The organism is Psychrobacter sp. CX18 (assembly GCF_057396215.1).
In genome coordinates, this window is record NZ_JBXYJH010000005.1 from 1 (window position 1) to 115343 (window position 115343).

Consider the following 115343-nt stretch of genomic DNA (forward strand, 5'->3'; position numbering starts at 1 on the left):
GCTACCCCCTCCCGTGTGGGCAGTAGTGATACTGCGACGAGATTAGCCAAACAGTGGGTTGCTGCGAACAACGCCCACCGTGAGTACTATCTTGCCGCAGGTGCGATTCGTGGACTGCATGTTGCAAACGTAGTAGATATCACCCGCTTGCCTACTATTCACTCTTTATCCGCTTACTGCCTTGCCTCAACCTTAATTGGCATAGAGCCTGCTAGTGACAGTGTCTCTTATCATAACCAACACTCAATACATACTTGGCTGATGCGTCAATCGGTATCCGCTGATCAATGTCAGCTTGCTGCTGACTCTGGCGTATGGGTAGAGGCTAAGCTGATTGCAGCTGACATCCCTTATACCCGCTACCCAAGCCCACTATCTTTTGCCGCCTATACCTATAGCGGCCTTACTCAAGCACGTAGTGGCGATGCTAGTGCCCCAAGCTATGACTCACAGATTAGTGATGACGGACAACATAAAGTCATCACCACCCCTGTGTGGGCTGGTATCAGTGATCATGATGACAAACATACCCCGCCACTTCGATCCCTACAGCTGTCGACAGGGGCATCGCACGGTTGGCAGTTTGCCCCAAGGCTTGGGCAAGCGGTGCTGTTATCACATTGGTATGGTGATATCGACAGTCCGGTGATTACCCGTAGCCTTTATGAGGGTATTGGCATGGGAGATGTGGATGAGCGGGATGTGACCTATCAAGATAGCGGCGCGGCGCATCGTTATAATCTGATGCAAGGCGCCTCCCCTCGTTGGCATGGCGGGGCGTTGGGTCATTCTCAAATTAATGAGGATGATGCACACAGTGGATGGATATCAGGTATCAGTCAGTTTGGGCTGGATAGTGATTCTGAAACCAATCTGCTGTTTGATGATACGCCACATAAGCTTGGGCTTCAGTGGTCAGTCAATACGCAGGACAAAGCCAATGCCAGTACCCCGACATCAAGTGATAAGGGTGTGTTCTCTCCAAGTGAGCATGTGATAGAGCTGGGTGTACTACGTCACCGCTTTGGTAATCATCAGTCTACGCTTCGTGGTGCTGGGTTTGAGGTGGCAAGTGATAAAGGTTTACAGGTGTCAGGGGATAATGGTGTTTTGTTATCGACGTTTGGGATACGCCATTCTCAAAGCCGTCATGAGTCAGCTTGGGTCAATGATGCGGGCGCTCGTCAGTTGGATCTAGGCTATACGCTATCTGATAGTTATAGTGAGGCGAAGCAAGGCCATTTGCAGTCGTCTCAAGATGTAGATGCGCAGATAAAAGCGTTTAAAGAGACGGCTCAAGTTATTGATGAGACGCTCGGTGTGGAGACGCTTGGTGCGCCTGATGTGATGCTGGTGAGCAAAGACAGTCTGCTGGCATCAGGCCAAAACACGCTGTTTACGGCTAAGAGTGTGGTGAGACAGTCTGGGTTAACTCAGTCGGATATGGTGGGCGGTAGTTATCAGCTACTTGGCGATACGTTAAGCTCGCTTGCTGGTGTATCTGGACAAGCATCTAAGTCAGGCTTTAATGTGAGTGCTAATACTAAGCCGCTTGCGATACAGGCGCAAGGCGGTGAGCTGCAGCTGCACTCTCAGCAAGGGTTGATGATAGGTAGTGAGTCTGGTGAGGTGCATGTAGCCTCTCCGACTCGTATTAAGGTACAGACTAGCGGCGGGGCATCGTTAACGATTGATGAGAGCGGGGTTAAGTTTGTGTGCCCAGGGACGATTAAGATTCAGGCGGTGAAGAAGGGTCTGGTTGCTGGGGCTAAAGTATTTGCTCCAGTTATAGCTTTGCCGACTTCGGGAATGTTTAGTCGTCGTTTTGACTTTAGCCAACTACTAGATGCAGGTCTTTTAAAAGCAGGTAGAAAATATAAAGTTGTAAATCTTACCAAAGGTACTGAATTTTACGATGTAATACCTGAAGATGGCAGAACGCCTAGACTATTTGGCACAGAACAAGATGAGATTGAAGTTATTATCATTGGTCATGAGGATGCTGAAGAATTACTAATGATGGAAAATGAGATTAACAATAGTAATCAGGACCATGAGAACGAAGAATGCTGTGCTCTTGAGGAAGAGGACAACGATGAGGTTGAATATGATTTAGAAACCAACATAGATGATAATCTAGAGGATGACTACCATGAATTTGGTAATTAATGATTTATTTAAAATGATACTTCTGCCCTTAATATTAGCTACTAGCTCTATCAGCTGTGTGAGTGCCAAACCTTTGCCAGAACCTTTAAAGGCTCCAGCAAAATCTATTATTGTACAAAAGAACAAAGGTGATTTGGAAACAAATCAAAAGGTAAAACTTGAATTCAATACCATTCATGATTCTGAGGAGAAATGTGATCCAAAAAACTTTGGCTTTACTTGGCAAAACCTTGAAGACGATCTAGCTTATTACGGAATGGGGTGGGACAAGATTCGCTGGCTAATGAGTCCTTATTACTGTACTCAAGTAAGAAAATCAGGCTTTGATAATGTAATAATCTATGAGTTGTATGATAGAAACAGTCCATTGCATGTTTTTTATATATACGAAACAAAGAAAAATGAACGCGTTTTGGTAACAGTAACACGTAGCGATCCTCTTCAACATATCTCAGAAGGTAAACGTAAGTATTTTGGAGATATAGATAGTTTTCTTAAAGGAAAATTTATTATTAATCAATATATTGACAAGCAAAGTTATTAAGAATAACAAGTGGGGAAAGAATGAGTTTTGTAAAGCCAGTAAATAGAGTTACTTATCCATCTGATCGTCAAGGTTTTTTATATGCATTGTCTAGTAGAGAAACTAGTTCTGATTTGAATCAGCCTGATAACAGCCCAATCAATATTGAACGTCAAAAGGTTCATAACCAGCCAGGTAATAGAGGTTATATAGGATATTTTCAAACTGGTGAAGCTGCACTTTACGATGCTGGTTTTTTCACTGTACCTTATCCATTTAGTACTAAAAAAAACAGTCAATTTCAATTAGCAATAAAGAATAATGATTGGGTTGGCAGTTGGACTGGTAAAGACGGAGTAAATTCTAAAGCTGATTATCTTAGAGGGAGACGTCATCAGTTAACCGCTATTAATATTCTTGTTAATAGAAACTGTGGCTATATAAGAAACGATAATATCAATGAGTTTTATGGTAAAAAAATGAACGGGGTTGAATTAACAGAATCTGGTTGTATTGCTGCCTCTCATTTAGTCGGTTTTGGATCATTAAAGAAATACGCTTTATCTAATGGAAAGACAAATATTAAAGATGGTAATAATACTAGCGTACAAGATTATATGGATTTGCTGAACTACTACGATATGGAGTCTTGCTGCAACCGTAAAATATATGTAAAAGTTGTAGAAAATGATGAGCCAGTATTAGGTGTTATAGTAGATATTGAGTCAGAGTACAAAGAAGGTAAATACTACTCTCAAATAGGTAAAATTAAGAACTCTTATACTACCAATGGTGAAGGCAGAATCCCTGTAATCGTTCGTCACCCTGGTGCGGTCATTAAAGTTACCATCAATGGTAAATCAAAAACCATCATCCAAGAAGCCAGTAGAACACAAGATTATGTTATTGACATAACAGGTAGTATCAAGGTTAGAGGTAGGCTAGATAAACCAGGTAACCCACAACCGCGCCCCTTACCAGAAAAATCACCACAGGATCAACGTAATGAATTAAAAAATAAATCACTAACACAATCGGCTAGTAAAGAAGCTAAAAATGTCACTTTTAACCTATCAATTATTGAAGGTGATACTAAAAAGCCTATTACCAACATGCGCTACTACTTGATATATAAAGGCAAATCAAAAGAGCATCGCACTAATAATCAAGGCATAGAGTCTGATATAACAGCAACAGTAGGAGAAGATATTGAAATATGTGTTGCTGGTAAGGACAAATTGCAAGCAGTAGGAGACTTTATAGTCAGTAGCAATCATGAAGGCAAAACGATTAAAGTTCCATTACCTGTAGAATCCTTTAAATTAAAAGTTATTGATGAAGACAGATCTGTTGTAAAAAATACATATTTTATGATTTTTTATAGAGGTCGTCAGATTGTTAAAAAAACAAACTCTAAAGGTTTTTTTAATCTAAATATGTTAGTCGGCTTTGTTTATGGATTTGGACTAACTAACGGTATAGAGCTTCTTAAATTGAGATGCTTAAAAGGTATTGATGAACAGCCTATAAAAATAAATGCATCAGCCAAAGCCACTGCACTTAGAATTAATATCATGCGCGGCACATTAGGGTTTAACTCTAATGACCGATCCACTTCCAATACGAATTCAGATACCAAGAATAGTAAGCCATCTAAAATAGAGAGTGAACCTGTTGCAACACAGAAAGTAGAGTCTAATACTCAAAAACATGGTAATCCTATTACTAGTGTCGTCACATCACAGCCTACAAGTGATACGACAAGATATCATATTTATTATAATGGTAAAATTAAAAGGCAGAACGCAAATGCTACTGGGTATGCAGAGTTCATCTACTATGATCAAAATGGGGGTAAGCATAACTTGGGTAAGTCGAAATACATTCGTACTCCCAGTCTTAAAGCTGGAAACATTCCAAATGGAGGTAATATTTATTTGGTAGACGAAAGAAAACATGACAGCTATATCAGTTCTGATAAAAAGTTAGGATATAAATGGCACATTCCTGCATACATAGGTAAAAACCTTAGGGAAAGATATTACTTAAATGGTTTAACTATGGCTGGTACACTTGGTACGTTAATGAAAATGGGATATCAAGAATATGAGGGTACTGGTTGGAGTAATGTCAAAGCTGAGTCTAAAGGAAGTTCATCTCATTACAATGGACGTGCAGGAGATTTTCGGTACTTAGGAAAAAATAATGCTCATAGAAAGGGTGCTGTACATACGAGTTATAAGACTTTTGATAAACTAGAAAATGAGAGATGGGTAAAAATATTTAAAACTTACGGATTTCAAACATTTTATACAGGTACTTCAGCTACAAGTGGTGTTCCCGCATTGAAAGGAACAACCTACTGGAAAGGCCACCACGATCATCTACACTTAGGTAATCAAGGTTCAGCAGCTAGTTTAAAATCTCGTGGTATTCTGGAAGATATTTAAATAGGACATTTATAATGAAATACTTATTATTACCTTTGTTTTGTATTACGTTATCGGCATGTAATGTGAGTAATGAAAGCACTGCTAAAATCGATACTAACGATGCTATTAAGATCAATGCGAATGATACTGCAAAGATTAATAATAATGACGCTATTAAAGATAATTCTAGTGACGATGGTATAGTCGAAGTTTCAGATAACAAAGCATCAGGATGTCATAATACTATACCAGATTGGCAAATTAAAGAGCTGGCAGAAGTTCCTTGTTTAAAATTACCTATTTCAAATCAAGACTTCCTTGATATAAAAAAGTTTAATAATGGTATGTTCGATGTTGAAGGCGATACAAAATACCCAAAATCTCAAGACTATTACAAACAAATATTGCTTGGTCTCATACCCTACGATGATGAAGAGACGTTTCTGATTAGTTTTAGCAACGACCAGTACGAAGATATGTATCCAAATCAGTCATTTCACATTACAAAAGTAAAAAACCACAATGAAGAAGGTAGTCTTTATACTTTAGGTGTTTATCCTCTAGGACTTGTAGATTATGACTTCCAGGACAGCGAATTGATCAAACTAGGCATAGACCCAAATGAGTTTGCAGATATCGACTTCAATACTCTTGGACAAGAAAATATCCCTATAGACGATGTTTGTATGATGAATTTTATTATTAATAAAGATTGGACACTAACTCGTTCTTATTCTTGCCAGAATAGTCAAGCCACTAAAGAGGATATTAATAGTTTCAAAGAACAATTCGGTTTTAAGTATAAATTAAATGTTACCGATTTGGGTTTGAACTATGAACGTGTGGATTAGATAATTAAGCAAGATAAGATAAAATTAAATGAGTATAAGTTTAAGATTATTTGTTAAATATAAATACATAAAATTTCGTTATATGAGATTGATAGCGGTAAGATTTTGAATATGATTCTAATATTTAATTTTAGCTCTATGGCTAAGCTTTTTAGCCACGATTGCAGCGGATATACTGAACGACAACATAGGCTGCTGTGGTCAGGCTTGAGATGGCACGCAAAGCAAGTGACATCGCAAGCCATTACCACTGCCCTATGCTGGCGGACAGATAGTAGCGAAAAGCGTGAACAGCTACAACAACAAAACATCATCCAAGCCATTCATTTACTACAGCTACGCCCAAGCATCCGTGCAATCAGGACAAGACACCATAAGCCAGCTACACCCAATGCATAAACAACTGGGTAGTCAGCAAGTCATCGTGCGTAGTGATGGCTTAGAGGCGGATACCCTTGCTTATAACTTGATTGGATGAGCCTAAGTCGTATTAACTCAGCATCTTTATGAATTACCCACGTACTTTAAAATTTAATTTTTTAACGATATGATTAATTTAATATGAAACCATTAATAATGCTTTGCTCTTCACTACTGTTATTCTGCTCATGTCATGGATATGATTCGAATTTAAAAATTGAAGATATATATAGCAATCCCGACATAGATCAATTTTCTAACAATACTGTAAAATTAGTTAAAGTCGGTGAACCTATTAAAATGAGCTCGATCTTTGATAACTTAACTAAAGACTACAAAATTAATAAAATATCTTCAGTAGGTGATTGTGGCGGTTTCCTTGCAGAGAAGGATAATGTTAATGAAGATATTTATCAATTTGGAAACATGATTGTTAATACAATGAACGATTTAGCCGTTATTTCAAAAGTCGTCAATATCAAAGAAGGAACTTCATTTAATTACAAGGGGCTTATTATTAGTAATAATTTGACACCTTACGATATAAATCACAAAGACTTTGAGATTTCAGAACCTGAATATAATTTACGAGATGAAAAGCTTACAATTGAAACAACTGATATTGAAACCTCGTATGATAACGTCTATCAAATTAGACAAGTTGAAAGTGATGACTTAGTCAATTTATTCTTTTTAAATGGAAAAGCTATAGGATTTGAAATAATTTCTCAGTGTTAATAGCTTATAAAACTTACAGCATCTGTAAATTTTATTGTAATGCTAGGTACCAATTCTATTTCGAGTGTCTTGCTGGTAAAAGCATTTACCTATGTAAGTTAAATTAAACTAGGTAATAGCAGTAATTACAAATCTACGGAGCATTTAGATAAGGTTGTAGCGAATATACTGTTCAGCATTATCTAAAACAGTCACAACTAATACTTAACTCAATCATCCACCGAATTTTAACTCTTTATTTGCTTACTGCATTGCATTAACCTTCTCTAATAAGTATTAAACCCACTAACTAAGCTATAAACTCAAGTCTTGTTGAAGCCTCCCTAGAAGTTCTAGAAACATTTTAAATAATCAAAGGATAGTTTAATGAAGCAAATTTTTATAATTTTAGGTATACTAATTTCATTATTTATCTTTATTGAAAGGGTTGCGAAAGCCGATACAGTCAAATCAATACAAAGGCTAGAGCTGAAAAATAATAATATTAAAAAAGAGATTGAAAGACTTTACTTTAAAAATTATGAAAAAACTGAGTATAAAAAGGCGTTTGAACAGTCTCAGATTGAATGGATTAAATATAGAGACCGTTATTGTAAAGATTACATTGGTGCTGAGGCGTCATCTGTACAAGGTAGTGGCGCTGAATTAATAGTTCTAGAATGTTTAGTTAACCAAAACAATAATCGTTTAATTGAATTATCTAAATTAATTAAATAACTACCCTATACACCAATAAGTAAGCTTATTTTAAAAGCAATCAATTAACTACTTATACCCAAACAATCCTTCCTAGCATAGCCATGCCACTTAGCCAATTAATTAAGATACCGGGTCACTATCAAAGTGAATAACGCAGCCAATACCAATGACAAATAATTTAAGGTTGTAATCTTAATCACAATATAGGTTTGAAAGTTAATATTGCTATCTAGCTTGTCACTCATGAAATCTATTGAGTACGTATGGTCTAATGTATTCAGTACATTTAACGGGTAAGTATTGAGTGATGCTAAACATCTTTTAGACTTAGGATGTAGTGAACAAAACATTTTGATAACATGAAATATTTATTAATAATTTCAATAGAAGGGGTACGGGTAATGAAGTATAAATTATCGATTCTATTGCCTTTAATAATATGTTCGTGTTCCAACAATATAAAAGAAGCGAATGACCTCCCAAAAAGCCATGATAAAACGCTAATTCAGAATCTCTATCAAGATAGTGACAGATCGTTAAATAGTGCTTATAAGAAATTGCTCAATTCAGCACCCTATTTGCTAAAATTAAATCTCGAAAAGGATCAGCAAGCTTGGTTGAAACAAAGAGGTGAAGCTTGCAATCATAAAGGCTTTAGTCATCCGAAAGACTTAAAATCATTGGATTGTTTTACAGAGAAAAATGTGCAGCAAGTTAAGATTTTGATTCAAAGACGAATAATGCTTCAAGACTTATTAGATAGTGAATTTACTGGATTAAGTCAAAGAAATACAAATAACTATACCGTAGATTTTCAAGCAAATTGTCTTTGTAATTACACTATGCCATATGTTGATAGTCAGTCCGAACGTCTTGTGACTAATTCTTCATGTTTATCTTCTAATATTAAACCACTGAACTCTGAAAAAATTACAAATATTAAGTTTGACAAGTTGGGTAAACTAAACGTTGAAGCATTAAATAAGCATGGCTCAACATATCAAATAAGTTTTGATCCTAAAGGTGATCATATTTACAGTATTATGCTATTTGGTAAATGAGGTGTAATAAAAGAAAAAACCAAAAGTATGGTAGAAGCTGTGGGTGTGGGTAGTAAATATAGTTTGAAAATTAATGACGTATGCAGTGATTTCGATGGTTAATTGTTATTAAATTATTTAAATAAATATTACCCATAATTTTGGATCAAGAAAATGAAACTATCTATAATTATAATTGGTATTTTGCTTACAGGTGCTTGTACTTCGATAGAATCTAGAGTACCCCATTATATCCCTCAATGTAATGAAAAAAATGTATACGAGCAACTTGAGTGCTTAGAGAATAGCTTAGAAGTAAAAACACAGGTATTACATAGTCTCAATAATAAGAGTACGTATGATTATGAAATCTGGATAGATAAAGTAACTTATGAATGTGAAACTCTTGATTCAAATGCACTCGGCGAAGCCATATCAGAAGGTTTAAGCTGTAAACATAGACTGTATGATGAAAGAATTAGTACCTTAAAAAATCAATATAGTAACTCAAGTAAATTAATAATGTTTGAGTGATAATCACGCCCTCAATGAAGAGACTTGTGATCACTAGTATCTAAAATAGTAACGTTTTATATGACGATTTTACAGAACAAGAGTATTCGCCACAATCCTAGCCATATTGTCTCACTACCTACTTCCACTAAAATAATGCGAAAGCTAAGACTCATAAATGGATGTACAGAGTAAAAATAATTAACTGGATTCTGTTACGATATTTAGGTCTTTAATTATCTTATCAACCTCACTCACGTAAAGCCCTAGATCAGGCTCTAGATGAAAGCCTGGAACCGGAGTATTTTGTCCTTTTTGTTTTCCAAGACGCACTATGATGGTATTGGTCTCAGGCAACACCAGCACTCGCTGACCTAGGTGCCCAAGCATGGCGTAAAATGGCACGGGACTGTCCATATCAGTCCATACAGAATGACCATAAATCTGAGGCTCTCCGTCGTTGAACGCATCGGCGTTAGGCGTAATCATCCATTGGACGTGTTCCTTAGATAATAGTTGCTGCCCTTGCCACTGCCCACCGTTTAATAACAATTGACCAAATTTTGCAAAATCTAACGCATTGGCATTGAGACAGCAGTATACTTTTTCAATGTCACCCGAGCCGTCTAAAGACCAGTACCCCTGATTTTTCATGCCAAGCGGCTTCCAAAATTTTTCCTCTAAATAACTGGAGACGGTATAACCATGAGGCGCAAGCGCTCGAGTTAGGGCTATCCCAAGTAGCTGAGTATCGCCCGAGGAATAATCAAAATGGCCACCACACGGTTCAACAAAGTCGCGACTGGTCATTTGCTTGATTAAATCTTTGCCATAATACGCCTTAGCTGTGGGATTAACAGGTAAATAATAATCCTCTAGCCAGTCATAGCCTGAGGTCATACCAGATAGATCGGCAAGGGTGCAGTTATCGGCGTATTTATTGTCTTTATATTCGGGGAGATAGGTGGTAATGGGTTCGTTAACACTGCTAATCATCCCTTCCTCTACTGCTTTGAGATAAAGCATGGTGGTGACCGTTTTTGCCATTGAAAAACTATTGGTATGCGAGTCGCCATTGTAGTCTTGCCAATAATTTTCATATAACAGCTTGCCATCTTGGATGACAGCAAAGGCAATAGTTTGATCCGTATCCAAGGCATTTTGCAATGCTGGAGTCAATTTAAATTGATTAATATTGGGGTGCTGGTTCCATGGTATTGGCGTCTCGGTATTGATGACCCTATTGTCAAAATCGACATAGTCATCAATATTGGCGGTCTTTTCACCTTTCAGATAGGTCAACTGTATACCGCGAAATATATAGCTATTACCGGTAACTATCAGCCCTAAGCTAACCACTACCAATAGACCGATAATAGTCAGTAACATCCATTTAATAAACGAAATAATATAACCCATTTAACTGTCCTTAGTTTGAATTGTTTATCCTAAATGGTTGACCTTAATCTTAACCCTTTTCTAAACAATAACCTATCCTTTTAAGGCTCGGTCAGGCTTCATGAATCTACTATCTGTAGCGTTTTAATGTGTTGAACTTGGACTCGTCTTACTAAATAACCTGAATTCGGGATAATCAACTCATCAAATTTAAGGTAATAGGCACCCCTCTGTTGCAAAGCAATGCTTCTTACCTTATATACAAATGATCTTCATCCCTTTTTCACTTTGGAAAGGTTAGCTCCCTTCCTTTTCCAAAGGAAGGGTTGGGGATGGATTTTTTAACTCAAATAAAAACAATGGCTGACAAAAAATCTTATCCCGAATTCAGGTTAAATAGGTTAATTTCTAAATTGAGTATTAAAATTATACGTGACCTAAAATAAAAGGTAGCCCAACTTAAGTTAGACTACCTTGTTCAATCCACTTATTCAATTAAAACCAATACAATAGCATTCAAATAAGATATTCAAATTAAAAATGACAGCATACGTCTACCCTCGTGCACCCACCTTGTCCCAAAGTTTATTTAATCGTTTTTGTGAGACAGCTTGACGGGTCTTCATCGGCTGAGCGAACAGCTGAATACGGAACTCTTCGACCAACCAGCGATAGTCGCTAATAGTCTCGTCATCGGCACGGCCCGCAAGGCGCTCCATATGCACATCAAGCTCATATACTGCATCAAGGTCGCCTTCAAGGTTATGCTCAAGACGCTCAATACGAACCTCAAGTGCTTCAAGATAACGCGGATACTGTTGCCAATTTTCATAATCCATACGATAGACAAAATCGGAAAGATGTAAGTCATCAAGTTGATCTTCAATATCATCAATGGACTCAGCAAATATTTCACGATCAAGCATTAGCAGACTACGGCGAATCCGTTGCCAACGGGTATAGACGTCTTTTAATAACCTTAAAACTGTTTGACCTTCTAATAAGAACTGACTTAGTACAGCTTCGGCAGTCTTTTCAAATTCGCTCTCCTCTAAGGGCAATTGCTTAGCAAGCTTATAAGCGGTGTCATCAGCATTATCCGGAAGCGCTTCTTTATGATCTTTAAAAATTGGCGCATGAGCTTCTAATGAGGCATCAAGCGTGGCATCGACTAAGATGGTTTTCAGCTTCTCCATGTCACCTAAGGGGGCAAATGCAAGCTTAAAGGTTTTATCAATTTGGCTAGTTAGCTGTTTTAGCTTGGCGCCAAGCTGTAACTTTATTAGTGTCAAAACCCCTTTGCGATGGGCTTTAAGTGCTGCGCTGACGTCCGTAAACTGATGGATAGTCACCGCCTCGCCAGCCTCATCAGCAACTAGCGCTGAGAACTGCTTCATTACAATACCTGCACTATGGCGGTTTTGACTAAATTTATAATGTTCAGGAAATTCGGTATGGACCCCTTGCGAATCTTTATCGACGCTGATAGCTTGGCTGGTTTGAGACGCATGTCGCAACTGTAGGGCTTTTAGGTCGCGCCCTTTTTCAATGACGCGTTTTTTATCATCGACCACACAAATTTGCGGCTGCAGATAGCGATCAATCGATGAGGGGTTGAAATCATCTGGTTTTACACCGACCACACCACGGCGTTGCAGCGCTTGGCATAACTGGTTTAGAAGTCCTGCCTGATGGTTGCGCTCTAGCTCATCATACAGACTGTCAGCGGTATCTGGAATCGGTACAATCTTACGTCTAATGTCTTTAGGTAGCGACTTTAGAAGCTGTAATACTAATTCATATCGCCACCCTGGCACGCCCCATAATAGCTCAATGGCATCCAACTGCGGTAATGCCGCAAGGGGCACTCGAATAGTAACGCCATCATCTTCAGAGGCAGGGTCGAATACATATTTTAACGGCAGTTTTAGATCCCCAAGTTGCCATACTTCTGGGAACTCACCTGTGGTCGGAGCCGTCTCTTTAAGCACATCATCGTCAGTGAAGAATAAAAATCTGGGATCTTCTTTTTCGATTTCAGCACGCCAGTCCTCAAAGGCTTTACGACTAGCAATGTGTTCAGGAATTTTACGCTCATAAAATTGATACAGGTCTTCTTCATCGACCAATAAATCACGACGACGCAGCTTATCTTCAATATGTTCTACGTCAGCAATCTTCTCCATATTATGCTGTAAAAATGGCGCTTGACGACCCAAATTGCCCGTAACCAAACCATCACGGATAAAGATCTCACGAGACTCTTCTAGATTGATTTGTTCATAGTTGGTCAACTGTTTAGATACTATAATAAGACCAAATAGACTTATTTGTGCATACGCACGTACCCTGCCCGTTTTCTTTGACCAATGCGGTTCGAAATAATGATATTTGAGCAAATCACCGCCTGCCGAAATAATCCATTCGGGCTCAATCTTCGCCACCGTTCGCATAAATACTTGAGACGTTTCAACGATCTCAAAGGCCATCACCCAAGGCGGCACTTGCTTAAATACGGTACTGGCTGGGAATATCTTGGCTTTTTGTTGTTGCGCCGCTAGATACTCACCCCGCTGATCGGTTTTGTGAGCAATCACGGATAACAGTCCAGTAAGCAAGGCACGGTGAAGATTGGCGTATTTGACAGCCCGTTGTTCTTCGTCAATCTGGTTGTCGTTGTGATTGCCGTTACTGGTATGGTCCACTATCAAATCAGCGGCAACATTTTTAGCCACATTATTTTTAACAACTGTATTTTTAGAGCCTTTAATAGCCTGACGATTGTTGGGTGTATTTTTGCCAGTGTTATTCTTATTAGATGAACGGGATATATCGCTGCCAGAGTCAGTGAGCAGCTTAAGTTCTTTGACCATTTGTTCTAACTGACGATAGGTTCTTTCCCATTCACGTAGGCGCGGAAAACTTAAGTAATGCTTTTTAGCAAAAGATTTACGTTGGCTATTGGTCAGCTTGTTGCCTCCCCCTTCATACAAAGCCTTCCACAGACTTAGATAGAACAGGAAGTCTGAATCTTCTTGACGAAAAAGGGCATGCTTTTGATCAGCTTGGGCTCGCTTCTCAGCAGGACGCTCACGGGGATCTTGTACAGCCAACGCGGAGACAATAATTAACATCTCAAGCATACAGTCGAAGTCGCTACCAGCCACTAACATACGTGCCAGCCTAGGATCAATCGGCATACGTGCCATGTTTTGACCGATCCGAGTCAGCTTAATCTCGTTTAGGGTTTGTTTGGAGATAGGTTTATTGCTATCTTTGTTCTTAGCCGTGATGGCGCCTAATTCATCGAGTAAACGACGGCCATCTTTGATTAATCGACCGTCAGGTGGCTCGATAAAGTCAAAGTTCTCCACCGTACCTAAGCGAAGGCTCGCCATTTGTAAAATAACAGAAGCTAAATTGGTACGCAGGATTTCAGGTTCGGTATATTCTGGACGACTGGCAAAGTCTTCCTCAGAATACAAACGAATACAAACCCCGGGCGCCACACGACCACAGCGACCTTTGCGCTGATTTGCAGCCGCTTGTGAGATGGCTTCAATAGGCAGGCGCTGCACGCGAGAGCGATAGGAATATCGTGAAATACGGGCAAAGCCTAAATCAATCACATAGCGTATACCGGGTACGGTCAATGCCGTCTCAGCAACGTTGGTGGCTATCACAATACGTCTGCCCCGCCCTGACGGCTGAAAGATACGTTGTTGCTCAGAATAGGACTGTCTTGCAAACAAGGGCAATACTTCGGTATGGCGTGGTCCATGCGCTACTAAGACCTCTAATAACTCACGAATCTCGGCCTCAGTGGCCGCAAATATCAGGATATCTGCGTGCTCAGGATGGCCTTTTGCCACAGCATCATCAAAGCACTCTTCTACTGCTGCGACGACCGCTCGTGGTAGATTATCCTCAAAGTCATCATAGCTATCATCATCAGAGCTAGTAACGGGTTCGTCGGTTAACGGACGGTATCTTACTTCCACAGGATAGCCGCGACCTTCAACATCAATAACCGGTGCGGGCACCATGCGTTTTTTGACGTTGTCATACTGAGCGAAATATTCACTAAAGCGGCCGGTATCTAATGTGGCTGAGGTGATAATGACTTTTAAATCTGGGCGCTTAGGCAAAAGCTGTTTCAGATAGCCCATGATAAAGTCGATATTGAGGCTACGCTCATGAGCCTCATCGATAATAATAGTGTCATAGCGGGTTAAGAAACGATCATGGCCCAGCTCAGCGAGCAAGATACCATCCGTCATTAGCTTCACCACGGACTTTGCAGTACCCTGCTCGTTAAAGCGAATCTTAAAGCTGACAGTGTCGCCCAACGGTTCACCCAGCTCATCAGCGATACGGTTTGCCACACTACGTGCTGCCAATCGTCTTGGCTGTGTGTGCCCTATCTGACCAGTTATACCCCGTCCTGCCATCATCGCAAGCTTAGGGAGCTGAGTGGTTTTACCCGAACCGGTCTCCCCTGCTACGATAATTACTTGGTTGTCTATAATAGCTTGCACTATATCCTCAGCACGCTTACTGACAGGAAGCTCGTGATTCAGTCGTGCTGGCATGTTGTCAGGAATACTGTCCATACGCTCTTGCACTGCTTGCTGTGAGCGCTGTTTGGTTCTCTGAAACTTGGCTTTTTTCTCTGCCAATACTTTCTCAGGGGTGTTTTTATTAGGTCGCTTCAGCTCTCTTTCTAAACGACTTAGAAAGTGGCGGTCTTTAGCAAGTACAGGTAGCTTCTCCAGTACTAGGGGGTTTTCATTTAAACTTTGCCCCTCTGATGGCTCATCATTCGCTTTTGAAGTACTTGGTTTTGAAGTGTTCAATTTTGAAGTGTTCAATTTTGAATTCTTCAGTTTTGAATCTAAATTATTCGGCTTTGAATTATGCGTATCAGATGTCTCTAACCCTGAATGTTCTGAACGCCTATCTTGAGGTTTTTCATTCTCCATAGACTGAACATTATCAAGATCACGTTGGCTTGACGGGCTTTCGTTTGTGTGGCTTTCAACATAAGCGCTTTCACTGGGATGTGGGATATCATTTTCTGAGGTATTCGGCATGTTCAAGTTAGGTGTCTTCTTTGAGTTAGGCTGGCTAGTAGGCATTTGCTTAGGCTATTTATTATAATTGGATGATATTTAATGAAATAGTTGAATAAAATGAGTGTCATTAGCGATTTATGAGGGCTAAAGTGTTTAAAATCAAGGTTTGTACTTAGGTGTATCTAAATGTCATAAGATAACCCGAATTCAGTATAGTCAACTCATCAAATTTAAGTTTACAAGTACTTTTTCCTTACAATGCTTCCTACCTTTAAAATCCAGACTGCATCACTTTTAAACCCAAAAAGGTCAGCTACCTTCCTTTTTCAAAGGAAGGGTTGGGAAGGATTTTCCAACTTAAATAAAAATATTGGCTAGCATAAACTCTATTACCCGTAATGACATAGTTAAATCCAACTCAATAACTAATAAGTGAATTTTGTCTATCATGTGATTCTAATGCCAGCTCTTTAATTTCTTCATATGAATACTGTTTACCATGATTATCAAAAAAATATTCTTGGCTATTCTCGTCAGTAGCGACAAACATATCATAAATTTCAAACCTTTTAAGCTCTTCTATATTCTCGAATTTTAAAGGTATAACTATTTTACCCTTTATATTGATAAGTCCTTTCTTATCAGCAGATTTAACTATCATGACCCCATTATTTAACACATCATCGGTTGACCTATAGTACCCTGCAAACCCACTAACATAATCATACTTTCCTAAGTGCCTTACTATTTCACCAGTCGTATTAATAGCTAGCCATTTGTTATCCTTTTGCACAATAGCAAATCCTTGTACAAACTGATGAGCTATTTGATACTCAGGCTCTATCGCTATCTGCGCATTAGAATCGATATAGCCATACTTATCGCCCTGCTTAACTGCGATTAGTCCAGAATTTAACTTATAACCCAGCACGCTTTGGTCTATATCGTCAAATACCTCACTACTAGGCTCACCTGTAGCTAAATTATAAAACTGCCATTGATATTGATACTCTTTATCCGTTGACCGAGCACCAACAATCAGAGGGTAATTCATTCCTTTAACGTATTCGATTTCATCAAATTTGATAGGTAGAATCATCTCACCTGACAAGTATAATAGCCCTTTCTTATCACCTACTTCAGCAACAAAATACCGTTTGTTTTTAAAGGTATCAAAGTCTGGATGTTGTCTATTGTGAGCATTATCAAAGCTCATATATGCTAAGGGTTCATTATACATATCTAATGGGTTAATATCTGGATTGAGCGTATTATCTCTACCATTAGATTTAGTTCCTGATAAGGATAATTTATCGTAAATAAAAGGCACAACTTGTTGATACTGTTGGTCTATAAACGTAGCCAAGCCGTATTTACCATCTTTTTTGACAATTCTAAGGTGCGTGCCCTCAATCTCATACCAAAATTCTTCTAATTCGAAAGGATAAATAATGTCATTGTTTAAGGTAATTAACCCAAGTTTGGGGGCTTTTTCTATTCTGAGGTGATCGTCTGTAGCGTCATTAGTATTTTTAGACGCAGTATCAGTAGACTTTGTAGCACTAATCAAACCGTCTTTACGCAAGTTGATACTATGATATTCAAGGGGTATTAAAGCTTGATTGCTACGATTTATAATCCCTACTTTATTATCTTTTTCAACTTTGAAAAGCTCATCACCAATACTAACTTTTTGTCCTACTAGAAAATTCTCTATCTTTTCATATTTTAGGGGGATTATGATCTGATTTTTGCGGTTCACCACACCGTGTTTACCTTCTTTAATAACTTCTAATAAATCATTGGGCATGCTGCTTGGATCTACACGGTCATACTCTAAAACAAAGGGGTACACTACCTCGCCTTGTCTATTCAAAAAGCCCCATTTACCCTCTTTTTTCGCACCAATTAATGCCTCAGCACCTTGAATGAATTTGTTGTTATTAGAAATCTTAAAGCTATAGGAGACATTTAAATCATCAAAGATATAGATATCTTCGTAAATAGCAGGGGCAATTTGTTCCCCTTTTAGACTATATAAGCCCTGTAGAAGTTGAAATTCTTCCGTCTGAAGATCGCCTAACTCGATTTGGTCAAGTTTTACCGTTTCGCTGTCTATAGCACTATTGGTTGGCAGTAGATTAGCCGTTGTTACTTCTATACTATCTTTATAACTCCTCACCTGTGCCTCAATATAGTCGAATGGTACTAAAACGTCACCCTGTGCTGTCAGTATACCTGCCCAGCCGTCTTTAGAAGCCTCATATAGGATCTGCTCTTTGTTATCTATTGTGACTGATTCTGGCATAATCCTGTCGTACTGTAACGGAATAACGACCACGCCTTGAGTATTAACAAAGCCAAATTTGGGTTGCGGAACTTTTATATTATCAGCTGAGTTTGGATTACTTTGATTTTGATGATGAAACACACTCACTTTTTCAAATGATAGGCTGTCAAAGCCCATCACGGGTGCAATACCATCTACAAAACCACACGGGTAAGGATAAGGTGGAAATACTATATTTTCAGGTAGAGAATTACCCTTGTCTAACTGGCAGGGTAAAATCAAAAGAGGCTCTAGATTATCATAGTCATTAGCATGTGAAATATTGCCTATAGATAAGCTAAGTGCAATAATAGCTTTAATTGCATGAGTTAAACACTTTTGAGAAAGAAGGCTAGTCTTGTGCATGATAACTGTCATATGAGCTCTATTTTCAAAAGGCAAATTGTAAAGATTTTAAAGTGAATCTCGCTAAAGTATGCACTGAGTTAGTCTAAAATAATACATGACCTTTAAAGCTCAAGACTCTTTAACTTCTTAATGTTTAAATAACCGACAAAGTCTTTATCTTCACTGACTTGCCCACCGTGATTCTCCTCACTATCAATCGGTGAGATAACAATTCTGCCAGAAGTCCTGCCAGCAGTAAGCAGACCATTGACATCATATATCTCGTCAACATCGACCTGCATTTTGTCATCGATATGCGAGGCGCCATTGATAATTGAGTCTGGATCTTTCACACTAAACATTTTATAAAATTCGGTCTGGCGAGCATGCTTCATGGCAGCCGCTTGGGTGGGCGCAACGACAAGCAGTTTGTGATGAAACTCTTCAATACTGCCCTTTTGATAGCCACCTAAATATATAAAATATAGCTTTAGCGCTTGGCTTTTATCTGTTGATTGTTCATCCTCTGCTTTGGATAACTTCTCATCCTCAGCCTGCCATGAAATGTAATACCGCTTGCCATCTGTACCTTCAACATTCGTTACTGCACGGTATGAATCAATATGCCACTTATCTTTGACCTCTGGCCAATGGGTATTGATAGCAGGAATCAAGTCGCCAACCTTTTCTGCCACCCCAAAAAACATATCATGTTGCTCAATCAGACGACCTTTGGGACGGGCACCAAGTTGTACCATAAACAGAGTTGACATAGGACACCTTATATAGATTAATGAGTTATATTATCATTTGCTAACATTATCATTTGCTAACGTTAATTGTTTTCACGGGCTGAATCGGATGTTTATCTAAAAACGCCATGACCACCTGCACTGTCGCAACGCTATACTCTTCATGAGGTAAATGACCTAAATTATCAAACACCACTAGCTCATTGTTTGGCAGCCTCCATTTGTTGAGCTGTGATGCTGTCAAATCAGTTTTCAAGATACAGCCGGTCATCGTTAATGTTGAACACAGAAGTACAAACGTTACGCTCTTTGTCATACCTTTTATAATGAGTTCATTATTAGTGTCTGTTTACTATTATAGCGACAAAAAAAAGCGACTCATGAGGTCGCTTTCTTTCATTAGGATGAACGTATTGAGTTAAGCCAGCTTTACTTTACTTTGAACTCAAAACAGCTTTGACACGGCTGCTATTATTCAGTGAGTCTAGAGTTATGCAGTGCTCACTAACGCTTAAAACGCTTGTCTTGCTCTATTCGAGTCATTACTTCTGGTAATTTATCACCTGCAGCCTGTAGTAATGATTGTGTGGCCGTGCTGACCAAACCAGATACTGCTGTGTGCGCTGCATTTGCTAAGCCAAGCTTTTCTGCAAAAGTGGGCTTTTTGCGAGACTGTAACGCATAAGCTTGGTGATGTTTCATTTGTTCTAACAAATAAGCATCCGAAGTCTTTAACTCGTCCACTAAATTTAGATGTAACGCATCTTCACCATACCAATGGTCACCATTCGCTACGTTATCGACCTCTAGCGTAGGTCGATAGGTAGTCACAAAATGCTTAAACAGTTTGTGGGTTTGTTCAAGCTCTTCTTTATACTTGGCACGATCTTCATCATCATTTTCACCAAATACAGTGACTGTGCGTTTGTACTCGCCTGCGGTGAACATCTCATAATCAATGTCATGGTTTTTCAGCCATTTATTAAAGTTAGGCATTTGAGAGACCACACCGATAGAGCCAATCACCGCAAATGGTGCGGCTAATATTTTATCCGCCACACAGGCCATCATATAACCGCCACTGGCTGCAATTTTATCAACACAGACGGTCAACGTCAGACCCGCATCTTTTAGGCGAACCAATTGCGCAGCCGCAAGACCATAGCTGTGCACCATACCGCCACCTGACTCTAGACGAAGTACGACTTCATCGTTTTCATTGGCGGTACTGATAATCGCGCTAATTTCTTCACGTAAATGTTTTACGGCAGACGCTTTAATATCACCATCGAAATCTAATACGAAAATGCGTTTTTCTTTAGATTTATGTTTGCTTTTATCTTTTAAAGCTTGCTTAGCCTTTTTTGCCAACGCTTTTTGAAATTGTTTAACCCCATGCTTATCTTCTAATACTTCAATCAAACGCTTACGACGTTCATCTTGGCTTTTGTTTAGGTGGATAACTTTTAATTCAACAGGGTTTTTAGCAGAATGAAACAACATAACGATTCCTTATGGGTATGAACGGGTAGATCACGTATATATATCGTGTTAATTGGGACTTGATATTAAATTAGATCTAAATATAAACACTGGGTTGGCAACTTTGGGATTTAAATTTTATAAGTTTTGGTTTAGGGATTTTTATATTTCAATACCTCTTAATATGCGTTTGCATTTGTATTATTTCAAGGGTGTTCGGTTGTATCAATAGCTAAGATTAGGCATAATGTACGTTTGATAAAAATTCTTATTGAAACATACTCTTTAATTTTATAATAGGTAGTGAATAATTTATGATGCGTACCGAGTATTGTGGGGCAGTAACCGAGGCGTTACTTGATCAAACCATCACTGTAACAGGATGGGTACACCGTCGACGTGACCATGGTGGTGTTATCTTTTTAGACATGCGTGACCGTGAAGGTCTATTGCAAGTGGTCATTGACCCTGACACCCCTGAAGCATTTGCCACCGCTGATGCAGCACGTCCTGAATATGTATTAAAAATCACTGGCCGTGTGCGTAAGCGTTACGAAGGTACTGAAAATCCAAACATGACCAGTGGTCAGGTTGAACTTTTGGGCAAAGACATTGAAGTATTGGCCAAGTCTGAAACACCGCCATTCCCATTAAATGACGAAAATACCACTGTTAACGAAGATCTACGCTTAAAATATCGCTATCTTGATATGCGTCGTCCTGAAATGCAAGAACGAATGGTATTTAGAGCAAAAGCGACCTCAACCATTCGCCGCTATCTAGATGACCATGGTTTCTTAGATGTTGAGACCCCTATCCTAACACGGGCAACGCCAGAGGGTGCACGTGACTATCTTGTTCCGTCACGTACTCGCCCAGGTAACTTCTTTGCTTTACCGCAGTCACCCCAGTTATTCAAACAGCTACTCATGGTCGCAGGCTTTGATCGCTATTATCAAATTGCGAAATGTTTCCGTGATGAAGATTTACGTGCTGATCGTCAGCCAGAATTCACCCAGATTGATATCGAGACGTCTTTTTTAAATGAAGAAGACATCATGAATATTAATGAAGGGTTAATCCAAAACCTATTCAAAACCATGTTAGATGTTGATCTTGGTAAATTCCCTCGCATGACTTATGCAGAAGCAATGCGTGATTATGCGTCAGACAAGCCTGACTTGCGAATCCCTATGAAATTAGTCGATGTCGCAGATCTAATGCAAGATGTTGAGTTTAAAGTGTTCGCTGGCCCTGCTAACGATCCCAAAGGACGTGTGGCAGCTCTACGTGTGCCAAATGGTGGCTCACTAACTCGTAAGCAGATCGATGAATACACTAAATTCGTTGGTATTTACGGCGCACGTGGTTTGGCTTATATCAAAGTCAATGATGCCAGCAACATTAACAATGGCGTTGATAAAGAGTCAGGCCTACAGTCGCCTATTATCAAAAATATGACAGATGAGGTGCTTAAAGCCCTTGTTGAACGTACAGAGGCTCAAGATGGCGATATCATCTTCTTTGGTGCTGATAAGGCCAAAGTTGTCAATGATGCTATGGGTGCGTTACGTGTCAAGATTGGCCTAGATATGGACATGCAAACTTGTGAGTGGGCGCCACTATGGGTCGTTGACTTCCCTATGTTTGAAGAGACGGACGATGGCAAATGGACCTCTATGCACCACCCGTTCACCATGCCTAAAGGCTCAGTTGAAGAGCTTAAAAACAATCCTGAAACTGCTCTTTCGGTCGCCTATGATATGGTCTTAAACGGTACTGAAATTGGCGGTGGTAGTCTGCGTATTAATACAGTTGATATGCAACGTGCGGTATTTGATGCACTGGGTATCTCTGAAGAAGAAGCGAATGAGAAGTTCAGCTTCTTGCTAGATGCTCTTAAGTTTGGTGCGCCCCCTCATGGTGGTCTAGCATTTGGCTTAGATCGTCTGATTATGCTAATGGTGGGTGCTAGCTCTATCCGTGACGTGATAGCCTTCCCTAAAACCAAGACCGCAGATTGTCCATTAACTCAAGCCCCTGCTGAAGTGGATAGCCGTCAGTTACGTGAGCTTGGTATTCGTTTACGTGAAAAACCGCAGACTGAGACCAAAGAGTAAGCAACTTTTCATAAAGCTTTTAGAAGCTGTATTCACAACTTACAATTGACTGTTTTTGCCTAAAACCTGTCTAACTTTAGTTTGTGGATACAGCTTTTGAACTTTAACCCTCAACATGTATTTACTGTCTGGTTGTTTTTATCGTTTAATTTTTATAAGCAGTGTAAATACAAGTGGTATGGCAATAATTATCCCTATGATGTCACTCAATGGACCTTATTTAAAGACCTAGATTAAGGACATAAATAAAGGACATAAATTATCGCCACACCAGCAGGTAAATATACGATGAACCCCTTAAATCTGATTAAATATGTGCCATTGTCCGTCATGCGGAAGGTGGCACTTCAAACCACTCAAGCTGCACAGGCTATTCCCCATTTATCTATTAAACGCAGTATAGACATCAATTTGCGTCTCGCGTATCCAGAGCTTAACTCTGATGAGCGTGATACCCTCCAACAAGAAATCATTTGTCATCAAGCTCTAAGTGTAGTTGAAGCATTAAAAAGTTGGGCCATGCCTCCTGAATGGAGCCTCCATCAAATTGATACAGTCTATAATGAAAATATACTCAAAGACGCATTACAAAATCCAAATGGTATGCTTGCCATTGTGCCGCATATCGGCACTTGGGAGATTATGAATGCATGGCTCAATCAATTTGGTTCCCCAACAATTTTATATAAACCTGTTAAGGGAAAGCTTAGCAATGAATTTATTCTGCAAGGTCGTGAACGGCTTAATGCTACCCTCGTACCGACCAATGCAGCAGGTGTTAAAGCCCTTTTCAAAACCTTAAAATCTGGTGGGTTTAGTATTGTGCTACCTGATCACGTTCCACAGCCATCAGGAGGCGTTATTGTCCCTTTTTTTGGCATTGAAACCTTAAGTAGCACGTTAGCACCCAAACTTGCCAGTAAAACAAAATGTTCATTGGTTGGACTTAGCTGTGTACGTAATCAAAACAATCGATTTGATATTTATTGCACCAAACTTGATGACCCCGACTTATACTCGAAAGATATGGTAGTGGCAACCACCGCTTTAAATAAAGCGATGGAGGTTATGATTAGAGCCTTCCCTACTCATTATATGTGGGGCTATAGACGCTTTAAGCATGTGCCTATTATTAAAAATCCTTACAAAGCCACAGATACAGAGTTACAACTCTTTATTGACACTTACGTATTACCTAATCACGCTGATTTGCTAGATAATTAGTCTAGATAATTAGTCTAGATAACTAGTCTTGATAATGAGTCATAACAACTAGCTAAACAATTAGACAAGACAATCAGCTAAGCAACAAGCCAAGAGAATAAGCCAAATAACTCGTCAATTTAACTTGCCAAACGAGTATAAAAATCAACCAGACAATCCAAACCCCATACTGTCAGATGATCAAATCAGCATTAACCGCCGCTGTATAATCTGTTAAAATCGAATAATCTTATTATTTAAACCCTAATATTTATATGATGCGAGTCACCAATGTCCATCAACTCTGCTAATACAAACGATTTAGATCAAGAAGGCTTTGATCAGGCTGGTATTCTCAATACTAAAAACCCTAAAACAGAAGATAAGCGCTACGTTATTTGTATGAAATGGGGCACCAAATATGGTCCTGAATACGTTAATCGCTTATATAACATGGTCAAACGTCATTTAACCCTCGATTTTGAAATGGTATGCTTAACGGATGATGAAACGGGTATAGACAGCGCTATAAAATGTTACCCCATTCCCGAGCTGGATCTACCAGATGGATTACCTGAGCGTGGTTGGAAAAAGCTGACTACCTTTAACCCTGAATTATATGACTTAAAAGGTACTGCGTTATTTCTAGATATCGATATTGTTATTGTTGATAATATTAATGCTTTTTTTGACTATAAAGCTAAGTTTGAGGATAGTGTGGTCATTATCCGAGACTGGAAAAAGCCTTGGCGTATGGTCGGTAATAGCTCAGTATATCGATTTAAAATTGGTCAAAACACGTATCCTAATCTTCTCAGCAACTTTGAACAAAACTTCTCTAAAATCAGCGCTGAAGTTCGCCATGAGCAAGCTTATTTGTCTAACTATCTACGTGAACATCATCATTTAGAGTATTGGGATAAGACGTGGTGTGTTAGCTTTAAATACCAATGTCTACCACCTACTCCCTTAAACTTCATTAAAGCGCCAAGGTTACCTGAGGGTGCTAAAATAATTATCTTTCATGGTGAGATTAATCCACCTGATGCCATTAAAGGGGGTGGCGGTAAATGGTATCGTCATGTAAAGCCGAGTCCTTGGCTAAAACAGTATTGGCGGTAGTTTTGTCTATGGCCTATTTTAATCACAAACTTTGGACATACACCTCAAAAATACTATTCATGTAGTTACTGTTGGATGACATTATGACGCAACACACAGTAAAAGAGTTAGACATTGTTATACTCTGGGTGGATGGTGACGATCCTAAACTCAAGTTTAAAAGAGCTCAATATCAAAAAAATGCCAAAGCTGCGTCTGATGCCATTAGCTCAACGAGGTTTGCCAGTAATGACGAAATTTACTATAACATTGGCTCAATTCTTAAATATGTTCCTTTCTGTCGTCATATCTATATTGTTACTGACGATCAGAGACCTGAATTTATTGATGAGTTTTCAGCTTTGAATCAATGCGATTCACATAAAATCCGTATTATTGATCACAAGGTATTGTTTAAGAATTTCGAACACTCTCTACCAACGTTTAATACCCGCTCAATAGAAACCATGTTATGGAATATTCCTGGGCTATCTGATTATTTTATTTATTTAAATGATGACTTTTATTTCAACCAGGCTGCTACTGTTAGTGACTTTCTAGAAGATGATAATATGGTAATTTATGGCCATTGGCGAAACAGTTTGCCTATTCATGCCAAACTAAAATACCGAAAGTCCTTGCAGAAGCTAGTAGGAAAACCCATTCAACCTAAACATACGATTGCTCAAATGATGGGTGCTAAAATCGCCGGTTTCAATAAGTTTTTTGAAATCCATCATTATCCGCATATTGTCGATAAAAATATACTGAAGGACTTTCTATTAACTCGCCCTGAGCTACTAGAAAATCAAATCAAATACAAATTTAGAGACGTTAATCAGTTCAACCCAATCTCTTTAATGAATCATTTGAAAATTATGCAGGGTGAAGTTGTTTTAAAACCAGATATCGAAATTAACTATCTCAAAGATGAGCGCAGTATCAATCGTTTTATAGAAGGGTTAGATAATCCAACAATTAAATATGGTTGCATTCAAAGCATTGATTTACTAAATGAGAAAGACTTAAACCTTATTAATGATGCCATGCATAACAAATTTATAGAAAATCTACCCGACTCACTTTTATCCATTTAAATGGTATTAAAGACAGTGTACTTTCTGACGCAACATAGTTGATTATTAATAAAAACTTTGCTTACTCCTTTAAAAACTTTTCTTCATAAACTCATATAACAAAGATTCTTATTATGAAAGTCTTAACCTATTTAATTAATTTAGATGGCAGTTATGATCGGTTAGAGAAATCAACTGAACAACTTAATAAAATTAACTGGTCTTTTGAAAGAGTTTCCGCTTACGATGGACGTGGTAAATCTCTGTCAAGTTTTGAAGACTATAATGATGAAATATCAAGAGAAAATCTAGGTCGAAGTCTTTTGAACTCAGAGATTGGATGCTATTTAAGTCATTATCAATGTGCGGAGAAATTTCTTGAGACCGATGCTGATATGCTAATCGTCCTAGAAGATGATATGAAGATGACAGATAGTTTTAAGTGTGTTATCGAAGACACATTAAGGTATCTCCATGATCATCAAGACTTAGATTGGTATCTGGTTAATATAGCGGCTAAAAAGAAGAAATTAGCTAAGGATATTACTGATATACAAGACCATAGTCTTTGGCACGCTTACTACTTCCCTATTCGTGGATTAGGACTGATTTGGTCTCGAAAAGGTGCCGAAGAGTTTGTCAAACAGGGTAAACCAATTACGATGCCAGTCGATATCTTCTTTCAAAGATGGCTGAGTCAAAACGGTAAAGGATTGGGAGTTTGGCCTGCGGTAATTAGCCCAATGGGTATTGATAGCGATATTTTAGGAACGCAGGCTTCACAAAAGATATCCCGTAAAGAAAAAGAGGGCCGCGACGCCACTTATAATTTAAAAAAGCAAAAAAGAATGCTGCAATATAAAGCGGCGGCCATTAAAAACTTAGTCACTAGCAAATAATGCAGGATTATCCTTACTATGAAGAAATTTGTTATTAGCTTACAGTCTGCTAATGACCGTAGAGCTCATATTGAAGAAGAGTTTGGTAAACATCATATTGATTTTGAGTTCTTTGATGCTTTGACTCCAGACACAGCAGCAAGTTTCGCTAAATCTTTAGGTCTAAACACTCAGGATGCTAGTCTAACTCCAGGTGAGTTGGCTTGTATGATGAGTCATATTGCTATTTGGAAAAAAACAATTGACGAAAACATCCCTTATATTGCTGTCTTTGAGGATGATATCTACTTGGGTGAGGATGCAAAAGAGCTACTTAACCAGTCTAGTTGGATAAAGCCTGAGTGGAACATCATTAAAATTGAAGCTTTTTCAAAGAAAGCATTGCTATCAAAGAAAGCTACCAATATTTTGGCAGGTCGACGTCAAATAACTCAGCTAATAGGCAAAAACTTAGGAGCAGCTGGCTATATTCTATCTAATCAAGGAGCCAAGCAATTCTTTGATTTTCTTATTAAAAGTAGACTCCAGCCTATTGATGAAATCATCTTTGATATTTTTATTAACAAACACATTGAACCAGTATATCAAATGACACCGGCCATCTGTGCGCAAGAGATGATATTAAAAGAAGGAAAGAGTGATTTAGTATTTACAAGTTCTTTAGAAGATGAGCGTAGAAAAAGAATGAAAGCTGAAAAAAAGAAAGGCTTTGCGAAGTTAAAAAGAGAGGTAAACCGAGTCGTTAATCAATCTAAAGAACATCTTTTTGCTACGGAAATTCCCTTTAAATAAATGAAGACTTAAAGCTTGGTTAGTTATTAAAATAGTATAAAACTTCTGGGTTTTAATTTGCTCTTACTTAACATATCCACTTCTAATACTTAGAAAGTTAAACTTTTAAGTTAAGCCAAAATAGCCATCATAAAACACGAGGTACTATGGATTCTATTATTACTAACCCTTCTCAAAAAAACATACTTTTTGTATATCATCGACTCGATGTCATTGGAGGCATTGAAACGCGATGGGTTGATGAATTTCAATACTTAAAAAAAAGTAACTACCAAATCACTTTTCTCGCGCCTTCAAAAAAGATAAGTTCTAATATTGTAGAGTTACTATCTATTGATGACCTGGTATCTGTCGAGATCGATGACTTAGATGAGGCAAACGAGTTTATTAATCTAGTACATTGTATTATTCATACGATACGCCAAAAAAATATCGACGTTTTAAGTGTCCATATGTTTAATAAATTTGTATTTGCAGCAATTATAGCATCTCAAATATGCAAAATACCTGTCATCTCAACCATCCATGGCACACCCGATATTTATAAGAAACCCATCGAGCGCATTATTTACCAAAGCTTAGCTGATAAAAGTGTAAGCTTATCAATCACTGTCTCTAAACACCTTGACTCCATAATAAATACTCAAGCCCCCAAAGCATCTATCATCCCAAATCTAATAAACCTTGATAAGTATAAATCACAATCTATTAATGAACCCCATAACTCTTGGCTAATAGTAAGCAGGCTAAGTCCTGAAAAGTTTCCCTCTATTCTTAGGTTTCTAAAGGCTACAAACTCATGTGAGATTACAAAAGTTCATGTAGCTGGTGGTGGCCATAAAGCTGCTATTAAAAAGCTTAAGTCACATATAAAGGCTCTAAATCTTAATTTAGAGTTGACCTTTCTTGGTGAAATAGAAGACATCGCTTCTTTAATACCTAAATATTATGGTATTGCCGGGCTGGGACGTGTGGTACTTGAAGGCCTTGCTAACAGAAAGCCTGTATGCGTTTTAACTCCAAATGGAAATTTAGTTGGACTAGTTACTACTAATAACTTCCACTGTCTTAAAGATTATAACTTCATAGGTAGCACCCTCAGCCCTATTGATGAAACCACATTCAAAAAGCAGTTGGCAACTCACACAGAAATCGATAGCAATGAAATATATCAACTACTAAAATCGTCTCTCTCAACTCAAAACTGGCCTAAATTTATAGAAAAATATAACAATGTTAGTTTTACTCCAAATCCTGCTTTAGAGTCTTTATATCACAAGCTAGACTATTTCTCTGAAGCTTTATCGACACCTTTCTTTAATGACAAGCTATTTATTCATCTACTTGAAGAGACGTTAATTGAATATCAACTCAAAGATACATCTCGTTTATTAGAGTTTTATCGATCAAGCTACGGGCTAAGTAATAAATACCCTAACCCTATTAAGATGAAATCAAGCATGTCATTGAAAAAAAGACTGCTTAGTTTATTTTAAAATTGTTACCTCTCTTTTTAATTACTTTTTCCCATAAAAAATACTTTTTAATAGCTACACACGCAATCAGTTATAATATCCGATTAGCATTAAGAGCAGCTTATAACACAGCTGTCTGCCATAATCTCTTAAACTATATTATATCCTCACATGTTAAGCATTAAGGTGATTTTAAATGATAAAGATTGATGAACTTGATCTATTAGGCCGAGGTCGTCATAAATATGTATATCAGCACCCACGTGATGATGACAAAGTTATTAAGTTAATGATTCCAGATAGAGCAACTGATGATGGAGGAAGAGTCGAACAAAATGCTATCCGTGCTCATCGTCATCAAGGTATTTATCGTCAATTTAGGCGTGAAATCATTCAATATTTACAGCTGTGTAAGACCTACTATAAGAAACATAAATATATTTTCCCTGTTGAAAAAGTGTATGGCTTTGAACCCACCGATAAGGGGTTAGGTTTGGTTGCTGAAAAAGTTGTCAGTCCTTTTGACAAGCCAATGACTATCGAACAGATTGTTCAAGAAGGTTTGTTTGACGACGATATTAAAGATGCTTTTAATCAATTTTTTGATGATTGCTGTAAGTACCATGTTATCTTCGGTGAAGTCAATTTAGGTGGTATTATGTATACCGAAGCACGTCAAAATAAACCAGAATTTGTACTGGTCGATGGTATAGGTGAAAAAGTAATCATTCCCCTACGCTCAATGTTCAAATCGATTAATACTCATAACATTAGAAAAGTTGAAAAAAAATTAAAAAATCAATTACTTAATATAGACGACTCCTTAAAATTCGATTAAGAACTCTTTAAACCTTGATTATGTTACCCACAAGCCTCTCAGACTTAAACTGTTGACTTATTAATGCAATCAATTTAATACTTTAACTATTTCAACCCTATCTTGGTGGTTGATATACACTGCTCTTTTTTTGGACGTTCTTTATGAAAATACTAGTCACAGGTGCTGCAGGGTTTATTGGTTTTCATGTGTGTCAAAAGCTACTCTCTCGTGGAGACGAGGTCGTCGGCATTGACAATCTTAATCAGTATTATGATGTATCATTAAAATTAGCTCGGCTTAAAGAGTTAGGCGTTGTTGTTAGTAGCCAACAGTCCGATGCACCACCTCAAGCGCTAGAAAACTATCAATCGTCAACCCAGTCAAACTTCAGCTTTATTCGTTTAGATATTTCAGATCGCAGTGGCATGGAAACCTTGTTTAATGAGTATTCATTTGATGCTGTCTGCCATTTGGCTGCCCAAGCAGGGGTTCGTTATTCACTTGAGAACCCTCATCAGTATGTTGAAACCAATGTGGTCGGATTTTTACATATATTAGAGGGTTGCCGTCAGAATAATATCGATAATTTATGCTTTGCTTCAAGCTCATCTGTTTATGGCTTAAATCAATCTCAGCCGTTTAAGACATCAGACCATACAGATCATCCTATTTCCCTATATGCAGCGACTAAAAAATCAAATGAGATGATGGCGCATACCTATGCCCATTTATTTGGTATTCGTTGTACAGGGCTACGTTTCTTTACCGTCTATGGCCCATGGGGACGTCCAGATATGGCACCCATGTTATTCGCTGACGCTATATTGCATAATCGACCGATTAAAGTGTTTAATCATGGCGACATGAGTCGCGACTTTACTTATGTCGATGATATTGCCCAAGGTGTTATTTCCATTTTAGACACGCCAGCAGGTAGCAAAGACAATAAGGTGTTCGATCCTCAAAACCCAAGTCCGCAACTGTCTTCTGCGCCCTATCGTATTTATAACATTGGCAATAATTCACCCGTTAAGTTGATGGATTTTATCGCTACTTTGGAAAAAGAGCTTGGTATTGACGCTGATAAAATCATGATGGATATGCAGCCTGGTGATGTAGCATCTACCTATGCAGACTCCAGCACGTTAACACAATTAACAGGATTTCAGCCCAATACAAATTTAACAGAAGGGATTAAGCAGTTTGCCACTTGGTATCGTGCATTTTATACTGTCTAGGTGATAATTTTGTCATACATTAAGCAAGTTAGACAGTAAACCCGTAATCAGAACAAAAAAAGACCGAGCAAATATGCTTGGTCTTTTGTTTATGCCATATTTAATTAACCAAATATAGTCTACTCGTCGATAAAACTTAACCAATCCATATATTTCTCATTGCGACCATGTACCACATCGAAATATAAGCTTTGCAGTTTTTCTGTTAACTCACCGCGGCCACCATTGCCAATGATGCGATCATCATATTCACGAATTGGTGTCACTTCTGCTGCGGTACCTGTCATAAATATTTCATCTGCCAAATAGAACTCATCACGAGTGATACGGCGTTCGACAACTTTAATACCTAAGTCTTCTGCGAACTGGATAATAGTACGACGGGTAATACCATCTAAAGCGCCGCCCCCTAAATCTGGGGTATGCAGCACACCGTCTTTTACTAAAAACAGGTTTTCCCCTGAGCCTTGGCAAACATATCCCTGAGGGTCCATTAAAATGGCTTCATCATAGCCATTGCGAGTCACTTCTTGGTTCGCCATGATTGACACAGGATAATTACTGGCAGCTTTGGCTTTACACATGGTCACGTTAGTCATGTGATGAGTGTATGAAGAGGTCTTAACGCGGATACCTTTTTGGATACCCTCTTCACCCAAATACGCCCCCCACTTCCACGCCGCAACCATAGCATTGATACTATTATCACGTGATGACAAACCCAGCTTCTCAGCACCTATCCAAATTAAAGGACGAATATAAGCAGATTTAAAATTATTTAATTTGACCACATCCTTTTGAGCTTGGTCTAAGGTTGCTTTGTCGTATGGGACATTCATCTGGAAAATTTTAGCAGAGCCAAGTAGACGCTCCGTATGATCATTCAGTCTAAAAATAGCAGTACGCCCATCTTCAGTTTCATAGGCGCGCACGCCTTCGAAGACGGCCATACCATAGTGTAAGCTGTGGGTTAAGACGTGGATTTTAGCATCTGGCTGTTCAATCATATTGCCATTAAGCCAAAGCTTGCCTTCGGTTGTTGCCATACTCATAGTGCATATCCTAATAGTTCAAATAAAGGGGTTATAAGCTTATATTAACAAGTATAAATAAATGACTAAAATTATAGTTAGACTAGCAAGTATATCACTGCTAGCACCATTGACTATAAATTTTTAGTTTGGCAATTAATTTTTTTTGGTTATATTCACTCGCTACTGATTGATTAAAGAACAGTCAATAAAGTACAGTTATTAAAAGCTCAGTCATTAAAAGAACAATCATTAAATTACTAATCATTTAACTATAACCAGACTAAAACCCCAGCGTATCGGTTTTAAACAACGATTTCATTCCATTTTGATATCACGTACTCGCGGGTTTCTTTCCAATTATCTGCATCCACGACAACATCCTCATTGGCTAACGCCAATTGATGCATCGCTGCTCTGATTAACAAATAGGCCTGAGTCAAGCCTTCGCATGTTTCACTATCCCATACGCCGGTTTGTGCTAGGCTTTCAAAGATGCGAACATTATCACTCCAGCGAGTAAGCTCTGGAAAATCGTGAGCATGTGCCAACACACCAAATTGAGCCATAAACTCAATATCGACAATCCCGCCAGCATCTTGTTTCAGATGAAACTTCCCTTGTTGCTGATCTTGCTGATTACTCCCTAAATGATCTTTCATTTTGGAGCGCATTTCAATCACGTCTTTTTTTAGATCATTTATATCACGTTTACGAGTCAGAACTTGCTTACGAATATGATTAAAGGCATTCATGACACGATTATCGCCACATATTGGACGCGCACGCACTAAGGCCTGATGCTCCCACACCCACGCTTTTTCTAGTTGATATCTCTCAAAGGAGCGACTAGAGACCACCATCATGCCCGCATTGCCTGAGGGTCTAAGACGCATATCAATCTCATAAGCACGACCATCCCGGGTTTGGGTATTTAAATAGGTCATCAGCTTTTGGGCTAAACGGGCGGTAAACTTCATACCACTGACCGGCTTTTGACCGGTGGTCATGGCTTGCTCATTAATTTGATGAATAAACACCAAATCTAAGTCGGATGTATAAGACATCTCAATACCGCCAAGCTTACCATAGCCAATAATAGCAAACCCACTATGGGCTTCTGTGACAGACTCACCATTAAGATTTATCGGATAGCCATGACGATTTACCAACTCGGTAAATGCCCGATCTAGAGTAAATTCGAGCACCACTTCTGCAATATCGGTTAATGAATCTGATACCTTCATAATGGGGCGTTCTGCTAAGACATCACTTGCGGCAACTGCCAAGACTTGATTGTTCTTAAACAGTCTTAAAACATTAAGTAGCATTTCCTCATCGTTAGGTTCTACCCTAAGCAATCGTTGCCTCAAGATGTTTGCTAATTCAGCTTTATCAGGGAGGTGTCGATATCGCTGTTGTAAGAACGAATCGAGTAACACGGGGTAACGGGTCAATTCCCCAGCGATCCAAGGGCTTGCAGACAACATGGGGATTAAGTTTACTGTGGCATTAGGGTTTTCCACTAGCATAACCAGGTAGATGGAGCGGCGGCAAATGGCCTCTAATAAATCAATAAGACGAGGCAATGCTAGATTTGCTAAACCCTGCTTGTCTTCGTGTTCTAATAAGGCATGTACCAAGATCGGATAAGCATCGTCAAGTCGCTGCCTAGCTTCCTCAGACAATTGGTCAACCATTTTGCTGTGCCAAAATTGCTCAAGTTTGGCTTTATTGTCATCGGTTAAAATGTCATTTAAGCGTTGTAAATTGCTTTCGTTGTCGGTATCCGACTCTTTTGGGTTTTGACGCTCCGTTACCATACGATCAAAGGGATCATGCACATTACGGCGATGATCATTTAATCGCTGCATAAAGGAATCCCAATCCTCAAAGCCAAGCGTGACCGCAAGGTTATGTTGACACTGAGGATCACTGGGTAATCGTTGGGTTTGTTGATCATTTATCGCTTGTATACCATGCTCAACACGTCTAAAGAAACGATAAGCGGCTTCAAGATTGAAGTAAGTCTTGTCCTCCAAAAAATCGAATTCATTAAGAACCTTCATTGCCTCTAAACTAGACTTAACCTCTAGTTGCTTATGTCGTCCACCATAAATGAGCTGAAAAGCTTGCACCACAAACTCTATATCACGAATCCCCCCTGCCCCAAGCTTGACGTTATCCAAATCTTCACGCTGGGCGACTTGGTTTTGAATCAAGGATTTCATTTCACGTAAGGCGGCAAAGGCACTATAGTCAACGTAATATCTAAAGACAAAAGGTTTAACGACAGCCTCTAAGTCTTGTTTGAACGCATCATCAATCTCATTGACGATACGTGCTTTAAGCCAAGCAAAGCGCTCCCAAGCTCGGCCATGTGCGGTAAAGTACTTTTCCAAAGCAGATAAGTGAATGGCCAGATCACTGCCCTCACCCCAAGGTCTCAATCGCATGTCGACACGGAATACAAAGCCTTCGGCCGTGGTTGCGTCTAGTATTTTTATGATGCCTTGACCTAACCGAACCATAAACCGTTTATTTTCAATGGACTTAGTACCATTAGATTTATCGCCATTTGTTTCACCGCGCGCACGGTGCACAAATATCAAATCAATGTCACTCGATAAGTTGAGCTCTTGCGCCCCAAGTTTACCCATGGCAAATATAGCCATATCATCAAATTGCCGGTCACCCTTTTTATCAATAAAAGTAGGTCGACCATAGCGCTCAACCATCTGCTCCCAGACATAATCTTTTACAAATATGATGCAATTATCGGCAAAATTAGACAGCTCGCCTGTTAATTGCTCAAGTTTAATAATTCCTAGTGCATCCTGCCATATCCAGCGCATCATTAATAGTTCACGCAAACGGCGCAGACCCTTTATAACGCCAGCCTCATCTGCGCGCTGCAGGACGCCATTTAGACCTTCGTCTAACGTATAGTCATCGATCAAATCACATATTTGTTGGCGAGTTAGTGGCTCCCCTAGAGGATAGCTGCTGATAAAGTGTTGACAGGTAGTGGTTTTGTTCTGCCATATTTGATAGGCAAAGGGACTGGCGAGCCTTAATGTCTCGATATGTTCTGCCGTTATTTGACTGGGCGTCAATACAGGAGGGTTTTGATGGATATTGCTTGCTTTGCTGATATCTGAAGGCATGATACGGCACAACTCCTTAAAAATACTCGTGTGCTATAAGCCTATCACATAAATTTAAATTATAAGATGACTAATCATGTTAATTTTATATATCTTTATGCCAAAAAAGGGACTATTAAATAGTCCCTGATTATGCATAAAATAAAAAAACTTGTCTTAGTAATCTATCGTTATGATCTTTTTAGACCAGTAGTAGATTTTGGCTTATAAAATTGTGCAAATTTGGTGACCATAATGCCAAACTATAGCCGATAGCAGCACCGATTGCGACATCAGTGGGATAATGTAGTCCTAGCACCATTCTCGATAAAGCGACCAATAAGGTAAAGGGTAGCATGATCGGCAACAGTTCAGGGAAATGACCGCCTAATGTGGCTGTGAATAATACCGCTTGAAGAGTATGACCAGATGGGAAGCTGAACACATCTAAAGGGCGTTCGCCTAATACGATGACTTGATGTACCTGATAGGGTCTTGGGCGAACAGTTTTAACCTTTAACACTTTGTAAATAATTAAGCCAATCGTACTTACTAGTATGGTTGTCATTAGCGGTAACACAGCTTCCATACCGTACATCAATAAGGATAGCAGCATCATTGCATACCAAAACCAACCATCGCCTAGTCGGCTTATCGTTTTAAAGAAGGTAGCAACAACATAGTTGGTAGAATAGCGATTTATATGAATACAGAGACTGGTATCCCATGAAATAAAGTAATTCACATAAATGGCTAAGGTTGGGTTTCGTGAAAATAGGGTGAACACAGGACTAGGCTCAATTTTATGATCTAAGCTGGTTAGTGCGGGTCTTTTAGATTTGAAAGATTTCAAGACGTTTCCCCTTATGTGTATTCTGATGTTAGCTGTACATTACTATAAATAACTCTCTCACTTTTATTGATAACCTTATAACTATTGAAAATGTGACGGTTTATAACTTTTAATGTTGTATAAGTCCTGATTCATTTAAGAATTACTGACTTAAAAACGACTTATCTAAAAATTAATTATTGACGTTAAGCGCTTCATAAAACATATCTAGCATTTGCATAGCCGGACGCTGCCATGAAAACTCTGAAACAGAGTTTGCCGCCTGTCTCCCCTGCTCTTTAAGCACCTTCATCTTAGGTAATGCAGCGATAGTAGCCACGAATTGTTTTTTATCCGCAACCGGCACAAGAGCGCCATTCTCGGGGGTGACTAACATGCCTGCCGCGGCATCATCAAATGCATAAACAGGCAATCCGCTGGCCATTGCTTCGACGACCACATTCCCAAAAGTTTCAACCAAACTTGCAAAGACAAAGGCATCGCCACTGGCATAGTGCTCCGCCAATTCATGTCCCATCTTCGCACCTGTAAAGATAATATCTTCACTACTGTCTGCGGCTAAAGCCTCTAGTCGTGCTCTATCAGGACCATCACCGACTATTACTAGCTTCACTGCTCTTTGTAATTGATTTTGCTGAAGTGCTTTAAAGCTTTTGATCACTAAATCCACCCCTTTTTCAGGAGACAGACGGCTAACCATGATTAATACGGTGTGGTGCTGATACGCTCCCCACTGCTCTCTAAGCTGATCATTTCGATGCGCAGGGTTAAAGCGCTTTAGATCGACGCCGCGCCCTACTTCGACCAGTCTTTTAAATCCCAGAGCATCTAAGTCATTAAAGGTTTTTTTACTGGGTACACAAGTGGCTTTTGACGCATTATGGAACCATTTGAAATACGCCATTATTGGGCCTGCTAAGATGCCTAACCCAAAGTGACGACTAAAATCATGAAATTGAGTGTGATAGCCAGTGGTGGCCGCTATTTTTTGATTTTTTGCTGCTATCAAAGCAGCCAACCCTAAAGGACCCTCAGTGGCAATATGTACCACATCAGGTTGTAGCTGCTTTAGATGATTTTTGATCGTAAAATAAGCAGGCAGTCCAAACTGCAACTCAGCATACTTAGGTATCATCATACCTTTGACTTGGATATCATGACTAATCTTAGACTGTTCATTATTTAAAACAGCCGATTCAGTCCGCTTGTTGAGTTGACTATCCGATTCAGATGTCTTCTCTTTTGGCTTTGGTCTTAATAAACTAACCTTATGACCTGCAATAATGAGTTGATTCATAAGCTGACCTAAGCTCATGGCAACGCCATTTACTTCTGGCGCCCAAGTCTCAGTAACCAGCAAAATATGTAAGGAAGGTTTAGAATGAGACTGATTGGACAGTGAAGATGCGTAAGGCTTTTTTAAACCAGAGACATTTGAACCTATTGAGTCATCATCACTTTGAGTGGTCCTACTTATAAAGGGACTCTGCTGGGTCAAACTGTTTCCTATTACACTAGGCTTAAGCATATTCACTCCTACTACCTTCCTTAATTTTGTCTTGCTTTATGAGCTATAACACTACTCTATACTAAAGATTTTACAGTTTTGTGGCTTTTAAATCACAGTTTTATGACAATTAAGTCATTTTAATAAATAAAAGACCTAAGATTTATCAATCGTTGGTTTAAATTCATTGCTAGAGCGTGTAGAACCTTATTAATTCAAACCTTTAATTCATAATATAGCTGTCAATCATGTATAATTAGCTATTGAGCGTAGGCCCATTAAATCCAAAAATTGACGATAACTGACACTTTTATGACTACATCTCCTACCCTATTATTAATTAATGCTGACCCAAGCCAGCCCATTGCTTGGCATGCGTATCGCTATGCAAAAGCATATCTCAATACCGTTACGAGTGAAGGTGTGAATGAGGAGTCTAAGTCAAGTCTACGCATTTTCTTTTATGGGGAGGCCGCTCATACTGGCAATGCCCTGCGTTGGCAAACTGCGGATCGACAGAGTTTGACCCAATTATGGAGCGAATTCAGTCAGCGCTATGACCTTAAATTACCGATCTGTGTCAGTACCGCATTAACACGCGGCGTAACCGATGCAGATAATGCTAAGCGTCATAAGCTAAGTGCGGATAATTTAGCGAAGGGTTTTGAATTGGTGGGTTTAGGAGAATTAGCAGAGCAGCTGACGTTGGCTAAAAAGGTCATTACCTTTTAATTAAGTAAACTACTCGTCATTTAGAGTGGCAGGCTAAGTAGAGTAGCATTTCACTTAAATCGCCGCTATATTACGAATGTAGCCTAACTGTTTATATAAACAATAACTCATTTTGTTTGAAACTAGATTGATACTTTATTAAAAATTAATTGATTAAAAATGATTTGATTAAAAAGGGAAACCCTGTGTCTTTACTCATTCGATTAACCACTGCCACTGAAACGGCAACCTATGAAGGCTGCGCATTGGCACTGACGATGGCAAGCTTTGGTCACTCTGTTCAGATCATGCTTAGTAGCGCTGTGTTTGGACTATTGTTGCAGCCTGATAGCCGATTGCATGGCATGATTAAGTCATTGGACTTATATGACATACCCCCTGCTTGGCTTCCTGATGATGTGTTTAGCAGTTGGTTATTTGGTGTGGTGCCTGAAGAAGTGGGAAGGCAAATTGACTTTATACCAGAAGACTTTGATTCACATCAATTTCAGCATATCTTTTCATTTTAGCCGTTATATTTATTTCATTAGAGAATCCGCTATGACGACCTTATTTCAAATCCATGCGACTATGAATCATTTAAAGGCGATTGTGAGAGAAATGGCGCCATTATGGCATTCAGGTGATAGCATCTTATTATTAGGAGAAACTGCCGCTTATTTAGATTGGTTGCAGGCTTACATAAAAGAGATGAACTATGATGATGAATTTGATACCAAGGTAGAGGATATAACCGCACTGTATGTGTTATCTGATGACATTGAACAACTTAATAACAGTGCTAAGATTAATCTTGACTTTAGTAAAGCGACTTCTATTACCGATAGCGACTGGGTTGACCTTACTTTAACGATGGATAGAGTTATTACTCTAAACTCGCTTAGCTAGTGCTATTTTGACAATATTTGTATGTTTGTCAGCTTTTTTTTAAGTATTGGTTTTTAAGTATTTACCCCATTCTCAACTCTTAACGTAGGCTGTGGCTTTAGCCCAGCATTTTTGATTAAAGGTTTTGATTTGCTGGGTTAAAAGCACCAGCCTACAATGAGTTTTAATAAGTTGATAACGAGGTAGTATTTATACACTATTGATATTATTTAATTGAGCATGCTATGAGTAACCCTAGTAATACACTAAGCCGGCAGGCTATTGAAAACTTAGAACTAGACGAGGAAGGTCATCTGATTGATCACTCCTTATGGACGCCTACTATCGCTCAACAGCTAGCTGATACTCTAGAGGTGACACTTACGCCAGACCATTACCAAATTCTCGAACAAGTTCGTGCCTTTCATCGTGAGTTCAACCATCCCCCCGCCACCCGACCTCTTATTAAATACTTGATGAAAACCTTGCCAGAAATGAGTCTAAGCAATCAGCTTTTACAGCAAATGTTTAATACAGGTCTTGTGGCTCGTCACGTCAATCGTATTGCTGGTCTACCGAAGCCACCTAATTGTCTATAACCTTTTAACCTTATGACTTTTAATTTGCTTAGCCTCTTTCTTTAAACCTTCTGCTTTAAGCTTTTTGAAGCCATTCATTTAAACAAAGCAAATCTTAAGAATAAGCGGTCTCAAAATTAGGGATAAGAGTTAACATTTCATTATTTTGGATCATAAGGAGTCAGCTCGGTATAACCCGTACTGCGCCCTTCATCACCGACAAAGCCTTGCTGGCGCCATACTTCATATAAACAGATTGCCACACTATTGGCCAAATTCAGACTACGTGAGTCTGGCAACATCGGTAATCTAAGCCAATTTTCTGCACCGATATCAGCTCTAATTTCATCGCTTAATCCTGCAGTTTCAGATCCAAATATTAGCGCTATATGGTCAGATTGTGAGCTCACTGTTTGCGTACTAAAGTCATATTCATAAAAAGGATGACTGAGCTTTGTGGTTAAAGCCACCATACGATTGCATCCTGCGTCTATTAAAGCCTTTTTGGTATATTCCCAATTTTTATGAACTTTCATTTTGGCATATTCATGATAATCGAGGCCAGCACGGCGTAATTTTTTATCTTCCAAATCAAAACCTAAAGGCTCTACCAAATGTAATTGTGCGCCTGTATTAGCACATAATCGAATAGCACTTCCGGTGTTATTGGGTATTCTGGGATGTACTAATACTATGTGAATCGTCATACATGTAGCCTTATTAAAATAAAAATAATATAGTCGGCGAACTTATAAAAAGTCACAGCGCTAACTTCGTTAAGCCTACACCAGTAGTACTTGCACTCGGTTGCCTTGTGACTACTTCAAAGTTCTTTGAGTAGAGTGATCAAAATTGAGACCATTTTAAAATTTACAATTCTATGACAGTTTTCGTCAAATTACACACATTTATAGGTTGTCGCAACTATCATAACTAATATATTATGTTACCAAGGATAACGCAGGTGTTACTCATATTTTATTTACCAATATGATACCTACCTTTGTGAATATATAAACGTTCAATAACCGTTATCCTTATATACCAGTATTTTAATTTTTGTTATAGAGGATTCATTATGAAAAAGTTAGCATTAGCTTCTTTAACTGCAGTACTTGTTTTATCTGGTTGCAACACTTTTAAAGGTTTTGGTCAAGACGTTTCTAAAGCCGGTGAAGGCGTTTCTAATACTGCTGACAAGGTTGAACAAAAACTTTAATAACCCAGCAAATTATCTATTTCGAAAATGTACAGACGCTTTATAGCATTTTTTTATCTCAGTAATACGATATTAATAATTAAATAATTAATAACTGAATAAACAATCTATAAGGCAGTTCCTCAATAAAAGCCCACATTTGTGGGCTTTTATTTTGATTAAAGTTTTTGATGAAGAAACTAATACTATGTATATATAGAGTGTACAGAGAATTTTGACTTTATTTTGAGTGCAAAACTCATCCACAGCTTAGAAAAGCAGTGACATACAATAATGAACTTTAAACTTAATAAAATATATGGACATACAAATGTTTTTTTGGAATATTGTCATAACTTGGCAATCAGACAAAAGTTGTTATAATCTACGTGAATTTTAATACTTCTAAAACCAAAACTTATAATATGCGCTTATGGGCGCTCAAATGGAGAAATAAATGGCTGATTTTAATGTAATTTTGGATGCAGGCGATGTTGATGGCGGTGAAATCAACGTAGTAGTAGAAATCCCAACGGGCAGTAACCACAAAATCGAATGGAACCGTGAACTAGGTGTGTTCGAACTTGACCGTGTTGAGCCTGCTATTTTTGCAAAGCCATGCAACTATGGTTTTATCCCTCAAACGCTTGATGAAGATGGCGATGAGCTTGACGCCTTGATCATCACTGAACAACCCTTAACCACTGGTATTTTCCTAAAAGCCAAAGTTATCGGTGTGATGAAGTTTGTGGATGATGGCGAAGTGGACGATAAGATTGTTGTGGTACCGGCTGATGATCGTAACAATGGCAATGCTTACAACAGCTTAGATGACTTACCAAAGCGTCTAATTGAGCAATTAGAGTTCCATTTCAGCCACTATAAAGACCTTAAAAAACCAGGCACAACGGTTGTCGAATCATGGGGCGATGTGGCAGAAGCTAAAGACGTTATTAAAGAGGCTATCCAGCGCTGGAAAGATAAGTAATACCAATTCTATAAACTAATTCTATAAACTTAACTAGTTTTAGCAACCTTACTGAACCTAACCTGCAGCGTTTGATTTATTATTCATATTAGCCTGTATTGATAGGTTGTTTTTTGAATTAGTATAAGTTATTACGTCGATTGATTAATGATGTAAGTTTTTTAATAATGAAAAGCACTTTAACCTTTGTTAGAGTGCTTTTTGTCATTTATTCTGATAAATTTAACCATTAATACAAAAGTGATATTGTTCACAATTTTAATAAAACTTAGATTTAAATAAGACTTCTTTTAAATAGAACTGACATACATTTTGATTTTACAACTCTTTTATCACCCTATTCTATAGCCTTAAATTCAACTGAGAGTAAACCATGTCTAGCAAATTACCCAAACATATCGCTCAAATGGTGGAGAAAAACAACTTAGTCATGGCGATTAAAACCCTTGCAGAAGAGCAAGGTATTGACATGAGTGAGGCTAAACAGCAAATTGACGATTACGAGAGCCAATTAAAACGACAATATGCTAAAAAAGGTGACGCAATCGTTGCTAAACAAGTAAAGAAACAAGACAACAAACGAGAAAAAAAGAAACCTATTTTAAAAGACAAATCAGATTTAAAAACCAATCCAACGACTCAAGATTTGACCTCGCCTGATAGTCTGGCGTCAATTAATGATGGACTAGATAAACGCTTAAATGATATAGGCTATAAGCCACCTTTAGTACCTTATTGGATGAAAAGATTATTTATTATTTTACTTATCACTGCATTACTGTCTTTTTTAGTGTGGCGTTTAGTCCTTTAAACGCTTAAGGTCTCATTTATGGCTATGGTTAACTCACATACGTATAGGGTCAATAAGTCTGACAAACGTTTCAAGTTCCTAGGCTCACTATCACCTCGGGCATCACAATGCGAGTAGGGTTCATACCATATCTTGTGACGCTATAATCATCAAGCCTGCCTACAATACTTGGTTTAGCCACTGCCCGATTGCCTTAATTTGTGGTAGACAAACTTGATGTGCCATCGGATAGGTTGTGAATTCAACCTTATAGCCGTACTGAGTTAATGTTTCACTAGCCCGTTGACCCAATATAACCGGAACGACAGGATCTTGAGTGCCATGATCAATCTTAATGGGAATGGTTTTATTTGCTTCGCTATAGTTTGAGGCGTCATCAATAGCCATATATGTCGATAAGGTCAATAAACCTGCAAGCTTTTGCGGATGAGTCAATGCCACTTGATACGCAACTGCACCTCCCTGTGAAAATCCTGCAATCACAATGTTTTCAGGCTGAACGCCGCGCTCTATTTCGCGATCTATTAAGTCATTAATAGATTGTGCTGATTGTTTAATCTGAGTCACATCGACTTTACGATCCAGACTCATCTCCAGAATATCATACCAAGCTGGCATTACCATACCGCCATTGATCGTAACAGGGATTCGGGGGGCATGAGGGAATACAAAACGCACCGCTAAATTTGAGTCTAGTCCTAGCTCTGGTACCACAGGCTCAAAGTCATGGCCGCTAGCCCCTAGGCCATGCAACCAAATGACTGATTTATCGATTGTCTTATTCGAGGGGTTATGTTCAACAATAACGCAGTCTAGATAGGGTGTCATGATTATCCTTTAATAAGTTAAGTGAATTAGATTTGTGCTTTATAGCTTATAGATGAGATTGGTAGTTTATAGGTTAGTTTGTTAATTTAATCGGACGTTCAAAGATTTAGATAGTTTAAAGGGTTACTGTCTTTTGATGCAATCAAACAATGTTATAAATTAAGCCTATAAATTATTGCTATAAATTAAAGTTACCATTTCATAAAACGGTCAATAATGTAAGGTAACTTATTAGAGCTTACGCAAAGAGCTTTTTAGTTCTATTTAGATTTTAATTCGGTTATCTCATAATTTTAACATAGCTCTTGATAAGGAACGTTGAATGTCCTCTTATATTCGTCAATTGATAAGCTCATTTAATAACAAAACAGAGCTTGGGTCAGTTAAGCCCCCTACACTGTCATGTAAATCTACTGATAAAACTCAATCAGGTAGACTAAATCACGACTGGCAGAAAAACAGTCTAATATTAAGTTGTGTAGGTATAACTAGCTTAATTTTAAGTGGTTGTAACCTCACCTCAGCTCAAAATACTGCTTCTCCTTCAGCAAACACTCAACAAAGTGGCAAGCCATCAATGTCGCAAATGGGTTACAGCTATGGTAGTCGACCCTTTTATCTTATTGATGATATGGATGACAGCCCGTTAAAAACTGAGCTTAAATCATGCGAAGCTCAAACCCCCAAAAAGACAGACTTTTCAATCTCCCATCGGGGTGCACCATTACAATATCCAGAGCATACCTTCGATGGGTATATGGCAGCAGCACGTATGGGCGCAGGTGTATTAGAGTGTGACGTGGCGTTTACAAAGGATCATCAAATGGTGTGCCGCCATGCTCAAAACGATCTACATACCACAACTAACATTTTATCGACTAATCTGGCTAATCGCTGTACCACACCACCAAAATTTGATGAAAAAGGCAACTTAACCAATGCCAATAGTATTGAATGTCGTACCTCAAACTTGACTTTGGATGAGTTTAAATCATTAAAAGGCAAGATGGATGCGGCCAATACTAAAGCAACAACGTTAACCGATTATATGAATGCGACGTCGCCTTGGCGTACCGAGCTGTATAATCAAAATGGTCAAGTGCTAACTCTAAAAGAGCATATTGCCCTTGCAGAGAAGCTAGGCATGAAGCATACCCCAGAGCTTAAAGCGCCTGCGGAGAAAATGCCTTTTGGAGACTACACTCAAGACCAATATCGTCAGCAGCTTATCGACACCTACAAACAAGCAGGTGTTAATCCAAATAATGTATATGCTCAATCTTTTGACATTGAGGATATAAAGTATTGGATCAAGCATGAGCCAGCCTTCGCAAAAAATGCCGTTTATCTTACCGATGATAGCAATGAGACTGCCGAAGGGATGACATTTGATAAAAACAACCCTAAAACTTGGAAGCACTCCATGCAAGAGCTTAAAAATATGGGGGTTAATATCATTGCACCAGCGACATGGCTACTGGTGACTACAGATGGTAAAGGTCATATGATGCCTTCAGAGTATGCTAAGCAGGCCAAACAAGCTGGACTTAAAATTATTACTTGGTCAATTGAGCGCTCAGGTCCGCTAGCGAATGGCGGCGGATGGTATTACACTGGTCTTGATGATGCAGTTAATAACGATGGCGATATGATGAACTATATTGACGTACTGGCTCAAGATGTGGGCGTTATGGGTATTTTCTCTGATTGGCCTGCCACTGTGACCTATTACGCCAACTGTAAAGGCCTATAATACAGTGCTTTTAAAGTAAACCCTCATCAATAATAGGGGTCAAATTTAGGTTTTACGACCTTAGTTTACGACTATTGTTAATGAGTATAAATGACACGTTTAGGGCGTGTTCTCGCTAATACGAGAGGGCACGCCTTATATTTAATATAAAAATGCTAATAACAAATCTATCAATTAAACTATCGAGGAAGGCAAGTTCAAGCGCAACAAATCAAACGCGAAAAAATAGTAGAATCAGCGATACTGATATAGATTATTTTATAGTAAAGGTATCATATGACAAAAAGTAGGGCAAAACGTTATGTTAATAACTTTTATTGACCTGATTAACAGTATCCCTCTTTGGCATTTAGTTGGGCTTTTCATCTTTGGCGTGCTCGCTTTTATTATATCCACCGTATCTGGCGGAGGCGGAGCGCTCATTTTGATTCCTATGACATCATGGCTCATTGGCGCACCTAGCACTCCTCCCGTTATTAATCTTGGTACCTTCATATCTCGACCATCACGTATGATCTTATTCTGGCATGATATTGATTGGAGCTTGACCAAATATTATGTGCCCAGCGCCCTTGTTGGTGCATGGCTTGCAGGGCTTTTATTTAGTCGAATGAACGCAGGCTGGATACAGCTAATCGTTGGGATATTTTTAGTTTCTACTATTTTTCAATATAGATTTGGGAAGGTTGATAAAACCTTTAACATGCCTAAATCAGGCTTCATCCCGTTAGGCTTCTTAGTTGCGTTTATTAGTACTATCGTCGGTGGACTTGGACCCGTTTTAAATCCTTTTTATATGAACAGTGGTTTAAAAAAAGAGGACTTAGTAGCCACTAAAACGGCCAATTCTTTTTTTGTGGGTATCGCACAGATTAGCAGCTATGCTTTTTTTGGTGTACTCACGGCTAAATTATGGATCTATGGTTTTGCACTTGGGATTGGGGCAGTAGTGGGCAACATTATTGGCAAGCATTTCTTAGCGGGAATGAGTGTCAAACAATTTCGAGTGTTGTTACTGATACTGATGGTGGTCAGTGGTATCGTTATGATCATTAAAAATATTTCTGTTTTATTCTAGGGACTTTATAAAATTAATTCACGACACTATTCATAAATTTTTCATCTATTGATCATCTCAATCACACACAATACCCTACCTTTTAGTGTGGGCTATGCTAGGATTAGGGATAACATATAAAACTGTATTTATAGAAACGTTTATCATCGTAACTTTTATCATTGTCATTCCTATCTGGTACTCCCTATGACCGCCATCGTTAGCACCTCATCAAAATCAGATCCAAGTTCGTTGCCGAGCTCATCCCCTAGCAACGTATCACATACTCATACTCAGCCTACGCCTCATATTTTAATAGTGGAAGACGATCCAGCGATTGCCACCTCGCTCAGAGTGACGTTCAAGCGTGAGGGCTGGCTAGTGACTTGGCTTGACAATGCCAGCAGTGTTCTGCCTACGTTAAAAGAGTTTCAAGATGAGCAACATCCGTTAGCGGGTATTATATTAGATGTGGGTCTACCTGATGGTGATGGTTTAAACTTATGCCAGAATATCCGCCATTCAGATGACATTGGCAACTTAAAACAGCTGCCTATTATCTTTTTGACTGCGCGTAGTGATGAAGTAGATCGAATTTTGGGTCTAGAGATGGGTGGTGATGATTATTGCCCTAAGCCTTTTAGCCCAAGAGAGCTTGTCGCAAGACTAAAAGCCATTTGGCGCCGAGAGCAACTGACGGCTACCACGGTTGATAACCAAAGCAATCAACCCGACGTCACCACAGATCCACAGTTGTTTGAACTCGACTCAGGAATTTGGCGCTATGAGCCGCTTACTTATACCCTATACTGGAATGATCATAAGCTCGAGCTTAGCAATACAGAACGTAAACTGCTGTTAGCCTTATTGGCGAATCCCGATCGAGTCTTTAGCCGTGAGCAATTGCTAAATGCTATTAGCGACTATCCAGATCATCGCTTGGCGCGCACCATTGATAGCCATGTGAAGTCTATCCGTAAGCAACTCTCACAAGTCAGCGACTTTGATGACGTAGAGATCATCCATACCCATCGCGGTTTAGGTTATGGACTGTGCGCCTCATGACAGACCCATTAAACCTCAAAAAACCAACCGTTAATGACAGTCAAAACTCAAAGAATATAGCCCAAAAAAAAACTGCTAAGCAAAGTTCTAATGCCGATGATGCCAATAACTGGTATGCCAAACTGCACCCGATAGGTAGAGAAAATCCTCCTACTGCCAGTGTAGATAAGCCTGAAAAGATCCTAAACCTCAGTCTTTTTTTTAGAATTTGGATTGCCGTCGGTGTTATAGTCGTCATATCGGGCATTGTCGTATTCAATCAGCTGTTTAATTATGTGCGCCCTATTACCCAGCAAGTCATTGAAGATACGCTTGTGGATACCTCCAAGCTGTTAGCAACCAGTCTACGCTCTGCTATTGAATCTGGCGAGATTTATAACGCTAATTATCAAGCCATGCTTGATGATGCTTTTTTAGAGCCTAACCTATCGCCAAATACCCTAATTCCTACAGAGACAACCGTTCTCACAAAAAAGAGCTCTACCAACACTTGGTATCATCAAAAAACACGCAGTAGCTTTCGCGTCTATATTACTGATCAAAACGGGATAGTTATCTATGACTCTTTGCCTACTAACAGTATTGAAAATTACTCAAATGCCGAAGGGCAAAATTACTCTAGGTGGAATGATGTCAATTTAACCCTACAAGGTAAATATGGTGCGCGTACGACACGTATTATTGATGACGATCCTGCCACTTCAGTCATGTATGTGGCCCAGCCCATATTCAGCTCAAACGATAAAAATAAGCTCATTGGCGTGGTCAGTGTTGGCAAACCAACCTCCACCGTTATCCCTTATTTAAATGCCACCCGAAAGCAGATGTTAACGGCATCATTAATCATAAGTATTGTGACACTCATCATGGCAGGTCTCGTGGCGTGGTGGTTGCGACAAAGTACCATGTTAGTCACACGCTATACTCAAGCACTGGCTCAAGATACCAAAAAGCCTTACTTTTATATGGGTCGTGAGTTAAATGAGCTGACTGACACCATTGAGAGTATGAAACACCGGTTGGAAAATCGAGCCTATGTGACTGACTACGTGCACACCCTCACCCATGAATTAAAAAGCCCACTGACGGCTATTAGAGCCAGTGGCGAGCTGCTGGAAGAGACAGATTTAGAAGGTGAAGATCGGTTGATGCTCAGTCAAACCATCACTGAGCAAAGCATAAAATTACAGTCGTTGATTGACCGTCTTTTATTACTTGCAAAAATCGAGCAGCCCACCTTTAAGCTTGCCATACAGCCTATCAATCCAGATTCGCTAATACAGACTTTGATCGCAGGTTGTGAGATGCAACGCCAATATCAACACGTCGAAATTGACTATCAGTGTCAACTCCCTGAACCTGACAATAAGAACATTTTGGCAGACGAGTTTTGGATCACTCAAGCCCTGCAAAATGTATTAGATAATGCTTTATATTTTGCCAAGAGCAAAGTCATTGTTCATCTTGCTGAGCATACTATCCATAAAGTTAACTATATTAAAGTATCATTTATTAATAATGGCGATGTGATACCTGAGTATGCGCTCGGAAAAGTTTTTGACCGTTACTTTAGCTTATCGCATCAATATCATCGGCAGGCAGTGGTATCAGAGACTCATCACAGTAACACTGAAAGCACCGCTTATCAGTCTCAGGGTAAAAAAGGCACTGGATTAGGTCTCACATTGGTAAAACAAGTTATCGAACGTCATAGCGGTATGGTCACAATTCACAACCTCGAAGTTGCAAATAATCTTGAAATTACAGCAGATAATGTAGAGCAACCGCTAACTACTGGTGTCGAATTAATTATTTATCTACCCATCGCCCCCAATGGTATCAATAACAAGTACGACTTCTCTTAAATAATTTAAGTGCTGTTTTATATATACTGTCTTATTTATAAAGTGTCTTAACAGTGCTGATATACTAGCTGCTATCGCTTTACTGAAGCTTAAAATATTCCAAGAAAAATAGTTAATAATAAGATAAACTGCCCCGCTAAGATTGAACCTATTTATTGAATATGAATAGTTATAAAATATGAATAGTTATCGAATACAAAAAGGCACAATGCAATGCTACCAGTACAGAACGCTGTAGAACACAAACCCGTATTTATGCCCAGAGTCGGCAGTGATAGTCTCGTCAAAACAGATATGGTTAGGATTGAACAGCATGTCGGCTTTAACAGTAGACAAAAGAAAAAAACCATTAATGATTTACATCAAGTCATTCGCAAAAAGTATGGCTTTAAGCAAGTGTTAGAGCTCTCTAGCAAATCAGGTAATAAATTAAGCTTTCAATTAAATCCCTCAAGCCTAAAGCTGACTAATGAGCAAGATGGACAACAGTATAGTGTTGAAAACGCCTTTTATAGTAGTATGGTGTTTGAAAAAGGAGGGCCATTTGTTGATTTGCTAATGGCTGCGCCCAGACAGGCTAAAAAAGATGAGCGCTTATTCAACTCTGGGGAGCTCACGGGCTACAATTATTTAGGGTTAGAGTGGAGTGTAGAGCCCTTAACTGCATTTTACGATTGGCTATATATTAATGCGTTAAAACAAAATCCTCAGCTTCACGATGAGGTGCTGCAATACCAAGTCTTCACTGATATTTCTTTTAATCCTAAAAAGTCCATTCATTGTGCGGCTTATTCATTGGCAATGTTTGCGGCGTTGTACAAGCGAGAACTGCTTGATAAGGTTGAAGACCCAGCAGCTTTTTATGACTTATATTCTCAATTTAAAATTAGTAATACGGAGAATCTTTTAGAAGAAGGATGGTTTTAGATCGTTAGACAAGGTTTTTTGAGCTAAGCTGATTATTAGTCAAGGTTGCTCTTAGACAAGGCTTTTCTGATAAGAGGCATATTTAAAGACCGTTTGAGTATAAAATATAAAGCCGTAGTCAAAAGAAAAGGCATACCAGAAAATCTAGTATGCCTTTCTTATTTTAAATTGGCTTATTTTAAATTGGCTTATTTTAAATTGGCTTATTTTAAATTGGCTTATTTTGAATGGACTGTTTTAAACTCACTATTCTTACAATAAGTGAAATCAGTCTAATATTACTATTGACCTTCACTTAGTGGCACAATACGTTCATTTTGTCCACTTCCAAGCATACCTTGACTGCCAACGCCTTCTGGATTAACGTCTAAATAAGCTGTCATTTCAGCAATAGCGTCCTCATCTCCACTGTCAAGCAAACGTTGTTTGATCATCTCAACCGGTGGCACGGGTAAATTTTTCAATAAAGATAACAACTGGCTATTATTACCTTTAAATACCACGAGCTCTATAAGCTTTCGAACATTAATCGGTAAATCTGCGGTTGACTGGGCCATTAACGCAAGGTGATAGGCCCCATGGGTATCTTCATCTTTAAGGATACGCTGCTCAATCGCAGTGTACGTTTCACTGGTCGCCCCACCCGCCACACTCAATAAATGGATGCATTTTAAAGATGATTGCTCTTCTTTATCGGCTATCGCGATAATTTTGTCAGACTGTTGTTCGATGAGTTGCTTTTTTTGTAATAGTTTGGCATCTGAGTTCATAATGGTTTTCCTAACTTGAATCATTTCATTGTCTTGAAGCTTATATGGTGCTGACTGTTTTATTTTAAAGTATTGGCATACAAAACCATAACGTAATGAAATCAAACTAAATAATGCAAACTTCCAAATCTTAAAATTTTTCTGGGTTTATTTAGTATTCTAAGCTATATAATTTATGAGTATATTCTAAGAACTAGTTATGCAAAAAAGCCTCAGTATTTATCTGAGGCTTTTATTATATGGATTTAAGTGATGTATTCTATCAGCAAGTCATGTATAACAAAGACTTATAGAATTATTGAGCAGGACTATGCTCTTCGACTAAAGGCTTAAGCTCACCTGATTGGTACATCTCTAAAATAATATCAGATCCGCCCATAAGCTCACCGTTAATCCAAAGCTGTGGGAAAGTTGGCCAGTTTGCTACTTTTGGTAGCGTGGCACGAATTTCAGGATTTTCAAGAATATTAACAAAGGCAAAGGGACGTCCAATTTGAGTCAATACTTCGATTGCTTTAGCAGAAAAACCGCATTGTGGGAACTGCGGTGTCCCTTTCATATATAACAGTACTGGGTTTTCTTTAATTTGGTTACGGATGAGCGTTTCAATATCTTGAGCTTGGTCTGTCATAGTAAATCCTTAAATAGGTATCAAAAATTTTAAACTTAGCATTACGCAGTGAATTAAAAATGCAGCAAGTTTAAAAACAATTCATCAAATGCAGTTATTAAATTTATGGGGTTGAAAGTATAAAAAACAATGTGGCGTCGCTTTTTTTCAATAGCAAACTTTTTTGATAGCAAAATTTCTAATCTTAAAACGACGCTATATTCAAAGTACATCATTATTGGCATGGTTAGCATAGCAATTTAGAAAAGATAAGTTATTTTTAACATTGGTATCAGTTAAACATTTTAGTGTCAATTCACGCTCAGTCTCAATTCATGCCATACAGATTACATTAAAACCATTACCAACGTTAAAAACCTTGACTAAAACTAAACGATTTTATCCCTTAATAGCTAGACGGACTCAATCAAAACAACAGCACTGGCCATTATACCTTCTTGACGACCAGTGAAACCTAACTTTTCAGTAGTAGTCGCTTTGATACTGATATTGCCCATATCGGTTTCTAGATCTTGAGCTATATTTGTACGCATTGCGACATTGTGCTTAGCAAGCTTAGGGCGCTCACACATCACTGTGATGTCAGCGTTCACTATACTATAGCCCTTTTGTTTAATTAAATCATAGACATGACGTAGTAAGATACGCGAATCAAGCCCAGCATTGGCATCGTCAGTATCTGGAAAATGCTGCCCAATATCACCCATCGCAACCGCACCCAGTAGCGCATCCGCTATGGCATGTAGCACGACATCACCATCTGAGTGAGCCAATAAACTTTGTGAATGCTCAATAGTGACACCAGCAAGGGTAACATATTGCTTTGCCTCACCATTGTCATAAAAGGCGTGTACGTCAATACCTTGTCCTATTCTTATCATTATTTGCCTATCGGTGTTATAATTTAGCCAAATTTTAGCATAGTTTCTAACCAATATGACGACATCTGCAACTTTTGACAACCGCCCTACACCAGCCTCCTCCAATCGTGCAGGCAACCATGCAACCAATCATGCTGCCAACCTGCCTGCTTTACGCTTAAGTGATGTACCAGATCCTGAGCAGACAAGAGTAATCGTTGGTATGTCAGGTGGGGTGGACTCTTCCGTCTCTGCTGTCTTGTTACAGCAAGCGGGCTTTAAGGTCGAAGGCTTGTTTATGAAAAACTGGGAAGAGGATGACGGCACCGAATATTGTACGGCTATGGAAGACTTGGCGGATGCTCAGGCGGTTTGTGATAAGTTAGGCATCACCCTTCACACTGCCAATTTTGCAATGGAATATTGGGACAGAGTGTTCGAGCATTTCTTAGCCGAATATCAAGCAGGACGTACCCCAAATCCTGATATATTATGCAATAAAGAGATTAAATTTAAGGCGTTCTTGGACTATGCGTCTGACCCAAAATTTGGCTTGGGTGCAGACTATATCGCAACAGGTCATTATACCCGACGTAGTATTAATACGACACGTGAAGATGGCACTGTGGTGGCGCAGCTACTACGTGGATTGGATGATAATAAAGACCAAAGCTATTTCCTACATGCGGTGGGTGGTGATAAGATTGCCAAGACCCTGTTCCCTGTGGGTGAACTTGAAAAACCAGAAGTTCGTAAAATTGCAGAAGCGCACGATTTAGCAACTGCTAAGAAAAAGGACTCGACGGGCATTTGCTTTATTGGTGAGCGCCGATTCAAAGATTTCTTACAGCAATATTTGCCTGCTAAGCCCGGTAACATAGTGACGGATGATGGTGAGATCGTCGGTCAGCATGATGGGCTTATGTATTACACTTTAGGGCAACGGGGCGGTATTGGTATTGGCGGTGTCAAAGATCGCATTGAGGCGCCTTGGTTTGTACTACAAAAAGACTTGGAAAAAAATGAATTAATCGTCGGGCAAGGACATGACCACCCCCTGTTATTAAGCCAACGCTTAACCGCTTATAAGTTGGATTGGGTGGAACGTGTTGCCCCTAATGCGATTTTTAGTCCTGAAGGTCTTAAGTGTACGGCGAAAACCCGTTATCGCCAGCCCGATCAAAGCTGTACGGTATTTGCCGATAAAGACGATGCCAGTAAGGTAAATGTCATCTTTGATGAGCCGCAACGGGCGGTCACCCCAGGTCAATCCGCCGTGTTTTATATCGATGATGTGTGCTTAGGCGGCGGCGTTATTGAGTCGTTTGAGTAATTGAGCAGCTTAACCTTCTATTTAATCTTCTACTTAACCTTCAGACGGTATTAAAATAAATTTAAGCAAAATGGAGGGTTATGTTTTCTTTATTAAATTTAGTTGCTGTCTGGCTTGTCGTCTTATTGGGATTGATTTTACTCATTCGCTTTTTTTCAGATAAACCAAGTCCAAGCTACTATAAACACATACTCACCGCTTTATATCTAATCACCGCCATTTATATTATTGTGACATTAGGCTTATGTTTTATATTGATTAGAGGTATATTTAATTTGATTACTTCGGTTTAAAATTGATTTTTATGCTTAATCGTTTATTTATTTTAAGCTAATTTAAAACTTATTAATTTTAAACATGATTTTTAAACCTAATAAGTCGCTCATCATCATTAGTTGCTATAATTACCTAACTTTTATTTATCACTGTTGATTAACTTTTTTATATATAATTTATTTAAAACTTACTACTCTATTTAAGACTTAAGTATAGTTCACTTGGTCTACTTAATTCTATCTAAAATACTTAACACAACCCCTTAATTAATTAAAGGATTTTTATGTCTGCTTCTTTATCTGCTTTAACTGCCCTTTCCCCTATTGACGGTCGCTATGCCAGCAAAGCTGATACATTACGCGCCCATTTGTCAGAGTTTGGTCTGATTAAAGCCCGTGTTACTGTTGAGATTCGCTGGTTGCAAGCATTAGCCGATAATGACGCTATCGCTGAATTATCACCATTTGATGCTAAGACCAATGACTTCTTGAACGCTATTGTTGATAACTTCAGTGAAGCCGATGCGCAAGCTATCAAAGATATCGAAAAAACCACCAATCATGATGTTAAGGCAGTTGAATATTTTATTAAAGACCAGTTTCGCGGTAATGATGAGTTAGAGCAAAGCTTAGAGTTTATCCACTTTGCCTGCACATCAGAAGATATCAATAACTTATCTTACGCATTGATGTTAAAAGACAGTCGTGAGATTGTGGTAGATAAATTGCAAGCGGTTACTGACGCTATTGTAAGTCTTGCTAAACAACACGCCACCCAGCCAATGCTTTCTCGTACGCATGGGCAAACGGCCAGTCCGACGACGTTAGGTAAAGAGATGGCGAATGTTGCTTATCGCCTTGCCCGCCAATTTAAACAAATTAAACAAGTTGAGCTTCTGGGTAAAATTAACGGTGCGGTCGGTAACTATAATGCCCATCTATCCGCTTATCCGGCGGTAGACTGGACTGCCCATGCCCAAAGCTTTATCTCAGGGCGCTTAGGATTGACCTTTAATCCTTATACTACTCAGATCGAACCACATGACTATATTGCTGAGTTGTTTGATGCCGTTCGTCGTTTTAATACTATATTAATCGACTTTAACCGTGATATTTGGCAATACATCAGCTTAGGCTATTTTAAACAAAAATTAAAAGAGGGTGAGGTTGGCTCGTCTACCATGCCACATAAAGTGAACCCGATTGACTTTGAAAACTCTGAGGGGAACTTAGGTGTTGCCAATGCAATGTTGGCGCACTTGGGTGAAAAATTGCCGATCTCGCGTATGCAGCGTGATCTGTCTGATTCAACCGTATTACGCAATATTGGAGTTGGCTTAGCCCAAAGTATGATTGCTTATGATGCCTGCTTAAAAGGTATTGGTAAACTTGAAGTAAATCCTGAGAAATTAAATAGCGATCTTGATAATGCTCAGGAAGTATTGGCTGAGCCTATTCAAACGGTCATGCGTCGATATCATGTTGAAAACCCTTATGAGAAACTCAAAGCATTGACGCGCGGTCAGGCCATGACCCGTGATAAAATGCTTGAATTTGTCAATGGTGATGAATTAGACGCCGTACCAGAAGCAGATAAACAGCGTTTACGTGAGCTAACGCCTGCGACTTATATTGGTAATGCAGACGAGCAAGCTTTGTCGATTGAAGAATGGATTGCAAAGCTCTAAGCTTAACTATTAGTTGGTCTATCGTTCTATAAGACTATTTCGAAAAAGGCTATGTTAAAAAAGGTTAAGTAGAACTAGGTTATTGAATTGTCATCCACCCGATAAAAATAAGAATCGAAACGTATGCTAAACCCTAAGGATCAAGGTTTTTCCCAAAAAGGATTTTCAGGGGTTAGCTCTGTAGTTAAGGCTTGTTTAATCATTATTGTAATTGCAATGATATTGGCAAGTATTAAACCTCTTAGCTGGAATGACTATCTTCTCCATCAATTGGGCACTGTCCTATTTATGGCAATGGTCTGGGGGTGCTATCGTTATCTTGCCAGTACAACGACGTCGTTTTTGCTGGCAAGCGTATTTATAGTGATCCATATTATTGGTGCCAGATATCTATACTCTTATGTACCTTACAATGAATGGTCGCAAAGTCTGTTAGGATTTAATTTAAACGAGATGTTCGACTGGCAGCGCAATATGTACGATAGGTTGGTACATTTTAGTTATGGCTTATTGTTACTACCTCTAATGAAAGATATTTTTAAAACACTATTACCGTCCCTGTCCTCAAAAGCCATTTTGTTATTGGTACTTCAATTTAATTTGGCTAGTAGTACCCTTTATGAGTTGTTTGAGTGGTTTTTAGGCGTAACCTTATCGCCAGAATCCGCAGAAGCGTATAATGGTCAACAAGGCGATATATGGGATGCACAAAAAGACATACTACTGGCTTTTATAGGGGCGTTAATAGGCTCTGCTATATTATATGGTCAACATAAGATTCGGTACAAAAACTAGCTTAATAAACGGCCAATTTTTTAACATCAATACTCTAGATACTAAAGGTACCTCATTCTCAACTCTTAACGTAGGCTGTGGCTTTAGCCCAGCATTTTTGATTAAGTATCTTTATTTGCTGGGCTAAAAGCACCAGCCTACAGTGAAATTTAATAAGTTGAGAGCGGGGATAAAGGTATAGATTGTTATGATGCTTAATCTTAGCCTCATAATACAAAGTTGTAATTCATTTAATCTTTTTCATTTAATTTGTTTTCATTCAATCTTTTTTTTCGTCGTCATCCTTACCCCCAGGAATCACCGCTTTAGTGACCGCTACAGTCCCTTTTACCACGCCTTTGGTGGTCTTGTAGGCGATTTTGACCGGCACCGTGACCAGCTTATGCACACAGCCTTGCAAAAGAATACTACTGATAATAAGGGTTAATAAGGTGAATTTTTTCATGAGTTACCTTAAAGCTTGATAATGAATAATAGGTCAAGTGTACACTGTCTAAGCTGTACTCTAAACATGCTCTTTTTTTAATACAACGACTCACTTTATATTGGGTTGTATTATATCACTTCAGTTCAAACCCCATTTTAAATATAACGGATTTATAATGAATAACATTCAATTTTGTTTACCTGATGCCATCAGCCCTGAACAATTCTTAGCGGAATATTGGCAAAAAAAACCGCTACTTATTAAACAAGGATTGCCACAGCTGGTCGGCATGTTTGAGCCTGATGATATCTTAGGCCTAAGTCTTGATGAGATGGCAACCGCGCGTTTAATCACACAACACCCAGCAGATAAACACTCAGACATCGTCTCTGAATCTAACGCGCCATCAGAACAATGGAAGCTGCAGCAAAGCCCGCTGACACAAGAGATGTTTGCCGATTTACCCGAACAATGGACCGTGTTGGTACAAAATCTTGAGCAATGGTCGCCTGAGCTTGGACTGTTGTGGAATGCCTTTAACTTTATTCCCCAGTGGCAGCGCGATGATATTATGGTATCTTACGCGCCTAAAGGTGGCTCTGTAGGCAAACACTATGATGACTATGATGTCTTTTTGGCACAAGGCTATGGACATAGACGCTGGCAACTTGGAAAGTATTGTGACCAAAGCACCGAGTTTATTGTCAACCAGCCTATTCGTATATTTAATGACATGGGCAATATCATTCTGGATGAAGTCCTTGAGCCTGGTGATGTGCTATATGTGCCCCCTAAGCTGTCACACTATGGTGTGGCACAAGATAATTGCTTGACCTTTTCGTTCGGCTTTAGACGCCCTAATCTTATGCAAGTATTGGACAGCATGGTAGATACTGCAACCAGCGAGCCAAGCATATTTGTGCCACTATTACTTGAACAGCATTTGCAAACGCCAGGTGAGTTTCAAATATCAAGTATTGAGCAAATTAAAGCGCAACTGTTTACTATGTTGCAGTCTGATCTTGGTAATAAACTTATTGAACAAGCCGTTAGTGAGGTGGTCAGCAAGCGCCAATATGATATTTTGATACCAGAAGAGACATTGACAGAAGCTCAAGTCGCTCATGCACTTGATGAAGGGGCACTTATCCGAATTGATTACAGTAGTCGACTTATCTATACCCTAATCAATAATAATTTATCAGTCTATGCAAATGGTCTATTGTTAACAGAATTAGGTGAAAATGAAGCCGGATTATTAAAACGTATTGCAGATTCAGAACCTTTAACGGTTAAAGATATTAAACAGGCACAAGTAACTGTAGAAACAGTAGTAAGTTGGCTTGAAAATGGATGGATCTGGTTAGATTTTTAGTATTTAATGTTAGTTTTTGAATGATACGTGTACCAGACCATTACAATTTAATGACTATAATTCATAATTTCGCGTATTTATGACAGGTGACCTATATTAGTTTACATATGTAAACACAAAAAGCTATAATTCATTATATAATTAAATCAAACCATTTAGAGGACTTAATTAAAAAAGAATTAATTTTAATTAAATTAATTCTTACTATTTAAAGTCCTTCCACCCTCAAGGAGACATAGTATGTCAAACGATGCTAATAAGACCACAAAAATGTCACGTGCTGATATTAACCAAGATCATTTAGAATCAAACGATCAACAACGTACTGATGATTCAGCATTAGATATGATGAAAGGTATGCATGAACACGAAGATCATGAATCTGAAGATGACGAGTAATATCTTGATAAGTATATAAATGAATCAAAGTTAGCTTTAGGTTAATTTAAAAAGTTCTAAAAAAATACACTATGACACTCATAGTGTATTTTTTTCTGTTTACTACTTTTGTTTTATTAATTTAATCTGGTTTTCAGTGTCTAATCTTCTTCCACTAAATGAAATAGCTGCTCACTAATAGCGACAGTATTAAACCCACCGTCAACAAATAATATTTCCCCTGTGATGCCCGATGCCAAAGGGGACAATAAAAATAAAGCAGCGTTCGCCACTTCCATCTGATCAACATTTCGCTGTAAGGGTGCTATTTTGGCATTAATATCTAACATTTTACGAAACGACTTAATACCACTGGCTGCCAAAGTGCGAATAGGTCCTGCTGAAACGGCATTAACGCGAATGCCCTCGCCTCCTAATGATGTTGCTAGATAACGGACACTGGCCTCCAAGCTTGCTTTGGCCATCCCCATTACATTATAGTTGGGTAATACTGCAGTACTACCTTGATAAGTTAACGTTAGTAATGAGCCTTGACGTTTCGCCAGTAAAGGACGAGAGGCTTTGGCTAACGCCACAAAGCTATAGGCTGAGATATCATGAGCAATAGCACTGCCTTCTCGGGTGGTCACTTCCGTAAAATCACCATTAAGCTCTCCCGCAGGGGCAAACCCAATTGCATGTACCACCCCATCGATACCATCAGGCCAATGATCAGAAACTTGTTTAAAGCAGCTTTCTATTTCTGTATCTGAAGCGACATCACATTCCAGAACCATGTCGGCCTCAAACTTCTCAGCTGCCATGTCTACCCTTTTTTTCATTTTTTCATTGGGGTACGTTAATATTAAAGACGCCCCTTCCCGGTGTAATACTTCAGCAATCGCCCATGCAATAGATAATTTACTGGCAATCCCTGTCACGACAAATCGTTTTCCTTGCAACAACATAACTGGCTACTCCATTTATAATATATTGGTGATATACATATATTTTACCATGGCATCAACTTACCTCGGTTGTTTTAAATCTTATGCTATATATCTTTTACTTTTAATCTTGTTTAATTCTTAATCATTCATCAACTACTCAGTATCAGCCCCAATTAATAAATTAATAAGTAAATAAATGGAGACAACAACCTTCTATTTAAACTTTTTGCTGATTACAATAAAATACTCTGTTATTTTTAGACAAATTTTTGACAAAGACCTTTACAATTTATTTGTAGCCGTTAAGCTATAGCATTCTTTTATTTTGCTACTAAAAAAATATGTGTGATTCTAAATCTAATGCTTCAAATGACAATTTAGATCCTCGGCTTCCTAGCCCAGATCTATATTCAAAACTAATTGCCTCTACAGGCGAAGACTTGAGTCGTCCAGGGTTAATAGACACCCCAGTTCGTGCTGCCAAAGCATTTGGCTATTTAACCCAAGGCTATCACCAATCACTTCAAGAAGTGACAAATAATGCTGTATTTCCAACAGATAACTCTGAGCTGGTATTGGTGCACAATATTGAGTTTTATTCACTATGTGAGCATCATCTTCTGCCTTTTCAGGGAGTAGCTCATGTGGGCTACTTGCCAGATGGTAAAGTACTTGGCTTATCAAAAGTGGCTCGTATTATCGATATGTTCTCACGACGCTTACAGATTCAGGAAAATCTTACTAAGCAGGTTGCTGAGGCCATTATGGAAGTGACTGAGTGCCGTGGTGTCGGTGTGGTTATGGACGCCTCGCATATGTGTATGATGATGCGCGGCGTTAGTAAGCAGCTATCAAGTACCCGTACGGTCTCAATGTTGGGCGTTTATAAAACAGATATGCAAGCGCGAAGTGAGTTCTTGGCGGCGCTACCGCCCTCTAAACTGAGCGCCTTATAGCCAAACGCCTTTTTAATGTTAAACGTACTTTAAAGAGTGAACGTATTACTTTGCACACTGGTATTGATCAATAATTTTGAATACGGGTGTTGCGGGTTTGCAAATAAATCTGTCGTACTTGCATACTCAACACACTTCCCTGATTTCAATACCATAATATGTTGGCACAATGCTTGAACAACGTTCAAATCATGGCTAATAAATAAATAGCTAATACCAAATTTTTGCTGAATATCTCGTAACAGTTGCACCACAGCGACTTGAGTTGTGCTGTCCAAAGCAGAAGTCGGCTCATCTAAAATGATTACTTTTGGACGCATAATCAAGGCTCTAGCCAGCGCAATACGTTGTCTTTGACCACCAGATAGCTCATGAGGATAACGATGGGCTAAGTTTTGGGGCAACTGAACTGTTCCTAGCACATCAAAAACAGCCTGCGCGCGCTCTAGTTTGCTAACCCCTTGTACCAGCAAGCCCTCTTCAATGATTTGCATGACCGTAAAGCGAGGATTGATACTGGCAAAAGGATCTTGGAACACCATTTGAATTTCAGAGCGGAATTGACGGAGTTGTCTATTGCTTAGGCTATTTATTTCTGTATTATCGATAACAATCTGACCATTTATCTTAGCTTGATTATTCAGCAATCGAGTTAAAGCCAATGCAACAGTCGTTTTTCCTGATCCTGACTCACCTACTAGACCCAGTGATCCACCGGAAGCCAATTTAAAGCTAATATTATCGACCGCTGGTACCCATTGATTGACTTTGCCGAATAAAGACTTTGTTGCAGGAAATGCCACTGACAGATTAGTGACCGCTAACACAGATTTTTTATCTGCCTCCGTGCTGATTTCTAGCGGTGTACCAAAATCATGGTTTATGAGTGATCGAGTATAGCGACTCTTCGGATTGGTAAATATATCGATACTCAGCCCTTGTTCGATGATCTTCCCTTGCTGCATCACAATAATTTGATCGCTATATCGACGTACTAAGTTTAAATCATGACTAATCAGCAGCATTGCCATACCATGTTTATCTTTAAGTTTGTCTAGCAGCTCTAGGACGTCATGTTGCAAGCTAACATCTAAAGCGGTAGTCGGCTCATCCGCTATCAATACATCTGGGTTTTGAGCCAATGCCATCGCAATCATTACTCTTTGACGTTGACCGCCTGATAATTCATGAGGGTATCTGCTGAGTTTTGACTCGGGGTCTGTGATATTGACATCTTCAAGCAATTCGATAATACGCGCTTTAACTTGAGACTTAGGCGTGCCTATTAAGCGTAAGCTTTCTTCTATCTGCTTACCAACTGTATGTAGTGGATTTAAGGCGGTCATTGGCTCTTGAAAGATTACCGCAATTTTTGCGCCGCGTATCTGTTTAAGCGTTTTTTCTCGTTTAATTTGTTTTTGAGCAAAACTATCTGTATTTTGCGCAACAGGCAGATTACCCACTCCTTCCAGCTTCACCTCACCTTGAACGGTTAAGCTCTCAGGCAATAGACCTAATAGGGCAAGACTTGAAATAGATTTTCCCGATCCGGATTCACCGACGATCACTAACGTCTCACCACGACCAATCTGATAGGACAAGTCTTCAACTAAGGTTGCCTCTGTGCTTTGGATAGCAAGATGTGAGACACTAATTACTGGTTGCGTATTTGTACCATCATTAGTCGGTTTAGGTGTCAAATTAGGCTCGGGTCTGCTGGAGGATTCAAGCATTATAAGATCTCAAAGATGGGACTTCAGTAAAAGGCGACTTCAATAAGGGACTAAAATTGCGAACTTACGTTACTAATTAAGCCATAAGTTAAACCATAAGTTAAAGCATAAGTTAAAGCATAAGTTAATCCTATTTTAAACACCCATAGCTTAATAGCTATCAAAAATTAATAACAGTGTTGATTGTCTTTAACTCGCTGAGATGACAAAAATTTCTCCACCACTTTATATTGTCCTGAAGTGGTTTCTTCACCATACATCGCTTGTCTAAAAGCATTTGAATCCTCAATACCTGAGGTGTACCACGCGATATGTTTACGTGCAATACGGCATCCCGAATATTCACCATAAAACGCATATAATTCTTCAAGATGACTGAGCACGATGTGCTTTAATTGTCCGATATTCGGAGCAGCAAGATGCTCTCCTGTTTGCAGGTAATGGGCGATATCACGAAATAACCAAGGCTGACCTTGCGCCGCACGACCAATCATCACAGCATCACATCCTGTTTTGTCAAAGACCTCAACTGCCTTTTGAGGACTGTCAATATCACCGTTGGCAATCACTGGAATATTGACCAATCTTTTTACTTCGCGGATGAGATCATAGCGGGCCTGCCCACCATACTTATCTTCACGAGTACGGCCATGAATTGCAATAGCGGCGATACCTGCCTCTTCGGCCCGTTTGGCAATTGTTAAGATATTTTCTTGACCATTTTCATAACCCAATCGGGTCTTAAGCGTTACCGGTACATCTACCGCTGCCACTGTGGCATCTAAAAGCCGCGCCACCAACTCTTCATCTTTCAATAACGCCGATCCTGCCAGTTTACGACATACCTTTTTAGCAGGACACCCCATATTAATATCAATGATTTGCGCGCCATTATTAACTTGATACTGAGCGGCCTCTGAGAGTTTATCAACATCCGCCCCGGCGATTTGAGCTGAAATGGGCGCAATTTCACCGTCAAAATTGGCTCTATACAACGACTTCTTATGTGCATATAGCGTTGCATCTGCGGTCATCATTTCACTAACGGCATGACCGGCGCCAAACGACTTACACAAACGACGAAATGGATTGTCGGTTACGCCTGCCATAGGCGCCACCATAAGACGATTTTTGATCTCTAACCCTCCAATATACAAGGGTTGTAATAAAGGATGAGTGGCGTCAGATGTCTCTACAGTCATTTTATTGAACCATTATTTTTCGATCGAACAGCCTAGAATCTAGAGTTAATGACAACAGGGGCCCGTGTTAATGACAACAGCAAGCCCGTATTGTAAAGACTGTCTATTAAAACTCAAGTTATTAAAACTCAAGTTAAAATAGAGTCTATTGAGATATGGCTAATAATAGTTACCTATTAGAACACGCTTATTCGATTGCTTCAGAGAGCTGCTTTGCTTGTTCGGCAAGTTCAGCCATATCAGCTTGCCCAGCGGCATGTTTTCCAAGCTCGTGAATACTTGAGGGAATAAGATGCACATGGTAATGAAATACCGTTTGCCCCGCCTCAGACCCATTCAATTGCATCTGTACAATACCTTGACGATTAAACACTTTACGCTGAGCTTGCATGACTTTTTTTGCTGTCATTAACACAGCACTGGCGTATTCAGGCTCTAACTGACCTAGATCAACCGCTTGTTGTTTCGGAATCACCAGTACATGACCTTTAGCCTGAGGCATGATATCCATAAAGGCAAGGGTTTTGTCATCTTCATATACCTTATGACAAGGGATATCCCCTTTTAGCATTTTAGCAAATACATTATTTTCATCATACGTTTGGGTTGTCATTATTAAATCCTTATTTGCGTATCCTTGGTGCTTATAGAGAACTTGAACTTGTCTCATGTAATAGGAGTAATTGACTTTCTTCTTCCGTTATTCAACACTAACCTATTCTAACTTGCAAGTTTTAAAGTCGCTATAGAAAATATTGAACCTTAGTCGTCTTTAGTAATATTTATAGTCGGCGAACTTATAAAGAGTCACGGCGTTAACCTCGTTAAGCCTACTCCAGGAGTACTTGCACTCGGTTTCCTTGTGACTAATTTAAGGTTATTTGACTATAGTTAATTTAAATTATATTTCGAAAATAACGACAATAAAAAAAGGACCACAGGGTTGCAGTCCTTATTAAAAAAGTATCATTTAATTGATCACTAAATAATACTTTTTAGGATCAATGGCATTAGAATACTCGGTTCAATCCATTGAGAGCTGCCACACGATAAGCCTCTGCCATGGTTGGGTAGTTGAAGGTAGTATTCACAAAGTACTCAAGCGTATTACCACATTTCATAACGGCTTGACCGATGTGAATAATCTCGGAGGCATGGTTACCATAACAATGGATACCTAAGATTTCTAAGGTTTCTCGGTGGAATAAAATCTTCAAGACACCCGTACGCTCACCTATAATTTGCGCACGTGCTAGGTGTTTAAAGAAGGCTTGACCCACTTCATAAGGGACATGTTCATCAGTCAGCTCTTGTTCCGTTTTTCCAATACAGGAAATTTCAGGAATAGTATAAATACCTGTTGGGACGCTAGATACTGGCTCTGCATCTTCCTCACCTACCATAAAGGCGGCAGCACAGCGACCTTGGTCATACGCTGCAGAGGCTAACGAGGGCCAGCCAATAACATCACCGGCTGCATATATATTATCCACATCAGTACGATAGGTGTCGTCTACTTTAAGTTGCCCACGACTATTTGCCTTCAGTCCAACGGCTTCTAAATTGAGGCTTTCTGTATTACCTGACCGACCATTACACCAAAGAATTGCGTCAGACTTGATAATTTTTCCACTTTTTAAATAAAGGACGACATAGTCATCATAAGTTTCAAGTCTATCAATCTCTTCGTTGTTTCTAACCAATACCCCAAATTGACGGAAGTCATGCGATAAAGCATCACTAATCTCATTATCAAGATAACTTAACAGCTGACCTTTATTATTGATTAAATCAACTTTATAGCCTAAACCTGTGAAAATAGAGGCGTACTCACAGCCAATAACACCAGCACCATAAATAATTATCTTTTTAACCACATAATCCATCTGCAAGATTTTATCAGAATCAAATACACGAGGATGTTCAAAGTCTAACAAGTCAGGACGGTATGGGCGACTACCTACCGTAATAATAGCTTTATTAAAGGTGATGGTTTCGTAGCCTAGACCATCACCCAACTCAATTTTAATGGTATGTTTATCAATAAAGCTTGCCCAACCATGACGTACTTCAATTTGATTACGCTCATAAAAGCGTGTGTGCGTCTCTACTTGACTACGTACCACTTTACGCGCATTGGTGAGAACTTTATTGAGAGGTACTTGGTAGTAATCCAGTCCTTGAGAAAACAAAGGATCTCGGCGATAGTTGATTAGGTTAAATACCGATTGACGTAGGGCTTTACTAGGGATAGTTCCGACATGCGCTGAGTTACCACCGACTTGAGTACGCGGATCTACGACCACGACTTTCTTACCTGATTTTGCCAGCTTCATAGCTGCCGCTTCACCACCAGGTCCCGCTCCTATCACGACTGCATCATATTCATAGTCATGATTATCATTTTTGATACGCTTTGAGTCTCTTGTAAACCCTGAGTTAATGCGAATACGATTATTGTCGAGCGGACTAATCAAATTGGGATGGTAAATGTTATCACTTAAAGAGGCTGTCTTGCCCAATTGCTTAGAAGATTTAGTATCTGATGAATTTGTGTTTGAGGTATCATCACTATCTAGAGGATCGTTTTGATTGGATACTTCGGTATTTTCATTGTCGTCTTTAATATCGTTGGTTTCATCACCTTTACGTTTCTTTGACATATTATCCTCTTTAGTATTTCGACTGGTTTAGGGTGTTATCGACTACAAACTCAAATGACTAAACTTGAGGTAGTTAACAAACCTCAACATTCAAGACATTAGCACGTCATTAACAAATTATTAGAAGCCGTTATAGATCGTATAAACTGTCACATTAAGTTATAAAATCGTTTAAAAAAACCACTCTTGAACACCCTCTTCTTGGGCAGCATTATATCAAGTTAGCCTCATAACGTCATGACTAAAGCCCCTAGAATGACATTAAAACAACTGTTTGTTGTTATTTATATTTTTTATTAATATAGAAACGACATTCTTTAACCAATACTATCTTTATCAGACACTACGCTATAGCTAAATCAAAGGGGTATCTTATTCTAAGCACAATCTTTTTCTAAGCTCTATATGATTCTAAGCGCTATCTAAGCTATCCAACTTTCAATCTACCCAATTCTGCGTTTTAGTCCAGTAATTTGTAAGATACGCGTGGCGATTTCTTCAACGGACATCTCTGACACATTTAAACTTGGAATGCCTTGGGTCATATATATGGCTTGAATAGCGCGTTGCTCCTCTTCACACTGTTTATAGCTAGCATAGCGACTACCCGCTCGGCGCTCTTGTCTAATCTTTTGCAAACGTTCTGTATCTATAATTAACCCAAACAACTTATTACGATGGGGCTGCAAAGCTTTAGGCAGTTGATTGTCAAATAGGTCATCTTCAGTAAGGGGGTAGTTTGCGGCTCGAATACCAAACTGCAAGGCAAGATATAAGGAAGTCGGCGTTTTTCCTGATCGTGAAACCCCAATCAGAATGATATCTGCCATATCATAATGGCGTGTTCGTGCGCCATCATCATTGTCTAACGCAAAATGTACGGCATCAATACGTGATTTATAAGTTTCAGAATCAACATTATCATGGGCATGGCCTGAATGAGCATCTGGCTCAACACCAATTTCATCTGTAATACGGCCAATCAATCCTTCATACATATCTAGATTACAGGCTTGAGCTGAGTTAATAATCTCACGAATATCAGGGTTTACAATAGTGTCAAATACCAAGGGTAAAATACCAGTGTCCTGATAAGCCTTATTGATATGGGTGACTGCTATTTGTGCAGCCTCAATAGTATCAACATAAGGAATAACACGCGTTTCAAAGGGCACACTTGCAAACTGACTTAATATAGAACGACCTAATGTCTCCGCAGTAATCGCTGTACCATCTGAGATAAAAAAAGCGACACGTAGCACTTGATCTTTATCAACGGATAGTGCACTACGATTTTGTATCGTTGGCTTGGCTGATAAAGTCTTAACTAGATTTTCCATAAATTTCCTTAAGAAGATAAGAAGCTGTTTAGCTACATAAGTTTCGTTACATTGTTTTGATTAAAGAATGGATTATATAAAAGATAAAAAATTTATATGTTGTGTCTTATTTTAACATTTTAAAGACCGAACATCATGGACGCATATTCTTTTAAGATGTTATAGTTTTTTAGCACTAAGGATAATATGGTTCTAAAACTCGTATTTTGATTTTTATTCTCATCAGATTTACAAAATTTAATTAGGACTGCATAGTCATAGCTTTCAACCTTCGAATTGTAAAAAAAAGCAGTTATCCATACACAATTTTTCAAAATGACGGTATAATTTAAAAAAATAACCTTATTTCTTGGAGTTATCATGACAGCACCGCAAGTTATTACCCTTGACAAGTTAGGCAAAAATGACGTCGAGACCGTCGGCGGTAAAAACGCCTCATTAGGCGAAATGATTAGCCACTTATCAGACTTAGGGGTTAGTGTTCCTGGCGGGTTCGCCACAACTGCTAATGCCTTTAATAACTTTCTAACTGAGACTGGTCTTTTAAACAAAATTAACGATGAGCTTAAAAACTTAGATGTTAACGATGTTAAAAAATTAACGGAGACTGGTGAGAAAATCCGTAACTGGATTATCGAACAAGAACTGCCTCAATCTCTTGAGAAAGAAATTCGTGAGGCGTTTGACATTATGAGTGGTGGTGAAGATATCGCGGTTGCTGTTCGTTCTTCGGCTACAGCAGAGGATTTGCCAGATGCATCCTTTGCAGGTCAACAAGAAACTTACTTAAATATTCGTGGCATTGAAAATGTACTGATCGCTATTAAAGAAGTTTTCTCCTCTTTATATAACGATCGTGCCATTGCCTACCGTGTACATCAAGGCTTTGAGCATGCTGGCGTTGCCCTTTCTGCGGGTGTACAGCGTATGGTTCGCTCTGAAACAGGCGCCTCTGGTGTCATGTTTACGTTAGATACTGAAAGTGGCTTTGATGAAGTTGTGTTCATTACCTCAAGCTATGGTTTGGGTGAAATGGTGGTCCAGGGCGCTGTCAACCCTGACGAATTTTACTTATCTAAAGCGTTGTTAGCGGACAACAGACCTGCTGTTATACGTCGTAATCTTGGTAGTAAACATCAGAAGATGATCTATGGTGAAGAAGGTAGCACCACACGTTCAGTGAAAATCGTTGATGTTGACAAACAAGAACGAAACCAGTTCTCATTGACAACTGAAGAGCTGACAGAACTTGCAAAACAAGCGCTAACCATTGAGAAGCATTATGGCCAACCAATGGATATCGAGTGGGCTAAAGACGGTGACACCGGAGAGCTATTCATCGTTCAGGCACGTCCAGAAACGGTTAAAAGCCGTCAAGACCGTAACGTTATGGAACGTTATTTAATCCAAAGTAAAGATGCCAAAATACTCTGTGAAGGTCGTTCAATTGGCCAACGCGTCGGCGCAGGCAAAGTCCGTGTCGTCAATAGCATCCATGAAATGGATAAAGTGGAAGCAGGCGATGTTCTAGTTTCTGACATGACAGATCCAGACTGGGAACCTGTTATGAAACGTGCTTCTGCGATCATTACTAACCGTGGAGGACGTACCTGTCACGCGGCTATTATTGCTCGTGAGCTTGGGGTTCCTGCTATTGTTGGCTGTGGAAATGCTACTGAAGTATTGACCGATGGTCAAGAAGTGACCGCCTCTTGTGCTGAAGGTGATTCAGGCTTTATCTATGAAGGTATTCTGGATTATGAAGTTAAGAGTAGCTCAATTGACGCAATGCCTGAGCTTCCGTTCAAAATCATGATGAATGTCGGTAACCCTGATCGCGCCTTTGCTTTTGCACAAATTCCAAATGCTGGTGTGGGTCTTGCTCGTTTAGAGTTCATCATAAATCGTATGATCGGTGTGCATCCTAAAGCATTGCTTAATATGAATACCCTACCTCGTGAAGTTTCACAAGCTATTAACGAGCGAATTGCAGGCTATGCCTCTCCTGTAGACTTTTATATTGATAAGCTGGTTGAAGGTATTTCAACTCTAGCTGTTGCCTTTAGAAGACAGCCTGTGATTGTGCGTATGTCTGACTTTAAGTCTAATGAATATGCTAACTTAATTGGCGGTAAGCTATACGAGCCTTCTGAAGAAAACCCAATGTTAGGTTTCCGTGGTGCAAGCCGTTATGTATCTGAAAACTTCCGCGATTGTTTTGATTTAGAGTGTCGTGCGCTTAAACGTGTTCGTAATGATATGGGTCTAACGAATGTCAAAATTATGATTCCGTTTGTTCGTACCACTGAAGAAGCTAAACAAGTCATTGAAATCCTTGAAAGCAATGGTTTAAAACGTGGTGAAAACGGTCTTGAAATCATCATGATGTGTGAGCTCCCGACCAATGCCCTACTTGCTGAAGAGTTTCTACAGTACTTCGATGGATTCTCTATTGGTTCCAACGATTTAACCCAATTAACCCTTGGATTAGACCGAGACTCAGGTATCGTGTCTCACCTATTTGATGAGCGTGATGCAGCGGTTAAAAAGCTTCTATCCATGGCTATTTCAGAGTGCCGAAAACAAAACAAATATGTCGGTATCTGTGGTCAAGGACCCTCTGATCATCCTGACTTAGCATACTGGTTAATGGAACAAGGTATTGACTCTGTGTCACTTAACCCTGACTCAGTACTTGATACTTGGATGTTCTTAGCGGATGATACCAATGCTAAAACAAAAGCTAAGTAAACCGCTTAAAGACCGTTTCATTTAATGTCTTATACTATGATTTTTAGGTAAAAGAATCATGGCAGCGACCACAATTATCAAGTTATTTGATTATTGTGGTCGTTTTATTTCATAATAAAAATAAGATTGAACCTTATAACTTAAGTGTTTACTATAATGTTTACCCGTTCTAAACTAATCTTAAACCATCAGTTTAGTGGTTCATTTACTTAAGTAATGGCTTTAATTTTAAAAAGGTTATAATTTCAATGCAAATTTACCTCGCAAGAAACCAAGTCCAAGCAGGTCCATATACGCTCACACAGTTAAATAATATGTTGGCTAATGGGCAAGTGGATATGAATGATCTTATGTGGCACGAAGGGATGACTCAGTGGCAACCGGTTGGTGAGATGACCAAAGGTCAGCTTTATTACAATCCTAATGGCGCTCCTTCAACTAATACGTCTTCAAACCGAGTGACTGTTGCTGAGCTTTATGGCAAACCAGAACCAGAAAAACAAGAACCAGCAAAAAAGGGGACTGACTCTCATTCAAGTTCATCGCCTTTTAGCATTAATAATAAGCCCATTGTCAAAGCTACGTCCATTTCAAAAAACAAGGTTAATGCTTTAGCGAGTGTCTTGAAACGTCTGTTAGCTGCTTTGTTGAATTTTATTTTGTTCTCCTTAACCTTAATTCCAATTAGCTCTAACATAAACCCTGACGAAGTTTATGCGTTACTTGAGAACCAAGTTGAACAAACCGTTATCTTTAGGAACTTATTGAACTCAACCCCTGAACATTTGTTAATTATGTCAGGTGTATTAGCAGCAGCTTTACTTGTTGTTCAAGCGATATTGTTAGCAAAAAGAGGTCAAAGCATTGGTAAACTGGTGACAGGTATTCGTGTTGTCGATAAGAGAACCAACAAATTATCCTCAACGAATGTTGTTCTTATACGTGCGTTATTAACCAGTGTCATCTATTATCTAACCCCTTTTGGATTGATTGTTATCGTGGCTGACTTCGTAACAATGGTATTAAATAAGGATAAGCAAAGTTTGCACGATAAACTTGCTAAAACCATTGTAGTAAAGGCAGATCCAAGTCAACTTGAAAACAATCCTAAAGCAAATCATATTAAATAATTAACTATTTACTCCGTTTAGATTGTATTTATAGACTTAATTTGTTAATATTACCCGCTTTAATTTGCACTCTAATTTTGCACTAAATTATGATATTCCAATTTAGTGCGACAGACACAATCATTAGATATTTATATTATCTGATATTGGATATTGAAAGTTACTTATTATTTAAAGTCATTTAATACGGTAAGTTTCAATGGATAGGTTACAACCTAGAATGGCTGCTCTAGTTTGATGTAACCTTGTGTCATATAACGATTATGTTCGCCAATGGATAGTCTCAGATCCATCCTGGCTTTAGTGAACAAACTAATTGTCAACGTGGCTTATCTTTATGCACATCATAGCAATTTAGTTTGGTTTTATTACACACATAGAATTTTGCGTCAATTAGTTTTTGCTTTTAACAGAATTTGGTTTAAACTATTGATTTTTATATTCTTCAGTATTTATTACTGAGACCTAATTTAGTAATTCAACTCTACCAAGGAGACATCCGTGGCTAACTCAGCACAAGCTCGTAAACGCGCTCGTCAAAACAACACTCGTCGTCAGCATGCTGCATCTCAGCGCTCAATGATTCGTACTTATATGAAGAAAGTAGATTCGGCCATCGCTTCTGGTGATTATGATGCTGCTACTGAAGCTTATAATAAAGCAGTACCTGTTATTGATCGTATGGCTGATAAAGGTGTTATTCATAAGAACAAAGCAGCTCGTCGTAAGAGCCGTTATAACAAAGCAATTAAAGCGCTAAAAGCTTAATTGTCACGTTAGAGTACCCTCTGAAACTATATATAAGGCGTTGAAGCACTACAGACTGTAGTATCAACACCTTTAAAAGAGTTAAGTATTCATCAGAATAGTACAGTGTAAAAAACCCCTAGTTCATCTTGAAACTAGGGGTTTTTTTAGCAGTAAAAATTAGGGTGTATTAAATATTCAACACTTAAGAATAAGACAACTAATCACAGTATAACTAATGTCAGGACACTTAAGCATATAACGCGTAAGTAGGTATAAACTATACCTCTATCAGCCGCGATATAGGTACTTCAAACCTGTCGCCTCGCCATATAATACTGGCCGTGGATTTTTCAAAAGGCAATTGATCAAACCATATAAATAACCCCTCCATCATTTTTGGCCAGTCATCCCAGGTTATTAAGTTTCTTTGCATCATTACCCCAATAAATGCCACTAGTAACGTATCATGACTAACCGCTAGCGCTAGATGACCAGGTTTTGGCTGGGACTGATATAGCAAATATAATATATCCAAACCGCCCTTTTTTGAGGGTTTAGTGCTTTTAAGAGCATTTTGCAAAAAGGCATTAATAAAATTTAACGCCCCTATTTCTTTAAAGACATCGTTAGCGGTTTTAGGATCGGTTACTAAGCTCCCAGGCTCTACCAAGAGAGATTCATTTATGACCGGTTGCCTTACCCCTGCTCCTTCTTGCATTAGCTTCGCAGTGTCCACACATCGCCAAATGGGACTTGCAATACTTAGAGTATCTAAAGAATAAGGGAGATAATCTGCCAGCCATCTTCCCCATGATTTCGCTAACACTCGTCCTTTAGGCGTTAAAGGTAAGTCATAGCTTGCGAACCCTTGTCCATTCGACGGCTCTCTTAAAGAGTGACGCGTAAACAATATCAAACGCTCATTGTTTTTTGGTAACTGCTTTACGGAGTGAATCATACTTTCTGGCAAATATGCAGGTGCCGGTGCTAAGGCATGTAGATTTTTTTCGTATTCCTTAGCCATATTTTATTCAGACTCCAATCATCTTAAATGTCCACGACCTTCGACCAGTTAAACTTTAGTGCCGTACTGCTTAGTTCACCCGGATATGCCCTTGGATTAACGATTACCCTCGTCCTGCCTTCCTTATAATCAAATGCCTCATGAGTATGTCCATGGACCCAAAGCTTAGGTGCCCAATCCTCACTCATCCACGCGCTTAAATCACTAACGAAAGCGGCATTACTTGGTTGACCTTGATACTTTTTAGATACTGATCTTGGAGAAACACTATGATGCGTCATCACCACCGCTGTCTTGCCATCTTTATGAGCTTCTTTCAAAGCTTGCTTGAGCCACGCTCTATGTTGACTATGTATTTTTATCGACATTTCTGGTGAAAAAAGTAGCTCGCCTGCCCTAATCTGACGATAATCACGCATGAAGGACATCACGACATCACGGGTCTCTTCAGTAGCCTCAAACTCATAATCGGTCCAAAGCGTACAGCCTAGGATACGGACATTGTCAATCTCAAAGTCATGACATTGCAAAACTTTTAGCCCTGAAAACATCTTTTCATCAAAATTATCCCAATTTTGTAATTGGCTATCAAAGGTTAAGATGTCTTCACTAAAATACTCATGATTACCAGCGATGGTGACGATAGGTTTTGCATTCATTTTAGCTTGCTCTTGTAACCACGCCATACCAGAATCACTATTTGCGGTATCTCCAGCCACCAAAATGAGATCTGCGTCCGTTTGCGGAATACGCCCAAGAGGCAAATCCCTTCTGGCATAACTATCGATATGAAGGTCGCTTAATATTTGTAATTTCATAATAGGCTTTTAAAGGTGAAGGGTGAAAATCAGGATACTATCTTCAGCAATAAGTAGATTAACTTAAGTGCTTTATTATCTGTGCTAGTTTTTCAGTTGGGTTTTGCGCTTGAGTGATCGAACGACCTATTACCAGATAATCAGCACCATTTATAATAGCTTGCTCAGGGGTACAGATACGCTTTTGATCATCAGCTGCATCCTCCAAAGTACGTATACCAGGGGTAACTAATTTAAAGTCCTTACCGCATAAGCTTCTTAGGCGGCTAGCCTCCTGTGCCGAACACACCACCCCATCAAGACCAGCCTCTTTTGTCAATAATGCCAATCGTTCAACGTGCTGATCAACGGGTGTATGTATACCTATATCTTGAAGCCCCTGCTCGCTAAATGACGTTAAAACTGTTACGGCAATAAGTAGCGTCTCATGACCTGCATCTAGCAAACGCTCTTTAGACGTTTGCATAGCCTCACGTCCAGCACTGGCATGTACATTGACCATCCACACTCCCATATCGGCAGCCGCTAAAACAGCTTGAGCGGTAGTATTAGGTATATCATGGAATTTGAGATCTAAAAAAACCTCAAAGTCTCTTTTATGTAGCTCTTTTAAAATTTGCGGACCACATCTGGTAAACAACTCTTTGCCGACTTTTACCCGGCAAGAACTTGGATCTAACTGATCTGCTAAATGAAGCGCCTCTTCTATAGAGGATTTATCAATCGCCACTATTATAGGCGAACGCTGAGATTGAGTTAAAAAAGGATTGGATTGCTGTAGCTCGGTCACATTGCCTCCAAAGCAATTTAAAGTCATTTTAATAGGGTCTGTAAAAATCGGATTATTAAAATATAGTATATAGGATGATACTTCAAAGCGCTAAATTTAATCTTTAAGTTTGAACTTAAACACTAAAAAACGACCTCTCGGGTCGTTTTTATAGATTATTTCACTCTTCCAATAATTGTAGTATTCAAATATAAGTATAAATAGTCTTTATAAATATAATACTTGATAAGAGGCATAGTGCTATTGGTTATCTAACTACAGTGGTATCCACAGGATCAACAACAGGCGTTGAGTCAACATTCACCGACTGATTGACCGGTTCTGCATTCGTATAACGTTCAAGCTCTAGGTTAGTTTCCGCTAATTTCTTCTGTAGTTGTTTGTTCTCTTTAGTTAGTCTGCTAATCTCCCATTTATTTTGGAATACCTTAAACAGCAGTAAGGACAGCAGCATCCCGATTAAAACACCTAAAACAAGACATAAAATGAGTAATAAACCTAAGTTCATTCCTGGAGCTTGAGTAAATAGTAAATTAACAGCGACTTCGCTACCATTTACTAAAACCAATCCTAGGGAATAGCCAAAAACTAAAAATAGTAAGATAATTAGAATATAACGCATAAGTACCTCTAGATAATAACAGATTAAATTTATGATGGGGTGTATTTTATAACTATTAATTGTTTAAATACGCTAATAGCGATGATTATAGCGATTATAGCGTTTTATTATACACCGTCGCTAGCATTCATTTGATAGACGGAGCAAAAAATTCGAATAAAATGCGTTAATCCGTCTATTTATTGACCCGTATTACAAGTAATGGTTATCAATTGTGCTTTTTTTTGATACTATGCCTGTTAATTTATGATAACTGTACTCATATACCAGAAACGGTACTCTTATACTTTTAAACAGGTTATCAAGATACGGGTCTAATATCACTTTATCTACTTATCTACCATGAATACTTTTATTCATTAGATGATAGCTGATGACACTATTAGAATATTTTTGAGCTGTTTATGATATAAGCCACTATTAAATCTTAAGGAAAGACTATGTTTTTATTTATACAAGCTGCCCATGCTGCTCCAGAAGGGGCTGGTGGTACGGCTATGATTATGCAATGGATTTTTCCGTTAGCTATCTTCGCTATTTTTTACTTTTTAGTTATCAGACCTCAGTCCAAGCGTGCTAAAGAACATCGTAAAATGGTTGACTCATTAGCAGTAGGCAATGAAGTTATTTTTGCTGGCGGTTTAATGGGAAAAGTTAAATCTATCGAAGGTGACTATGCTGTTGTTAGCTTAAATGATAGAAATGAAGTGATGATTCAACGTGCTTCTGTTATTTCGGTTCTACCGAATGGTACGATCGATGGTTTAAAATAGTCGATGATATCTGAAAATAAGGGTGAGTTGATATTAATATTTAATTAACTATTTAAATTCACCGCAATCTTTATTATCAGTTATCTTAATTGAAAACTATCGTTAATAATCGGTAATAATAGTTATCGGTTATAAACCCAAGAACTCAGCCTATTAAATATTCCATACAGATGGATTAAAACCTATTAATGTTTAATTAAATTTATTCATTTAAGAGTTATTATTTTTATTTAATAGGATTAAGTTTTTGGTTATTACCTTTTAATGAATTAGAGTGCAAAGAATATCTTGAATTTTGTAAAATTACTGTTTTAATTCCACCTTTTCGTAGAATCTAGTCTTTAGCACTCTACTGTTTCCCTTCCCTCAAGTGAAGAAGCTACTATGCATTACCCTGCCTGGAAATATTTCTTAATCGTTACCGTGCTTGTTATCGCAGGGCTATATGCCTTGCCAAACCTGTATCCTGATGAACCAGCTGTACAGGTTACAAGTGCTTCTGCCGGTACAGAGCTCACCCAAGAGGTGTTATCGCAGTCAACTCAGCTGCTTGATAAATCTGGTATCGCCTATCATAACCCTACATTTTCCGAAAACAGTGCTTTGGTTCGCCTCGATAATGGTGCTGATCAACGTAAAGCGCAAGAGGTGTTACGCCGTCAATTAGGCAATGATTATGTCGTGGCCTTAAATCTTGCGCAAACAACACCTGATTGGCTGCGTAGTATCGGCGCCAAACCGCTCAAGCTAGGGCTAGACTTACGTGGTGGTGTTCGCTTTGTTCTTGAAGTTGATATGAACAAGGCGCTAGAACAGCGCTTAAAGAGTGCCAATAGTGAAATACGAAACCTATTACGTAGTGAGCGTATTCCTGTTAAAGGTATTAATCTTGCCGATCAAGGTTTATTACTCCATTTTAAAGACACTGAACTTCGCGATAAAGCGCAACGCGTTCTCCAACGCGATCAGGGCAACTTCTTTAATCTGCAAGCGTTAATGGATGACCAAGGTGCTGCATTACGCTTAGAGTATAACGAAGCAACGTTTAATGAGATAAATGAATATGCCGTGGGTCAAAACTTGACGACACTGCGTAATCGTATCTCAGAGTTGGGGGTTTCAGAAGCATTGGTTCAATCTCAAGGTAGCAACCGTATCGTGGTTGAGTTACCTGGTATTCAAGATCCTGCTGAAGCAAAACGTGTTCTAGGCCGTGCAGCTAATTTAGAGTTTCGCTTAGTCGCTGATGAAAATGCTAATTATGCAGGGGGTATTCCACCTGCAGGAACCGAAGCATTTCCCTATATGACGCTTGATGGTCCGCCCTCATTACTTAATCGTCAACCGATCTTAACAGGCGATAAGGTTCAGGGTGCAACATCAGGGTTGGATGAAAACGGCGCCCCTGAAGTGAACATTACTTTGGATACGGCTGGTGGTAAGTTAATGCAAAATGCCACTAAAAATGCCGTTGGTAAGCAAATGGCAGTATTGTTTATCGAAAATAAACAAAAAGTGAGTTATGAAGAAGATCCTAAAACGGGCGAAGTTGTCGAAACCCGTACGCCTTATTCAGAAACTAAGATTATAAGTCAGGCAAATATTCAAGCGGTATTAGGCTCATCGTTCCGTATAACTGGTTTAGATAGCCCAGCTGAAGCCGCTGAATTGGCGTTACTTCTTCGTTCTGGTGCATTAGCAGCGCCCATGTATTTCGTTGAAGAACGCACGATTGGACCGTCTCTTGGTCAACAAAATATTGATGATGGTTTATTCTCTACACAAATAGGCTATTTACTCGTCTTTTTGTTTATGATTATTTTCTACCGCCTGTTTGGGATGATCGCTAACATTGCGCTAGCTTTCAACTTAATTATCATGGTAGCGGTTCTCTCTATACTTGGCGCATCATTAACCTTACCTGGTATTGCCGGTATCGTATTAACCATTGGTATGGCAGTGGATGCTAACGTACTTATTTTTGAGAGGATTCGAGAGGAGTTATCAGAAGGCTCAAGGCCTAAATCTGCTATTGTTGCAGGTTTTGATCGTGCCTTTAGTAGTATCTTTGATGGTAACATCACGACATTATTGGTTGCCATTATTCTGTTCTCGATTGGCTCAGGCCCGATTAAAGGATTTGCTATTACGCTGGCCATTGGTATTTTAAGCTCGCTATTTACAGCCATTGTTGTGACACGAGCTATTGTGCACCTAATCTATGGCACTCGTAAATCTGTGAATAAACTGAGCATAGGCTAGGAGAGAATAATGTCTAACAACACGTTAAATAATAATGGCACAAACAACGATCCAAATAATACTCGAGATGACGATCTTAATAAGGCTAGCACTGACTCAAATAAAGGGTCAGATAGCTCTACACCTGCTTATATAGAAGGGGGGCGTCCTAGAAAAAAAGGGCCGCGCCGTGATGGCAAACATAATGCTCGCCGTGGCCCAAAAAAAGTGACTGGCTCAACTGAGTTGAGTGCGGATTCCGTCACCTCAAGCACAGGTACTCTTGACACTAATGCTGTGGGTACAAGTGCAATGGATTCAGAGCCCTATGAGGATGAAGCTGCTTTAGCGGAGGGAGGGATTAAGGCGGTCGGTGACAAACGTATCATACCCTTTATGAAGTTTGAAAAGCCGATGGGTATTTTATCATTCTTACTGGTATTAATTAGTATTGCTGCCTTATTTATTAATGGTCTAAACCTTGGTCTAGATTTTACTGGTGGGGTTTCAGCGGATGTTAAATATGAACAACCGGTTGAACAGTCTGAAGTGACTCAGTCACTGGAAAACGCTGGATTTGATGATGCCGTGGTGCAGTTTCTTGGTGGTACTTCCGAGCTTCTGGTTCGACTTCCCCCACAATCAGATAACGTTGAGGGGCTTAATGATAGCTTGAAGCAGGCATTAGATCTTCCTAACAATCAGGCAACGATTAATAATGTCAATATTATAGGTAGCCAAGTGGGCAGCGAGATTTATGTCACCTCGCTCATTGCCATAGTTGTTGCATTAGGATTTATGCTACTGTACGTCGCCGTTAGATTTCAGTTTAAACTTGCTGTAGGTGCGCTCCTATCCTTGGTACATGACACTATTGTCACCATAGGCGTGTTCGCATTATTTCAGTTTCCATTTGATTTAACAGTCTTGGCGGCAGTCTTGGCCTTAATAGGTTATTCATTAAATGATACTATTGTGGTCTTTGACCGAATTCGTGAAAACTTTCGGCGAGTACGGGATGCAACCCCAAGGCAAATTCTTGATTTGTCACTGACTGAAACACTGCGTCGAACTATTATGACTGTTTCAACTGTTTTAGTTGTTGTACTGTCTATGCTATTCTTAGGTGGCGCTGGATTATATTGGTTCGCAGTGGCGTTCTTTATTGGCTTACTTGTGGGTACTTACTCTTCAACTTATATCGCAAGCTCAATACCATTAGCTATGGGACTATCACGTGATGATTTTGTGGTAAAAATCAAACCTGAATTCCAAGAAGAAGAAGTCACCTTTAATGACCCTAAGTCATTTGAAGATTAAATGTTAAATTGAGTTTAGTTATCAATACATTTGTATATAGTGACGTTTGGCGTTCCCAGCGTAAGTATAACTTCCACCGTCTGACAAACTAGTATGATGAATGTCTTAAGATAAAAATGTTAAAAGCACCTTAGGGTGCTTTTAATGCTTTATGAGCAATAAATTTATAGAAAGTGCTTGAAAAGAGACATATAACGTCATACAAAGTGCTTAGATTTTTAAAACTGTTTAACTTTTAAATATCGCAACTATTAAGTGTCGCAGCTATGAGCTTCTCACCTTCAGATTTTAAAAAACCTTTAGACTTAAGCTACCGTCATATTCTCGCTATTGCTGCCCCAGTACTGATTGCAAACCTTGCGATGCCGCTTCAAGGCGCTATTGATGTTGGCGTGGTCGGACATTTCCCAAAGCCTTATCATTTAGCTGGTCTGGGTATAGCCTCACAGTTATGGCTATTAATATTGGTGAGCTTTAATTTTTTGCAATATGCCTCATCTGGTTTGTCTGCTCAGGCATTAGGTAGACAGACCAGCACCGGAAAATATAGTAATGAACTTGCTGACATATTATATCGCTCGTTAGGACTCGCCTTAGTACTGGCTGTCATATTATGGTTATTAAAACCCTTTGTCATAAGTTTGGGATTGGATTTATTGGGTGCTCAGCCTGCAAGTAGTGAAGCGGCTTCGACTTATCTCACGACACGCTATTATGGCATTGTCTTTGAGTTAATGAATTATGCCTTTATTGGTTGGTTTGCCGGTCAAGGCAAAACCACACAAATGATGATGGTGCAGTTGCTTATTTCATTCCTTAATATAGTATTGACATTAAGTTTTGTGTATATTTTTGATATGGGTTTGCAGGGTGTCGCGCTTGGTACTGTTTTAGGGTATGTCTCTGGCTGTATGGTCGCTTTTTTGCTAGCCCGAAATGTCATACTAAAAAGCAGTATTAACCGTTTCGCAGATAGTTCTATCCATGCAGATAGTTCTATTAAGGCGACTTCTAAATCTACCGATTCCACGAAAACTGTTTTGAATACTACTTTAAGGTACCCTAGTGTTGACAATCAGTTTACTCTAAAACAAAGACTGGCGGAGATATACGCCTGGGATAAGATGCTCAGTTTATTTTCTTTAAATAAAGACATTTTTATCCGCACCATATTATTAACGCTAAGCTTTGCCTGGATTACCCGTTTATCAGCTCAGCAAGGTGATTCAATCATGGCTACCAATGCTGTTTTGTTGCAGGTACTAAGTATTTCTGCATTTGCGTTAGATGGAGTAGCAGTAGCCGCTGAAAGCTTATCCGGTCAATCAGCAGCTCGAAAAGATCGGCAGCAATTTTTGACTGCGGTCAAACGAACGGGAGTTATATCCTTATGGCTTGCCGTGTCTTTAAGTATGATATGGGCTATTGTTTTGCCTAGTTTTATTAAAATCATGACGGATCTGCCCTCAGTCACTAAACTGGCTATTGATTATCGATATGTTGCACTCTTTTTGCCTCTAGCAGGCGCCGGTGCTTATTGGCTGGATGGCATTATGTTTGGGTTAACCGCAGGGCCAAAGATACGTCAGGTTGCTATAATTGTGTCCATAATATTTTTTCCTTTGACCTTTGTTATTTATCAGTACTATGGCGACACTCATACTATGTCGGTCATTTGGTTCAGTGTTTATTGGTTATTATTATCTCGGTTTGTGATAGCTGCCTTTATATTGTGGCGTAATCAAGAAGCACTAATTTATAATAATGAAGGTTAGGACTATAACGGTAGGGTTAACAAGCTATTTACATCAATTTTCTTGAGCAGAGTTATTTCTACTAAAGGATGAATATTTGTTAATAAAAAAGCAAGGGGATAGCTCAATGAAAGCTAACCACTTGCTTAATATTACCAAAAAACACTCTCTATATTAGTACCGAATGGCTTTAAGCTCGTCGATAAAATACAATAAGAGTTTTGAGCTTAGTTCTCTTCAATCCCTGTCATATCAACAGGAGTATCAGCAATCACTTGGACACCAGAGGTTTTTTCTTTAGCCATGTCATTGCGATGTTCTTGTAAATAGTCTAAATAATCCTCGGTGATATTACCGGTAATATAGTTACCATCAAATACCGCACAGTCAAATCCTTCAACCTTACTGTGTTTGGTATCTTGAACAGCATCAATTAAGTCATCTAAATCTTGAAAAATAAGACGATCTGCACCAATAATTTGACGGACTTCTTCAACACTGTGACCAGAAGCAATCAATTCATGACGCACTGGCATATCAATGCCATAAACATTGGGGAATTTAACAGGAGGGGCTGCACTTGCAAAAAACACCTTATTTGCGCCAGCATCACGGGCCATTTGAATAATCTCGTGACACGTGGTTCCTCGAACGATTGAGTCATCTACCAATAGTACGTTTTTATTTTTAAACTCAAGAGGAACCGCATTCAGCTTCTGACGGACAGACTTTTTACGCTGCTGTTGGCCTGGCATAATAAAGGTCCGGCCAATGTAGCGATTCTTCATAAAGCCTTCACGGTACTTAATGTTTAAATTAAGCGCTAACTCCATCGCTGAGGTACGTGACGTGTCAGGGATAGGAATAACCACATCAATACCATGGTCGTCGCCCCACTCTTTACGGATTTTTTGTGCTAACTTCTCACCCATACGTAAACGGGCTTTATACACTGATATATTATCAATGATAGAATCAGGACGAGCAAAGTAGACATACTCAAACATACATGGGGTATATTCTTTGGGTTCAGTACACTGACGCGTATGAAGCTGATTGTTCAGATCGATAAAAATGGCTTCACCAGGCTTAACATCGCGAACCACCTTAAACCCTGAGCCGGTTAATGCGACAGATTCAGATGCCACCATATATTCGGTGCCACCATCCGCGGCAAGGCGCTCGCCATAGACAAGAGGACGAATGCCGTTAGGATCTCTAAAAGCGACAAGCCCTTGACCGGTTATTAATGCGACAACGGCATACGCACCTTCAATACGCTTATACATTGAGCTAATCGCACTAAAAATATCATCCGGTGTTGGTTTGGTTTTACCCAAAGCTTGGATCTCATGTGCCAAAACATTTAAAAGAACTTCGGAGTCAGAGTTGGTATTAAGATGGCGTAAATCATCTTGATATAACTCCTTAGCCAAAGTTTCTGCATTGGTTAAATTGCCATTATGCGCCAGTGTAATACCATATGGCGAATTAACATAAAAGGGTTGAGCTTCTGCGCTACTTGAGGTACCGGCTGTGGGATATCTGACATGTCCCACTCCAAATTCACCCACTAAGCGCACCATATGACGTGTCATAAACACATCACGTACCATACCATTGTCTTTGCGTAGAAAAAAGCGCCCATTCTTCATGGTTACGATACCCGCAGCATCTTGACCACGATGTTGTAATACCGTTAACGCGTCATACAACATTTGGTTCACAGGTTCATGCGCTGCAACACCGACAACTCCGCACATACTCTATCCTTTTAAAATAGTCTTTATGAATTAAAAGATTTATTTAGTGGTGGCGAATAAACTATATTAACTAAGAATTAACTAGATTCATTCACTTCTTGATCATCTACTGACTCGACGTCTTGCTCTGGAACATCTATTGCGTCCCATGCATTACTCAAGACTTTGGCAGTAAATTCTTTTGCAAAAGGGGCATACGGTAACAATTCTGGTGCGATAACTGAAGATTTCCAGATTGCCATTGGCATTAATACGGGAGCTGAGATACTTAATAAGACCAGTACTACTAAAAGGTTTTTAAGAGCGCCGAGGACACCACCCGCAAGTTGATCAACAAGACCCAACTTCAAACTTTTAACAATACCTGACACCATAAAGCTAAATATTTGAATCACTAATAAGACTATTAATACAACTATTAGGAAACCTGCACCCATTTGTAATACAGGAGAGTTAATAAAACCTGCAAGATGAGGCGCAACGACACTTGCCAATCGTGTGGCGGCTAATAGCGCGACAAACCACCCTACTAACGAAATTGAGCTGCGTATAAATCCAGCCTGAAAACCTCGCCATAGACCCGCTAGTATAATAAGGGCAATAATAATGTCTAATAAACCCATGGTTGTTATAAACTCATGTTAGCTTTACCTATTAGGACGTTAACAGGCAAATTCCGATAGAATAAGTATCTAGGACAGCGTTCCATCCAGTCCTAGTTTTGAGCATTAAAACATTTGAGTCTTTAGGTAATAATATTTAAGAGCCATTTGTATTAGCTTTGCATAGACATAAAAAACAGACACTAAAACGTTAAAGTATCTCGATGACTGGCAATAGCTTCAATACACTGCTGTACCAACCTAGGTCCCTTATAAATCATACCCGTATAAAGTTGCACCATATCAGCACCAGCATGTAACTTACGGACCGCCTTGTCCCCACTATCGATACCGCCGACACCAATAATAGGAAGTTTGCCGTCTAGACGCTCATAAAACTGTTCAATAACTTGGTTACTCAAGTGCCCAACTGGTCTACCAGATAAGCCCCCTGCTTCATTACCGAAAGCTAAATCTTCTACACCCGTTCTACCTAATGTGGTATTTGTCGCAATTAAACCGTCAATCTCAAATTCAATCAGCTGCTCAGCAATATAATCTATTTGATCAGCAGTGAGATCAGGGGCAACTTTTAGCACCATAGGCACATAAAAACCATAATCCGTCGCTAGTTGGCTATGTTTATTTTTTATAGCTTCAAGCAACTCAGTCAACGCCTCACCACTTTGTAAATCGCGCAGGTTTTTAGTATTTGGTGAGGAAATATTGACCGTAATATAAGACGCATGGGGATACACCCGCTCCAAGCAATATATATAGTCATCCACTGCGTTTTCAACAGGGGTCACTGCATTTTTACCGATATTAATACCTATATTACCTTGGTACTTACAATTCTTTACGCTATTGACTAAATGATCCACACCTAAATTATTGAATCCCATACGATTAATAATGGCACCCGCCTCTTTAATTCTAAATAGACGTGGCTTTTCATTACCGCCCTGCGGCTTAGGCGTCACTGTACCCACTTCAATAAACCCAAAGCCTAACTCCGCTAATGCATCAATATAGTCTCCATTTTTATCCAAACCTGCCGCTAAGCCTACTGGATTTGAAAATTGCAAGCCCATACACTCAGTCGGCAAAGCCTGCTGAGAGTAAACAAAACCTAGTGCATGAGCTTTATGAGCCTTTTCAAGAAGTTGTAGCGTTATTTCGTGGGCGTGTTCAGGATCTAAATTGAATAAAAAAGGACGTAATAAGGCATAAGACATAACGTTGGCTGACCTGTTATGGGATAAGTGAATTTAGAAGTTGCTATCAACATGTCTATCATGTCTAGAGCGCCACTTAAGAACTGATAATTATAACAGTATAATTAATGCAAATCACACATTAGACATTTTTAATAAATAAGGAATCTAGTAGATTTAAATTGGAGGTAATATCTGTTTGAGTTTGTCGGTGTTTAAATGAATAACGCCATAGGTGAATAATTTTTTATTAATGATAGTACATTTTATTTTTGACGGTCATTTATTATTGACAGTAATTAAGGCACGGGTCGTTTATCAGATAACGCAATCCAACCTTTCACTATTCTATAGATATGCCACAATATGGCAAATCCTAATACAAGTCCGCCTAACATTAAGACAGCCGTTGAACCATAAGCTAAATCTGTATTGCCTGAGACAAAACCACTTCCGAAGCCTCCAAAACCTATCACTAGAATAATCACTCCAATCACGCCTAGGATAATACTGTACCAAAAGGTTTTAATTTGCCAATCAAAGTGTGTGGCAAGCCAAGTATTCTCAGCTTCATTACGGCGTGCGTAATTCATAATAATAGGAATAATCCACATAATGCCAGCAGTAAAAAAGCTAATAGCATACAGTAGATAGGTAATATGATTATAACGAATGAGTGACTCTTCATTTTTTATATCATTTACCGAGTTAGGACTATTTGAGGTACGTAAGCGCTCAGAGTGTCGTGATGATGAGACAGGAACAAATCCAGAATTTATCGTATCAGACTCTTCTGGTTTAGTATCTTGATTTTTAAAGCGGTCGTTATTACTCATGAGAGTACTCCTCAAAATGAAATGGCATATAACTGTGTAGAATGCCACCTTACGCACCGAACCATTGCATATACTTTGTTAAAGAGCTGTTATCAATAAGGACTTTAATTTATAAAGGCTCTTATTTATTAAAAAATTTAGTGGCTTATATAATGTATTATTGACTCTATAATGTATAAAATAATCGCTTATTCATAATACTAAGAAGGTATAAAGCGCTCAATCTCTTGTCCCATATCGGGTGCAATAAATTCAGCGTCAAATATGCGTGCTTCAGCTAAGCTATAAGACTCTGGATCTGTTGCCGTTAATAACGCTGCCATTTTTGCAACAATTGGCATATGACACACCACTAACACACATTCCGCTTCGACATCTATCAAAGAATGAAGTCCTTTTAAAGCATCGTCTTCAGGAGTTATGCTAGGGTTAACAGTAACGGGCACATTAGGGTTAAGAGCAGAAAAAGCTTCCAACGTTTGTTGTGCTCTCAAATAGGGACTCACCACAAAAGCATCAGGTTTGTATTTATTAAAAATAAACTGGGCCGTTTCAGCCGCTTGCTGTTGACCAAGCTGTGTTAATTGTCGTTCTGAATCATTCGAAGTTTGTCTCTCAGCTTCACCATGACGTACTAATATCACTTTCATATTAACCTCGCTTATTCATCATTCTTAGTCTTTTTTAGCCACTCTTTATCATGCTCTATCAATCGAAAAAATTGACTCTAAAAACTGATAGAGTTTGCTATTTTTATTGGCATCTTAAAGAGGTAAATAAACTTAGTCTTTACTTTCGGTAGCTGCCGTCATTTGTGCATTCAAGGCTTCATTGGTTTGCCCATGAGGCATCACAAATTCAACATCACTTCTAAAACCAGACTCCATTAAGTTAAGGGCAACGCCCAAAGCAGCCTGGTCATCAAATATAACAGCATATAAAGCATGGGTAATAGGCATATAAATACCAAGCTTTGTTGCTTTTTCATGAACCTGCTGAATAGTATTTACCCCTTCTGCTGTTTGTCCAAGCTTTTTAATAGCGGCGTCAAGACTCATCCCTTTGCCAAGCATATTGCCAATACGGTAGTTACGACTCAGCTCAGAACTACAGGTAGCATAAAGGTCACCCACACCAGACAGTCCTAAGAAAGTCAAAGGGTTAGCGCCAGAAGCTGCTCCAAATCGGCTCATCTCAGCCAGGGCTCGAGTCAGTAACATCGCTTTGGTATTTTCACCAACATTATAATAAGCCGCCATACCCATGGCGATGGCATAGATGTTCTTTAAAGCGCCACCAAGCTCAACGCCTTTAATATCATCTGAGGCGAATATTCTAAAGAAAGCACTGTGCAGAGCTGATTGCACCGCGTGGCGTAACGCCTCTGACTCACTAGCAATGACCGAGGCTGACGGCATATTCTGCATAATTTCAACGGCTAGATTCGGGCCAGACATGACCCCAAAGTTGACTTCAGGCAACTCTTCTTTGATGATATCACTCATCAAGCTAAAGGTATCTTTCTCCATACCTTTAGTCAAAGATACGATAGACTGTCCTGATAGATAAGGACGAATCTTTTTTAAGGTTTCTCTAAACGCTGAACTGGGCACAGCGACAAAAATAATGTCTTTATCTTGGACGGCAGATTTAAGGTCATATTCGAATTTAAGACGCTCATCTAACGTATAATCTGGCAGATACTTTTTATTAACTCGGGTCTTTAATAGTGATTTAACGGTTCGTTTATTACGGACCCACAACGTAGAATCACAACCATTACGCGCCGCTAAGTTTGACATTGCGGTTCCAAAACTGCCCCCACCTAAGAAAGCCAGTCGCAGCTCATAGGGAGGCTTTGCGCCTTGAGGTTTGGTCATATTATTTACCACAACGTCTTCGACAGAGGAAGGATCGAGCGTTTGATTCTTTTTAGCTTTAGCACTAACTTTACTGGCCTTTTCTAATAGACTGGCTAATAGACCTGCATTGAATCCCGTCTTATTGTCTGCCGAATTATTATCTTTATCAGCCTCATTAGTGTCGTCTAAATTTTTATCATTCATATTTTGGCTCTCGTCGTTGTCAATCCTATCTAGGGTATCAGTGTGGTCTACATTATCCGAATTATTAGAACTTTTATCTCTTTTTAAGCTATTTTTAGGAAATTTCATAGACGGCTCCTTGTCTGGTAAAATTTTATCCGTTGTAGAAGCTATTGGTTATAGTTAACAAACTCTGTAATGTCGATCTCTTTGCGACTTGGCATGGCGCAGTGGCTAGTTCCGACATAGACAAAAGCGGTAATATAATCTTCGCCACTGACATTAAAGTAGCTTTTTACTGCCGGTTCGTTTGCAAGAGGTCCTGTTCGCCATACTGTACTAAAGCCTTGTGCTTTAAGTGCCAATATTAGATTTTGTACTGCAGCCCCTGCACTAAGCAGTTGCTCAAATGGCGGTACCTTTTCATGATAGCTCATACGAGTGACTACCGTAATAATCATAGGAGCACGCAGAGGCATTTTTTGAGTTTTCTCAGCGGTGCGCGGGTCAAGTTCAACACCTTCACGCTCAGCCTTAGCTTTTGCAGCTTGTAGTAACGCTCGACCCATCTCATTTCTTGCATTGCCTTGAACCACGGTAAAACGCCAAGGCTGTAATTGCTTGTGATCTGGCGCTGTCATGGCGCATTCAATGGCCGTCTCAAGCTGGGATTGATTGGGCGCTGGTATGCTTAAGTTGCCAATGCTACGACGTGATTTTATCCAATTAATGACTTGCTCATCAGTGACAACGGCATCTTGGTCCATATTATCAATGTTGAGGCTATTATCACTACTTGAAGAATCTGAATGGGATGATCCATTATCTGATGCATTCGTGTTTAAAGCGCCCGCTCTTTTTTGGTTATCTATGTCAGACATAAAGTCCTCTATATATTTTTATGTTTATCATCTAAATCTGTATGGTTAGCGTGCTATTTTTCTAAATACAACACGTTCACAGTCCAATACGTCCTAAAGGGTGTATTCCAAATAATTGTACGTGCTAAATATAGCATCCAGTTAATATATTGTCATAGAACGCCTTGATTGCAATAGCCTTTACCAAACCGTTACTTAGCAGTGAGTTCTTATTGAGTTTAGCATCACACTCTTTAAAATTTTTAAGGCCCTTGAACCTTGTACCGCGGCGCAAAGCACAATTATAACTTTGGTTCTATAGGTTCTAACGGCTGCTTAACATCCGCATTTTGACCACGATGACGCAAATAGTGATCCAGTAAGACGATAGCAAGCATTGCTTCGGCGATAGGTGTTGCCCGTACCCCTACGCAAGGATCATGTCGTCCTTTGGTTAACATATCGACAGGCTGAGCTTGTTGATTAATGCTTCTTCCGGGTGTTGTAATACTAGAAGTAGGCTTAAGTGCAATACTTACCTTGATATCTTGACCAGAGGATATACCACCTAAAATGCCTCCTGAGTGATTCGCGGTAAATCCTTGTGGGGTTAACTCATCACGAGCCGTATGACCAAATTGCTCAGCGACGCGCATCCCATCACCGATTTCAACCCCTTTAACCGCATTAATACTCATCATGGCATGGGCAATATCGGCATCCAAACGATCAAAAACCGGCTCACCCAATCCCACGGGGACACCTGAAGCAATAACCTCAAGCTTCGCCCCGCAGCTGGTTCCTTCTGCACGCAAGCGTGTGATTAACGCCTCAAATCTTGGTATCGCATCCGCATCGGCACAAAAAAATGGGTTGCTATTAACGAATTGCCAGTCAATAGCTTGTGAGTCGATAGCAGCGGTTGTCTCGTTGCCAATTTGTACCACATGACCATGGATTTGAATGCCTAATCTGTCAAACAAATACTTCTTGGCAATGGCCCCTGCAGCGACACGCATTGCCGTCTCACGTGCTGATGAGCGGCCGCCACCTCTGTAGTCACGAAAGCCATACTTCATACTATAGGTATAGTCAGCGTGTCCTGGTCGAAAGGTATCTTTAATGTCAGTATAATCTTTTGACTTTTGATTGGTATTGCGAATAAGGAGGCCGATAGACGTCCCTGTGGTCCTACCTTCAAAGACACCTGAAATAATTTCTACCTCATCAGGTTCACGGCGTTGAGTCGCAAATTTAGAGGTACCTGGTTTGCGTCGATCTAAATCAACTTGTAAGTCGTCACTCGTTAACGCCAAACCGGGAGGTACACCATCTATAATAGCCATCAAACCCGGTCCATGAGACTCGCCACTTGTCGTTACTTTAAATACTTGTCCTATACTATTTCCAGCCATAGATAATGCTCAATTTTATTTAACATTTAATGAATTTAATAAACTAATTGCTATTGACCTGCCTTAAATTCAGCACTTATAGTCGTACGGTCATCTAAGTTAATATTATGTTAATGCTGTAGCTTTGACTAGCTAAATTACAACCGAGCTACTTGCGCTTCAAATAAATGACGGAAACTGATTAACTCGTCTCGATCCATGGCAAAAACCCCGTGACCCCCTCGGGCAAAACTCAACCAATTAAACTGAATCTCAGGGTAAGCCTGACGTAACGCCCAATCACTGTCACCTACCTCGCAGATAAGTAAGCCTTCTTGCGTTAAGTAGTCTGGCGCTTCATATAATATTTTATGCACCAAATCCAGACCATCTTGTCCGGCAGCCAACGCATGCTCTGGCTCATGGATGAACTCAGGGGGTAGCTCTGCCATTGCTGCGGCATCGACATAAGGCGGATTGGTGACGATTAATTCGTATTGGTTTTCAGCAGGGAGTTTTTCAAACAAATCGGATTCAATTAAATTGATTTGATGGTCCATACCATGGTGTTCTATATTGACCGCAGCCACCTCAAGAGCAGATGTATCAATATCTGTGGCATCTACTAAGGCATCCCTAAATCTACTCACTAACGCCACTGCAATACATCCAGACCCTGTACATAGGTCTAATATTCTTTCAGGTTGGTACAGTTGTTTATCTTCTAAACCATGTAAATGAAAAGACGGAATATCCGCTGTAGAATCAGGGCCTAAGGGTTGGGCAAATTGATTGGTTTCAAAATAGGGATAAAACTGCTGACGGATCAATTCTGCAATGGGTGAACGAGGAATCAGCACTCTTTCATCCACATAAAACGGCAAATCACAAAAATAGGCTAAATTAACCAGATAGCTTAAGGGTTGACGATTGATAATACGCGACTGTAACAGTGACAGTATCTCCCCCTTTTCTGAGGGGGTTAATCGGCATTCTAAAATCTGATCATCGGCATTCCAATCTAGAGACAAAGGATGTAGTACGATAGCAGCAGCTTCGGCAAACACATCGTTTGTGCCCTGAGCAACGACCACATCATAATTGCGAAGCTGAGTCACGCAGAAACGAATATAGTCGCGAATAGTCAATAACGAGTGAGCTGCCTCATCACAGTCTGCCAGCAAACGATCATACTCTCCATCGCCCGCTAAAGCGTCTAATGATAAACTGTCTATGCCATCAGAATAATTCATATTAGAGCTTACCTTATTAGAAGAGCTGTTCTGAATATTTGATAACAAGGTTTGTGGATCTAATGTATTCTCTAACTTTTTGTCTACATGAGCCAGTGATTTATCTACATGAGTCAGTGACGAGTTATGTTCTGTGTGACTGACGGATTCATTAGTTGGTTGAGACGTTTGTTGACGACTTGGTGTGTGAGTATTATCAGTTGGCATAATTATTTCGTTATCCGCGTAACAAGATGAGTTTAGTATAGTCAAAGAACTTTAAAGTAGTCACAAGATAACCAAGTGCAAGTACTACTGCAGTAGGCTTAACGAGGTTAACGCCGTGACTATTCATACTTTCGCCGACTATAATTAAATAGGAGGTGTGAGGGACATTATAGCTAAATTTTGCGATATTAGGGTCTATAATATACAGACTATTGCCGATGAAAATAGATAAGTGTTTAGAACATAAATTGATAAATTATCACTGACTATTCTTACGCTTAGTCTATTAATCTATAGGCGTAATATTCAACAAACCCTGATCTCTAACTTTGGATAAAATAGCACAATTGTTGCTATTAAATTTGAATTTGTGGTAATAATTTGCCAGTTAACAATTTTCGTCGCATAATAGCAGTACAAATTTAATTGTGAATACTCCTATGACTATGACCAAAAATACGATTTCCAATCCTCATAACGCTAAAACTTTAAAAACCTGTTCAACACCTAAACTTTCGGTGTCAGCAGTCACCACTGGGTTATTTATGCTGAGTAGCTTCATGCTATGCAGCCCTTCTTATGCTGCAACTAATACGGCTGACTCAATAAATAACTCAGTTAATAAGGTAAAGGTCACCCAATTACCTACCCTATCTTTACGTACTGAATACAATGAGCTTAATCAAACCAATTCTCAAGGTAACAACCCATCGGTTGATAGTTTACAACGATTGATTGATGAGACTGATGAAGCCAATCAAAATCGTCAAACACGTTCAGTAGTGACCGATCCAGACGCGGCTAACTCGTCCTCGTCTACGGCTGATGATGTAACCTCTTATAATAATATTGAACTAAGTGATGCCGAGTTTGAAACAAATGACAATGTCTATGATAGTAATATGAATGACAGTGAAGTCGTTGAAGAGCGCGTCAATGAAGAGATTGCTGAACAAAGTAGCAGTGATGAAGACTCAGGAGAGGCTGTAGACGTTGCCACTTCTATTATCGATGATGACTCCATTAAAAGCATCGAAAATAAAAATGGTAAGGTGTATAAAACCACTAACCTCTCTACTTATGCTCGCGCCGTAAATGGTGCAGTTTGGTCGCCTAATATGCGAAAAAATACGGCGATGACGGTGAAAATGCAGGCTTTATTAGATTGGAATCATGCTTCTCCTGGACCTATTGATGGGGGATGGGGCATGAATAGTAAGAAAGCATTGGCTAACTTTCAAACGATGCGCGGGCTCTCTAGTACAGGGAAAATGGACACAGCGACTTGGAACGAACTGACTAGAAATATCGATACCAATCAACCCGTTTTAGTTGAATATACGATTACTAAAGATGACGTTAATACAAACTTTGCCTCTACTCCTTCCGGTTCTGAGGCTAAATCTAAGATGAAGGGATTGTATTATCAGAATATTCAAGAGATGTTCGGTGAGCGTTTTCATATGGATGTCCGATATCTTGAAAAGCTGAATAAAGGCAAAAAATATGTCGCAGGTGAAACCATCACCGTTATTAACGTTGGAAGCCCCTTAAAACAAAGTATTAACCATGTTGTGGCTAACAAAGCAGATAAAACACTTTATGCCTATAACGGTAATCAACTAGTAGCGACTTATCCAACAACGGTGGGTAGTACCAGCACGCCATCACCCTCTGGCAGTTTTAAGATTGTCAACAAGGTGAAAATGCCTTGGTATAAGTCAACTGTTAATAAGGGTAAAGAAGATCAAAAAGTATTCATGTTACCACCTGGGCCAAATAACCCTGTCGGTGTCGTATGGATGGGACTTTCAAAACCTTCCTACGGTATCCATGGCTCTCCGGTACCTGAAGGCATTAGCCGTCAAGCTTCTGCCGGCTGTGTTCGTTTGACTAACTGGGACGTGTTAGAGGTTTATGCCAATATTGTCAATGGTGCGAAGGTTGATCTTAAATAATTGGAATCTTTAACCACTTATTATAGTAAAACACTTATTATTATAGTAAAACACTAACTAATAGGCGCTCTATTGACTAGCGAAGAACCTTCATATTAAGGCGCTTATCAGACATAACATCTTGTTTTGTTTACTTTATCTTTAATCTTTTAATAATCTTTTAATAACCTTTCATTGCTAAAACAATATTGAGCTCATAGCCACTATGAGCTCAAATCTTGTATTAAAGACTTGGCATTGAAGCACTGAATCATTTAAGCATTGAAGCTTTGTTTTAAACACCAGGTTTTAAAGACTTAATATTAAAGCTTTTAATAATTCTACTGTATTAAAAATTTATTGATATAGAACAATAATTCGGTTAAATGTAATATCAAATTTTTCAAAAAACAATAAATACACTTCATTCTACTCATACGATTAAGCATAAATTGTAGAGGGCATCATGGCAAAACATTTAAGTTTTATAGATCGCGCAATTGTAGGATTCGACAGTAGTTTACGATCGATAATTCCTCACTCCAATCAAACAGCCCGCCCCTTACCTGTTAGCTCTGAGTCGTTGCCCGAATTGACTATTAATGAGTCACGGCACGTGGCAGGACTCATGCGTATCAATCACACGGGGGAAGTCTGTGCGCAAGGGTTATATCATGGACAGGCTTTCACGGCTAAAAACGATCAAGTTCGGCAAGCCATGCAACACTCTGCTGATGAAGAAGTAGATCACTTAGTTTGGTGTGAGACTCGTCTAGATGAGCTGGGTAGTCATCCCAGTGTATTTACCCCTGTTTGGTATGGCCTATCTTTTGGTTTGGGTGCGATTGCTGGTCTTATTTCTGACGAATTTAGCTTAGGGTTTGTGGCGGAAACAGAAGCACAAGTCAGTGAACACTTACAAGATCATATCTCTCAATTACCAGAGCAGGACACGCGTAGTAAAGAGATTTTAGCTCAAATGAATATCGAGGAACTAGAGCACCGACATGCCGCGATAAATCATGGTGGTAAAGCATTATCTGCACCCGTCAGAGTATCCATGCGCTGGATGGCAAATCGCATGAAAAACGTGGCATATCATTTGTAAAAAACTATGGTCTGTTAAACATTAAAATATTAGGACTCCTAATAGCTTAAAATGTATGGTTTTTTTAAATGTATGGTTTTTTAAATGTGCCTTGTTCACTAAAACACCTAGAAAATATAAATTAATACATTTCATAAATATATATTGGTTAATATTAATCGCACTTAGTTACAACGGTACTCTATATTGCAGGGTTTAAAGTTGCTATCTTATAGGTCACATTTGTAATCGGTTTTGGTAAGTCAACGTTTTCATTAGTTAGCCTTCAATATTGAATAGGCTAACCTAACTTATTTAGTGTTTGACTTATCAATCCAAATGAATTGAAAATCATAATTTTAAAACTTTAAATTATTTTCACGATAAGGATCTAAGAATGAGAAAAGAGAACATGCAGTTTACGACTAAAGCTCTTTCAGGCGCCATTTTTTTTGTATTGACACTGACTGGCTGTCAATCTCTACCAAGTACCTCTAGTAGTAGTACGACAAATAGCCCAAGCTCTCAAGTTGGCGAGACGCCTATGGTCAATAACAGCGCTGCTATAGCTGTATCAACTGGTCCCCATAAATCGACTTATAGCGCTGAAGAGCTTGAGAAAGATCAGTTACATAATGCGACTGACATTACTAAAACTCGCTTATCAGGTATACCCACTCCTAGCGTTAACGTTTCAGATATTAGCTACATTCCTACTGTAATCATTCCTAAAACAACCACCAGCCAAACTGATCAGCTTGATGTGAGCTTGCTAGACGACTTCATTTTACAAATTAGCCCTAATGCTCGCCACTACCCACCAAACTTCAAGTCTGCCTCTGATCGTTATTATGCAAAAGAGAAACTAAAAGAGCTTGAACAGTGGTTACGCCCATTCGCAGAACAACCAAATGCGTCTTACGAGGTTTTATTAAGAGCAGCCAAACTTAACGGCATGGCTCGTAATTTGGATCTAGGGTCAGACTATGCTGTACGCGGCAGTACTTTCATCGCTAAAGCAATTGACAGACAGCCTAATAGTGCTGAGGCCAACTTTATTTATGGCATGATGTTGTCAGAGGGCGGCGGATTTAAAGAAGGGAAAAAATATTTGTTGAAGGCAGCCTCTCAAGATTATAAAGAGGCTGAACAAAGTTTGGCTCAAGCAGATTTGCTCAGTGACAATCGTTCAGCAGCATTATCACGATTAAAAACGTTGCAGCAAAAATATCCCAACGATGCAACTATCGCTCAGCAAATTAATATTATTGAGTCTGGTAAATATTACATTTGGGATTTAGCGGCTCAGTAAAGTTATATTTTTGTGTTTATTCTTTTTCTTAGTATAAAATATATCTCTAACCCGCTAGAATTTCATTTTAACTTTTAAGCGACTTTTAAAGTTTGAGCCACTATTTAACGATAGTGGCTTTTTAATGCCATACTTTTATTATTATATGTGGCTTAGTACTTAAAAAACCATTAAGATAAATCATCCCCTTAATACATTCATTCAAAGTCAAACGTTATGCCTATTTTGAATCTGATACCAAATTTAGAAATCAACCATACGAGGAAGGCGAGTCCAAACGCCACAAATCGCAGGTTCAATGAGACTATCAATGATAGGTTATTTTATAAAAAAGGTATTAAAACGCCCTCAAACTCACGTCTATTGCTAGGTGCCTCCCTCGCTATTGGATTTTTATTGACGGCGTCATGTAGCACTGTGTCAGTGAGTGAAAAAAATTCAAGCAGAACCATCGTTCAACAGCGAGATAATATTGTTACCAAAAATGCATTAAGTAATAAGACGTCTTCCGTATTAGTATCATTTGGGGTGCCTAGCGATGAATGCTTTACTGACTTTGATACGTGTTTAAAAAAAGTTGAACAGGGCATTATTAACAAAAATAGTAGAGAGTCGCTAGCCCTTTATGCAGAACTTTACTTAGCCAGAGCGAAGCAAATCGAACAATCTGAAAGCTGCGTTCACAAAATATTACGTCCACCCGTTGATCCTTATTACGCTAATGCTCCTTTGTCTCCTGAAGATAAAGCGGATCGAGTGCGTTATCTAAGGCTATGTAATACAGAATACCGAGACAACTTATTACTGGCTGTTAAATATAGTTATGCCTACCTTTTTTATCCACAGCTCAGCTCTAGTACTGAAGATGATGTAGACATTTCTGTAAAACCAAATTATTTGCCCTCTAATCTAGATATCCAAACCCTTGATGTTTATGACGCTGCGACAGATGCCCTCATAAAACAGCTCTATTCGAATAAAGATCATAGCCAGCAAGTGGACAAAATTACCTCTTATATCGATGATAGTAATGTCCATTATGCAAAATCATCAATGCAGGATGGATTGGACTATGCCAATGGTGAAAAGTATGGCGATCAGATTAAAGTTTTAAACTTTACCTTTCCACCTATTTCAGAAGACCCTTATTTCGCAGGACATAACAAACTTGAATACGAAAACAACAATAACAAGTCGGATGACAATAACAAAATATTGTCATCCAGTGCTACCAATCCTGATACGACCTCTATAGACATTTACTTACCTAATGAGCCTGAATACTTGCAGAATACGCAAGAATACAACCAGACCATTGATAAAATATATGCCAGTCATGACCTAAGTTTTTCGGGATTAAATTCCATCGTAGAGCGTGAAGGGTTTGGTATTAGCTACGTGACATTATTAGATGAACGTCTGAATACCTCTGTTAAAGGCTTATTGACTGCTAAAGATAAACAGCTAAACTCTCAAAACCCCATCGATAGAATTCATCTAACCGGTAATTTATTGATTACCGGGGTACTTATTCCCAAAGGTGAGACTTTAAAAGAAGTATTAGACAGCAATAACTATGATATTAGACTGTATAATCCACATCATACCAAGACCATCGATATATTAAATCAGCCTTACTATTTAGCAGCCAATTTTTCATCAAGTTATGGTCTATGGCTTGCAGAAAATCATCTAAGTAATGTGGGTTACTTCAACCTTCTCGCCAAACAACAAACATTAACCCTACCTCAGCTATTCATGCTCGAACCATATGATCCCAATAAACGTATCATTATCATGCTACATGGTCTAGCCTCAAGTCCTGCGGCTTGGGTCAGTGTTACTAATGATATCTCAAATGATACTGAATTACGCGAAAACTATCAGGTTTGGCAGATTTTCTACCCTACAAATATCCCAATATTAGAAAACCGCTATAGAATACAAGAGCTTATAGAAACTGCATATAAAATAAATGACCCTAATAATAAACATGTAGCCAGTCATAATTCTGTGTTGATTGGTCATAGCATGGGCGCCGTCATCGCGCGTTTGTTAGTCTCTAATCAAAACTTGGAAGAGAACTTTAATCAGCTTACCGAACGTGACAGTAATCTAAAATTAAGTAAGCTACTGGATAAACAGTTAAACCAATATAACGTCAAAAATAGACTACACTTAAAACAGTTGGACAGTGTTGATACCGCAATATTCATCTCAGCGCCCTTTCGAGGTACAGACTTTGCAGATCGCTGGTTTACACGTCTATTGCGCCGCATCGTGCAGTTGCCCATTGGTTTTGCACAAACTATCCGAGGTAACTTGACCAGTATCGCTACCGAAGGTGAGTTGGTGTCCAATCCATTAGGGGCGCTTTATTTCGAAAATGGTGCCAGTCAACTCAGCGATAAATCCTCGTTTATGAAATTAACCGCTGATTTGCACATTGCTGATAATGTCACCTATCACTCTATTATTGCTAATCGCGATTCAGATCTATACCAAGGACTGTTAAAGCTGAAAATTACTTCCGCCCCTGATACAGCATTATCTTCCTCAAAACCACCTGAAATACGGGATGAAAACGCGGCATTAACAGCTAATAGTTCGCAAGATAATAAGAATAATGAAAATGGTGAGCTTAATGAAACCATGCCAGCGGACAATTCTCTGAATGCTGAGAAGAGTAGAAAATCAGACAGCACTTTAGACAGCACTCAGAAGGATGACTTTAAGTTAGAGGATATGGCTGACATTGAGGAAGGAAGCTCAGATAAAACTAGCTCTGATATACCTAGCTCAAATAAAACTGGCTCAAATAAAACTGGCTCTGATATGAATCTCCCACCAGCAGGAAATTTAACGGAAGATATTGCAGAAGCTGTTACACCAAGTATATCGGATGGCATTGTTCCTTATGGTAGCTCTCACTTAGATGGTGCGGCAAGTGAAACCGTTATTTCAGGAGGTCATGGTATTCAAGAATCACCCGAAGCGATTTTAACGTTACGGAAAATACTGCACCAACACTTAAAGGACCATCCCATAGATAAATAATACCTTATGTATTAAACAACCGGACATTGTTAAACTAAATTAGGCTCAGTTAGGCCTGCTGAACCTACTCTTTGTAACGTTTGATTTGATGCGATTTGATCTGTCTTTAAGGATAGGTTACATTCTAGATTTGGTATAAAAGGATTAACCTTTAGGGCGATTCTCAATTGCGTTTCGCACAGGTTTGAAGCTTCTTCGGTGTTGAGGCAATACCCCTAGCCTATTGATCGCATCGACGTGAGATTTGGTCGGATAGCCTTTATGACCTTCCAAGCCATACCCAGGATACATACTGGCATCTTTGACAACTTGTCTATCTCGAGTCACTTTTGCCAATACACTGGCGGCGGCGATGGCCGTATGTCGACCATCGCCTTTTATCCAAGCTTCAGAATTGACAGGATACCCTTTTTCACTCCCAATACCGTGCTGTGCCAGCAAGCCACTATCTAAATCAGGAATTTTATTGCCGTCAATCAATAGATTAAAATGAATAGCGGACGAAACACTTGAAATCTGGCTGTCCGCTATAACAGTTGTTTTTATTGCTTTAGCTAACTCAACCATAAGTTGTTCACTGGCTAGACGCATGCCAAGTAAGGTTGCTTGCAGTATGTTAATCTGATCGATGACCGCTGAGGGTACGTCAACTAGCATATAAGCTAACGCGTGTTGTTTTATTGGTTCAAAGAGTGCTTCTCTTTTCGCTTCTGTCAGCTTCTTAGAGTCTGTCAATTTTGATAGTACTGTATCATTTAATACATTATCGCTAGTTTTAGCAGTTAATTCAGCTGATAACTTACTGGGTAATATAGCCCCTGCTACGACCACACTGCCATACAACGGCCCTCGCCCTACTTCATCTATGCCTATCGTTATCTGATAAGGCTGAATAGTACTACCTTTGAAGATCCCGTTATCATGCGAAAGCCCGTTATCTTTTAAAAGGCTACTATCTTGCGAACCAATAGCTATAACACTAGATTTTGCGTCAGCAATGTTTAGAAAGTGGGCATTAATGTCTTTAAGTAAGGCGTCGATGTTCATATTACCCTGAATAATTATGGGCTTATTGAAGGATAATGACGGTAGTGGCAAGCCTGCCTGAGTATCCGATGTCACTGCCGGCAGGTGATCAAGTTCAAATTGAATATGGCTCATAATAGAATTGGGCTACCGTTATAAAACGTTTAGGTTAATAGCTCAAAAAGGATGACAACTTAGTTGAACTGTCTATTAAACCTTTAAGTGACTGGCTTTTTAATTATTTAAGTAACTGGCTTATTGACTGTTTAAATGATGGTTTGAATAGTCGTGCCATGTATTAACTACTGCTGAAACCGGTGTTTGACTGCTTTGCCGTTTTAACCAATCTGATGTCTCTTGTAAGCGTAACATTTGCTGGTCATAGACTCTAGGACTCATCAAACGGGTCACTTCTCGGCATATACTGTCTCCACTTGCCTCATCTTGTAGCAACTCTGGTACAATTTGCTCGCCTGCTAAAATATTAGGTAGTGCCACATAAGGCACCTTGACCAAACGACTAGCGACGGCATAGGTTAGCTTATTCATTTGATACACCACAACCATCGGGCGACTGAGCAGCATCGCCTCCAATGTCGCGGTACCTGAGGCCAAGACAATCATATCGCACATGGCCATAATTGACTGACTAAAGTCGGATTCGCTTTGGCTCTCATCATAAGCGACCGCTACTGCCCGGCGTAACGATTCATTTTGTCGATCAATCAAGTCTTGCACAATATATTGATGGTTTTTATCAACCGTTGGTATAACAAAGCAAAGATCTTCATCCACTAATAGCAATCGAGCGACAGCATCTAGCATCAAGGGTAAAATGGCGTTAATCTCAGAGCGCCTTGAGCCTGGCATCAGGCATATCATAAGACTGATATCTTCTTTTCGATTAACGAAAAAACTATTAAGCTCCGAATTATTCCAGACCAGTTCACGTCTTTGTTCGTGTGTTGATAACTCAAGTAACTCTTGAGGTAAATTGTTTAATAATGGATGACCGACACAGATGGCAGGATGATTATGACGCTGATACACCTCAAGCTCAAAGGGAAATAAACACAACACCAGATGAGTGGCTTGTTTTATGGTCTTGATACGAGACTCTCGCCATGCCCAAATAGAGGGACTAACGTACTGTACACAAAAGATACCCTTGGGCTTTAACTTTTTGGCAACTCTCAGATTAAAATCAGGGGCATCGATACCGATAAACCAATCGATATCCGCTTTGGTAAAGGCAGTGACTAATTCTTTTCGAGCTTTTAACAAATCTGGCAAATGCCCTAAGACTTCAACGAGCCCCATAACCGCTAAGCGTTCTAAAGGGAATAAAGACTGCAATCCCTGCGCTTTCATTTTAGGACCACCCACCCCAACCCATACCACATCTGCGATCAGATCATTCATCTGCGCCATAAAGTCAGCACCTAGACTATCTCCAGACGCCTCGCCCGCTACGATACCAATAACCAAAGGCTTGGTCTGATCGGCAGACTGATTGAATGATTTAGGCTGGCTTGTCGCACTTGCTAACATAGCAAACTCTACTTAAAAATAATAATTAGGTTATTAAAAAGACGTTATTAAAACTAGATAAGTTTTTTAAAGTTCATAGAATTAGGTTTATGCAATAAAGTATAACAAAGTTTTATCTTGCCTATTCCAGTTATAAGTTATTTACGCACGCTTTATACTTGTCAATCATAGAATAACACCCCATAATAAACTTAATGCAAGGGAAGTTATTAACTTTGCTGATTTTACTATAAATCCTCTAACGGTTATATTTTAAACCTGTCATGATAAATATAGTAGTAAACTCACTCGTTAATATTCACTTCCACTTATTTGACCTATTGCTATACCGACAAATAATTAACAAAAATATATTTATATTAATTTAAACTAGGCACTCTATATATGACTACTCATTTAAATACTTCTCATACAGCAGACATTGACGACGTGAATATTGAAAAGTTTATACCTTTAATTACCCCTGCTAACTTAAAAGCCGAATATCCACTATCTGAAACGGCTTATCATACGGTTTTAACAGGGCGTACGACCATTCAAAATATATTGGACGGTAAAGATAAACGCTTATTAGTCGTGGTCGGTCCTTGCTCTATCCATGACATTACAGCGGCGCATGAATATGCAGATAAATTAGCTCAGCTTGCCGAAGAGCTTAAAGATAGTATTTATATCGTGATGCGGGTCTATTTTGAAAAGCCTCGCACCACTGTGGGCTGGAAAGGTCTAATTAATGATCCTGATATGAACGATAGCTTTGATATCGAAAAAGGTCTACGTATGGCACGTAAGCTATTGCTCGATTTGAATGAGAAAGGTCTACCTTGTGCCACTGAGGCCTTAGATCCTAATACCCCTCAGTACATTCAGGATTTGATCAGTTGGTCTGCCATTGGCGCACGTACGACTGAGAGCCAAACTCACCGTGAAATGAGCTCTGGCTTATCTTGTCCAGTTGGTTTTAAAAATGGGACTGATGGCAGTATGACCGTTGCTGTTAATGCTATGAACGCCGTTAAATCAGGTCATAACTTTTTAGGCCTATCCGTTGATGGTCAAGTTTGCATCATTAAGTCTAAAGGCAACCCTTATGCTCACGTGGTATTACGCGGTGGCAATGGCAAACCGAATTATGACCAAGCTTCTGTCGAAGAAGCTGAAAATGAGCTTGCAAAAGGCAATGCCAAAGTCAAGATTATGATCGACTCTAGCCATGCCAACTCTGGCAAAGATCCGTACCTTCAGCCCATGGTCATTCAAAATGTGGCAGAACAAATCAGTCATGGAAATAAGTCTATTATGGGTCTCATGGTTGAAAGTCACTTAAAGGGGGGTAGCCAGAAGCTTACAAGTGATCCTAGCGAATTAGAGTACGGCAAATCTATTACCGATGGCTGCTTAGATTGGGACAGTACGGTTGCCTCATTACGCAACCTTCGTAATACTATTAAAGACGTGCTACCAAACCGCTAATATAAGCAATTCATAACGCTAACATTAGCAGTTCATTACAGTGCTGGCTTAGAGTCTATTACACTCATTAAGCACTATTAGATACAAAAAATGCCTAACGTAAAGTTAGGCATTTTTATTTCAATAGACTGTTTTTAACCTTAATTCGGGATAAGAGTTTTTGTCAGAAATTGTTTTTATTTGGGTTAAAAATCCATCCCCAACCCTTCCTTTGGAAAAGGAAGGGAGCTAACCTTTCCAAAGTTAAAAAGGGATGAATGGTCATTTGTCTACAAGGTTAGAAGCATTGCTTTGCAATAAAGGGTGCCTATTACCTTAAATTTGATAGGTTGATTATACCCAATTCAGGTTTATTTAATAAAGCGCGTTCTATAGTCAAACATCCATAAACCAGAATTGTGCTTAGAATATATACAATCTAAAGCTTTCTTAACAGTTTTTAGTCTAGTAGACATTAGGCTAACGACTACTAGACTTTTATATTTATAGCGCTAGCCCGCCTTCAACATAGTCTGTAGACTTTCCGTAACGTTTTTAGACTTAACAACAGTGCTAAGTTGTTTCAGCTGCTTCTCAGCAATATCTCGAATGGGCTCAGCAAGCGTGAACCAACGAGACAAGGCTTGAAGCAAGCGTGATGCCAGTACAGGGTTCGTCGCGTCTAGCTTATGTACTACCCCGATGTAGATCTCTAAGCCTTCATTCGTCCAAAGCTTTGTTGGCTGAGAGGCAAAGCTACTAACAACGGCACGAATTCGATTGGGTGTACCCCAATCAAAATCATCACGATCAATCAACGCCTTAATATCATCTGGCGTAGCATGTTGATCGCCTGCTTGCACACTAAACCATAAGTCCATCACTAAGGCTTCATTATTAAAACGCTGATAGAAGTCTGCCAATAGATGCTCTTTTTGAGGATGATTGTGATTAACAATCGCGCTTAGAGCCCCTAGTCGTTCCGTCATACAATGGGCATTGTCATATTGTTGCTGCGCCCAGTCATGTGCCTCTTTAATACCTGCGGTCAATGCCATATCGAGTACCACATTGCGAAGCGCACGTTTGCCACGAGCTTCTGGCGTATCTTCATAAGCCACGATAGGCAAACTTTGATATACCGTTGCCCAATCATCAGCCATCACTAGCGCCAACTGATTTTTTAGGTTTTCCCATTTTTGTTTGATGGCTTGTGGTTGATAATTATGATTGACAGAAGAGGCGAGTTCTCGTTCAGCAGGGATGTCTAAAATTCGGGCGGCCAGCATGGCATCTGACTTATCAGAATTGACATCCGCTAACTCTAAAAACGCCTTTTTAACGGCCTTTAAATAGACGGACGCATCTTTATCTTGTAGTAATATCTTGTTGACTAATGCTTGTGCATTTTGCCACTGGTTAAAGCCATTGGTTTCATGGGCTAGTAGGAATGCTAGATCATCTTCAGAGTGATCGTATTTTAACTGCACTGGCGCACTAAAGTCTCGCAGCACTGACAGCACAGGCTCCTTACCCTCAACGGTCTTGATATTATCGAATACAAATTGCTGAGACTCAGACTCAAGCATCAATAAACGCTCTTCGATAAGCTCTCCAGTCGTTTTATCAAATAAGGCAGAAGCAATGGGTATAGGTAATGGCTTAGGGGCATCATAGCCGTCAACCTGACGTGTTTTTTGTGACAAGGTGACGGTTAACCTACCAGTGTTACCTTCAGCCGTGGTATCAAATTGTTGTGAGCCTGTCACCTCAGGTGTGCCAGGCTGAGTGTACCAATCGATAAAGTGCTCAACTGATTTTCCTTCAGCACTTAATGCCGATAGCCAGTCTTCAACCGTCACCGCCTGCCCATCATAGCGCTCAAAATAGGTATCAGTGCCTTGACGATACTCATCACCTAAGGTATTCGCAAGCATACGAACAACCTCAGCACCTTTTTCATACACAGTCGCGGTATAGAAGTTATTAATTTCTACAAAGCTATTAGGACGAGGCGGATGCGCTAAGGGACCGGCATCTTCAGTAAATTGATACGCTCTGAGCATAGAAACATCATCGATACGCTGAACCGCTGGCGACTGATGATCGGCAGAGAAAGACTGGTCACGAAATACCGTCAGCCCTTCTTTTAGACACAGTTGAAACCAATCCCGGCAAGTCACACGGTTCCCTGTCCAGTTGTGGAAGTACTCATGCGCGATAATACTTTTCACACTAAAGCTACGGGCATCGGTCGTGGTCTCTGGACTTGATAACACACATGAGGTGTTAAAAATATTTAGACCTTTATTCTCCATCGCGCCCATATTAAATTGGCTAACCGCAACGATCATATAACGGTCTAAGTCATAAGCTCGGCCATAATTAACCTCATCCCAGTGCATCGCATCTTTTAAGGCCTGCATTGCCAGCTGACATTTGTCAATATCATAGGCTTTGGCATAAATTTGTAATTTAACGTCGCGACCTTCAATGGTGTTATAGCTGTTTTCAAGCACCGCTAGATCTGCAAATACGCAAGCAAACAAGTAGCTTGGCTTTTTACTACGGTCATGCCAAATGGCATAATGACGACTGGCATTACCTTCAACGTCACCCGATTCAATCAGATCACCATTTGCCAATAACGTTGGAAACTTTTTATCCGCTTCCAATCGCGTGGTAAATACCGAAAGCACATCAGGACGGTCAGGATAATAGGTAATCTTACGAAAACCTTCCGGCTCGCATTGGGTGACATACATGGCGTCTTCACCCTCCCCTGCGATATACAGTCCTTCAAGCTCTGTGTTTTTTTGCGGCTCATGACGTACACTAATTTTTAGTACCGCTTCATCTGGGGCTTGTGGGATAACCAACTGTGAGTCATCAAGTTGGTACTCGCTTTGCTCTAACTGTTTATCATTCAGGCTAATAGAGATCAGCGTCATATTTCGGCCAAATAAGACAAGGTCACCTGAATGCTCTCTTTTCATGTTTAAAATGCTATCAACTGTCGCATGATTGTCGAACATCTTGATGTCTAAATGCACACTCTCAACCGCAAAGCTCGGCGGTGTATAGTCTTTTAGATATATTTTTTCAACAGGAGAGTGCTCTTTAACACTTAGGTCACCTAATTCATCAGGATTGTGCGCTGGCGCATCTGGTGTTACTTGGTCGATGACCATGGCGTCTTCAGTAGCATCGGTTTTGATTAGATTTGTCATATATTATCTCTTATTTTTTCTCTTATTAAGAACATCAAGTGTTATAGACTTTTGCTAAGACTCACTTATCACTTAGCCATCTAAATTAGTTAAAAAGGATAGTTCTTATATTGTGACATTCATGCTATTTTAAACCTTTAATTTGCGGGCTAAGGTATCAATTTCAATACCTTTTTATTTATTGGCTTATTTATAGTCAAAACTGTTTATAGTCGAAGCTGTATTTAGTTGAGTAATCGTTGTAGCGTGTGGTCTAGCGAAGCGTAACACACGGATTTTTAGAAGCCTCTTATCATTCAGGTTTAGCTATATGTGCTTTTGAAAACTTTTAGCTATCGTCGAAGCCAGCTAAAAAAGGTACAAAGCCACCGAGTGCAAGTACTAATGTAGTAGGCTTAGCGAGATTAACACTGTAGCTCTTTAGTCTGGCTATGACTATATCAATAGTTCTGATAAACGAAGTTAATACAGCCCCTATAATCCTAATTCTGTAATACTATTTATTAAAATCAACCTACTAGAAAAACAAGTGACCGTATTACTCACTTTATATTAAGCGAGTTAGATAAAGTCAGTTTGTTTTTGACATCGGTATCATTTACTTGTTAAACCCCTTTTTATATAAGCCTTAAATATGACCTTACCAGAAAATTATCTTAAAGCCATCTCAGAGCATATTATTGACGTTATTAATTACTTACATACGACAAAATTCAGTGATACGTCAACTGATAACTCTTATGAAGACAACGAGGACAGTCAATATAAAACCTCCGATAACACGCAAATCAGTCATACCCAATCGCAATCTGAAGCAGGGAGGTATAGCATCTTATTAATTAGTGATATCGCTACCGCAAATGAGGTACATCACTATATAAAGCAGTCTGCTTCAAGATTTATTCAATCAGACCTAAATCACTTAGATATTGTCTCATTAAGTTTAGACGATTTTGTAGAATTGCCTTTTGACAAACGCTATACTTTAGGATGCTTTATAGATCCTATCATTGATAACACTAATATTGGTGACACTAATATTGAAGAACTGCTTGTCTCAGGTGGTGTAGATGGATTAATTAAGTGGAATCAGCTAAAGACAATCGCCATAAAATTGCGGGATTTATTTGCTGAACAAAGTCTTATATTTTTACCACCCCAGCACCCAGATTATCCGTTAAACAGTTATGGTTTTGAGATGTCAGTATTGGAGTTTGATAATCTAAACATTGATAACCTGGAAACTTCTAGTGAGTCCTATTCAGAATCAACGACGACCAATAGACAAATCAGTTGTTGGCAGTTTAATCTATATGATTACAAACGTCGTCCAGAGTGGCTAAACGCAAAGTACTGGGCTAATCCTGAAAACTTTGATAAGTATCGTTGGTAAAACCTTAAAAAAGTTCGTAGCCAATGTTCAACTACTGATATAAAATGCTTGTTATAATTATCAAACTTTGTCATCATTCTAACAATAATTTACAGTTATTCTACTTACATAAAGTAACATTTTGTCTTAAACGTGCTATATTCTTTATAGTTCAAAATTATGGTCATGTTTTAAATTTAAAGTATTAGTACATAATACCATTTTAGAAAATTTATAATTTTAGGGAACGAGTAACGACTACATAGCGTAGGCGAATCAAGTTTCATTAAGATAGATTATTTTTCAGCATTGGTATACATTATTATTAGCTTTAAAATTATTAGCTTTAAACTCTATACTATATACTTCTTTTTTGAGTAAATTGAGGAACTCATATGCTATCAAACTTTAAAATTACAGCCCTTTCATTAGTGTCTGCTACATTGTTAGCAACAACAGGGTGTGCTACTAAATCGAACTCTAATGATTTTGTGGTGGCTCCTTTGGCAGTACCAGGCAATGCTGCTTATCAAACTGCGCCATTAGTCAATAACTCTGATCAAGTTCGTGCTGACGCGCAAAACGTCCGTAGTGTGGTCAATTTTGCCTTTGATAGTGATGCCATTAGTCCCGAAGCGGCTACTATATTAAACGAACAAGTAGCATTCTTAGGCAGCCATTCAGATGCCAGAGTACTGGTCGCAGGTCATACCGATGAACGTGGCAGTGATCAATATAACCATGCTTTAGGTGAGCGCCGTGCACAAGCCGTTCGTAACTACCTTGCATCGCAAGGGGTGACTGGTACTCGTATAGAAACCATTAGTTATGGTGAAGAACGCCCTGTCGCAATGGGTAATGACGAAGCGTCTTATGCTGCAAACCGTCGTGCTGAATTGTCTTATTAATCGGTTAATCATTTAACGTATAATTTGATAAATTGGTTAATCGCTTATAAATTTAGCCTATATATTGAATACCAAATAAACCCAGCGACGGCTGGGTTTATTATTTTGTATACTAGGGGTTATATAGGCAGAATCCAATGAGAAATAAACATCAATGATAGATAGCACTTTGTCACTGTCATTAGACAACATCAGCTTGCTCGGTTTTGATAGACTGGGTAACTTACAACCCTTAAACTCACCAAATAGTTTTATTTGGGTGGGACATGCCTCATTTCATCAATTGTACACGCATTCAACGTCCAGTTATTTACATTCCAATTATTTACCTTACTGTGATTTACCTTCCTGTTATTTACGTTATAAGCCTTCAATATCTCATCGGTCGACTCGGCATAAGCCGCAAAAGCTTGCCGTACGTCAATTGGCGACGTTGATGATTAATAAGATTGTGTTTGAGGATAAACGTTCTGATTCTTATATGTCTATTGATGTGGATGAATCAAGTTACCCTTATCTACTGAAGCCTCTTAATTATCCTCTAAGCTTTTCACATTCCCAAAATCAAGTAGCCTGCGTTATTCAGCGTCAAGGAAAATTGGGTATTGATCTAGAACTTAAATCCATCCCTACCTCAGTATGTGATCGTTTTTTTGCAGCAGATGAGATGGCATGGTTACTAAGTCTAGCCGCTAAAGACCAAGCTATTGGTAAACGTCTGTTGTGGATGGTCAAAGAAGCCATGCTAAAAAGACGAGGTGATAGTAAATCTATATTAATGCACCAATTAAAGTCGAGCTGTATTACTCCTACTAAAGCCTTATTTGAAGAGTATAAGTCTTATCAAAGCTCTACTGCTCTTAAAACCAATGCAAATAAAAACCAATTGATTAGCTGTCGTTATATAGATCAAATTGAACAAAATAGTTTGGATGATCTGTGCAACGATCTCTTATTATATTTACCGTCATTGGGTCTTGTTACTGCTTCTAGGTTTTATAGTCATAGCCAGACTAAAGAGTTACGGTGTTAACCTCGCTTAGCCTACTGCAGTAGTACTTGCGCTCGGTTGCCTTGCACCTCTTTTAGCTGGCTTCGACTATAGAGAGAGGATATATTCTAGACAAAAAAAGCGACCTAATTAGGTCGCTTTTTTTGATAGTTATATAACTAAATTAGCAAAACTTAGAAGCGGTAAGTAACACCAGCTTTAACGATTGGATACCATTCTAAATAATCTTCATTCTGAACGTTCTTTTCAGCAGCACGTTCGAATTCAGTGTTAGACGGCCCATTAACAACACCTGCACCACCAGTAACTTCAACATTAGCTTTAGGTTTACCCATATAAGCAGCGCCGGCTTCAACAAAACCACCCCAGTTTTGGTTAATATTTGGGCGATAACCAATAGTTAAATATGGAGCTAGTTTGTTTTTATTCTCAACTTCCATTTCAACAGTAGTTCCATCAGCTAAATCATAAGCTTGATCATCGATAGTAATGCGAGAAACGCCACCTGTTGAATCTCTAGCAGTCATTTTGGCGTTAAAGTCATTGCGTGGGACCATTACACCAGTACCAACGGTAAAGTTATTAGCGAATGGACGCATCTGAACACCAAGATAAGGGTTGCTGAAATCAACGTCATAATCCAAATCACCTTTGAAATCTTCGTAACCATCGCCCAATGCTTTTTCGTAGTTGATCCATGAATCGTTTGAATTGAATTCAGTATCATCATCAAAGTCCATGCCTGACCAACCGGCTTGAAGCTCAGTGTTTTCATTTAAACCCCAAGCGATATTAGCACCATAACCAAGCGTACCGATTTCAGCACTTACTGCTGCTGGGTGAGTAGCAGTATCAAATAAAGTTTTAGCAGTACCGGTGACAGCACCAGCAGTGTTAGAAATAACACCTTTATTTTGATCGTATTGATAAGCTTGAGTATTTGGTGCTGCCATAGCAACGGTAGAACCTAATACTGCAGCTGAAAGTGCGGTTAATTTTAAAAGTTTCATAATATCTCCAAAGATAATAACTGTATTCAACTTTAATTAATGTTCTATGCAATCTATGTAAAAAGCAACCCCGAATACTTTTGAATAAGATACCTTAAATATTTAAATAAAAGAATCCAAATGAAAGTAAATAGGGTTGCTCATCCATAAGAGACACTATTAAAGTTGCCCATTTCAATATATGTGTATTAAACACTTTTTTACAAATTAAGTCACTACCTATAAGTAATATTTTGATAGGTATTCTGTAATCTTTGCTTACAATTTGTAATTACCCTTACTGCTTTATATATCTATACGCCTCTTGACATCGTAAAATATATCTCTAAAAAAGCATATTCTATTGACGATTTAATCTAAAGCATATAAAAGAAAAAATCTTGGTATTAATCGCTTAAACCAAACTGTACGGATGACATTCGTGCTGACATCAATTACAATATTCATCAACCGAGAGGTGTTGCATCAGTAAGTTAATAATGAGTCATTATAACATTATACAAATTATATTTTATTATTACTGTCAGGCTCGGTTAGCCATATTTCACAATCATATATTATTTAGTTTTCGATTGATACCACGCTAGTCGTGAATTTAATCGACGAATTTTAAAAGTTTGAATCTATATTGAATTGTGTCGTTATTTAACGATAGTCTTAAGTCTAATATTGGCTTATGTCTAATACTAAATGATACATAATTAGTTATGATTTTAAATGGCAAACAACGACACCTGCGTTTCTTTACCTTTAACTTTTCTAATCATCAAGGAGTTCGAGATGGACGCAGTGTCTAACATCGATTCAAACCAGTCTACATTTAATGACTATAAAGTAGCAGATATCAGCTTAGCCGATTATGGGCGTCGTGAGATCTCATTGGCAGAGGCTGAAATGCCAGCTCTTATCGGGTTACGCAAGCGTTATAGTGCGGAGCAACCTTTAGCAGGTGCTAAAATTCTCGGTTGTATTCATATGACCATTCAAACCGCGGTACTTATTGAGACCCTAATCGCCCTAGGGGCTGAAGTACGTTGGACATCTTGTAATATCTTCTCGACTCAAGATCATGCGGCAGCCGCAATCGCCGCAAGTGGCGTGCCGGTATTTGCTTGGAAGGGTGAAACCGAAGAAGAGTATGAGTGGTGCTTACGTCAGCAGCTATTTGTTGGTGGAGAAGAAAACGGTCAGCTATGGGATGCAAACCTCATTTTGGATGATGGAGGTGATTTAACCGCACTTATTCATAATGACTATCCACAAATGCTTGATACTATCAATGGTATCTCAGAGGAAACCACAACGGGCGTCCATCGCTTGATCGATATGTTGAACAAAGGAACTCTTAAAGTTCCTGCTATCAATGTCAATGATGCCGTGACTAAGTCAAAAAATGACAATAAGTATGGTTGCCGTCATAGCTTAAATGATGCCATTAAGCGCGGCACTGACATGCTTCTTGCCGGCAGACGAGCGTTGGTCATCGGCTATGGTGATGTTGGTAAAGGTTCTGCACAAAGCTTGCGTCAAGAAGGAATGATCGTCCGTGTGTCGGAAGTCGACCCCATTTGTGCTATGCAGGCCTGTATGGATGGCTATGAGTTGGTTTCTCCTTATATAGATGGCAACAATACCAATTCGGCTGATAGTATCAATACTCGTTTGTTGCAAGATACAGATTTAATCGTCACGACGACAGGTAACTATCATGTGTGCGATAAACACATGCTTGCCGCTTTGAAATCTGGTGCTGTGGTCTGTAATATTGGTCACTTCGATACTGAGATTGATACTCAGTTTATGCGGGATAATTGGAATTGGGTTGAGATTAAACCGCAAGTTCATCAAGTTTATCGCTCAGAAAATGAAGATGATTATCTCATCTTATTAGCAGAAGGTCGATTGGTTAACCTAGGTAATGCCACGGGTCACCCATCACGTATCATGGACGGCTCATTTGCTAACCAAGTATTGGCACAGATGTATTTGCATGAGCAAAAATTCTCTGAATTGCCTGTCGATCAACGCTCTGAAAACTTATATGTTCGTGTTCTTCCTAAAAAGCTTGATGAAGAAGTCGCTGCTGCTATGGTAATGGGCTTTAATGGTGTTATGACTAAATTGACGCCAGAGCAAGCGGACTATATAGGTGTACCGGTCGAAGGGCCATTTAAACCTGACGCTTATAAATATTAGGCCCGTTCGTTTAAGCGTTTATACTTAAACCTGTTCTTGAAATTAACCTATCCTTTTAAGACCTAGTTAGATTCGGTTAGGCTCACTACAACTACTTTTTGTAGCGTTTGCTCTCGCATTGTCTGCCCTAGCCTTGCAGGATAGGTTAATTTCTTGGTAAGCAAAATTCACGATAGATTAATTTTAGATTTGGTGTAAAAGTGTGAGCTTATCTTTTACCCTTAACTCACACTTATCTTAAATAACACTTAATGTCTCAAATTATCCATTTGGGCAGCACATAATGCGTCTCGCTTAGTCGGTTAATTGTTGACTATAAAAGTCAATAGATAGCCTGACCCATATTCGCTTATAGGATAGAACATGAACAAACCAAAATTCTCGTTTGAATTTTTTCCTACCAAAACTGAGGAAGGGGTACAAAAGCTGTGTCAAACATTTGATACGCTTAATGAATTAGCGCCCAGTTATTTCTCAGTGACCTATGGCGCTGGAGGCACGACACGGGCGCGCACCCTAGGTATCGTTGAGACGTTACAACAACGTTCAGCCACGCCGATTGCCCCTCATATCTCGTGTATTGGTGATGATAAGGCGGAAATTGGCGAACTTCTGGATCGCTACAAAGCATCTGGCATCAATCGTATTGTTGCCTTGCGTGGTGATCTACCTTCAGGACAAGTTGGTATGGGAGAGTTACCATTTGCTTTGGACTTGGTTCGCTTTATTAGAGAGCATTCTGGTGACCACTTTCACATCGAAGTAGCTGCCTACCCTGAGATGCATCCGCAGGCAAAAAGTTTTGAATTTGATATTCAAAATCTAATCAACAAGTTTGAAGCAGGTGCCAACTCAGCCATTACCCAATTTTTCTATAATGCCGAAAGCTATTTGTATTTGCGTGATGCTTTAGAGAAACGCGGTGTCGATACAACTAAGCATAGACTCGTTGCGGGTATTATGCCTATCATTAACGCCACAAATCTCGTACGCTTTGCTGACAGTTGTGGAGCTGATATCCCTCGTTATATCCGTAAGCAGTTGGCTGACTTCGGAGATGATCGTAAAGCCATTCGAGAGTTTGGATTTGAGGTTGTCCATCGTCTTTGTGAAATACTAATGGACGAAGGCGTGCCAGCTTTACACTTCTACAGTATGAACCGTATTGAGCCAAACAAACGTCTGGTTGAATCTTTAGGCTTAGCGACTGCTTCTCCTATTGCCAATGCTAAGGGCTAGTCTATGCGGCGCTTCTTCTATAATGCTCAATTCACTAACGATAATAAAAGCGGCTTAGCACATTATAATACGCCTGATAACACGCCAGTCGCTTTACACCAAGTTGACCCTGAAACGCTTATAACGTTACCAGATGAAGTGTATCACCATTGGTGCCGGGTACTTAGAGCCAGAATAGGAGATCAAAGTGTGATCTTTGATGGTCTGGGTGGGTATTCAGTTGTGGAGCTTGAGACCATTGATAAAAAATCCGCAACTGCTCGTATACTCTCCCATTATGATGATGACAACGCCCCGTTCTATTTTAGTACGATTGCCATTGTTATGAGCCGCGGTGATAGAATGGACTTTGCCATTCAAAAGGCAACTGAGTTGGGCGCCACTGTCATACAGCTACTCACAAGTCAGTATGGAGAGGTCAAACTAAAGGCAAATCAAGTCGATAAAAAGCTGAACCATTGGCAACAAGTTGCAATCTCAGCTTGCGAACAATGTGGGCTTAATCGGCCACCGCTTATCTTGTCACCACTACCTATTGAAAGTTGGTTACAACAGCAAATTGGTGAGGTGCATGACAGCGTGCTTCATCTTACGGTGTCCCCCTTTTACCACGTTTATTTTAACCAGCCTCCCCTAGCGCTCGTATTGGCTGTACCTAGTCAAGATGAACAGGCAGTCTTAAATGTTGACCAAAGGATACGTGAACAATTTACTGACGCTAACAATGAG

93 protein-coding genes (1 of these 93 running past the window's edge) are annotated in these 115343 nt (G+C 39.2%); 54 read left to right on the forward strand and 39 right to left on the reverse strand.

Annotated features, from left to right (window positions below):
- The 9 genes from AC2SLT_RS05275 to AC2SLT_RS05315 all read left to right on the forward strand — a co-directional run.
- Nucleotides 1-2169, forward strand: a 2169-nt coding sequence (locus AC2SLT_RS05275; RefSeq protein WP_486546596.1) for a DUF2345 domain-containing protein, incomplete at its 5' end; no start/stop codon positions are given.
- Nucleotides 2153-2713 carry a hypothetical protein gene (locus tag AC2SLT_RS05280; RefSeq protein WP_486546597.1) on the forward strand — a complete coding sequence of 187 codons (561 nt, stop codon included), beginning with the start codon at nt 2153-2155 and terminating at the stop codon, nt 2711-2713. The genes AC2SLT_RS05275 and AC2SLT_RS05280, both read left to right, overlap by 17 nt.
- Before the next feature lie 20 nt (nt 2714-2733).
- Nucleotides 2734-5142: a hypothetical protein gene (locus tag AC2SLT_RS05285; protein ID WP_486546598.1), complete on the forward strand. Its 2409-nt coding sequence runs from the start codon at nt 2734-2736 to the stop codon at nt 5140-5142.
- 14 nt (nt 5143-5156) lie between these two features.
- On the forward strand, nt 5157-5975 hold the full coding sequence (locus tag AC2SLT_RS05290; protein ID WP_486546599.1) for a hypothetical protein: 819 nt from the start codon (nt 5157-5159) through the stop codon (nt 5973-5975).
- A gap of 286 nt (nt 5976-6261) precedes the next feature.
- Nucleotides 6262-6453 (forward strand): hypothetical protein, encoded by a 192-nt coding sequence (locus tag AC2SLT_RS05295; RefSeq protein ID WP_486546600.1) that lies wholly within the window; start codon nt 6262-6264, stop codon nt 6451-6453.
- A gap of 83 nt (nt 6454-6536) precedes the next feature.
- Nucleotides 6537-7133, forward strand: a complete 597-nt coding sequence (locus AC2SLT_RS05300) for a hypothetical protein (protein ID WP_486546601.1) — start codon at nt 6537-6539, stop codon at nt 7131-7133.
- Between the two features lie 366 nt (nt 7134-7499).
- Complete coding sequence (locus tag AC2SLT_RS05305) at nt 7500-7850, forward strand: lysozyme inhibitor LprI family protein (RefSeq protein WP_486546602.1); 351 nt, start codon at nt 7500-7502, stop codon at nt 7848-7850.
- A 383-nt stretch (nt 7851-8233) separates the two neighbouring features.
- The gene (locus AC2SLT_RS05310) at nt 8234-8893 is read left to right on the forward strand and encodes a lysozyme inhibitor LprI family protein (RefSeq protein WP_486546603.1); all 660 of its coding nucleotides are present in this window, start codon (nt 8234-8236) and stop codon (nt 8891-8893) included.
- 153 nt (nt 8894-9046) lie between these two features.
- Nucleotides 9047-9406: a hypothetical protein gene (locus AC2SLT_RS05315; RefSeq protein ID WP_486546604.1), complete on the forward strand. Its 360-nt coding sequence runs from the start codon at nt 9047-9049 to the stop codon at nt 9404-9406.
- Between the two features lie 180 nt (nt 9407-9586).
- Here AC2SLT_RS05315 and AC2SLT_RS05320 read toward each other — a convergent pair whose 3' ends face one another.
- The 6 genes from AC2SLT_RS05320 to sohB form a co-directional block, all read right to left on the reverse strand.
- Nucleotides 9587-10804: a serine hydrolase domain-containing protein gene (locus tag AC2SLT_RS05320; RefSeq protein ID WP_486546605.1), complete on the reverse strand. Its 1218-nt coding sequence runs from the start codon at nt 10802-10804 to the stop codon at nt 9587-9589.
- A gap of 533 nt (nt 10805-11337) precedes the next feature.
- Nucleotides 11338-15876: an ATP-dependent RNA helicase HrpA gene (hrpA, locus tag AC2SLT_RS05325; RefSeq protein ID WP_486546606.1), complete on the reverse strand. Its 4539-nt coding sequence runs from the start codon at nt 15874-15876 to the stop codon at nt 11338-11340.
- Between the two features lie 400 nt (nt 15877-16276).
- Complete coding sequence (locus tag AC2SLT_RS05330; protein ID WP_486546607.1) at nt 16277-18553, reverse strand: WG repeat-containing protein; 2277 nt, start codon at nt 18551-18553, stop codon at nt 16277-16279.
- A 104-nt stretch (nt 18554-18657) separates the two neighbouring features.
- On the reverse strand, nt 18658-19308 hold the full coding sequence (locus tag AC2SLT_RS05335; protein WP_486546608.1) for a DUF1543 domain-containing protein: 651 nt from the start codon (nt 19306-19308) through the stop codon (nt 18658-18660).
- A gap of 49 nt (nt 19309-19357) precedes the next feature.
- Complete coding sequence (locus tag AC2SLT_RS05340) at nt 19358-19603, reverse strand: alpha/beta fold hydrolase (protein ID WP_486546609.1); 246 nt, start codon at nt 19601-19603, stop codon at nt 19358-19360.
- A gap of 188 nt (nt 19604-19791) precedes the next feature.
- The gene (gene sohB / locus AC2SLT_RS05345; RefSeq protein ID WP_486546610.1) at nt 19792-20790 is read right to left on the reverse strand and encodes a protease SohB; all 999 of its coding nucleotides are present in this window, start codon (nt 20788-20790) and stop codon (nt 19792-19794) included.
- Nucleotides 20791-21083: 293 nt separating this feature from the next.
- Here sohB and aspS point away from each other — a divergent pair, with 293 nt between their 5' ends.
- The 9 genes from aspS (at nt 21084) to AC2SLT_RS05390 (ending at nt 31493) form a co-directional block, all read left to right on the forward strand.
- Nucleotides 21084-22889 carry an aspartate--tRNA ligase gene (gene aspS / locus AC2SLT_RS05350; RefSeq protein ID WP_486546611.1) on the forward strand — a complete coding sequence of 602 codons (1806 nt, stop codon included), beginning with the start codon at nt 21084-21086 and terminating at the stop codon, nt 22887-22889.
- 288 nt (nt 22890-23177) lie between these two features.
- Nucleotides 23178-24113 carry a lysophospholipid acyltransferase family protein gene (locus tag AC2SLT_RS05355; protein ID WP_486546612.1) on the forward strand — a complete coding sequence of 312 codons (936 nt, stop codon included), beginning with the start codon at nt 23178-23180 and terminating at the stop codon, nt 24111-24113.
- A 381-nt stretch (nt 24114-24494) separates the two neighbouring features.
- Nucleotides 24495-25214 (forward strand): glycosyltransferase, encoded by a 720-nt coding sequence (locus AC2SLT_RS05360; protein ID WP_486546815.1) that lies wholly within the window; start codon nt 24495-24497, stop codon nt 25212-25214.
- Between the two features lie 83 nt (nt 25215-25297).
- Nucleotides 25298-26290 (forward strand): capsular polysaccharide biosynthesis protein, encoded by a 993-nt coding sequence (locus tag AC2SLT_RS05365; RefSeq protein WP_486546613.1) that lies wholly within the window; start codon nt 25298-25300, stop codon nt 26288-26290.
- Between the two features lie 113 nt (nt 26291-26403).
- Nucleotides 26404-27168, forward strand: coding sequence for a glycosyltransferase family 25 protein (locus AC2SLT_RS05370; protein ID WP_486546614.1), 765 nt, complete (start codon nt 26404-26406; stop codon nt 27166-27168).
- Nucleotides 27169-27186: 18 nt separating this feature from the next.
- On the forward strand, nt 27187-27960 hold the full coding sequence (locus AC2SLT_RS05375; RefSeq protein WP_486546615.1) for a glycosyltransferase family 25 protein: 774 nt from the start codon (nt 27187-27189) through the stop codon (nt 27958-27960).
- A 146-nt stretch (nt 27961-28106) separates the two neighbouring features.
- Nucleotides 28107-29456, forward strand: a complete 1350-nt coding sequence (locus tag AC2SLT_RS05380) for a glycosyltransferase (RefSeq protein ID WP_486546616.1) — start codon at nt 28107-28109, stop codon at nt 29454-29456.
- A gap of 175 nt (nt 29457-29631) precedes the next feature.
- Nucleotides 29632-30273: a YrbL family protein gene (locus AC2SLT_RS05385; RefSeq protein ID WP_486546617.1), complete on the forward strand. Its 642-nt coding sequence runs from the start codon at nt 29632-29634 to the stop codon at nt 30271-30273.
- A 143-nt stretch (nt 30274-30416) separates the two neighbouring features.
- Entirely contained in the window at nt 30417-31493 is a 1077-nt protein-coding gene (locus AC2SLT_RS05390) for an NAD-dependent epimerase (protein ID WP_486546618.1), read from the forward strand.
- 119 nt (nt 31494-31612) lie between these two features.
- Here the strand turns inward: AC2SLT_RS05390 and AC2SLT_RS05395 are convergent, their stop codons facing one another.
- From AC2SLT_RS05395 to AC2SLT_RS05410, 4 genes are all read right to left on the reverse strand, one after another.
- On the reverse strand, nt 31613-32545 hold the full coding sequence (locus tag AC2SLT_RS05395; protein ID WP_486546619.1) for a branched-chain amino acid transaminase: 933 nt from the start codon (nt 32543-32545) through the stop codon (nt 31613-31615).
- 284 nt (nt 32546-32829) lie between these two features.
- Nucleotides 32830-35691 carry a bifunctional [glutamate--ammonia ligase]-adenylyl-L-tyrosine phosphorylase/[glutamate--ammonia-ligase] adenylyltransferase gene (gene glnE, locus AC2SLT_RS05400; protein WP_486546620.1) on the reverse strand — a complete coding sequence of 954 codons (2862 nt, stop codon included), beginning with the start codon at nt 35689-35691 and terminating at the stop codon, nt 32830-32832.
- Between the two features lie 181 nt (nt 35692-35872).
- The gene (locus tag AC2SLT_RS05405) at nt 35873-36421 is read right to left on the reverse strand and encodes a phosphatase PAP2 family protein (protein WP_486546816.1); all 549 of its coding nucleotides are present in this window, start codon (nt 36419-36421) and stop codon (nt 35873-35875) included.
- A gap of 274 nt (nt 36422-36695) precedes the next feature.
- Nucleotides 36696-38051 carry a glycosyltransferase family 4 protein gene (locus AC2SLT_RS05410; protein ID WP_486546621.1) on the reverse strand — a complete coding sequence of 452 codons (1356 nt, stop codon included), beginning with the start codon at nt 38049-38051 and terminating at the stop codon, nt 36696-36698.
- A gap of 291 nt (nt 38052-38342) precedes the next feature.
- Here AC2SLT_RS05410 and tusD point away from each other — a divergent pair, with 291 nt between their 5' ends.
- The 4 genes from tusD (at nt 38343) to AC2SLT_RS05430 (ending at nt 40228) form a co-directional block, all read left to right on the forward strand.
- Nucleotides 38343-38762, forward strand: coding sequence for a sulfurtransferase complex subunit TusD (gene tusD / locus AC2SLT_RS05415; protein WP_486546622.1), 420 nt, complete (start codon nt 38343-38345; stop codon nt 38760-38762).
- A 185-nt stretch (nt 38763-38947) separates the two neighbouring features.
- Entirely contained in the window at nt 38948-39271 is a 324-nt protein-coding gene (locus AC2SLT_RS05420) for a hypothetical protein (RefSeq protein ID WP_486546623.1), read from the forward strand.
- A gap of 31 nt (nt 39272-39302) precedes the next feature.
- Entirely contained in the window at nt 39303-39650 is a 348-nt protein-coding gene (locus AC2SLT_RS05425) for a hypothetical protein (RefSeq protein WP_486546624.1), read from the forward strand.
- A gap of 224 nt (nt 39651-39874) precedes the next feature.
- Nucleotides 39875-40228, forward strand: a complete 354-nt coding sequence (locus AC2SLT_RS05430) for a TusE/DsrC/DsvC family sulfur relay protein (protein WP_486546625.1) — start codon at nt 39875-39877, stop codon at nt 40226-40228.
- A 140-nt stretch (nt 40229-40368) separates the two neighbouring features.
- On the opposite strand, the gene AC2SLT_RS05435 is transcribed toward AC2SLT_RS05430, so the two are convergent.
- Nucleotides 40369-40914, reverse strand: a complete 546-nt coding sequence (locus AC2SLT_RS05435) for a tRNA (cytidine(34)-2'-O)-methyltransferase (RefSeq protein WP_486546626.1) — start codon at nt 40912-40914, stop codon at nt 40369-40371.
- 371 nt (nt 40915-41285) lie between these two features.
- On the opposite strand from AC2SLT_RS05435, the gene AC2SLT_RS05440 reads away from it, so the two are divergent.
- The 3 genes from AC2SLT_RS05440 to AC2SLT_RS05450 all read left to right on the forward strand — a co-directional run bounded on the left by AC2SLT_RS05440 (nt 41286) and on the right by AC2SLT_RS05450 (nt 43204).
- Nucleotides 41286-41426, forward strand: a complete 141-nt coding sequence (locus tag AC2SLT_RS05440) for an entericidin A/B family lipoprotein (RefSeq protein WP_486546627.1) — start codon at nt 41286-41288, stop codon at nt 41424-41426.
- 436 nt (nt 41427-41862) lie between these two features.
- A complete protein-coding gene (locus AC2SLT_RS05445; protein ID WP_486546628.1) occupies nt 41863-42393 on the forward strand; it encodes an inorganic diphosphatase in 531 nt (176 codons plus the stop codon).
- Nucleotides 42394-42766: 373 nt separating this feature from the next.
- Complete coding sequence (locus AC2SLT_RS05450; RefSeq protein WP_486546629.1) at nt 42767-43204, forward strand: hypothetical protein; 438 nt, start codon at nt 42767-42769, stop codon at nt 43202-43204.
- 159 nt (nt 43205-43363) lie between these two features.
- Here AC2SLT_RS05450 and AC2SLT_RS05455 read toward each other — a convergent pair whose 3' ends face one another.
- Nucleotides 43364-44032, reverse strand: coding sequence for an alpha/beta hydrolase (locus AC2SLT_RS05455; RefSeq protein WP_486546630.1), 669 nt, complete (start codon nt 44030-44032; stop codon nt 43364-43366).
- A 322-nt stretch (nt 44033-44354) separates the two neighbouring features.
- Here AC2SLT_RS05455 and AC2SLT_RS05460 point away from each other — a divergent pair, with 322 nt between their 5' ends.
- The 5 genes from AC2SLT_RS05460 (at nt 44355) to AC2SLT_RS05480 (ending at nt 50699) form a co-directional block, all read left to right on the forward strand.
- Nucleotides 44355-45785, forward strand: a complete 1431-nt coding sequence (locus AC2SLT_RS05460) for a glycerophosphodiester phosphodiesterase family protein (RefSeq protein WP_486546631.1) — start codon at nt 44355-44357, stop codon at nt 45783-45785.
- A 301-nt stretch (nt 45786-46086) separates the two neighbouring features.
- Entirely contained in the window at nt 46087-46863 is a 777-nt protein-coding gene (locus AC2SLT_RS05465; protein WP_486546632.1) for a sulfite exporter TauE/SafE family protein, read from the forward strand.
- 186 nt (nt 46864-47049) lie between these two features.
- The gene (locus AC2SLT_RS05470) at nt 47050-47907 is read left to right on the forward strand and encodes a response regulator (RefSeq protein ID WP_486546633.1); all 858 of its coding nucleotides are present in this window, start codon (nt 47050-47052) and stop codon (nt 47905-47907) included.
- Nucleotides 47904-49772: a two-component system sensor histidine kinase CreC gene (gene creC, locus AC2SLT_RS05475; RefSeq protein ID WP_486546634.1), complete on the forward strand. Its 1869-nt coding sequence runs from the start codon at nt 47904-47906 to the stop codon at nt 49770-49772. Before AC2SLT_RS05470 ends, creC begins: the two co-directional genes overlap by 4 nt.
- A gap of 213 nt (nt 49773-49985) precedes the next feature.
- Nucleotides 49986-50699: a DarT1-associated NADAR antitoxin family protein gene (locus AC2SLT_RS05480; protein WP_486546635.1), complete on the forward strand. Its 714-nt coding sequence runs from the start codon at nt 49986-49988 to the stop codon at nt 50697-50699.
- Nucleotides 50700-50980: 281 nt separating this feature from the next.
- Here the strand turns inward: AC2SLT_RS05480 and AC2SLT_RS05485 are convergent, their stop codons facing one another.
- From AC2SLT_RS05485 to ispF, 3 genes are all read right to left on the reverse strand, one after another.
- A complete protein-coding gene (locus AC2SLT_RS05485; RefSeq protein WP_486546636.1) occupies nt 50981-51469 on the reverse strand; it encodes a hypothetical protein in 489 nt (162 codons plus the stop codon).
- Nucleotides 51470-51764: 295 nt separating this feature from the next.
- Nucleotides 51765-52100 (reverse strand): Grx4 family monothiol glutaredoxin, encoded by a 336-nt coding sequence (gene grxD, locus AC2SLT_RS05490; protein ID WP_486546637.1) that lies wholly within the window; start codon nt 52098-52100, stop codon nt 51765-51767.
- A 392-nt stretch (nt 52101-52492) separates the two neighbouring features.
- Nucleotides 52493-52981 carry a 2-C-methyl-D-erythritol 2,4-cyclodiphosphate synthase gene (gene ispF / locus AC2SLT_RS05495; protein WP_486546638.1) on the reverse strand — a complete coding sequence of 163 codons (489 nt, stop codon included), beginning with the start codon at nt 52979-52981 and terminating at the stop codon, nt 52493-52495.
- Nucleotides 52982-53123: 142 nt separating this feature from the next.
- Between ispF and mnmA the strand changes: the two genes are divergently transcribed.
- From mnmA to AC2SLT_RS05510, 3 genes are all read left to right on the forward strand, one after another.
- The gene (gene mnmA, locus AC2SLT_RS05500) at nt 53124-54293 is read left to right on the forward strand and encodes a tRNA 2-thiouridine(34) synthase MnmA (protein ID WP_486546817.1); all 1170 of its coding nucleotides are present in this window, start codon (nt 53124-53126) and stop codon (nt 54291-54293) included.
- A 559-nt stretch (nt 54294-54852) separates the two neighbouring features.
- Nucleotides 54853-56256 (forward strand): adenylosuccinate lyase, encoded by a 1404-nt coding sequence (gene purB / locus AC2SLT_RS05505; RefSeq protein ID WP_486546639.1) that lies wholly within the window; start codon nt 54853-54855, stop codon nt 56254-56256.
- Between the two features lie 123 nt (nt 56257-56379).
- Entirely contained in the window at nt 56380-57051 is a 672-nt protein-coding gene (locus tag AC2SLT_RS05510) for a DUF2238 domain-containing protein (RefSeq protein ID WP_486546640.1), read from the forward strand.
- 259 nt (nt 57052-57310) lie between these two features.
- Here the strand turns inward: AC2SLT_RS05510 and AC2SLT_RS05515 are convergent, their stop codons facing one another.
- Entirely contained in the window at nt 57311-57496 is a 186-nt protein-coding gene (locus tag AC2SLT_RS05515) for an NF038104 family lipoprotein (protein ID WP_486546641.1), read from the reverse strand.
- A 157-nt stretch (nt 57497-57653) separates the two neighbouring features.
- On the opposite strand from AC2SLT_RS05515, the gene AC2SLT_RS05520 reads away from it, so the two are divergent.
- Both AC2SLT_RS05520 and AC2SLT_RS05525 read left to right on the forward strand, forming a co-directional pair.
- Nucleotides 57654-58853: a cupin domain-containing protein gene (locus AC2SLT_RS05520; RefSeq protein ID WP_486546642.1), complete on the forward strand. Its 1200-nt coding sequence runs from the start codon at nt 57654-57656 to the stop codon at nt 58851-58853.
- Nucleotides 58854-59093: 240 nt separating this feature from the next.
- On the forward strand, nt 59094-59252 hold the full coding sequence (locus tag AC2SLT_RS05525) for a hypothetical protein (protein WP_486546643.1): 159 nt from the start codon (nt 59094-59096) through the stop codon (nt 59250-59252).
- Nucleotides 59253-59392: 140 nt separating this feature from the next.
- Here AC2SLT_RS05525 and AC2SLT_RS05530 read toward each other — a convergent pair whose 3' ends face one another.
- A complete protein-coding gene (locus tag AC2SLT_RS05530; protein ID WP_486546644.1) occupies nt 59393-60199 on the reverse strand; it encodes an enoyl-ACP reductase FabI in 807 nt (268 codons plus the stop codon).
- Between the two features lie 323 nt (nt 60200-60522).
- Here AC2SLT_RS05530 and folE point away from each other — a divergent pair, with 323 nt between their 5' ends.
- Entirely contained in the window at nt 60523-61137 is a 615-nt protein-coding gene (folE, locus tag AC2SLT_RS05535; protein WP_486546645.1) for a GTP cyclohydrolase I FolE, read from the forward strand.
- A gap of 29 nt (nt 61138-61166) precedes the next feature.
- Here folE and AC2SLT_RS05540 read toward each other — a convergent pair whose 3' ends face one another.
- The 5 genes from AC2SLT_RS05540 to ppsR all read right to left on the reverse strand — a co-directional run bounded on the left by AC2SLT_RS05540 (nt 61167) and on the right by ppsR (nt 68075).
- Nucleotides 61167-62870 carry an ABC transporter ATP-binding protein gene (locus AC2SLT_RS05540; RefSeq protein ID WP_486546646.1) on the reverse strand — a complete coding sequence of 568 codons (1704 nt, stop codon included), beginning with the start codon at nt 62868-62870 and terminating at the stop codon, nt 61167-61169.
- A gap of 167 nt (nt 62871-63037) precedes the next feature.
- A complete protein-coding gene (dusB, locus tag AC2SLT_RS05545) occupies nt 63038-64072 on the reverse strand; it encodes a tRNA dihydrouridine synthase DusB (protein ID WP_486546647.1) in 1035 nt (344 codons plus the stop codon).
- A 187-nt stretch (nt 64073-64259) separates the two neighbouring features.
- Complete coding sequence (locus tag AC2SLT_RS05550; RefSeq protein WP_486546648.1) at nt 64260-64685, reverse strand: HIT family protein; 426 nt, start codon at nt 64683-64685, stop codon at nt 64260-64262.
- Nucleotides 64686-65082: 397 nt separating this feature from the next.
- Nucleotides 65083-66516, reverse strand: a complete 1434-nt coding sequence (gene sthA, locus AC2SLT_RS05555) for a Si-specific NAD(P)(+) transhydrogenase (RefSeq protein ID WP_486546818.1) — start codon at nt 66514-66516, stop codon at nt 65083-65085.
- 662 nt (nt 66517-67178) lie between these two features.
- Complete coding sequence (ppsR, locus tag AC2SLT_RS05560) at nt 67179-68075, reverse strand: posphoenolpyruvate synthetase regulatory kinase/phosphorylase PpsR (RefSeq protein WP_486546649.1); 897 nt, start codon at nt 68073-68075, stop codon at nt 67179-67181.
- Between the two features lie 360 nt (nt 68076-68435).
- Here ppsR and ppsA point away from each other — a divergent pair, with 360 nt between their 5' ends.
- The 3 genes from ppsA (at nt 68436) to rpsT (ending at nt 72724) form a co-directional block, all read left to right on the forward strand.
- Nucleotides 68436-70826, forward strand: coding sequence for a phosphoenolpyruvate synthase (gene ppsA / locus AC2SLT_RS05565; RefSeq protein ID WP_486546650.1), 2391 nt, complete (start codon nt 68436-68438; stop codon nt 70824-70826).
- A 248-nt stretch (nt 70827-71074) separates the two neighbouring features.
- Nucleotides 71075-71956, forward strand: coding sequence for an RDD family protein (locus AC2SLT_RS05570; RefSeq protein ID WP_486546651.1), 882 nt, complete (start codon nt 71075-71077; stop codon nt 71954-71956).
- Nucleotides 71957-72457: 501 nt separating this feature from the next.
- Nucleotides 72458-72724, forward strand: a complete 267-nt coding sequence (gene rpsT, locus AC2SLT_RS05575) for a 30S ribosomal protein S20 (protein ID WP_486546652.1) — start codon at nt 72458-72460, stop codon at nt 72722-72724.
- A 259-nt stretch (nt 72725-72983) separates the two neighbouring features.
- Here rpsT and AC2SLT_RS05580 read toward each other — a convergent pair whose 3' ends face one another.
- From AC2SLT_RS05580 to AC2SLT_RS05595, 4 genes are all read right to left on the reverse strand, one after another.
- Complete coding sequence (locus tag AC2SLT_RS05580) at nt 72984-73730, reverse strand: histidine phosphatase family protein (protein WP_486546653.1); 747 nt, start codon at nt 73728-73730, stop codon at nt 72984-72986.
- Nucleotides 73731-73753: 23 nt separating this feature from the next.
- On the reverse strand, nt 73754-74548 hold the full coding sequence (locus AC2SLT_RS05585) for a metallophosphoesterase (protein ID WP_486546654.1): 795 nt from the start codon (nt 74546-74548) through the stop codon (nt 73754-73756).
- A gap of 58 nt (nt 74549-74606) precedes the next feature.
- Nucleotides 74607-75338: an orotidine-5'-phosphate decarboxylase gene (pyrF, locus tag AC2SLT_RS05590; RefSeq protein WP_486546655.1), complete on the reverse strand. Its 732-nt coding sequence runs from the start codon at nt 75336-75338 to the stop codon at nt 74607-74609.
- Nucleotides 75339-75585: 247 nt separating this feature from the next.
- Nucleotides 75586-75960 (reverse strand): lipopolysaccharide assembly protein LapA domain-containing protein, encoded by a 375-nt coding sequence (locus AC2SLT_RS05595; RefSeq protein ID WP_486546656.1) that lies wholly within the window; start codon nt 75958-75960, stop codon nt 75586-75588.
- A 440-nt stretch (nt 75961-76400) separates the two neighbouring features.
- Here AC2SLT_RS05595 and yajC point away from each other — a divergent pair, with 440 nt between their 5' ends.
- The 4 genes from yajC (at nt 76401) to AC2SLT_RS05615 (ending at nt 82069) form a co-directional block, all read left to right on the forward strand.
- The gene (gene yajC, locus AC2SLT_RS05600; protein WP_486546657.1) at nt 76401-76733 is read left to right on the forward strand and encodes a preprotein translocase subunit YajC; all 333 of its coding nucleotides are present in this window, start codon (nt 76401-76403) and stop codon (nt 76731-76733) included.
- Nucleotides 76734-77117: 384 nt separating this feature from the next.
- Complete coding sequence (gene secD, locus AC2SLT_RS05605; RefSeq protein WP_486546658.1) at nt 77118-78995, forward strand: protein translocase subunit SecD; 1878 nt, start codon at nt 77118-77120, stop codon at nt 78993-78995.
- A gap of 9 nt (nt 78996-79004) precedes the next feature.
- Nucleotides 79005-80294, forward strand: a complete 1290-nt coding sequence (secF, locus tag AC2SLT_RS05610) for a protein translocase subunit SecF (protein WP_486546659.1) — start codon at nt 79005-79007, stop codon at nt 80292-80294.
- Between the two features lie 266 nt (nt 80295-80560).
- Entirely contained in the window at nt 80561-82069 is a 1509-nt protein-coding gene (locus AC2SLT_RS05615) for an MATE family efflux transporter (RefSeq protein ID WP_486546660.1), read from the forward strand.
- A gap of 206 nt (nt 82070-82275) precedes the next feature.
- Here the strand turns inward: AC2SLT_RS05615 and purF are convergent, their stop codons facing one another.
- The 9 genes from purF to prmB form a co-directional block, all read right to left on the reverse strand.
- On the reverse strand, nt 82276-83811 hold the full coding sequence (gene purF / locus AC2SLT_RS05620) for an amidophosphoribosyltransferase (RefSeq protein ID WP_486546661.1): 1536 nt from the start codon (nt 83809-83811) through the stop codon (nt 82276-82278).
- Nucleotides 83812-83888: 77 nt separating this feature from the next.
- The gene (locus AC2SLT_RS05625; protein ID WP_486546662.1) at nt 83889-84434 is read right to left on the reverse strand and encodes a CvpA family protein; all 546 of its coding nucleotides are present in this window, start codon (nt 84432-84434) and stop codon (nt 83889-83891) included.
- A 182-nt stretch (nt 84435-84616) separates the two neighbouring features.
- Nucleotides 84617-85651 (reverse strand): quinone-dependent dihydroorotate dehydrogenase, encoded by a 1035-nt coding sequence (locus AC2SLT_RS05630; protein WP_486546663.1) that lies wholly within the window; start codon nt 85649-85651, stop codon nt 84617-84619.
- A 278-nt stretch (nt 85652-85929) separates the two neighbouring features.
- Complete coding sequence (locus tag AC2SLT_RS05635) at nt 85930-86466, reverse strand: DUF4870 family protein (RefSeq protein WP_486546664.1); 537 nt, start codon at nt 86464-86466, stop codon at nt 85930-85932.
- 200 nt (nt 86467-86666) lie between these two features.
- The gene (gene sixA / locus AC2SLT_RS05640) at nt 86667-87116 is read right to left on the reverse strand and encodes a phosphohistidine phosphatase SixA (RefSeq protein WP_486546665.1); all 450 of its coding nucleotides are present in this window, start codon (nt 87114-87116) and stop codon (nt 86667-86669) included.
- 132 nt (nt 87117-87248) lie between these two features.
- Nucleotides 87249-88532, reverse strand: coding sequence for an NAD(P)H-dependent glycerol-3-phosphate dehydrogenase (locus tag AC2SLT_RS05645; protein WP_486546819.1), 1284 nt, complete (start codon nt 88530-88532; stop codon nt 87249-87251).
- A gap of 149 nt (nt 88533-88681) precedes the next feature.
- Nucleotides 88682-89278, reverse strand: a complete 597-nt coding sequence (locus AC2SLT_RS05650) for a nitroreductase family protein (RefSeq protein WP_486546820.1) — start codon at nt 89276-89278, stop codon at nt 88682-88684.
- 395 nt (nt 89279-89673) lie between these two features.
- On the reverse strand, nt 89674-90786 hold the full coding sequence (aroC, locus tag AC2SLT_RS05655) for a chorismate synthase (protein WP_486546666.1): 1113 nt from the start codon (nt 90784-90786) through the stop codon (nt 89674-89676).
- Between the two features lie 137 nt (nt 90787-90923).
- Nucleotides 90924-92018 (reverse strand): 50S ribosomal protein L3 N(5)-glutamine methyltransferase, encoded by a 1095-nt coding sequence (gene prmB, locus AC2SLT_RS05660; protein WP_486546821.1) that lies wholly within the window; start codon nt 92016-92018, stop codon nt 90924-90926.
- A 647-nt stretch (nt 92019-92665) separates the two neighbouring features.
- On the opposite strand from prmB, the gene AC2SLT_RS05665 reads away from it, so the two are divergent.
- From AC2SLT_RS05665 to AC2SLT_RS05680, 4 genes are all read left to right on the forward strand, one after another.
- Complete coding sequence (locus AC2SLT_RS05665) at nt 92666-94183, forward strand: L,D-transpeptidase family protein (protein WP_486546667.1); 1518 nt, start codon at nt 92666-92668, stop codon at nt 94181-94183.
- Nucleotides 94184-94628: 445 nt separating this feature from the next.
- The gene (coq7, locus tag AC2SLT_RS05670) at nt 94629-95270 is read left to right on the forward strand and encodes a 2-polyprenyl-3-methyl-6-methoxy-1,4-benzoquinone monooxygenase (protein ID WP_486546668.1); all 642 of its coding nucleotides are present in this window, start codon (nt 94629-94631) and stop codon (nt 95268-95270) included.
- Between the two features lie 376 nt (nt 95271-95646).
- Nucleotides 95647-96561 carry a tetratricopeptide repeat protein gene (locus tag AC2SLT_RS05675; protein WP_486546669.1) on the forward strand — a complete coding sequence of 305 codons (915 nt, stop codon included), beginning with the start codon at nt 95647-95649 and terminating at the stop codon, nt 96559-96561.
- A 216-nt stretch (nt 96562-96777) separates the two neighbouring features.
- A complete protein-coding gene (locus AC2SLT_RS05680) occupies nt 96778-99618 on the forward strand; it encodes an esterase/lipase family protein (RefSeq protein WP_486546670.1) in 2841 nt (946 codons plus the stop codon).
- 144 nt (nt 99619-99762) lie between these two features.
- Here the strand turns inward: AC2SLT_RS05680 and AC2SLT_RS05685 are convergent, their stop codons facing one another.
- Both AC2SLT_RS05685 and lpxB read right to left on the reverse strand, forming a co-directional pair.
- Nucleotides 99763-100779 carry a ribonuclease HII gene (locus AC2SLT_RS05685; protein ID WP_486546671.1) on the reverse strand — a complete coding sequence of 339 codons (1017 nt, stop codon included), beginning with the start codon at nt 100777-100779 and terminating at the stop codon, nt 99763-99765.
- 120 nt (nt 100780-100899) lie between these two features.
- Complete coding sequence (lpxB, locus tag AC2SLT_RS05690; protein WP_486546672.1) at nt 100900-102195, reverse strand: lipid-A-disaccharide synthase; 1296 nt, start codon at nt 102193-102195, stop codon at nt 100900-100902.
- Nucleotides 102196-102579: 384 nt separating this feature from the next.
- Between lpxB and AC2SLT_RS05695 the strand changes: the two genes are divergently transcribed.
- Nucleotides 102580-103668: a 3-deoxy-7-phosphoheptulonate synthase gene (locus AC2SLT_RS05695; protein WP_486546673.1), complete on the forward strand. Its 1089-nt coding sequence runs from the start codon at nt 102580-102582 to the stop codon at nt 103666-103668.
- Nucleotides 103669-104159: 491 nt separating this feature from the next.
- On the opposite strand, the gene pepN is transcribed toward AC2SLT_RS05695, so the two are convergent.
- On the reverse strand, nt 104160-106877 hold the full coding sequence (gene pepN, locus AC2SLT_RS05700; RefSeq protein WP_486546674.1) for an aminopeptidase N: 2718 nt from the start codon (nt 106875-106877) through the stop codon (nt 104160-104162).
- A 634-nt stretch (nt 106878-107511) separates the two neighbouring features.
- Between pepN and AC2SLT_RS05705 the strand changes: the two genes are divergently transcribed.
- The 3 genes from AC2SLT_RS05705 (at nt 107512) to AC2SLT_RS05715 (ending at nt 110190) form a co-directional block, all read left to right on the forward strand.
- Nucleotides 107512-108270 carry a DUF6231 family protein gene (locus AC2SLT_RS05705; RefSeq protein ID WP_486546675.1) on the forward strand — a complete coding sequence of 253 codons (759 nt, stop codon included), beginning with the start codon at nt 107512-107514 and terminating at the stop codon, nt 108268-108270.
- A gap of 374 nt (nt 108271-108644) precedes the next feature.
- Nucleotides 108645-109157 carry a peptidoglycan-associated lipoprotein Pal gene (gene pal, locus AC2SLT_RS05710; RefSeq protein ID WP_486546676.1) on the forward strand — a complete coding sequence of 171 codons (513 nt, stop codon included), beginning with the start codon at nt 108645-108647 and terminating at the stop codon, nt 109155-109157.
- A 154-nt stretch (nt 109158-109311) separates the two neighbouring features.
- The gene (locus AC2SLT_RS05715) at nt 109312-110190 is read left to right on the forward strand and encodes a 4'-phosphopantetheinyl transferase family protein (RefSeq protein ID WP_486546677.1); all 879 of its coding nucleotides are present in this window, start codon (nt 109312-109314) and stop codon (nt 110188-110190) included.
- Between the two features lie 152 nt (nt 110191-110342).
- Here AC2SLT_RS05715 and AC2SLT_RS05720 read toward each other — a convergent pair whose 3' ends face one another.
- Entirely contained in the window at nt 110343-111179 is an 837-nt protein-coding gene (locus AC2SLT_RS05720; protein ID WP_486546678.1) for a hypothetical protein, read from the reverse strand.
- 798 nt (nt 111180-111977) lie between these two features.
- Here AC2SLT_RS05720 and ahcY point away from each other — a divergent pair.
- From ahcY to AC2SLT_RS05735, 3 genes are all read left to right on the forward strand, one after another.
- The gene (gene ahcY, locus AC2SLT_RS05725) at nt 111978-113375 is read left to right on the forward strand and encodes an adenosylhomocysteinase (RefSeq protein WP_486546822.1); all 1398 of its coding nucleotides are present in this window, start codon (nt 111978-111980) and stop codon (nt 113373-113375) included.
- Between the two features lie 363 nt (nt 113376-113738).
- Nucleotides 113739-114614 (forward strand): methylenetetrahydrofolate reductase, encoded by an 876-nt coding sequence (locus AC2SLT_RS05730; protein ID WP_486546679.1) that lies wholly within the window; start codon nt 113739-113741, stop codon nt 114612-114614.
- 3 nt (nt 114615-114617) lie between these two features.
- Nucleotides 114618-115343: the 5' portion of a 16S rRNA (uracil(1498)-N(3))-methyltransferase gene (locus AC2SLT_RS05735; protein WP_486546680.1), read on the forward strand. 189 nt of this gene lie beyond the right edge of the window; the window shows 726 of its 915 coding nt (coding positions 1-726); it begins with the start codon at nt 114618-114620; its stop codon lies beyond the right edge, outside the window.

Excerpts from the sequence above, each read along its gene's own strand:
- AC2SLT_RS05540 (WP_486546646.1), bottom strand. The coding sequence starts at position 62,870 with ATGCTTGAATCCTCCAGCAGACCCGAGCCTAATTTGACACCTAAACCG.
- glnE (WP_486546620.1), bottom strand. The coding sequence starts at position 35,691 with ATGCCTTCAGATATCAGCAAAGCAAGCAATATCCATCAAAACCCTCCT.
- AC2SLT_RS05585 (WP_486546654.1), bottom strand. The coding sequence starts at position 74,548 with ATGAAATTACAAATATTAAGCGACCTTCATATCGATAGTTATGCCAGA.
- AC2SLT_RS05580 (WP_486546653.1), bottom strand. The coding sequence starts at position 73,730 with ATGGCTAAGGAATACGAAAAAAATCTACATGCCTTAGCACCGGCACCT.
- ppsR (WP_486546649.1), bottom strand. The coding sequence starts at position 68,075 with ATGGAAAATCTAGTTAAGACTTTATCAGCCAAGCCAACGATACAAAAT.
- AC2SLT_RS05645 (WP_486546819.1), bottom strand. The coding sequence starts at position 88,532 with ATGAATGATAAAAATTTAGACGACACTAATGAGGCTGATAAAGATAAT.
- purF (WP_486546661.1), bottom strand. The coding sequence starts at position 83,811 with ATGTGCGGAGTTGTCGGTGTTGCAGCGCATGAACCTGTGAACCAAATG.
- AC2SLT_RS05705 (WP_486546675.1), top strand. The coding sequence starts at position 107,512 with ATGACCTTACCAGAAAATTATCTTAAAGCCATCTCAGAGCATATTATT.
- AC2SLT_RS05480 (WP_486546635.1), top strand. The coding sequence starts at position 49,986 with ATGCTACCAGTACAGAACGCTGTAGAACACAAACCCGTATTTATGCCC.
- AC2SLT_RS05360 (WP_486546815.1), top strand. The coding sequence starts at position 24,495 with ATGAAATGGGGCACCAAATATGGTCCTGAATACGTTAATCGCTTATAT.
- AC2SLT_RS05320 (WP_486546605.1), bottom strand. The coding sequence starts at position 10,804 with ATGGGTTATATTATTTCGTTTATTAAATGGATGTTACTGACTATTATC.
- ispF (WP_486546638.1), bottom strand. The coding sequence starts at position 52,981 with ATGATAAGAATAGGACAAGGTATTGACGTACACGCCTTTTATGACAAT.
- AC2SLT_RS05650 (WP_486546820.1), bottom strand. The coding sequence starts at position 89,278 with ATGGACCAAGATGCCGTTGTCACTGATGAGCAAGTCATTAATTGGATA.
- AC2SLT_RS05630 (WP_486546663.1), bottom strand. The coding sequence starts at position 85,651 with ATGTCTTATGCCTTATTACGTCCTTTTTTATTCAATTTAGATCCTGAA.
- dusB (WP_486546647.1), bottom strand. The coding sequence starts at position 64,072 with ATGACTGTAGAGACATCTGACGCCACTCATCCTTTATTACAACCCTTG.
- AC2SLT_RS05485 (WP_486546636.1), bottom strand. The coding sequence starts at position 51,469 with ATGAACTCAGATGCCAAACTATTACAAAAAAAGCAACTCATCGAACAA.
- AC2SLT_RS05520 (WP_486546642.1), top strand. The coding sequence starts at position 57,654 with ATGAATAACATTCAATTTTGTTTACCTGATGCCATCAGCCCTGAACAA.
- hrpA (WP_486546606.1), bottom strand. The coding sequence starts at position 15,876 with ATGCCGAATACCTCAGAAAATGATATCCCACATCCCAGTGAAAGCGCT.
- aspS (WP_486546611.1), top strand. The coding sequence starts at position 21,084 with ATGATGCGTACCGAGTATTGTGGGGCAGTAACCGAGGCGTTACTTGAT.
- AC2SLT_RS05550 (WP_486546648.1), bottom strand. The coding sequence starts at position 64,685 with ATGACAACCCAAACGTATGATGAAAATAATGTATTTGCTAAAATGCTA.
- AC2SLT_RS05355 (WP_486546612.1), top strand. The coding sequence starts at position 23,178 with ATGAACCCCTTAAATCTGATTAAATATGTGCCATTGTCCGTCATGCGG.
- AC2SLT_RS05335 (WP_486546608.1), bottom strand. The coding sequence starts at position 19,308 with ATGTCAACTCTGTTTATGGTACAACTTGGTGCCCGTCCCAAAGGTCGT.
- pepN (WP_486546674.1), bottom strand. The coding sequence starts at position 106,877 with ATGACAAATCTAATCAAAACCGATGCTACTGAAGACGCCATGGTCATC.
- AC2SLT_RS05695 (WP_486546673.1), top strand. The coding sequence starts at position 102,580 with ATGACTACTCATTTAAATACTTCTCATACAGCAGACATTGACGACGTG.
- AC2SLT_RS05300 (WP_486546601.1), top strand. The coding sequence starts at position 6,537 with ATGAAACCATTAATAATGCTTTGCTCTTCACTACTGTTATTCTGCTCA.
- yajC (WP_486546657.1), top strand. The coding sequence starts at position 76,401 with ATGTTTTTATTTATACAAGCTGCCCATGCTGCTCCAGAAGGGGCTGGT.
- AC2SLT_RS05570 (WP_486546651.1), top strand. The coding sequence starts at position 71,075 with ATGCAAATTTACCTCGCAAGAAACCAAGTCCAAGCAGGTCCATATACG.
- AC2SLT_RS05390 (WP_486546618.1), top strand. The coding sequence starts at position 30,417 with ATGAAAATACTAGTCACAGGTGCTGCAGGGTTTATTGGTTTTCATGTG.
- lpxB (WP_486546672.1), bottom strand. The coding sequence starts at position 102,195 with ATGTTAGCAAGTGCGACAAGCCAGCCTAAATCATTCAATCAGTCTGCC.
- AC2SLT_RS05450 (WP_486546629.1), top strand. The coding sequence starts at position 42,767 with ATGTCTAGCAAATTACCCAAACATATCGCTCAAATGGTGGAGAAAAAC.
- AC2SLT_RS05290 (WP_486546599.1), top strand. The coding sequence starts at position 5,157 with ATGAAATACTTATTATTACCTTTGTTTTGTATTACGTTATCGGCATGT.
- AC2SLT_RS05435 (WP_486546626.1), bottom strand. The coding sequence starts at position 40,914 with ATGACGATTCACATAGTATTAGTACATCCCAGAATACCCAATAACACC.
- AC2SLT_RS05595 (WP_486546656.1), bottom strand. The coding sequence starts at position 75,960 with ATGCGTTATATTCTAATTATCTTACTATTTTTAGTTTTTGGCTATTCC.
- AC2SLT_RS05510 (WP_486546640.1), top strand. The coding sequence starts at position 56,380 with ATGCTAAACCCTAAGGATCAAGGTTTTTCCCAAAAAGGATTTTCAGGG.
- secF (WP_486546659.1), top strand. The coding sequence starts at position 79,005 with ATGTCTAACAACACGTTAAATAATAATGGCACAAACAACGATCCAAAT.
- AC2SLT_RS05375 (WP_486546615.1), top strand. The coding sequence starts at position 27,187 with ATGAAGAAATTTGTTATTAGCTTACAGTCTGCTAATGACCGTAGAGCT.
- grxD (WP_486546637.1), bottom strand. The coding sequence starts at position 52,100 with ATGACAGACCAAGCTCAAGATATTGAAACGCTCATCCGTAACCAAATT.
- AC2SLT_RS05385 (WP_486546617.1), top strand. The coding sequence starts at position 29,632 with ATGATAAAGATTGATGAACTTGATCTATTAGGCCGAGGTCGTCATAAA.
- AC2SLT_RS05460 (WP_486546631.1), top strand. The coding sequence starts at position 44,355 with ATGTCCTCTTATATTCGTCAATTGATAAGCTCATTTAATAACAAAACA.
- AC2SLT_RS05455 (WP_486546630.1), bottom strand. The coding sequence starts at position 44,032 with ATGACACCCTATCTAGACTGCGTTATTGTTGAACATAACCCCTCGAAT.
- AC2SLT_RS05315 (WP_486546604.1), top strand. The coding sequence starts at position 9,047 with ATGAAACTATCTATAATTATAATTGGTATTTTGCTTACAGGTGCTTGT.
- AC2SLT_RS05720 (WP_486546678.1), bottom strand. The coding sequence starts at position 111,179 with ATGAAACTTTTAAAATTAACCGCACTTTCAGCTGCAGTATTAGGTTCT.
- AC2SLT_RS05730 (WP_486546679.1), top strand. The coding sequence starts at position 113,739 with ATGAACAAACCAAAATTCTCGTTTGAATTTTTTCCTACCAAAACTGAG.
- AC2SLT_RS05440 (WP_486546627.1), top strand. The coding sequence starts at position 41,286 with ATGAAAAAGTTAGCATTAGCTTCTTTAACTGCAGTACTTGTTTTATCT.
- coq7 (WP_486546668.1), top strand. The coding sequence starts at position 94,629 with ATGGCAAAACATTTAAGTTTTATAGATCGCGCAATTGTAGGATTCGAC.
- AC2SLT_RS05665 (WP_486546667.1), top strand. The coding sequence starts at position 92,666 with ATGACTATGACCAAAAATACGATTTCCAATCCTCATAACGCTAAAACT.
- purB (WP_486546639.1), top strand. The coding sequence starts at position 54,853 with ATGTCTGCTTCTTTATCTGCTTTAACTGCCCTTTCCCCTATTGACGGT.
- sixA (WP_486546665.1), bottom strand. The coding sequence starts at position 87,116 with ATGAAAGTGATATTAGTACGTCATGGTGAAGCTGAGAGACAAACTTCG.
- AC2SLT_RS05380 (WP_486546616.1), top strand. The coding sequence starts at position 28,107 with ATGGATTCTATTATTACTAACCCTTCTCAAAAAAACATACTTTTTGTA.
- AC2SLT_RS05395 (WP_486546619.1), bottom strand. The coding sequence starts at position 32,545 with ATGAGTATGGCAACAACCGAAGGCAAGCTTTGGCTTAATGGCAATATG.
- AC2SLT_RS05715 (WP_486546677.1), top strand. The coding sequence starts at position 109,312 with ATGATAGATAGCACTTTGTCACTGTCATTAGACAACATCAGCTTGCTC.
- AC2SLT_RS05310 (WP_486546603.1), top strand. The coding sequence starts at position 8,234 with ATGAAGTATAAATTATCGATTCTATTGCCTTTAATAATATGTTCGTGT.
- secD (WP_486546658.1), top strand. The coding sequence starts at position 77,118 with ATGCATTACCCTGCCTGGAAATATTTCTTAATCGTTACCGTGCTTGTT.
- AC2SLT_RS05370 (WP_486546614.1), top strand. The coding sequence starts at position 26,404 with ATGAAAGTCTTAACCTATTTAATTAATTTAGATGGCAGTTATGATCGG.
- AC2SLT_RS05675 (WP_486546669.1), top strand. The coding sequence starts at position 95,647 with ATGAGAAAAGAGAACATGCAGTTTACGACTAAAGCTCTTTCAGGCGCC.
- AC2SLT_RS05615 (WP_486546660.1), top strand. The coding sequence starts at position 80,561 with ATGAGCTTCTCACCTTCAGATTTTAAAAAACCTTTAGACTTAAGCTAC.
- pal (WP_486546676.1), top strand. The coding sequence starts at position 108,645 with ATGCTATCAAACTTTAAAATTACAGCCCTTTCATTAGTGTCTGCTACA.
- AC2SLT_RS05305 (WP_486546602.1), top strand. The coding sequence starts at position 7,500 with ATGAAGCAAATTTTTATAATTTTAGGTATACTAATTTCATTATTTATC.
- AC2SLT_RS05425 (WP_486546624.1), top strand. The coding sequence starts at position 39,303 with ATGACGACCTTATTTCAAATCCATGCGACTATGAATCATTTAAAGGCG.
- AC2SLT_RS05430 (WP_486546625.1), top strand. The coding sequence starts at position 39,875 with ATGAGTAACCCTAGTAATACACTAAGCCGGCAGGCTATTGAAAACTTA.
- prmB (WP_486546821.1), bottom strand. The coding sequence starts at position 92,018 with ATGAATTATTCTGATGGCATAGACAGTTTATCATTAGACGCTTTAGCG.
- AC2SLT_RS05465 (WP_486546632.1), top strand. The coding sequence starts at position 46,087 with ATGTTAATAACTTTTATTGACCTGATTAACAGTATCCCTCTTTGGCAT.
- AC2SLT_RS05685 (WP_486546671.1), bottom strand. The coding sequence starts at position 100,779 with ATGAGCCATATTCAATTTGAACTTGATCACCTGCCGGCAGTGACATCG.
- AC2SLT_RS05470 (WP_486546633.1), top strand. The coding sequence starts at position 47,050 with ATGACCGCCATCGTTAGCACCTCATCAAAATCAGATCCAAGTTCGTTG.
- AC2SLT_RS05525 (WP_486546643.1), top strand. The coding sequence starts at position 59,094 with ATGTCAAACGATGCTAATAAGACCACAAAAATGTCACGTGCTGATATT.
- AC2SLT_RS05680 (WP_486546670.1), top strand. The coding sequence starts at position 96,778 with ATGCCTATTTTGAATCTGATACCAAATTTAGAAATCAACCATACGAGG.
- AC2SLT_RS05530 (WP_486546644.1), bottom strand. The coding sequence starts at position 60,199 with ATGTTGTTGCAAGGAAAACGATTTGTCGTGACAGGGATTGCCAGTAAA.
- AC2SLT_RS05625 (WP_486546662.1), bottom strand. The coding sequence starts at position 84,434 with ATGGGTTTATTAGACATTATTATTGCCCTTATTATACTAGCGGGTCTA.
- AC2SLT_RS05330 (WP_486546607.1), bottom strand. The coding sequence starts at position 18,553 with ATGCACAAGACTAGCCTTCTTTCTCAAAAGTGTTTAACTCATGCAATT.
- aroC (WP_486546666.1), bottom strand. The coding sequence starts at position 90,786 with ATGGCTGGAAATAGTATAGGACAAGTATTTAAAGTAACGACAAGTGGC.
- ppsA (WP_486546650.1), top strand. The coding sequence starts at position 68,436 with ATGACAGCACCGCAAGTTATTACCCTTGACAAGTTAGGCAAAAATGAC.
- creC (WP_486546634.1), top strand. The coding sequence starts at position 47,904 with ATGACAGACCCATTAAACCTCAAAAAACCAACCGTTAATGACAGTCAA.
- tusD (WP_486546622.1), top strand. The coding sequence starts at position 38,343 with ATGACTACATCTCCTACCCTATTATTAATTAATGCTGACCCAAGCCAG.
- AC2SLT_RS05285 (WP_486546598.1), top strand. The coding sequence starts at position 2,734 with ATGAGTTTTGTAAAGCCAGTAAATAGAGTTACTTATCCATCTGATCGT.
- sohB (WP_486546610.1), bottom strand. The coding sequence starts at position 20,790 with ATGTTGTTTCATTCTGCTAAAAACCCTGTTGAATTAAAAGTTATCCAC.
- AC2SLT_RS05635 (WP_486546664.1), bottom strand. The coding sequence starts at position 86,466 with ATGAGTAATAACGACCGCTTTAAAAATCAAGATACTAAACCAGAAGAG.
- AC2SLT_RS05445 (WP_486546628.1), top strand. The coding sequence starts at position 41,863 with ATGGCTGATTTTAATGTAATTTTGGATGCAGGCGATGTTGATGGCGGT.
- AC2SLT_RS05365 (WP_486546613.1), top strand. The coding sequence starts at position 25,298 with ATGACGCAACACACAGTAAAAGAGTTAGACATTGTTATACTCTGGGTG.
- folE (WP_486546645.1), top strand. The coding sequence starts at position 60,523 with ATGTGTGATTCTAAATCTAATGCTTCAAATGACAATTTAGATCCTCGG.
- AC2SLT_RS05340 (WP_486546609.1), bottom strand. The coding sequence starts at position 19,603 with ATGACAAAGAGCGTAACGTTTGTACTTCTGTGTTCAACATTAACGATG.
- AC2SLT_RS05280 (WP_486546597.1), top strand. The coding sequence starts at position 2,153 with ATGAATTTGGTAATTAATGATTTATTTAAAATGATACTTCTGCCCTTA.
- AC2SLT_RS05410 (WP_486546621.1), bottom strand. The coding sequence starts at position 38,051 with ATGCTTAAGCCTAGTGTAATAGGAAACAGTTTGACCCAGCAGAGTCCC.
- AC2SLT_RS05515 (WP_486546641.1), bottom strand. The coding sequence starts at position 57,496 with ATGAAAAAATTCACCTTATTAACCCTTATTATCAGTAGTATTCTTTTG.